The 115343-nt window shown below is 57.2% G+C and carries 103 protein-coding genes and 1 pseudogene (2 of these 104 cut by a window edge); 56 read left to right on the top strand and 48 right to left on the bottom strand.

Annotation, left to right across the window (positions count from 1 at the left end; translation table 11 throughout):
• The 3 genes from NHG65_RS12365 to NHG65_RS12355 all read left to right on the top strand — a co-directional run.
• Nucleotides 1-407: the 3' portion of an alpha/beta fold hydrolase gene (locus NHG65_RS12365; RefSeq protein WP_099061930.1), read on the top strand. It extends 601 nt beyond the left edge of the window; only the last 407 of its 1008 coding nucleotides appear in the window; the start codon falls outside the window, past its left edge; it ends in the stop codon at nucleotides 405-407.
• Nucleotides 408-436: 29 nt separating this feature from the next.
• Nucleotides 437-937, top strand: a complete 501-nt coding sequence (locus NHG65_RS12360) for a GNAT family N-acetyltransferase (protein WP_499183400.1) — start codon at nucleotides 437-439, stop codon at nucleotides 935-937.
• 142 nt (nucleotides 938-1079) lie between these two features.
• Nucleotides 1080-1439 (top strand): AprI/Inh family metalloprotease inhibitor, encoded by a 360-nt coding sequence (locus tag NHG65_RS12355; protein WP_099061928.1) that lies wholly within the window; start codon nucleotides 1080-1082, stop codon nucleotides 1437-1439.
• A gap of 39 nt (nucleotides 1440-1478) precedes the next feature.
• Here NHG65_RS12355 and NHG65_RS12350 read toward each other — a convergent pair whose 3' ends face one another.
• Both NHG65_RS12350 and NHG65_RS12345 read right to left on the bottom strand, forming a co-directional pair.
• A complete protein-coding gene (locus NHG65_RS12350) occupies nucleotides 1479-2000 on the bottom strand; it encodes a chromate transporter (RefSeq protein WP_099061927.1) in 522 nt (173 codons plus the stop codon).
• Complete coding sequence (locus NHG65_RS12345; RefSeq protein ID WP_085116687.1) at nucleotides 1997-2569, bottom strand: chromate transporter; 573 nt, start codon at nucleotides 2567-2569, stop codon at nucleotides 1997-1999. The genes NHG65_RS12350 and NHG65_RS12345 overlap by 4 nt, the downstream gene beginning before the upstream one ends.
• Nucleotides 2570-2668: 99 nt before the next feature.
• Here NHG65_RS12345 and NHG65_RS12340 point away from each other — a divergent pair, with 99 nt between their 5' ends.
• Nucleotides 2669-3589, top strand: a complete 921-nt coding sequence (locus NHG65_RS12340) for a LysR family transcriptional regulator (protein WP_219016121.1) — start codon at nucleotides 2669-2671, stop codon at nucleotides 3587-3589.
• Here the strand turns inward: NHG65_RS12340 and licT are convergent.
• The 3 genes from licT to NHG65_RS12325 are packed head-to-tail and all read right to left on the bottom strand — an operon-like array spanning nucleotide 3586 to nucleotide 7727.
• Nucleotides 3586-4425, bottom strand: coding sequence for a BglG family transcription antiterminator LicT (gene licT, locus NHG65_RS12335; protein ID WP_099062080.1), 840 nt, complete (start codon nucleotides 4423-4425; stop codon nucleotides 3586-3588). The genes NHG65_RS12340 and licT overlap by 4 nt on opposite strands.
• Before the next feature lie 27 nt (nucleotides 4426-4452).
• Entirely contained in the window at nucleotides 4453-5865 is a 1413-nt protein-coding gene (locus NHG65_RS12330; protein WP_499183399.1) for a glycoside hydrolase family 1 protein, read from the bottom strand.
• Nucleotides 5862-7727, bottom strand: a complete 1866-nt coding sequence (locus tag NHG65_RS12325; RefSeq protein WP_499183398.1) for a beta-glucoside-specific PTS transporter subunit IIABC — start codon at nucleotides 7725-7727, stop codon at nucleotides 5862-5864. Before NHG65_RS12325 ends, NHG65_RS12330 begins: the two co-directional genes overlap by 4 nt.
• A gap of 587 nt (nucleotides 7728-8314) precedes the next feature.
• On the opposite strand from NHG65_RS12325, the gene NHG65_RS12320 reads away from it, so the two are divergent.
• Nucleotides 8315-9484, top strand: coding sequence for a cupin domain-containing protein (locus NHG65_RS12320; protein WP_207976972.1), 1170 nt, complete (start codon nucleotides 8315-8317; stop codon nucleotides 9482-9484).
• 34 nt (nucleotides 9485-9518) lie between these two features.
• On the opposite strand, the gene NHG65_RS12315 is transcribed toward NHG65_RS12320, so the two are convergent.
• Genes NHG65_RS12315 through NHG65_RS12305 form a run of 3 tightly spaced genes read right to left on the bottom strand, consistent with a single transcriptional unit; the run spans nucleotide 9519 to nucleotide 13514 of the window.
• Nucleotides 9519-10823 carry a cytochrome c gene (locus NHG65_RS12315; RefSeq protein ID WP_207976974.1) on the bottom strand — a complete coding sequence of 435 codons (1305 nt, stop codon included), beginning with the start codon at nucleotides 10821-10823 and terminating at the stop codon, nucleotides 9519-9521.
• Between the two features lie 11 nt (nucleotides 10824-10834).
• The gene (locus NHG65_RS12310; protein ID WP_499183397.1) at nucleotides 10835-11293 is read right to left on the bottom strand and encodes a (2Fe-2S)-binding protein; all 459 of its coding nucleotides are present in this window, start codon (nucleotides 11291-11293) and stop codon (nucleotides 10835-10837) included.
• A 13-nt stretch (nucleotides 11294-11306) separates the two neighbouring features.
• The gene (locus NHG65_RS12305; RefSeq protein ID WP_207976976.1) at nucleotides 11307-13514 is read right to left on the bottom strand and encodes a xanthine dehydrogenase family protein molybdopterin-binding subunit; all 2208 of its coding nucleotides are present in this window, start codon (nucleotides 13512-13514) and stop codon (nucleotides 11307-11309) included.
• A 239-nt stretch (nucleotides 13515-13753) separates the two neighbouring features.
• Here NHG65_RS12305 and NHG65_RS12300 point away from each other — a divergent pair, with 239 nt between their 5' ends.
• Both NHG65_RS12300 and hpxO read left to right on the top strand, forming a co-directional pair.
• Entirely contained in the window at nucleotides 13754-14248 is a 495-nt protein-coding gene (locus NHG65_RS12300; protein ID WP_261254902.1) for a DUF1003 domain-containing protein, read from the top strand.
• Nucleotides 14249-14377: 129 nt separating this feature from the next.
• Nucleotides 14378-15535, top strand: a complete 1158-nt coding sequence (gene hpxO, locus NHG65_RS12295; RefSeq protein WP_219016114.1) for an FAD-dependent urate hydroxylase HpxO — start codon at nucleotides 14378-14380, stop codon at nucleotides 15533-15535.
• 34 nt (nucleotides 15536-15569) lie between these two features.
• Here the strand turns inward: hpxO and NHG65_RS12290 are convergent, their stop codons facing one another.
• From NHG65_RS12290 to NHG65_RS12280, 3 genes are all read right to left on the bottom strand, one after another.
• Complete coding sequence (locus tag NHG65_RS12290) at nucleotides 15570-17705, bottom strand: peptidase domain-containing ABC transporter (RefSeq protein WP_207977229.1); 2136 nt, start codon at nucleotides 17703-17705, stop codon at nucleotides 15570-15572.
• A 2-nt stretch (nucleotides 17706-17707) separates the two neighbouring features.
• Nucleotides 17708-18976: an HlyD family secretion protein gene (locus NHG65_RS12285; RefSeq protein ID WP_499183396.1), complete on the bottom strand. Its 1269-nt coding sequence runs from the start codon at nucleotides 18974-18976 to the stop codon at nucleotides 17708-17710.
• Between the two features lie 946 nt (nucleotides 18977-19922).
• Complete coding sequence (locus tag NHG65_RS12280; RefSeq protein WP_261417143.1) at nucleotides 19923-20669, bottom strand: sulfite exporter TauE/SafE family protein; 747 nt, start codon at nucleotides 20667-20669, stop codon at nucleotides 19923-19925.
• 112 nt (nucleotides 20670-20781) lie between these two features.
• Between NHG65_RS12280 and NHG65_RS12275 the strand changes: the two genes are divergently transcribed.
• Nucleotides 20782-21663 carry a LysR family transcriptional regulator gene (locus tag NHG65_RS12275; protein WP_499183395.1) on the top strand — a complete coding sequence of 294 codons (882 nt, stop codon included), beginning with the start codon at nucleotides 20782-20784 and terminating at the stop codon, nucleotides 21661-21663.
• Between the two features lie 22 nt (nucleotides 21664-21685).
• On the opposite strand, the gene NHG65_RS12270 is transcribed toward NHG65_RS12275, so the two are convergent.
• The 4 genes from NHG65_RS12270 to NHG65_RS12255 form a co-directional block, all read right to left on the bottom strand.
• Nucleotides 21686-25261, bottom strand: a complete 3576-nt coding sequence (locus NHG65_RS12270) for a molybdopterin cofactor-binding domain-containing protein (RefSeq protein ID WP_499183394.1) — start codon at nucleotides 25259-25261, stop codon at nucleotides 21686-21688.
• Nucleotides 25254-25796 (bottom strand): (2Fe-2S)-binding protein, encoded by a 543-nt coding sequence (locus NHG65_RS12265; protein ID WP_099061912.1) that lies wholly within the window; start codon nucleotides 25794-25796, stop codon nucleotides 25254-25256. Before NHG65_RS12265 ends, NHG65_RS12270 begins: the two co-directional genes overlap by 8 nt.
• An 85-nt stretch (nucleotides 25797-25881) precedes the next feature.
• The gene (locus tag NHG65_RS12260) at nucleotides 25882-26355 is read right to left on the bottom strand and encodes a MarR family winged helix-turn-helix transcriptional regulator (RefSeq protein WP_099061911.1); all 474 of its coding nucleotides are present in this window, start codon (nucleotides 26353-26355) and stop codon (nucleotides 25882-25884) included.
• 66 nt (nucleotides 26356-26421) lie between these two features.
• Nucleotides 26422-27480, bottom strand: a complete 1059-nt coding sequence (locus tag NHG65_RS12255) for a 2,5-dihydroxypyridine 5,6-dioxygenase (RefSeq protein WP_099061910.1) — start codon at nucleotides 27478-27480, stop codon at nucleotides 26422-26424.
• A 329-nt stretch (nucleotides 27481-27809) separates the two neighbouring features.
• On the opposite strand from NHG65_RS12255, the gene NHG65_RS12250 reads away from it, so the two are divergent.
• The 5 genes from NHG65_RS12250 to NHG65_RS12230 all read left to right on the top strand — a co-directional run bounded on the left by NHG65_RS12250 (nucleotide 27810) and on the right by NHG65_RS12230 (nucleotide 32619).
• Nucleotides 27810-28961 carry an FAD-dependent monooxygenase gene (locus tag NHG65_RS12250; protein WP_112347443.1) on the top strand — a complete coding sequence of 384 codons (1152 nt, stop codon included), beginning with the start codon at nucleotides 27810-27812 and terminating at the stop codon, nucleotides 28959-28961.
• Nucleotides 28958-29752: an alpha/beta fold hydrolase gene (locus tag NHG65_RS12245; RefSeq protein WP_129934742.1), complete on the top strand. Its 795-nt coding sequence runs from the start codon at nucleotides 28958-28960 to the stop codon at nucleotides 29750-29752. Before NHG65_RS12250 ends, NHG65_RS12245 begins: the two co-directional genes overlap by 4 nt.
• A gap of 16 nt (nucleotides 29753-29768) precedes the next feature.
• Complete coding sequence (locus NHG65_RS12240) at nucleotides 29769-30521, top strand: maleate cis-trans isomerase family protein (RefSeq protein WP_099061907.1); 753 nt, start codon at nucleotides 29769-29771, stop codon at nucleotides 30519-30521.
• 9 nt (nucleotides 30522-30530) lie between these two features.
• The gene (locus NHG65_RS12235) at nucleotides 30531-31166 is read left to right on the top strand and encodes an N-carbamoylsarcosine amidohydrolase (protein ID WP_112347446.1); all 636 of its coding nucleotides are present in this window, start codon (nucleotides 30531-30533) and stop codon (nucleotides 31164-31166) included.
• A 145-nt stretch (nucleotides 31167-31311) separates the two neighbouring features.
• Nucleotides 31312-32619, top strand: a complete 1308-nt coding sequence (locus NHG65_RS12230; protein WP_112347447.1) for an MFS transporter — start codon at nucleotides 31312-31314, stop codon at nucleotides 32617-32619.
• Between the two features lie 30 nt (nucleotides 32620-32649).
• Here NHG65_RS12230 and NHG65_RS12225 read toward each other — a convergent pair whose 3' ends face one another.
• Complete coding sequence (locus tag NHG65_RS12225; RefSeq protein WP_499183393.1) at nucleotides 32650-33813, bottom strand: serine hydrolase domain-containing protein; 1164 nt, start codon at nucleotides 33811-33813, stop codon at nucleotides 32650-32652.
• Between the two features lie 168 nt (nucleotides 33814-33981).
• Nucleotides 33982-36183 (bottom strand): peptidyl-dipeptidase Dcp, encoded by a 2202-nt coding sequence (gene dcp, locus NHG65_RS12220; protein WP_499183392.1) that lies wholly within the window; start codon nucleotides 36181-36183, stop codon nucleotides 33982-33984.
• Between the two features lie 380 nt (nucleotides 36184-36563).
• Here dcp and NHG65_RS12215 point away from each other — a divergent pair, with 380 nt between their 5' ends.
• From NHG65_RS12215 to NHG65_RS12205, 3 genes are read left to right on the top strand one after another with little or no spacing between them, the layout of a single operon-like run.
• Nucleotides 36564-37409: an alpha/beta fold hydrolase gene (locus tag NHG65_RS12215; RefSeq protein WP_499183391.1), complete on the top strand. Its 846-nt coding sequence runs from the start codon at nucleotides 36564-36566 to the stop codon at nucleotides 37407-37409.
• Between the two features lie 26 nt (nucleotides 37410-37435).
• Nucleotides 37436-38017: a VOC family protein gene (locus NHG65_RS12210; protein ID WP_499183390.1), complete on the top strand. Its 582-nt coding sequence runs from the start codon at nucleotides 37436-37438 to the stop codon at nucleotides 38015-38017.
• A complete protein-coding gene (locus tag NHG65_RS12205; RefSeq protein WP_499183389.1) occupies nucleotides 38014-39018 on the top strand; it encodes a fumarylacetoacetate hydrolase family protein in 1005 nt (334 codons plus the stop codon). Before NHG65_RS12210 ends, NHG65_RS12205 begins: the two co-directional genes overlap by 4 nt.
• A 15-nt stretch (nucleotides 39019-39033) precedes the next feature.
• Here the strand turns inward: NHG65_RS12205 and xdhC are convergent, their stop codons facing one another.
• From xdhC to guaD, 4 genes are read right to left on the bottom strand one after another with little or no spacing between them, the layout of a single operon-like run.
• Nucleotides 39034-39801, bottom strand: coding sequence for a xanthine dehydrogenase accessory protein XdhC (xdhC, locus tag NHG65_RS12200; RefSeq protein ID WP_499183388.1), 768 nt, complete (start codon nucleotides 39799-39801; stop codon nucleotides 39034-39036).
• The gene (xdhB, locus tag NHG65_RS12195) at nucleotides 39785-42187 is read right to left on the bottom strand and encodes a xanthine dehydrogenase molybdopterin binding subunit (protein WP_499183387.1); all 2403 of its coding nucleotides are present in this window, start codon (nucleotides 42185-42187) and stop codon (nucleotides 39785-39787) included. Before xdhB ends, xdhC begins: the two co-directional genes overlap by 17 nt.
• A complete protein-coding gene (xdhA, locus tag NHG65_RS12190) occupies nucleotides 42180-43610 on the bottom strand; it encodes a xanthine dehydrogenase small subunit (RefSeq protein WP_262260556.1) in 1431 nt (476 codons plus the stop codon). The genes xdhB and xdhA overlap by 8 nt, the downstream gene beginning before the upstream one ends.
• Nucleotides 43607-44938 carry a guanine deaminase gene (gene guaD, locus NHG65_RS12185; RefSeq protein ID WP_499183386.1) on the bottom strand — a complete coding sequence of 444 codons (1332 nt, stop codon included), beginning with the start codon at nucleotides 44936-44938 and terminating at the stop codon, nucleotides 43607-43609. Before guaD ends, xdhA begins: the two co-directional genes overlap by 4 nt.
• Between guaD and NHG65_RS12180 the strand changes: the two genes are divergently transcribed.
• Nucleotides 44931-45089 carry a hypothetical protein gene (locus NHG65_RS12180; protein WP_413476921.1) on the top strand — a complete coding sequence of 53 codons (159 nt, stop codon included), beginning with the start codon at nucleotides 44931-44933 and terminating at the stop codon, nucleotides 45087-45089. The two genes, guaD and NHG65_RS12180, sit on opposite strands and share 8 nt — an antisense overlap.
• A gap of 162 nt (nucleotides 45090-45251) precedes the next feature.
• Here the strand turns inward: NHG65_RS12180 and NHG65_RS12175 are convergent, their stop codons facing one another.
• Nucleotides 45252-46424, bottom strand: coding sequence for an ROK family transcriptional regulator (locus NHG65_RS12175; protein ID WP_112347454.1), 1173 nt, complete (start codon nucleotides 46422-46424; stop codon nucleotides 45252-45254).
• A gap of 100 nt (nucleotides 46425-46524) precedes the next feature.
• Here NHG65_RS12175 and NHG65_RS12170 point away from each other — a divergent pair, with 100 nt between their 5' ends.
• The 8 genes from NHG65_RS12170 (at nucleotide 46525) to ydfG (ending at nucleotide 54748) form a co-directional block, all read left to right on the top strand.
• The gene (locus tag NHG65_RS12170; RefSeq protein ID WP_499183385.1) at nucleotides 46525-47775 is read left to right on the top strand and encodes an extracellular solute-binding protein; all 1251 of its coding nucleotides are present in this window, start codon (nucleotides 46525-46527) and stop codon (nucleotides 47773-47775) included.
• Between the two features lie 9 nt (nucleotides 47776-47784).
• Nucleotides 47785-48693, top strand: a complete 909-nt coding sequence (locus tag NHG65_RS12165; RefSeq protein WP_099061893.1) for a carbohydrate ABC transporter permease — start codon at nucleotides 47785-47787, stop codon at nucleotides 48691-48693.
• Nucleotides 48683-49522 carry a carbohydrate ABC transporter permease gene (locus tag NHG65_RS12160; protein WP_085116666.1) on the top strand — a complete coding sequence of 280 codons (840 nt, stop codon included), beginning with the start codon at nucleotides 48683-48685 and terminating at the stop codon, nucleotides 49520-49522. Before NHG65_RS12165 ends, NHG65_RS12160 begins: the two co-directional genes overlap by 11 nt.
• 19 nt (nucleotides 49523-49541) lie before the next feature.
• The gene (locus NHG65_RS12155; RefSeq protein ID WP_499183384.1) at nucleotides 49542-50495 is read left to right on the top strand and encodes a carbohydrate kinase family protein; all 954 of its coding nucleotides are present in this window, start codon (nucleotides 49542-49544) and stop codon (nucleotides 50493-50495) included.
• The gene (locus NHG65_RS12150; RefSeq protein WP_499183383.1) at nucleotides 50495-51574 is read left to right on the top strand and encodes an ABC transporter ATP-binding protein; all 1080 of its coding nucleotides are present in this window, start codon (nucleotides 50495-50497) and stop codon (nucleotides 51572-51574) included. The genes NHG65_RS12155 and NHG65_RS12150 overlap by 1 nt, the downstream gene beginning before the upstream one ends.
• Before the next feature lie 177 nt (nucleotides 51575-51751).
• The gene (locus NHG65_RS12145) at nucleotides 51752-53194 is read left to right on the top strand and encodes an MFS transporter (RefSeq protein WP_112347460.1); all 1443 of its coding nucleotides are present in this window, start codon (nucleotides 51752-51754) and stop codon (nucleotides 53192-53194) included.
• A 97-nt stretch (nucleotides 53195-53291) separates the two neighbouring features.
• Nucleotides 53292-53813: a GNAT family N-acetyltransferase gene (locus NHG65_RS12140; RefSeq protein WP_207977021.1), complete on the top strand. Its 522-nt coding sequence runs from the start codon at nucleotides 53292-53294 to the stop codon at nucleotides 53811-53813.
• A gap of 185 nt (nucleotides 53814-53998) precedes the next feature.
• Complete coding sequence (gene ydfG / locus NHG65_RS12135) at nucleotides 53999-54748, top strand: bifunctional NADP-dependent 3-hydroxy acid dehydrogenase/3-hydroxypropionate dehydrogenase YdfG (protein ID WP_099061888.1); 750 nt, start codon at nucleotides 53999-54001, stop codon at nucleotides 54746-54748.
• Between the two features lie 35 nt (nucleotides 54749-54783).
• On the opposite strand, the gene NHG65_RS12130 is transcribed toward ydfG, so the two are convergent.
• Nucleotides 54784-55110 carry a YnfA family protein gene (locus NHG65_RS12130; protein WP_099061887.1) on the bottom strand — a complete coding sequence of 109 codons (327 nt, stop codon included), beginning with the start codon at nucleotides 55108-55110 and terminating at the stop codon, nucleotides 54784-54786.
• A gap of 148 nt (nucleotides 55111-55258) precedes the next feature.
• Here NHG65_RS12130 and NHG65_RS12125 point away from each other — a divergent pair, with 148 nt between their 5' ends.
• Both NHG65_RS12125 and NHG65_RS12120 read left to right on the top strand, forming a co-directional pair.
• Entirely contained in the window at nucleotides 55259-55627 is a 369-nt protein-coding gene (locus NHG65_RS12125; RefSeq protein WP_099061886.1) for a DUF1283 family protein, read from the top strand.
• An 89-nt stretch (nucleotides 55628-55716) separates the two neighbouring features.
• Nucleotides 55717-56016 carry a DUF1161 domain-containing protein gene (locus NHG65_RS12120; protein WP_112347462.1) on the top strand — a complete coding sequence of 100 codons (300 nt, stop codon included), beginning with the start codon at nucleotides 55717-55719 and terminating at the stop codon, nucleotides 56014-56016.
• Between the two features lie 36 nt (nucleotides 56017-56052).
• Here NHG65_RS12120 and NHG65_RS12115 read toward each other — a convergent pair whose 3' ends face one another.
• Complete coding sequence (locus NHG65_RS12115; protein WP_283603152.1) at nucleotides 56053-57540, bottom strand: MDR family MFS transporter; 1488 nt, start codon at nucleotides 57538-57540, stop codon at nucleotides 56053-56055.
• Nucleotides 57541-57815: 275 nt separating this feature from the next.
• Between NHG65_RS12115 and clcB the strand changes: the two genes are divergently transcribed.
• Nucleotides 57816-59096 carry a voltage-gated ClC-type chloride channel ClcB gene (gene clcB / locus NHG65_RS12110; protein ID WP_499183382.1) on the top strand — a complete coding sequence of 427 codons (1281 nt, stop codon included), beginning with the start codon at nucleotides 57816-57818 and terminating at the stop codon, nucleotides 59094-59096.
• On the opposite strand, the gene bioD is transcribed toward clcB, so the two are convergent.
• The 3 genes from bioD to NHG65_RS12095 all read right to left on the bottom strand — a co-directional run bounded on the left by bioD (nucleotide 59093) and on the right by NHG65_RS12095 (nucleotide 62183).
• Entirely contained in the window at nucleotides 59093-59764 is a 672-nt protein-coding gene (bioD, locus tag NHG65_RS12105) for a dethiobiotin synthase (RefSeq protein WP_099061882.1), read from the bottom strand. The two genes, clcB and bioD, sit on opposite strands and share 4 nt — an antisense overlap.
• A gap of 151 nt (nucleotides 59765-59915) precedes the next feature.
• Nucleotides 59916-61133 carry a sugar metabolism global transcriptional regulator Mlc gene (mlc, locus tag NHG65_RS12100; RefSeq protein WP_099061881.1) on the bottom strand — a complete coding sequence of 406 codons (1218 nt, stop codon included), beginning with the start codon at nucleotides 61131-61133 and terminating at the stop codon, nucleotides 59916-59918.
• Between the two features lie 159 nt (nucleotides 61134-61292).
• Nucleotides 61293-62183, bottom strand: coding sequence for a LysR family transcriptional regulator (locus tag NHG65_RS12095; RefSeq protein ID WP_499183381.1), 891 nt, complete (start codon nucleotides 62181-62183; stop codon nucleotides 61293-61295).
• Between the two features lie 149 nt (nucleotides 62184-62332).
• On the opposite strand from NHG65_RS12095, the gene NHG65_RS12090 reads away from it, so the two are divergent.
• Nucleotides 62333-63598, top strand: coding sequence for an MFS transporter (locus NHG65_RS12090; protein ID WP_219016097.1), 1266 nt, complete (start codon nucleotides 62333-62335; stop codon nucleotides 63596-63598).
• A 155-nt stretch (nucleotides 63599-63753) separates the two neighbouring features.
• Entirely contained in the window at nucleotides 63754-64692 is a 939-nt protein-coding gene (gene tus / locus NHG65_RS12085) for a DNA replication terminus site-binding protein (protein ID WP_099061878.1), read from the top strand.
• Here the strand turns inward: tus and NHG65_RS12080 are convergent.
• The 4 genes and pseudogenes from NHG65_RS12080 to NHG65_RS12065 form a co-directional block, all read right to left on the bottom strand.
• A pseudogene (locus NHG65_RS12080) lies at nucleotides 64682-64819 on the bottom strand (VOC family protein); the annotation flags it as partial. The gene tus and the pseudogene NHG65_RS12080 overlap by 11 nt on opposite strands.
• Nucleotides 64820-65509: a helix-turn-helix transcriptional regulator gene (locus NHG65_RS12075; protein WP_112347468.1), complete on the bottom strand. Its 690-nt coding sequence runs from the start codon at nucleotides 65507-65509 to the stop codon at nucleotides 64820-64822. It abuts the pseudogene before it with no gap.
• A gap of 59 nt (nucleotides 65510-65568) precedes the next feature.
• On the bottom strand, nucleotides 65569-66966 hold the full coding sequence (gene fumC / locus NHG65_RS12070) for a class II fumarate hydratase (RefSeq protein WP_207977028.1): 1398 nt from the start codon (nucleotides 66964-66966) through the stop codon (nucleotides 65569-65571).
• A 251-nt stretch (nucleotides 66967-67217) separates the two neighbouring features.
• On the bottom strand, nucleotides 67218-67556 hold the full coding sequence (locus tag NHG65_RS12065; RefSeq protein WP_099061876.1) for a hypothetical protein: 339 nt from the start codon (nucleotides 67554-67556) through the stop codon (nucleotides 67218-67220).
• Nucleotides 67557-68021: 465 nt separating this feature from the next.
• On the opposite strand from NHG65_RS12065, the gene manA reads away from it, so the two are divergent.
• Together manA and NHG65_RS12055 are read left to right on the top strand one after the other, a co-directional pair.
• Nucleotides 68022-69200, top strand: coding sequence for a mannose-6-phosphate isomerase (manA, locus tag NHG65_RS12060; protein ID WP_099062079.1), 1179 nt, complete (start codon nucleotides 68022-68024; stop codon nucleotides 69198-69200).
• Nucleotides 69201-69341: 141 nt separating this feature from the next.
• On the top strand, nucleotides 69342-70871 hold the full coding sequence (locus tag NHG65_RS12055) for a YdgA family protein (RefSeq protein WP_413476915.1): 1530 nt from the start codon (nucleotides 69342-69344) through the stop codon (nucleotides 70869-70871).
• A 45-nt stretch (nucleotides 70872-70916) separates the two neighbouring features.
• Here the strand turns inward: NHG65_RS12055 and NHG65_RS12050 are convergent, their stop codons facing one another.
• Nucleotides 70917-72074 carry a serine hydrolase domain-containing protein gene (locus tag NHG65_RS12050; RefSeq protein WP_499183380.1) on the bottom strand — a complete coding sequence of 386 codons (1158 nt, stop codon included), beginning with the start codon at nucleotides 72072-72074 and terminating at the stop codon, nucleotides 70917-70919.
• A 102-nt stretch (nucleotides 72075-72176) separates the two neighbouring features.
• Between NHG65_RS12050 and NHG65_RS12045 the strand changes: the two genes are divergently transcribed.
• Nucleotides 72177-73106 (top strand): LysR family transcriptional regulator, encoded by a 930-nt coding sequence (locus NHG65_RS12045; protein ID WP_499183379.1) that lies wholly within the window; start codon nucleotides 72177-72179, stop codon nucleotides 73104-73106.
• Nucleotides 73107-73115: 9 nt separating this feature from the next.
• On the opposite strand, the gene ampC is transcribed toward NHG65_RS12045, so the two are convergent.
• Nucleotides 73116-74252: a class C beta-lactamase gene (gene ampC, locus NHG65_RS12040; RefSeq protein WP_261426722.1), complete on the bottom strand. Its 1137-nt coding sequence runs from the start codon at nucleotides 74250-74252 to the stop codon at nucleotides 73116-73118.
• A 192-nt stretch (nucleotides 74253-74444) separates the two neighbouring features.
• On the opposite strand from ampC, the gene NHG65_RS12035 reads away from it, so the two are divergent.
• A complete protein-coding gene (locus NHG65_RS12035; RefSeq protein ID WP_261417109.1) occupies nucleotides 74445-75332 on the top strand; it encodes a LysR family transcriptional regulator in 888 nt (295 codons plus the stop codon).
• Nucleotides 75333-75340: 8 nt separating this feature from the next.
• On the opposite strand, the gene NHG65_RS12030 is transcribed toward NHG65_RS12035, so the two are convergent.
• Nucleotides 75341-76372, bottom strand: a complete 1032-nt coding sequence (locus NHG65_RS12030) for a Mal regulon transcriptional regulator MalI (RefSeq protein ID WP_499183378.1) — start codon at nucleotides 76370-76372, stop codon at nucleotides 75341-75343.
• Between the two features lie 225 nt (nucleotides 76373-76597).
• Between NHG65_RS12030 and malX the strand changes: the two genes are divergently transcribed.
• Together malX and NHG65_RS12020 are read left to right on the top strand one after the other, a co-directional pair.
• On the top strand, nucleotides 76598-78217 hold the full coding sequence (malX, locus tag NHG65_RS12025) for a maltose/glucose-specific PTS transporter subunit IIBC (RefSeq protein WP_085116642.1): 1620 nt from the start codon (nucleotides 76598-76600) through the stop codon (nucleotides 78215-78217).
• Complete coding sequence (locus NHG65_RS12020; RefSeq protein WP_413476910.1) at nucleotides 78210-79391, top strand: MalY/PatB family protein; 1182 nt, start codon at nucleotides 78210-78212, stop codon at nucleotides 79389-79391. Before malX ends, NHG65_RS12020 begins: the two co-directional genes overlap by 8 nt.
• A gap of 40 nt (nucleotides 79392-79431) precedes the next feature.
• On the opposite strand, the gene NHG65_RS12015 is transcribed toward NHG65_RS12020, so the two are convergent.
• The 6 genes from NHG65_RS12015 to NHG65_RS11990 all read right to left on the bottom strand — a co-directional run bounded on the left by NHG65_RS12015 (nucleotide 79432) and on the right by NHG65_RS11990 (nucleotide 84376).
• Nucleotides 79432-80184, bottom strand: a complete 753-nt coding sequence (locus tag NHG65_RS12015; RefSeq protein ID WP_207977044.1) for a FadR/GntR family transcriptional regulator — start codon at nucleotides 80182-80184, stop codon at nucleotides 79432-79434.
• A 257-nt stretch (nucleotides 80185-80441) separates the two neighbouring features.
• Entirely contained in the window at nucleotides 80442-81614 is a 1173-nt protein-coding gene (locus NHG65_RS12010) for a UxaA family hydrolase (protein ID WP_099061868.1), read from the bottom strand.
• 11 nt (nucleotides 81615-81625) lie between these two features.
• Nucleotides 81626-81967, bottom strand: coding sequence for a UxaA family hydrolase (locus NHG65_RS12005; protein WP_198404386.1), 342 nt, complete (start codon nucleotides 81965-81967; stop codon nucleotides 81626-81628).
• Between the two features lie 21 nt (nucleotides 81968-81988).
• Nucleotides 81989-82945, bottom strand: a complete 957-nt coding sequence (locus NHG65_RS12000) for a 2-keto-3-deoxygluconate permease (protein ID WP_499183377.1) — start codon at nucleotides 82943-82945, stop codon at nucleotides 81989-81991.
• A 460-nt stretch (nucleotides 82946-83405) separates the two neighbouring features.
• Complete coding sequence (locus NHG65_RS11995; RefSeq protein ID WP_499183376.1) at nucleotides 83406-83783, bottom strand: NUDIX hydrolase; 378 nt, start codon at nucleotides 83781-83783, stop codon at nucleotides 83406-83408.
• Nucleotides 83780-84376, bottom strand: coding sequence for an NUDIX domain-containing protein (locus NHG65_RS11990; RefSeq protein ID WP_219016080.1), 597 nt, complete (start codon nucleotides 84374-84376; stop codon nucleotides 83780-83782). The genes NHG65_RS11995 and NHG65_RS11990 overlap by 4 nt, the downstream gene beginning before the upstream one ends.
• A gap of 100 nt (nucleotides 84377-84476) precedes the next feature.
• Here NHG65_RS11990 and NHG65_RS11985 point away from each other — a divergent pair, with 100 nt between their 5' ends.
• From NHG65_RS11985 to add, 9 genes are all read left to right on the top strand, one after another.
• The gene (locus NHG65_RS11985; RefSeq protein ID WP_099061864.1) at nucleotides 84477-85232 is read left to right on the top strand and encodes a DeoR/GlpR family DNA-binding transcription regulator; all 756 of its coding nucleotides are present in this window, start codon (nucleotides 84477-84479) and stop codon (nucleotides 85230-85232) included.
• Nucleotides 85233-85617: 385 nt separating this feature from the next.
• Nucleotides 85618-86598 carry a 6-phosphofructokinase gene (locus NHG65_RS11980; RefSeq protein ID WP_099061863.1) on the top strand — a complete coding sequence of 327 codons (981 nt, stop codon included), beginning with the start codon at nucleotides 85618-85620 and terminating at the stop codon, nucleotides 86596-86598.
• Nucleotides 86599-86608: 10 nt separating this feature from the next.
• Nucleotides 86609-86923, top strand: a complete 315-nt coding sequence (locus NHG65_RS11975) for a PTS sugar transporter subunit IIB (RefSeq protein WP_085116639.1) — start codon at nucleotides 86609-86611, stop codon at nucleotides 86921-86923.
• Nucleotides 86916-88283 (top strand): PTS sugar transporter subunit IIC, encoded by a 1368-nt coding sequence (locus tag NHG65_RS11970; RefSeq protein WP_085116638.1) that lies wholly within the window; start codon nucleotides 86916-86918, stop codon nucleotides 88281-88283. The genes NHG65_RS11975 and NHG65_RS11970 overlap by 8 nt, the downstream gene beginning before the upstream one ends.
• A complete protein-coding gene (locus NHG65_RS11965) occupies nucleotides 88270-89112 on the top strand; it encodes a class II fructose-bisphosphate aldolase (protein ID WP_499183375.1) in 843 nt (280 codons plus the stop codon). The genes NHG65_RS11970 and NHG65_RS11965 overlap by 14 nt, the downstream gene beginning before the upstream one ends.
• A 74-nt stretch (nucleotides 89113-89186) precedes the next feature.
• Nucleotides 89187-89456 (top strand): hypothetical protein, encoded by a 270-nt coding sequence (locus NHG65_RS11960; RefSeq protein ID WP_219016078.1) that lies wholly within the window; start codon nucleotides 89187-89189, stop codon nucleotides 89454-89456.
• Nucleotides 89457-89465: 9 nt separating this feature from the next.
• On the top strand, nucleotides 89466-89903 hold the full coding sequence (locus NHG65_RS11955) for a PTS sugar transporter subunit IIA (RefSeq protein WP_099062076.1): 438 nt from the start codon (nucleotides 89466-89468) through the stop codon (nucleotides 89901-89903).
• Nucleotides 89900-90496, top strand: a complete 597-nt coding sequence (locus NHG65_RS11950; protein ID WP_499183374.1) for a P-loop nucleotide/nucleoside kinase family protein — start codon at nucleotides 89900-89902, stop codon at nucleotides 90494-90496. The genes NHG65_RS11955 and NHG65_RS11950 overlap by 4 nt, the downstream gene beginning before the upstream one ends.
• A gap of 188 nt (nucleotides 90497-90684) precedes the next feature.
• Nucleotides 90685-91683 carry an adenosine deaminase gene (add, locus tag NHG65_RS11945; RefSeq protein ID WP_499183373.1) on the top strand — a complete coding sequence of 333 codons (999 nt, stop codon included), beginning with the start codon at nucleotides 90685-90687 and terminating at the stop codon, nucleotides 91681-91683.
• Between the two features lie 247 nt (nucleotides 91684-91930).
• Here the strand turns inward: add and NHG65_RS11940 are convergent, their stop codons facing one another.
• From NHG65_RS11940 to NHG65_RS11915, 6 genes are all read right to left on the bottom strand, one after another.
• On the bottom strand, nucleotides 91931-92929 hold the full coding sequence (locus NHG65_RS11940; protein ID WP_499183372.1) for a bile acid:sodium symporter family protein: 999 nt from the start codon (nucleotides 92927-92929) through the stop codon (nucleotides 91931-91933).
• A gap of 65 nt (nucleotides 92930-92994) precedes the next feature.
• Nucleotides 92995-94035 (bottom strand): oxidoreductase, encoded by a 1041-nt coding sequence (locus NHG65_RS11935; protein ID WP_499183371.1) that lies wholly within the window; start codon nucleotides 94033-94035, stop codon nucleotides 92995-92997.
• Nucleotides 94036-94116: 81 nt separating this feature from the next.
• On the bottom strand, nucleotides 94117-95034 hold the full coding sequence (araC, locus tag NHG65_RS11930) for an arabinose operon transcriptional regulator AraC (RefSeq protein ID WP_112347484.1): 918 nt from the start codon (nucleotides 95032-95034) through the stop codon (nucleotides 94117-94119).
• A 102-nt stretch (nucleotides 95035-95136) separates the two neighbouring features.
• Entirely contained in the window at nucleotides 95137-96120 is a 984-nt protein-coding gene (araH, locus tag NHG65_RS11925) for an L-arabinose ABC transporter permease AraH (RefSeq protein ID WP_112347485.1), read from the bottom strand.
• A gap of 17 nt (nucleotides 96121-96137) precedes the next feature.
• Nucleotides 96138-97673 (bottom strand): L-arabinose ABC transporter ATP-binding protein AraG, encoded by a 1536-nt coding sequence (araG, locus tag NHG65_RS11920; protein ID WP_499183370.1) that lies wholly within the window; start codon nucleotides 97671-97673, stop codon nucleotides 96138-96140.
• A 60-nt stretch (nucleotides 97674-97733) separates the two neighbouring features.
• On the bottom strand, nucleotides 97734-98717 hold the full coding sequence (locus tag NHG65_RS11915) for an arabinose ABC transporter substrate-binding protein (RefSeq protein WP_085116628.1): 984 nt from the start codon (nucleotides 98715-98717) through the stop codon (nucleotides 97734-97736).
• Between the two features lie 361 nt (nucleotides 98718-99078).
• Between NHG65_RS11915 and NHG65_RS11910 the strand changes: the two genes are divergently transcribed.
• From NHG65_RS11910 to rsxC, 6 genes are all read left to right on the top strand, one after another.
• Nucleotides 99079-100752 (top strand): ribulokinase, encoded by a 1674-nt coding sequence (locus NHG65_RS11910; protein ID WP_499183369.1) that lies wholly within the window; start codon nucleotides 99079-99081, stop codon nucleotides 100750-100752.
• Nucleotides 100753-100917: 165 nt separating this feature from the next.
• Entirely contained in the window at nucleotides 100918-102423 is a 1506-nt protein-coding gene (gene araA, locus NHG65_RS11905; protein WP_099061853.1) for an L-arabinose isomerase, read from the top strand.
• Between the two features lie 159 nt (nucleotides 102424-102582).
• Complete coding sequence (locus tag NHG65_RS11900) at nucleotides 102583-103023, top strand: DUF2569 domain-containing protein (RefSeq protein ID WP_099061852.1); 441 nt, start codon at nucleotides 102583-102585, stop codon at nucleotides 103021-103023.
• A 271-nt stretch (nucleotides 103024-103294) separates the two neighbouring features.
• Nucleotides 103295-103876, top strand: a complete 582-nt coding sequence (rsxA, locus tag NHG65_RS11895) for an electron transport complex subunit RsxA (RefSeq protein WP_085116624.1) — start codon at nucleotides 103295-103297, stop codon at nucleotides 103874-103876.
• Nucleotides 103876-104448, top strand: a complete 573-nt coding sequence (gene rsxB / locus NHG65_RS11890) for an electron transport complex subunit RsxB (RefSeq protein ID WP_085116623.1) — start codon at nucleotides 103876-103878, stop codon at nucleotides 104446-104448. The genes rsxA and rsxB overlap by 1 nt, the downstream gene beginning before the upstream one ends.
• Nucleotides 104441-106669 carry an electron transport complex subunit RsxC gene (rsxC, locus tag NHG65_RS11885; RefSeq protein WP_499183368.1) on the top strand — a complete coding sequence of 743 codons (2229 nt, stop codon included), beginning with the start codon at nucleotides 104441-104443 and terminating at the stop codon, nucleotides 106667-106669. Before rsxB ends, rsxC begins: the two co-directional genes overlap by 8 nt.
• A 95-nt stretch (nucleotides 106670-106764) precedes the next feature.
• Here the strand turns inward: rsxC and NHG65_RS11880 are convergent, their stop codons facing one another.
• Nucleotides 106765-107658, bottom strand: coding sequence for a helix-turn-helix domain-containing protein (locus tag NHG65_RS11880; RefSeq protein ID WP_099061850.1), 894 nt, complete (start codon nucleotides 107656-107658; stop codon nucleotides 106765-106767).
• A gap of 379 nt (nucleotides 107659-108037) precedes the next feature.
• On the opposite strand from NHG65_RS11880, the gene rsxD reads away from it, so the two are divergent.
• The 5 genes from rsxD (at nucleotide 108038) to dtpA (ending at nucleotide 113223) form a co-directional block, all read left to right on the top strand.
• Nucleotides 108038-109123, top strand: coding sequence for an electron transport complex subunit RsxD (gene rsxD / locus NHG65_RS11875; RefSeq protein ID WP_099061849.1), 1086 nt, complete (start codon nucleotides 108038-108040; stop codon nucleotides 109121-109123).
• Between the two features lie 9 nt (nucleotides 109124-109132).
• Nucleotides 109133-109762 carry an electron transport complex subunit RsxG gene (rsxG, locus tag NHG65_RS11870; RefSeq protein ID WP_099061848.1) on the top strand — a complete coding sequence of 210 codons (630 nt, stop codon included), beginning with the start codon at nucleotides 109133-109135 and terminating at the stop codon, nucleotides 109760-109762.
• Nucleotides 109759-110457, top strand: coding sequence for an electron transport complex subunit E (locus NHG65_RS11865; RefSeq protein ID WP_099061847.1), 699 nt, complete (start codon nucleotides 109759-109761; stop codon nucleotides 110455-110457). The genes rsxG and NHG65_RS11865 overlap by 4 nt, the downstream gene beginning before the upstream one ends.
• A complete protein-coding gene (gene nth / locus NHG65_RS11860) occupies nucleotides 110457-111098 on the top strand; it encodes an endonuclease III (RefSeq protein ID WP_099061846.1) in 642 nt (213 codons plus the stop codon). Before NHG65_RS11865 ends, nth begins: the two co-directional genes overlap by 1 nt.
• Before the next feature lie 604 nt (nucleotides 111099-111702).
• Entirely contained in the window at nucleotides 111703-113223 is a 1521-nt protein-coding gene (gene dtpA / locus NHG65_RS11855) for a dipeptide/tripeptide permease DtpA (RefSeq protein WP_099061845.1), read from the top strand.
• Between the two features lie 81 nt (nucleotides 113224-113304).
• Here the strand turns inward: dtpA and NHG65_RS11850 are convergent, their stop codons facing one another.
• On the bottom strand, nucleotides 113305-115343 hold the 3' portion of the coding sequence (locus tag NHG65_RS11850) for a prolyl oligopeptidase family serine peptidase (protein ID WP_499183367.1). 52 nt of this gene lie beyond the right edge of the window; 2039 of the gene's 2091 nt are visible here — the last part of the coding sequence; its start codon lies beyond the right edge, outside the window — the gene reads right to left on this strand; its stop codon occupies nucleotides 113305-113307.

The raw sequence follows: 115343 nt of genomic DNA, 5'->3' as shown, positions 1-115343 counted from the left end.
GGCAATATGAGTTGAATACCTACTATGTCGGCCGCTGGAAACCAGAATATGACCGCTGGGTCGATATGCTGGCCGGGCTGAACAACGGGCCGGGGCATCGCCTGGTGGCCTGGAACTCGGCGCTGATTTACGACATGATTTTTACCCAGCCGGTGTACTACGAATTTAAGGATCTGCAAACACCGACCACGCTGATGATTGGCACCGCTGACACTACCGCCATCGGCAGCGACATCGCCCCGCCAGCGGTCAAGGCCAAACTGGGGCATTATAATCTGCTGGGTAAACAGGTGGCGAAATTGATCCCGCATGCCCGCCTGATCGAGTTCCCGGGGCTGGGCCATGCGCCACAGATGGAACAACCTGCGCAATTTAATCAGGCGCTGATCAAGGCATTGCAGCCATAACCCTCTCGATACAGGACAGGAAACCCTCCATGCTTGATATTAAAATTCGCCGCCTGCAAGCAGAAGACGCCGAGGATTTTCGGACTATCCGGCTTTCGGCTTTAAAAAAGTCCCCCGAGATGTTCGGCTCGCTTTATTCGGTTGAGGCTATGAGACCGCTACCGTTTTTTGCCGAAAGACTTGCCAACTGCGCCGTATTCGGTGCCTATTCAGACGGCAAGATCGTGGGGATTATGGTATTCAGGCAGGCCGAGGGGATTAAAGATGCCCATAAGGCTTCCCTGACCGGGGTATTTGTTGAACCCGAATTCAGAGGCCAGGGGATCGCCCATGCACTGCTAAAAGCGGTCATTGACTATGGTTCCAACCAGGTCGAGCAGATACTGCTGACGGTTGTAGCCGACAACGATACCGCAATCAGCCTCTACAAAAAATACGGTTTCGAGCCCTATGGCGTGGAACCTCGAGCTTTAAAAACCGAACAGGGTTATCTCGACGAAATGCTGATGGTGCTTATTTTTCGCCGGTAAACGAGCATTAAAACCCCTTGCCCTTTACTCACCCAGCACCAGGGATCGTGCTATGGTATTAGCGGATTTCAGTAAGGAGTGGCCGATGTCGAGATTTCTATGTTTACGCACACTACGGCGCGTTGCCCTGACAGGAGTTGTTATGAGCCTTATGTTAAGCAGCACCAGCTTTGCCAGTTCACTGCCCCTGCTGGCCCCCTCTGCACTGAAAGGGCACTGGCAGTTGAATGATGCGGAAAACAACGCCGCCACCTGTGACGTTGAATTAAGTGATGAACTGATCGAAGGTACCAACGCCTACCGTTTTACCGCCTCGACACAGTGTCTGCAGCCGCTGGCCCTGACAGAACTGCCGGTTGCCTGGCGCCCAACGCCGGACGGTATGACGTTAACCAACGCCGACGGCAGCATGGTCGCGTTCCTGGCGCTGACGGCCCCTAAGCACTATGAAGTGATGAACCATAACGGCAAGCCGCGCTTTACGCTGACACCACGCCAATAACCTGCTTTTCTGGCATGGCGGCAGCGTAAAAATCTGCCGTCACGCCACCAACAATCCCATTAACGCCCCGCCCGCCAGCACCCATAGCGGATGAATGCGCTTGCTCATGCTCACGAGCGTGGCCAGCAGAATAATCGCCGCCAGCGGCCAGCTTGGCGCGGAAGCCTCGGCAATCAGCACCCCACTCGCCGCCACCAAACCGACGGTAACCGGCACCAGACCGCTCTGCACTCTGCGCCGCCAGGGTTTGTCCTTGAAACGCCGCCATGCACCCATCACCAACAGGGTGACAATCGACGACGGGCCAAACTTGGCTACCGAAGAAACCAGCAGCCCGGCCCAGCCGGCCACGTGCCAGCCAATCAGCGGCACGATCATCATATTCGGCCCCGGTGCAGCCTGCGCCATGGCGAACAGCGCACTAAACTCCTGTGCGCTCATCCATTGGTGAACCTCCACCACCTGACGCTGCATTTCCGGCAGAATGGTCATGCCGCCACCGAACGCCAGCAACGACAGCTCCGTGAAGATCAGCGCCAGCGAGATCAAGATGCCCGTCATGAACGGCTCCTCCACCCCATCAGCAGAATGCTCAACGGTGCCAATACCAGCATGGTCGGTAATAACGGCAGACGCAGCCAGGCGATGGCGATCAGGCTGAGTGCGACAATCGCCAGTGCCAGCCATTTACCGCGCAGCGGTAACAGCATTTTTACCCCGGTGGACAACAGTAAACCTGCTGCCGCCGCGGCCAACCCGGCAAACACGTGCTGCACATGTGCATCGTTCTGGAAGCGGGCATAGACCATGCCCAGTCCCACCACAATCGCCGTCGGCGCACTGATCAGCCCCAACAGTGCACACAAGGCCCCCCGCAGACCGCGAAACTCCATGCCAACGGCTACAGAAAGGTTGATCACGTTGCCACCGGGCAAAAACTGACACAGCCCCAGCAGTTCGGTGAACTGTTCACCGCTCAGCCAGCGACGATCCTCCACCAGCATGTTGCGCGCCAGCGGCAGTACGCCGCCAAAGCCCATTAACCCAAGCATCAGAAAGCCCCAAAATAACTCGCCATTACCCGGCGGTGACGCAAGTTGGCTGTTTTTTACCGCATCAGATTCAGACATTGCCGCTTCCACATTGCTTATTATGATGGCTGGTATGATGCGCGTCGCCATGCCATGCTGTCTAATGCATTTCATAAGCAACAAGGATACCTTTAGGGTATGGCTATGATCGAACTTCGCCGCCTTCGGGCGTTCGTTACCGTGGTAGAAGAAGGCAATATTACCCGCGCCGCCGAACGTCTGTTTATTCAGCAGCCGCCGTTAACCCGCCTGTTGCAGGGGCTGGAAGATGAGCTGGGGGTAAAACTGTTGCAGCGCCTGCCGCGCGGCGTGCGCGTCACCGAAGCCGGCAATGTGCTGTTCAATGAAGCGCGTGCTCTGTTGGCACGTGCGGAACATCTGACCGAAGCGGTACACCGTGCCGCACGCGGCGAACAGGGGCATATTGCCATCGGCTTCACCAGCTCCGCCGCACTGCATCCGTTTGTACCAAACCTGCTGCGCCGCTACCGTGAGATCCTGCCGGGCATTACCACCCAGTTAGAAGAAGCCGGCAGCGGTGAGTTACTGGATGCACTGGTGGATGAAAGGCTCGACGTGGCCTTTGTGCGTTCACCGGTGGGCGGCATTCCCGGATTGACGATTGAACCGGTGCTGCGCGAACCGATGTTGGTCGCGCTTCCGGTGGGTCATCGGCTGGCGGTTAACGGCGAACAACCACTGCCGCTGACCGCGTTAACCCACGAAGCCTTTATTCTGTACCGTCGACCTGCGGGCCAGGGGTTATACGATGCCATTCTGGCCGCCTGTCACCGCGCCGGGTTCAGCCCCCGGGTGATCCAGGAAGCGCCGCGCCTGCCCGCCACCCTCAGCCTGGTGGGCGCCGGTTTGGGGCTGTCAATCGTGCCGGCCTCGATGCGGCGGCTGGGCGGTGACGGCATCGTCTATCGGGCGATTAGCGATCAGGCCCAGCTCAGTGCGCCGCTTTATCTGGCGCTGCGCAGCAACCGATCCTCGGCCATCATTAACCGCTTTTGCGATCTGGTGGCCGAAGCGGTCAGTGAGCAATCGCCCGGCTAATCCTGCTTGTCGGCGATGCGCGTCAGGTGGATCACCAGATACAGCAGCTCATCGTTCGACATTTCCATCTGCAACAGATTCTTCACGTAGTCGCGGATCAGCAGCGCACCGCGATAGGCATGCGGATATTCTTTGGTCACCTGGGCAAAGATAAAATCGTCTTTCGACGCCATCTGTTGCCCTTCAACCATGCGCTGAATAAAAAACTGCATGTGCACCAGAAAACGCGAGTAGTTAAGCGAGTCGGTATCGATATTGATGCGAAAATGGTATTTGATGATATTGAAAATGTCCTTCAACATCTTCACCGCCAGCAGCGTATGCTCCATGTTTTGCACATCGGTCTGACCATTAACCAGATGGAAAGCGATGTTGCCCGCCTCTTCTTCCGGCAGGCTAATGTTCAACCGCTGGTTGATGTGCGCCAGCGCCTGCGTCGCCACCGCGAACTCCTGCGGATAAAAACGCTTCACCTCAAACAACAGACGGTTCTGAATGGCAATGCCCTTGTGATAACGCTCAATGGCAAAGCTGATATGGTCCGCCAGCGTGAAGAAAATCTGCTCGTTAATCCGCCCATTGAGCTGCCGATTGGCCTCCGCGAGGATCATCTGCACGATCTCGATATGCTCTTCCGGCGTGGATTCTATCAGCCGCAGGTAATCACGGCCCTTTTGGCCGTTTTGCACCACATACACTTTCTCTATCGCGGCCGGGTCGAGAACGTCACCCACTTTGCTGTTAAAGCCAATACCCTTGCCCATAGCAATAACTTCATTGTTATCGTCGTCAGTCGATAGCACCAGGCTATTATTGAGTACCTTAATGACTTTCATCGTCGCGGCCATCACCCTTTATTTTTATTAGCGTTGCCGGCCATCGGAGGCAATCAGCCGTTGATACCAGTCAAAACTGCGCTTTTTGATCCGCCGCAGATCTTTCAGATCCTGCTCACCCCGGTTGACATAGATAAACCCGTAACGCTTGGCATAGCCCTGATGAGTGCTGACCACGTCTATCGCCGCCCAGGGGCAATAGCCAATCAGTTCTACCCCATCGTTGATCGCCAACTGCATCTGTTCGACGTGCTGTTTCATAAATTCAATGCGGTAATCATCGTTAATTGTACCATCGGCCTGTAACTCATCCGGGGCGCCGATGCCGTTTTCGGTAATTAATATCGGCAAGTGGTAGCGTTCAGCCGTTTTGCGCAGCGTTAGCCGTAATCCAACCGGGTCGATCACCCAACCGTAGCGGGTTTTGCCGACAAACGGGTTCTCCGCCGCACGGTACACGCCTGGCTCTCCCAGCATGATTTGCTGATCGCCGGCGCGTGCACTGATGTCCGAGGCGTCGCCGCGGCTGGCGGCAATAGTGGCTGTCGAATAGTAGTTTATTGCCACATAGTCCGGTTTGCCCTGCTGCAATAGCGCCGCATCGCCCGGTTCCGTCTGCGGTGCCAGTTCGCGATCCTGCAAATAACGCCATGCCAGTGGGTTATAGCGGCCATGCACCGCCACGTCGAGGAAGCTCCAGCAACGCAGCGTTTCCCAATTATGGGCGGCGATAGCATCCAGCGGGTGGCAGGTTTCCTGGTACATCGAGGTGGTGTTAATCGCCGGGCCAATTTTCCCGCCCGGGCAGCGTTGATGGCACAGCGCCATCACCCGCGCCTGGGCCACCAGCATATGGTGGCTTTGCTGATACAGCACCCGTTTGGACGGCAGTTCGCCGCTCTTTGGCGTACCAATGGCTCCCGGGTGCAGGATCATGGTGTTCTGCTCGTTGATGGTCAGCCAGTACTTCACCCGATCGCCAAAGGCGTCGAACAGCACCCCGGCATACTCGACAAAGGCGTCAATAGTGGCGCGATCAGACCAGCCGCCCTGCTGTTCAAGCACGTAAGGCAGATCGAAATGGTACAGCGTTACCACTGGCTCAATGCCATGGCCCAGCAGTTCATCAATCAACTGGCGGTAGAAATCCAGCCCGGCGGCATTCACCTCGCCGGTGCCACTGGGCAGCACCCGCGTCCAGGCAATCGAAAAACGGTAGGCCTTCAGCCCCAACTCCGCAAACAGCTTCACGTCCTCACGAAAACGGTGATAGTGATCGCTGGCAACCTTAAAATCCGCGGTTTCCTGCGGGTGATCGAGCATATCCACAATCGACGGGCTTTTGCCGTCCTCATCCCAGGCCCCCTCCACCTGATAGGCGGAGGTGGAAGCCCCCCACAGGAAATCTGCGGGGAAATCGTTCAGTCGTTGATAAATCATGCCTGCTCCGGCTGCGTATTATTGAGGCTGATGATCGGCTCACCGAAGCCCAGACTGCCCGGCTGACGGCAGCTCAACTGCGGGAAGGCTTCACTGTTGACCACCAGAACCGGCGTGGTGAGGTCGTAACCCAGCCCGGCGATTGCCGCCAGGTCAAAACGCACCAGTTCGTCACCCACCTTGACCCGGTCACCCACTTGCAGGTTGGAGCTAAAATGCTGCCCTGCCAGATTGACGGTATCGATGCCGATATGCACCAACAGTTCGACGCCGTTGTCACCCTTGATACCCACCGCATGCTTCGACGGCAGGAAGGTCACCACCTCACCGTTCAGTGGCGCACGCAGCAGCCCTTCCTGTGGCAGGATCGCCACGCCCTGGCCCAATAGCCCCTGGGAAAAGACATCGTCGTTAACCTGGTCCAGGGCCACCAGTTGACCGGACAGCGGACTGAAAATTTGCTGATCACCGTCGCTGACAGGATCCGTCACCGCCGTATCCTGCTCTTCGACCGGATCTTCAAAGCCCAGGATCCAGGTCAGCGCAAAAGTCACCACGATGGCGATGGCGCAGGTGACCAGCGCGTGGACGATATTCATCGGGTTTTCACCGATAAATGCCGGCAGCGCCGCCAACCCCGGAGAGACAAAGGCGTAGCGCACCAACCCGCTCAATCCGGCATAGATACCGGCACAGCCGCCACCGATCATCGCCGCAATCAGCGGTCTGCGCAGCTTGAGCGTCACGCCGTACAGCGAAGGCTCGGTAATACCCAACAGCGCGGTAAAACCGGCGGAGGATGCCAACTGGCGCAGATTTTTGTTTTTGGTACGGAAGGCCACACACAGGGTTGCGGCACCCTGCGCAATGTTGGAGGCCAACATGCCCGGTCCGTTAATCATTTCGAAACCGTTCTTGCTCAATTGACCGGTCGCAATCGGCGTCATTGCCCAGGCGGTGCCGGTGATCACCAGGAAGGGTTGTAACCCGCCCATCAGCATCGGGATCAGCCAACTGGCTTTGCCGTCGACAATAGTCGCACCGGCGGCAACCAGATCGTTAAGGAAAATACCGAAGGGGCCCACCACCACCAATGCCAGCGGCGCGGTAACCAACAGGATAATCATCGGCTTGGTGAAGAATTTGATCATCGTCGGCGAAATTTTCTCGGCAAAGCGCTCGATATAGGACATCAGCCAGACGGTGAAAATAATCGGTAGCACCGAACCGGCATAATCCGCCATTCGTACCGGGATACCAATGAAATCAATCGGCGTGCCAGCTGCCAGCATCTGCGCCAGATTGGGGTGCAACAACACCCCCGCAATGGTCATGGCCAGTATCGGATTACACTCGAACTTGATCGCCGCGCCGTACGCCAGCAGTACCGGCAGGAAAAAGAAGGCTGCGTCAGCAATGGTGTCCAGCAGATGATAGGTTGGGCTGGCGGCATCTATCGTCCCGGTCAGCTTGAGGATCGCCAGCAGCGCCTTAATCATCCCCGCGCCGGTGATCGCCGGGATCACCGGCGTGAAAGTGGTAGAAATCACACTGATAATCTGCGAAATCACCCCGCCGCGGGCCTGGGATTTCTTTTCGCTCTGCCGGTCGCTGAGATCGCCAATTTCTTTTTGCAGCGCGCGGAAGGTTTGCTGCACGTTGTTACCGACCACGATCTGGAACTGGCCGCCGCGCTCCACCACGCTGATCACCCCCGGCAAAGCCTCGATGGCTTTCGCCTCTACCTTGCTGTCATCATTAAACTCCATGCGCAAGCGAGTGGCGCAGTGCGTCAGCTTGCTGACGTTGGCCTTGCCCCCAACCCTTGCCAGTATTTCCAGGCCCAGCTGTTTGTAATCCATCGAATTTCCCCGGTAAAAAATGCAAAAAAAAGACCAAAATCAAAATGCACCTCATCGCATGGAGAGGTGCATTCCTATTTTGGTCTTGCCTGCCTGAGCAGTAACACGCCGTAATAAAAATGTCTGGCGATCGCTAAGATCGCGGCGAAAGTATCGCCATAATTGTGTTTTTTCAGCAAGGGTCTTCGTTAAGCTTTGTGAGTAGCATCACCTTTTCCCGAAAATGCACTGCAATGTTACCGACCTCGCCCCGCTTTGGCGCATCCGCGTTTAATTAACCGATTAAAATAGCACTGACCATAAAACAACTCCGCCAGTGAATTAATTTCGTTTATGCTTTATTTAATTAAAAACAGGATTTAATTGATACCGATGCATTATTATTTAAAAAGTAATTTAATAATCACAACCACACTCAATTAGTAACACAAACAAATACATTATTAACTGCGAAGGTAAATTTACCCACTATGATTTAACCGTCGCCGAACATTTCCACCTCGGCAATAGACACCTGCAAACAATAAAATAAACAGATAAATCCTGCTGTTGTTTCAGCAGGCACTCTATATTTTGGAGAAAGTTATATGATATCGCGTCGTGATATATTAAAAGCCTCCGCAGTGAGTGCGGCGGCAGCCAGCGTTATGGGGGGTATGATTAAGTCTGCCAGTGCCGACGATCACCGTAATATTGTTCCGCCCAGTTCTTTCCAACCCGCCGCCGATGCACAAGGCGTATATAAATATATCTTTTCTCACAGTAAAAAACGCAGCCTGCCCAACGGTTGGGCCAGAGAGGCCACCGTCGAACAATTCCCCATTTCCGAGGGCGTTGCCGGGGTAGATATGACGCTGGAACCGGGCGGTGTGCGTGAGTTGCACTGGCACGCCATTGCGGCTGAATGGGCGTTTATGCTGGAAGGCCATGCCCGCATCACCATCATTGACCCGGAAGGCAAGTGTGAAGTGGCGGACTTCGGCCCAGGCGACGTCTGGTACTTCCCCAAAGGTTACGGACACTCGATTCAGGCGCTGGCAGACGGCGCACATTTCATCCTGACTTTTGATAACGGCCACTTTTCCGAGTTCGGTACTTTCAGCATTACCGACTGGGTGGCACACATGCCCAAAGAGGTGTTGGAAAAAAGCGTCAATATGCCGGCAGCGGTGTTTTCCAAAGCCAAACAGGGTGAAGCCTATATTGTCGGCGGTGCCGTTCCACCGGCGCTTCCCCTGCCTAGCAACGACGGCGGCTTGAATAATGCCCCTCTGACTCACCGTTATGAATTAATGAAAAAGAAACCTTTTTTTGAAAATGATGCCGGCAGTGTGCACCTGGTTTCATCGAAGGAGTTTCCTATTTCCACCACCATCACCGGGATTATTGAAATCGTCAAGCCCGGTGCAATCCGAGAGCTGCACTGGCACCCCAACGCCAATGAATGGCAGTATTATATTTCCGGAAAAGGTCGCATGACGGTATTCAGTTCACACGGCCATGCACAGACCGAAGAATATGCACCGACCGATGTTGGCTATGTACCACAGGGGTTTGGTCATTACATTGAGAATATGGGTGATGAAGATCTGAAGGTATTGATCGTACTGGATAACGGTATTTACCAGGATATTTCGCTGTCGGACTGGCTGGCAAAAACCCCGGTCTATCTGTTGGCGGATAACTTCAATAACCAGATTGCCGACTGGCAGGATCGCCCCAAGGATAAACTGGTGATGTCTCGCCGCAGAAGTTGATGGGTATGGCGAGGGGTTTCCCCCTCGCCGATGATTACTGCTTACGCTGCTCCGCGACCTGTTTAGCGGTCACTTTGCCTTGTTTTTCACCAAACTGACCCACCACGTAGTTAGCCACCGCAGCCACTTCCTCATCCGAGTATTGAGCGCCAAAGTCCGGCATCAACTCGTGCTGCTCACCGATGCTGATACGCGTTCCTTTGAGGATCGCCTGCACCACGCTGCGCCCTTGTGGATCGTTAACGGCAGTGCTGCCGACCAGAGAGGCATACTTACTCTGGCGGCCGGTACCATTCCACTGATGACAACCGCTGCAATCGCCGGCAAACAGCCGACGCCCCAGCGAATCTTCCTGCCCACCCGGCAATATCGCACTGGAGGACGTTGCCCCTTTCGGCTGCAGATTCACCTCGCTGGCACTGTCGGTGGCGATCGGTTCGATATTACGCAGGTATTTCACCAACGCCTGGTTATCCTCCGGCGTCAGGTATTGCAGGCTGTTTTCCACCGCTTCTGCCATCGGCCCGGAAGCGCTGCTGCGCCCTGGCGCATGGCCGGTTGCCAGGTATTCTGACAGTTGCTGTTCGCTCCAGGCACCAATACCGGTCTGCTTGTCGGGGGTAATATTGGCGGCAAACCACCCCTGGATCACTTCACCGCTGAGGTTTTTGCTCTGATTGATGCCAAAGCCCAGATTACGCGGCGTGTGGCATTCGCTACAGTGCCCCAGGGCGGTCGCCAGGTAGGCTCCCCGGTTCCATTGCTCATCCTGATTGAGGTTCGGCTCGAAGCGTTTTTCATTGAAGAACGCCAAATTCCAGAACTTCATGCCCCAACGCTGGTTGAACGGGAACGACAGCCCGTTTTCCGGATTGGCCTGCTTTATCGGCGGCAGGCTGAACAGATAAGCCTTGATCGCCAGCACATCATCACGGCTCAGCGCGGTGTAGGAGGTATAAGGCATCGCCGGGTACAGATTGCCCTGTGGGCCGACGCCCTCACGCACCGCACGGACAAACTGATCGTCACTCCAGCCGCCGATGCCGGTTTCCGGATCCGCAGTAATGTTGGTGCCGTAAATGGTCCCGAACGGCAGTTTAAAGGCAAAACCACCGGCAAAAGGTTTCCCCCCCGGTGCGGTGTGGCAGGCCACACAGTCGGCGGCACGTGCCAGATACTCACCGCGCGCCAGTTTATCGCTAATGCCTGCCGGCGCACCGGCGATAGGCGCTGCAGGCTCCGGACCGACCGGGCGCAACAGGGTGTAGAGCGCGTAACCGCCCGCTATCACCACTACTGCGACAATCAGCCATAACAGCCATCTCAGGGCGTTGCTCATGAGTCTCTCCCTTAATCCAACGCCTTGGCGGCCTGGTGGATGGCGGCGCGAATGCGCACGTAAGTGGCGCAGCGGCAAACGTTGCCACTCATCGCCGCGTCAATATCTGCATCGCTCGGGTTCTTGCTCTGGGCCAGCAGTGCGCTGGCACTCATGATCTGGCCGGACTGGCAGTAGCCACATTGCACCACATCCAGATTGACCCAGGCCGCCTGCACCGCTTTGCCGGTCGGCGTTTCGCCGATCGCTTCAATGGTGGTGATTTTCTTGCCCTCGACGGCGGAGACCGGCGTCATGCAAGAACGCACCGGCACGCCGTCCAGATGGACGGTGCAAGCGCCACACATGGCGATGCCGCAGCCAAATTTGGTGCCGGTCAGCCCGGCTTCATCGCGCAGGAACCACAGCAGCGGCATATGAGGGTCGCCATCAAACGTCAGCGGTTGTTCATTTACGGTTAAAGTTATCATGCTGTTTTCCTTTTCAGACGCTGGCGTCACTGTTGGGACGGTGTAAAGGCAGGCTCAGTGAGCTGCGGGGGCGCCCGAGCAGCGCCAGAGCATTACCGACCGCCGGGGCGATGGTGGGCACACCCAGTTCACCCACGCCGGTCGGGGCTTCGCTTGAAGGCACGATAATCACCTCTATTTCCGGCATTTCGTCGATACGCAACGGACGGTAATTATTGAAGTTGGACTGCTCAACCACGCCGTCTTTTAACGTAATGTTGCCGTACAGTGCGATGCTCAGACCGTAGCCAATACCGCCCTCAATCTGCGCGCGGATCACATCCGGATTGACCGCCACGCCACAGTCCACGGCGCACCACACCTTGTGCACTCGCGGAATGCCCCCTTCGCCGATCGACACCTCGGCAATCTGCGCCACCCGGGTATTAAACGCCTTGGCGACGCCAACGCCGCGCGCGCGGCCATCCACCACCTTCGCACCCTGCCAGCTAGCGGCTTTCGCCACCGCCCGCAATACGCCGGCCTCACGCGGTGCATCCCCCATCAGCGCCAGCCGTCCCTCCACCGGATCCTGCCCGGTCTCCTGCAGCAGTTGATCGATAAAGCTTTCCACCGCGTGGCCGGTATGGGTACTGGCCACCGATCTCAGTGAGGTGGTAGGTACCTTGCCCGGCACGATATGGGCGTCACAAAGGAAGCTCTCAAAGGTATAAGGCACCTCGCTGGCACCTTCGATCATCATCTGATCGACGCCGTTTACCACCAGTGCCGTCATCGCACTATTGAGCGTCCAGGAGTGGCCGACGATAGTGTCACTCCAGCCCACCACCTTGCCGTCACGGATCGCCCCGCGCAGCCGATGCAGGATCATCGGGCGATACCAACCGTTGCGGATATCGTCCTCACGGGTCCATACCACCTTCACCCCGTGACCGGGGCCAATCGCCTTGGCTGCCCCCGCCATATCGGCAGCCAGATCCGGCCCCAACTGCGGGTTACCCAGATCGATGCGGCGACCAAAACTGCCGCCCGCCAGAATAGTTTCAATTTCTACCTTGTCCGGCGGCAATTTAAACAGATTGCACAGTTGTATTTGGTCGAGGGTTTGGATTTGGCAACCATAGCGCGCCTTGACGCTTTCGCCGTCCCAGAACAAATAGCCGTCCAGCGGCTCCATTGGTGCATGGGCGAGATAGGGAAAGGTGTATTCCGCTTCAATCACTTTGTCGGCTTTATCAAAAACCTGCTCCGGCTGGCCGTGGCTTTTGGCCACCGCACCGGGCTTTTGCGCCACCTGGCGAAACTCGGCGTAAATCTGCTCGGTATTGCGTCGTTCGGCCTGCGAGTCGTCCCACTCCACCTGCAGCTTTTCACGGCCCTGGATCGCCGCCCAGGTATTTTTGGCGTAGACCGCCACACCGGTGTCGGTCTGCTTCACCGCCACCACGCCCGGCACCGTCAGCGCATGGCTGGCGTCAAACGAGGCCACCTTGCCGCCAAACCGCGGCGGCTTTTTAATGGTCACGGTCAGCATGTCCGGCTCATGAATGTCCTGGGTAAATTGCGCCGAGCCGTTGGTCTTCGCCAGTGAATCCACCCGGTGCAAACCGCTGGCCTTGCCGATCAGGGTAAAATGGGAAGGATCTTTCAGGGTCAGCGTGGCGGGATCGGGCGGCGGCAACTGGGTGGCCAGCGCGGCAAACTCACCGAAGCCCGCTTCACGACCACTGGCAGCGTGGCGGATTTTCCCCGCCTGCACGGTGATTTCCTCTGCCGAGGTTTTCCAGCTTTGAGCGGCGGCCTGAACCAGCATTGCACGGGCCATCGCGCCCATGCGGCGCATTTGCTCATAGGCATTGGCCACCGAACTGGAGCCGCCGGTGCCCTGAAGACCGAATGACATATTTTTGTAGACGTTGCTATCGACCGGTGCGGCAACCACCCGCACCTGGGCCCAATCGGCGTCCAGCTCTTCGGCGACCAGCGTCGCCATGCCGGTATACACGCCCTGACCCACCTCGGTGTGTTTGCTGATAACGGTAACAATGCCGTCTTCGCCAATCTGCACAAAGGCATTGGCTTCAAAAGTGGTGTTTTCTGCTGCCGTGGCGGGGCTGGTTCGGGCCAGCGCACCGGTAGACGGCAGATAGGCGCCGATCACCAACGCGCCAGTGCCGACGATAAACCGCCGCCGGGTAAGCGGGACTTCGGGTAGTTTCATTGCTCATCGCTCCAAAATGCCGATCAACCTTGATCAATGCGGCGAAATCATTCTTTTTATGCGCGCCGTCTGCATGCACCAGCACGGCGAGCTAATAGTTAGCGTAGTCCATTAATTTGTCTGTTTAACATTTAGGCTGGGTTTTCTGTTGCGGATTTGTGCTGTGCACTGAGCGGGGATTTCTGCCCTCATGCTATAAATTAGGTATTTACTCATTAATCCTCACGAGCGTGAACACCATGTTGCAGACCAATAAAAAATTCCGTTTTTATCGCCCTCTGAAAAGTCTGACCCATACCTTTGGTGACCAATGGTTTGCATTGAAAGCGGAAGCCTTCGCCCGTTTTTTCGGTACACCGACGTTTTTGGTTGGCCAAACGGTGGTGGTGGCCGTCTGGATCTACCTCAATCTGGCGGGCTTCGCCAAGTTTGACCCCTATCCTTTTATTCTGTTGAACCTGGCATTCAGCTTACAGGCGGCCTATGCCGCCCCGCTGATCCTGCTGGCACAAACTCGGCAGGCCGAACGCGACCAGGCGCATGCGCTGACCGATGCTCAACACCGCGAGGATTTGGATGAGGCGATGGCGCAACGACAAACTCTTGCCGCGCAGCAATCTGAACAATTACTGGCGCTGTTGAAACAGAACACCGAGTTAACCACCCTGACCAAACAGATGGCCGAGCGCATTGAGAACCTGGCGATTCAGTTGGCAAACCGGGATCGCGCCTGAATTTGCCCCGCCACAGCCCATGGATTGCACCAAATTGCATCAGGCGACGGTCCGATGTCGCGCCAGCGCCTGATTTGCAGGCTGGTATGGAAATTGCTTCTCCCGATCATGGCTATGAAGGAGAAGAAGATGAAAGCAATCGTCATTGGCGGCGGCATCGGCGGTCTGTGTACCGCCATCGCATTGAAGCGTTGCGGTATCGACACCGAGGTTTTTGAAGCGGTAAAACAGATCAAACCGGTTGGAGCTGCGATTTCCATCTGGCCCAACGGTGTCAAATGTCTTAACTACCTGGGGATGAAGGACGCCCTGCGCGCACTGGGTGGCCCAATGCATTACATGGCTTATCAGGAATACCTGCACGGCCAGACCCTGACACGCTTTAGCCTGGATCCACTGATCGCCAGCGTCGGTGAACGCCCTTACCCGGTAGCCCGCGCCGAACTGCAGGCGATGTTGCTGGACACTTACGGCAGCGACCAGGTGCACTTCGGCAAACGCGTCAGCGGCATTGAAGAAACTCCGCAGGGTGTCACCGCCTGGTTTGAAGACGGCAGCCAGGCCAGCGGCGATTTTCTGATCGCCGCCGACGGCACCCATTCCGTCATTCGTCCTTATGTACTGGGCCACGGGGTGGATCGTCGCTACGCCGGTTACGTTAACTGGAACGGGCTGGTGACCATTGATGAATCCATCGCCCCGGCCGACCAGTGGACCACCTTTGTCGGTGAGGGGAAACGCGTGTCTTTGATGCCGGTTTCTGACAACCGCTTCTACTATTTTTTCGATGTGCCGCTGCCTACCGGATTACCGGAAGACCGCAGCACCGCACGTGCCGATTTGCAGCGTTACTTTGCCGGTTGGGCCGAGCCGGTACAGAAGCTGATTGCCGCACTCGATCCCGACACCATCAACCGCATTGAGATCCACGATATCGAACCCTTCGAACAACTGGTGCGTGGGCGCGTGGCCTTGCTGGGTGACGCCGGGCACAGCACCACACCGGATATCGGCCAGGGCGGCTGCGCGGCCATGGAGGACGCAGTGGTACTGGCGATTGCCTTGCAAACCAACTCGCTGGGCATTGAAGACGCGCTGCTGCGCTATCAGGAAAAACGCAGCTATCGGGTGAAGGATTTGGTACTGAAGGCGCGCAAGCGCTGCGACGTGACCCATGGCAAAGAGATGGAGATCACCCGTAGCTGGTATGAGGAGCTAAAAACCGAAACCGGCGAGCGTATTCTCTCCGGCATGAAAGAAACCATTATGGGCGGGCCGCTGGCCTGAGTCGCTTCCCCTCGCGACTCGATACGGGGCGACCTCAGGTTTTAAGACTACGTATGCGTCCCGCCGCCAGTTCGATCACCCGGTCCGCCGTGGCGATCGTTTCCGGCCGGTGGGCGATCAGTAGAATGGGCAGGCCAAGCTGACGCAAGGTCCGGCCGATCAGCATTTCATTATTGATGTCCAAATGACTGGTGGCTTCATCCAGGATCAGCAGTCGTGGCTGTTTGTACAATGCCCGCGCCAACAGCAAACGCTGTTTCTGTCCGGCGGACAGGGTGCCGCCCATTTCCCCGATTAACGTCTGATAGCCCATCGGCAACTTATCGATGTCCTGCTCCAGCTGCGCCAAACGGGCGCACTCGCTGAGCTTTTGCTTATCCACCCGCGAAGAGAAAAATGTCAGGTTATCCGCGATAGAGCCGCGAAACAGTTGATCCTCCTGCAACACCACGCCGATATGCTGACGAACCTGTGGATACTCCGCCTGCCGGTGCTCAATGCCCAGTGTACATATCACCCCGGCGGTCGGTGGATATAACCCCAGCACCAGCTTGGCCAGCGTGGTCTTGCCGCTGCCGGAGGCACCAACCAGCGCCACCACCTCGCCGGGCATAATCTGCAACGAGACTTGCGACAGGATCTCCCGCTCGGTGCCGGCATAGTTAAAACTGACCTGATCCAGACTCAACGCCGGCCGATCGCTCGGCCAGACGCAGGCGGCTGATGGCACACCCGCACCGCCCGCCGCCTGCGACGCCGCATCTTCACGCGTTGCCAGCACGATATCCGCCAACCTTTCGTTATAGACATCCAGCATTCGGTAAGCGACCAGCTTGTCGATCAACCCGTTGATGCTGGACGAGAAGCGGCCCTGAAAAGACATATAGGCCACCAGCATGCCCACCGAAAACTGACCGGCCAGTACCGCGCTGGCTCCCAGCCACAGCACCGCTGCCCCCACCACGCTGCCGATCACCGTCTGCATAATGCCGTAAACCATCATCAGTTTGCTTTCACGCAGCTGAGCATTGCGACGGGCGACGTTAAGGTTACGCCAGACCGATTCCCGCGGCGTCAGCGCTCCGTTGACCCGCAGGCTCAACACCCCGCGCAGGCTTTCCAGAAAGTGGCTGGATTCCTGGGTGCCGGCGACCCAGCTGTCTTCTGCCGCTTTACGCAGCGTACTGAACCAAAACAGCCGCAGCAGGCCATAAACCAGGGCGGCCACCAAGGCCACCAGGGTTAATTTGGCACTGTAGAAAAACATCATGGTGAGGGTACCCACCACCAGCAACACATCCAGAAAGGCTTCAAGCAACGTGGTGGTCAGGGTGTCCTGAATGGTGTCGACCGCATCGAATTTGGCGCTGATATCCCCCATGTTGCGCGCCTCAAACCAGCCAATCGGCAGCCGCAGCAAATGGTGAAACACGTTCGCCGTCCACTGCATGTTGAAATTGACCGCCATGGTGAGGGTCGCCCACTGGCGGGCCAGTTCCAGTAGCGTCTGGGTCGCGGCCATCAGCAACATGGCAATGACGATCAGCGTCAGCAGGCTGGCGTCCAGCGCCACCAAAACCTCATCAATCACCAGTTGGTTGATCAACGGGCCGATCAGCGCAAACACTTCGAGCGCCAGGGCAAAACAAAAGATCCTGCCCAGCGCGGCCTTCAGCCCCTGGGTTTTGCCAATCAGATCCATCAGGCGGATCTTTTTACGTTGGTCTTTGGCTGCAAACTGGTGAGTGGGCGTCAGCTCCATCGCGACGCCGGTAAAATGACGGTCCGCCTCCCGCAGGCTCATTTTTACCTGGCCGCGCGCCGGATCGTGCAGTTCCAGCGTTTGCCCCCGTACCCGCTTGAGCACCGTAAAGTGATTCATGTCCCAGTACAAAATGCAGGGCAGTGCCAACTGGTGCAATTCTTCAAGCTCCAACTGCACCGCGCGTCCGCTTAAGTGCAAGTGTTCGGCGCAGCTCATCAATTGCGAAAATGTCATACCAAGCTGCGAAACGTTAAATTGCGCGCGCAGCGTGGGCAGATCAACCCGATGCCCATGCCAACCGGCGATCATCGCCAGACAGGCCACGCCACACTCCGCCGATTCTGTCTGGCGGATCAACGGCAGGCGCTTGCGCCATCCCCAGTTAATCACTTCGGTAACGTCCATGTTCAGATCCTCCCTTGCAGGCTCCATAATGGCTCCAGCAGCCACTCGTACAGGCGACGACTGTCCAGTTCTACATCTGCGGAAACGGTCATGCCGACGCGCAAGGGCTCCTGCCGGCCATAAGCCGTAATGGTGGGTTTATCCAAGGCTACGATGACGCGGTAATGCCCTTCGTTTTCCTTCCACACCATCGGGTTTTGCAGCATTGCTTCGCTGGCGCTGAGGCTGGTGTCGGTAATCGCCTGGGTGGCACCATATTGCACGCCAAACTTTTCATAGGGGAATGAGGCAAAGCGCAGCCCCACCCGTTGTTGGGGTTTGATAAACCCGACCGCTTTACTCGGGGCAAAGAGTTCGACCTGCAATTGTGCATCGTCGGCAACCATCATCAGTAAGGGATCGCTTTGTTTTACCGTCTGCCCGGCCCGGGCCAACACCACGGCGATATGGCCATCCACCGGCGCAGTCAGCGTATGATCGCGCTGGCCACCCAGTTCGATTTGTTGCTGTTTAATGCCCAGCAACTGGCGTTCAAGTTCGGCGTCACGTGCCTGCTGCTGCTGTTCCAGGGTCCGCAGCTCTGACGCCGCCGCGGCCAGCTCGCGTTGTAGCCGTACCTGCGCCTGTCGCTGCAGCTCAACCTTTTCCTGCGCCTTCGCCAGCGCCATTTGCTGCTGCTGGAATTCAAGCTCTGAGACATAGCCTTTGGCGATCAGCTTGCGGTAACGCCCCATCAGCGACTGGGCCAGTTGCGCCTGCTGCTGAACCAGCACCATTGCCGCCTCTGTGCTGGCCAACTCCTGATTGAGCTGCGCGATGCGCTGGCGCACGCCGGTTTGTTGCAGGACACGGGTCGCCAGCTCTTGAGCACGCTGATGTTCCAGCATGCGATATTGGCGATTTAATGAATCAGAAACCGAGGCCAGAGTACCGATACCCTGCCCATTGAAATATTCGCCGCTGAGCCGATACAGCGCCTGCCCGGCCTTGACCGCCGCCCCCTCCGCTACCAGCCGTTCGGTGACCTGCCCGGCGCTGCGCGCCACCACCTTGATCAATCCGCTGGACGGCATCACCACCCCCTCCAGCCGCGCTTTGCGGGTATATTCACCCAGTATCAGAAATAGCATGATGGCTAGCACCAGCAGAATGCTGACCCAGGCATAGGCGGTTAAACTGAGGTTGGCGGGGATAATCACTTCACCCTCGGCCCTGGTGGCCTGAGCGGCAAAATAACCCTCGCGGTAAAGCTGGGGGGGACGTCCTGTCATTGGGGGTTACACCTTTATCGGCATTATAGGTCGATAATCAGCTTACTGACCGCGACGCTTCCATTTATGGACAAATCTTCGCGCCGAGATATATATTATTTTCATCAAGGTCATTGTCCCTAACAGCACAAAGAAATAAATCATCCACTTGGCAACCTCACAAGGGATATTGATCCTGAACAGACCGCTATACTGGCTAAGACCCACAATAAAAAACAAATTATGGGATAGCGTAACGCTAATAATGCTAATAATAAAAGCCGACCAAAACGTCTTCATAAAAGACACCACTTCAACATTAACATGCAACCATGCCAATATCTGGCATAGCCGCATTATACTAAGGTGATATACGTATTTATTACCAATTGCAGGTGCCGCCATTATAAGTACCAGAGTTGCTTCTTGACGCATTTTGCGAACCGTTCCCACTACCAAAACAAGAATTCAGCGCACCAATTGATGAAGTTACCGTAGTGCCAATAACAGCTCTAGTGCCTCGAGCAATGAGGCCTCCCACCACTCCTCCAAATACAGCAAAACCCAGTGCACGTGCGCACTCTGAGCTAATTATAGGGGTTGAAGCAACTGCTGGGTTGTAAGTCTGCCTCCCGTAGTTAGCGGATATCCCGCGGCCATAGTGATTTACTCTGGTCCGGGTATCGACGCTGCTTTCACCACCACCGCCAATCATCATAATTTCGGTTCTCGTTAACGCCTTCATAATACTCCCTTATTTGTTTATAATGTTCATATTTAAACTCTATCATAGATCCGCATACAGCAGACATAGATATAAACATGCGCCACCGCCATGTCAATATATAAAGCCATTTACGCCAATATAATCACCGCGACTAAAAACAATAAATTACACGAAGCAGTTAACTGCACCACCAATATATACTAGCAAGTCTCCAACTAAATTAAAACCATTTACTCGAAGTCAATTAACTCCCTGCCACAATATTTCAATCCCCAGAGCCAATAATCCGATAAAGAAACAGCGGCGAAATACTGCCGGGCGACAGTGTCTACGCAGCACGCCACCCAACCACATCCCCACCAGTGCAGGAACCAATGCCAATGAAGACGTGCCCAGCAACGCCCCCGGCAATGCATGCTGCCACGCCAGCCCGGCGGCGAGTGCCAATGTCGAAACGGTGAATGACAGTCCCAATGCCTGCACCAGATCGTCACGTGCCAATCCCAATGCATTTAAATAAGGTACTGCCGGGATCACAAATACCCCGGTAGCACCGGTAATCAACCCGGTCAGCACACCACACAGAGGCCCCAACCCGCGTTCAACCGCTGGTGATATTTGCCACTGAAAATGGCTAAAGCCCAACAGCGCGTAGACCACCAGACAGACTCCCAACGCCAGCGGTGCCAGCGGGTTATTACCAGCGGTCAGAGTGCCCGTGGTCAGCAATGTCCCCAATGCGACACAGGCCATCATTGGCCACAACCTGCGGCAAAGTGCGCGGACGTCCGGCCCGGTGAACAACTGCCAGAAATTAGTCACCAGCGACGGCACCAACAGCAGCGCCGCTGCCTGCCCCGGGGGCATCAGCAGGCTGAGCAACCCCATAGACACCGTCGGCAGCCCCAGTCCAATCACCCCTTTTACCGTGCCCGCCAGCATAAAGATGCCGAGCAAGGCTAAAATTTCGGGTAGCGTCAACGACATAGGTCTATCCTTCCATCATTATCCCTTAGTGGATGGATTGTCTGCAGCCCTTGCCTGCCGCACAATGCGGCAATCACTGAGCCAGCCTGTGGCAAACACGTAGGAGAAGCCGATGCATTTCGATTTTACCGACCTGCGGTTGTTTGTCGCCGTGGCGGAAGCCGGCAGCATCACCGCGGGGGCCGATCGCGCCTGCCTGTCGCTGGCATCAGCCAGTGCGCGCATTCGTGGGTTGGAGCAACAGGCCGGTGTTCAACTTTTGGCTCGGGGCGCACGGGGGGTACAAACTACCCTGGCCGGTGAACGCCTGCTGGGCCATGCCCGTCTGCTGTTACAGCAAAGTGAACTGCTACGGGGCGATATGGCCGAGTTTTCCCCGGGCAGCGCCTGTCATTTACGTATCCTCGCCAATACCGTCGCCGCCAGCACCTTTCTACCGGAGTTGCTGGCCGACTATCTGCTGCTTCACCCACAGACGGATATTGTGCTGGAAGAACTGCCCAGCACGGCAATCAGCCAGTCGATCCTCGATCAGACTGCGGATATCGGCATTGTCGCCAACCATGCCGACCTGCGCGGACTGGAAAGCTACCCGTTCCGCCAGGATCGCCTGGTGCTGGCGCTACCGGTCGATCACCCATTAGCTGACCGCGCCAGTGTCAGTTTTAGCGAAACGCTGGCCTATGACTTTATTGGCTTGAGTGACAACAGCGCACTGCAGCAACATTTGACACAACACGCCGTACGCAACGGTAGCCCGATGCGTTTACGCGCACGGGCAGGCAGCTTTGAAGTGGTGTGTCGGATGGTAACGCGCGGTGCCGGTATCGCCGTGGTACCGGAAGAGATCGCCCGGCAACGGCCGGGCATGCAAGTCAGGATTATCGCGCTGGACGATGCCTGGGCCACGCGACAGCTGTCTATCGTAGTGCGTCAGTTGGCCCAGTTATCGCTACCGGCACAGCGGCTCGTTGCTTTCCTGCAACCGCATTAGCAGCGCTTTCTAACCATAATAGTTAATGGCTACCCGGATTGGCACGCAGTCTGGCTACCTGCGCTTCGACCTCACGCCAGGCTGGCTTATCACCCGCATAACGCTGACGCAGGTAGTTCACCAGATCTGCCACCTGCCGATCGGTGAAACTGTCCTTAAAGCCCGGCATAAAGCCCAGATCGGCGGTGGCCGGTTTGGCAATGCCCTGCAGGATCACTTTGATCAGGTTATCCGGTCGCTCACTGAAAATATTGGTGTTATTGGCCAGGTCCGGGCTGACGCCAAACAGTTGCGGCCCACCGGCAGCGGCACTGTGACAGGCCTGACAGGCGCCCTGAAACAGCCGTTCACCGGCCTGTTGCCCCAGGGCGGGTTGCAGATTGGTGGCCAGCTTGACCTGCGGCTGCACGTTCAATGGAACCGGACTGCTCAAAGATATCAGGTAGTTGGCCATCGCCCGCACGTCAGATTCCGGCAAGGTAGCCAGTTCGCTGACCACCGGGCCCATTGGCCCGGTCGCGACGCCGTGCCCGGTAGAATGGCCGCTGCTCAGGTACTGGAACAGTTGCTCTTCGTTCCAGGGTTGGTCCGCCGTGGCCAGTTGGTTTAACGCCGGCGCCTCCCAGCCATCCACCATCGCCCCGGCCAGGAAGCTGGCGCCGCCCTTTTCCGCGCCCATCAGGTTGCGCGGCGAATGGCAAGCCGCACAGTGCCCCAAACCATTGACCAGATAAGCCCCCCGGTTCCACTGTGCCGTTTGCACAGGATCCGGCTGGAATTCGCCCTGGCGCAGAAACAGCGCATTCCAACCGGCCATCAGCGGGCGGACATTAAACGGAAAACGCATCTGATTAGCCGGATTACTCTGCGCCACCGCCGGCTGCGACATCATATAGGCATACAACGCCTGCATGTCGCCGTCGGTCATCTTGCTGAAGGACGTATAAGGAAATGCCGGGTACAGATTATGACCGTCACGGCTGATGCCCTGACGCATTGCCCGGTCAAAAGCGGTAAACGACCAGTTGCCGATACCGGTCTCCACATCCGGCGTGATATTGGTGCTGTACAGGGTGCCAAACGGCGTTGCCATCGCCAGCCCCCCGGCGTTGGTTGCCCCTTCCGAGGCGGTGTGGCACACCGCGCAATCCCCGACGGCGGCCAATTGACGACCCCGTTCCAGGGTGGCGGCCGACCAGGTACCCGCTCCCGCAGTGGCCACCGGGGCAATTTCGGCACGCCACGGCAGTGCCGTAGCCGCTACGCCCAACACCGCGCCAAAAATACCGGCCGCGCCGCCAAACCACCATTTACTGCGCCTGGGTTTGACCGCTGGCGCAGCTTCCTGCCGGACGCTATCCGGGCCGTTCAGGGCCTCGCGCAGCCGGTCGGAAGTGATCGGCAACTCGCGGAAACGAATGCCGGTGGCGTCAAACACCGCGTTGGCAATGGCCGCCGCGCTGGGTACCGATGCAGACTCCCCGGCCCCCAGCGGCGGATCGTAGGGCCGTGGCATCATCACCACGTCAACTTCCGGTACCTCAGGGAAAGTCAGGATCGGGTAAGCCCCCCATTCCTTGCTGGAAATGGTCGATTCTTCGAAGGTCACCCGCTCCTTCAACACCCGGCTGGTCGACTGGATCACGTTGCCGTGGATCTGGTGACGCACACCGTCCGGGTTGACCATCATGCCGGCATCGTGTCCGACCACAATACGCGTCACCGCCACTTCGCCGCTGGCCTTGTCGATCGCCACATCGGCGACCCAGGCCGCCCAGGCGGCACCAAAACCGGGGAATTTGCTGTGAATATAGCGCGCATAGGCAAAACCACGCCCGCGCAGCACCCCATCTTCCGCCGGGGTTTGCATCGGTTCGGTATGCGGCGTCCAGCCTGCACGTTCGGCGGTGCTGAGCATCAGTTCGGTAGCCCGCTGATCCTTGATATAACGTAGTCGGTATTCGAGCGGATCCACACCGGCCGCGGTGGCCAGCTCATCAATATAGGACTCGTGCGCGAAGGTATTCGGCAGTGCCGACACACCGCGCATCCAGGAGGCACGAACGATTGGCGCCATATCCTCAATGCTGACGCGCAGCTCCGGGTATTCGTAAGGCGGCACCGAGGTGCGATCCCCCATCTCATAGGCCACCGGCACCGGTTCAACCATCCCGGTCAGCAACAACGCCAGCGTGGGGGCGCCGTTGGACGGGTAATAGGTACGAAAATCATAGGCCACCGGATGACCGGCGGCGTCCAACCCACCATCCACTTCCATCAGTTGTGCGGTGCCCTTGGGTTCCCACAGGTGTTCCTGCTCGCGGGTTAACTGCACCCGCACCGGGCGGCCAACCGCACGCGACAGTAACGCCGCATCGGCACAGACATCATCGGCACAGTTGCGGCCATAGCAGCCCGCCGCCTCCATGCGGATAATTTCGATCTGTTCTTCCGGGTATTCCAGCAGCCAGGCGAGATCGGCACGCAGCAGATGCGGGTTCTGGCTGCCTGACCAAACCTGTAACTGCTGTGGCTGGTAGTCCGCCAGCGCACAAGACGGGCCGATCGAGGCGTGTAGTTGATACGGCCACAGGTAACTGCGGGTAAAGCGCCGATCGGCAGCAGCCAATGCCGCATCTACGTTGCCGGTGTCATGCACCACCCGTGTCGAATGCGGGTTATCACGCAGCGCCTGCGCCACGTCGGTCATCTGCGGCAGGTTCCGCCGCCAGTCCTTCCAGCTCACCTGCAGCGCCTGCGCCGCCTTGAACGCCTGTTCTTCGCGCTCGGCGACAATGCCGATAAAATCCCCGATCACCACCAGTTTGACGATGCCGGGAATATGGGCGATGGACTGCTCGTCCACCGCCAGCAGGCTGGTGCCGACAAACTCGCCGCTGTCATAACCGGCATACGGGGGCCGCACCACGCGGCCATGCAGCATGTTCGGCAACCGCATGTCGTGCACATAGGTAGATTCGCCGGTGGCCTTGGCCGGGATATCGACACGCGCGGTGCTGGTACCAACCAGGCGATATTCGGCCTGCGGCTTGAGCGGTGCATCGCCGGAGATCGACAGTTCAACATGCACACCGGTGACCAGTTCGCCGTAGCTCAGCGCTTGTCCCTGTGGGCTGACAATCCTGCCGTCATTCAACGTCAGTTGTTCAACCGTCACGCCAAAGTGCTGCGCGGCCTGATGCAGCAGCCAGCGCCGTGCCTCGGCCGCCGCGTTACGCAGCGGCACGGCAGAAATCTGTAGCGTGGCGCTGGCGATGGTCGCGCCCTGATTCGGCGTGCTCTCGGTATCACCCAACACCATGCGCACCTGCTCCATACGCAGGTAGAGTTCTTCGGCGACGATTTGCCCCAGCGCGGTGCGCACCCCGGTGCCAAGATCGACATGGCCGTTGAAGGCGTAGACCTCACCGCTGTCGCAAATGGCGATAAACAGCCCTGGCTCTTTGGGTTTCAGGCTCGGCGTCTGACCTTTCGGCACCAGACCCGGCGGCGGCTGGATCTGATCGATAATCAGCAACGTGCCATGACGCTGCAATAATTCGGCCTGGCTCGGTAATGAGGAATGGGTGTCAGTCATGGGGCGAGGTTTCCTCACTGCGGCAAAGAATGATGGCGCGCTGAACCGCACGCAGGATTTCGATATGGGTGCCGCAGCGGCACAGGTTGCCGGACAGCGCCTGGCGGATTTCGCGGTCGCTGGGCGACGGATTGCGATCCAACAGGGCTTTGGTGGTCATGATCATGCCATTCAGGCAGTAGCCGCACTGCGCGGCCTGTTCTTCTATAAAGGCCCGTTGCACCGGGTGCAGATGGTCACGATCGCCCAGCCCTTCCAGCGTGGTCACCGCACGGCCGGTCATACCCAGCGCCGGGATCACACAAGAGCGTGCGGCGATGCCGTCTACCAACACGGTGCAGGCCCCGCATTCACCGAGACCGCAGCCGTATTTCGGGCCGTTGAGCGCCAGATCGTTTCGCAGTACCAATAGCAGAGGGGTATCCGCCATGACTTGGATATGAATATTTTCGCCGTTGACTGACAGCATCAGCGGATGCTCCGTCAGTGTTTTTACCGCACCTTCCCTGGGCAATTGCACTTCAGCTATCGCCATTATCGCGTCTCCGCTCTGGTTGTTTTGTCGGCCGTGACCTCGCCACCGCCGCACTCACCAGACAACCGCAGTTGCGGGTGGCGAATCAGCCGGGCGGCTGGTCTTCCAGCATTTTATTGAGCAGGAACATCAGTGCTATACGTTCGGCCGGATTCAGCGTACCGAAAGTTAATTCTGTGATCGTCGCCGCGTGCGGCACTGTTTCAGCCAGCAGCGCGGCACCGGTATCGGTCAGCCCAACCACCACTTTGCGTCGGTCGATCGGATCCGGCATCACGGTGATCAGGTCACGCGCCTTGAGACGCTCGACAATACCGCGAATGGTGGCCTGATCGACCGCCGTCACCTGCACCAGCTCGGTCAACGAACTTGGGCCCATGTCGCGCACTGCGCACAGGGTAATAAACTGCACGGCGGTCAGTTGCGAATCGCCCACGTTTTGCTGGAAAATCGCCACGTGGCGCTGATAAACCTTACGCAGCAGGTGCCCGACTTGTTCAGTAAAGTGATAATTTTCGGTCTTGCCGTTATCTGCAGCCGGGTATTCGGGGGGCGTCATTGCGTTACTCTCACCATCTATGGAAACCACCGAGAATAGTACAAACCCCCGCGTTTAGCAGCAAGGTTAACCCTGGCTGACCCGCGACGCGGCCGGTGCCACCACTTCGCCATCGGCCACCACCGTGGTGCCGTCCAGGCTGATGTCGCAGTGGCGCAGCGCGATATCCATATGGCACGGCGTTTTGCGCGTGCCGCCGACTTCGGTATTCGGCCCGGTGGAGAACAGGAAATTGCCGTAGAAGGCGCGCGCATCCATACACATCCCGTCGTTTTTGTCGTGCAACCCCATCGCCGTCCACTGCGCACGCGGCTGCAAGCCCCAGCCGATATGCGAGATGCCGTACACTTCCGGATCGTTGAAATACTTCATGTATTCCCGCAGGTATTCCGCCTCGAAGCCGCCGTGAATGCGCGTCACAAAGCCTTTGTCGATCTCCAGCGTAATGCGTTCACGGGCATAACTTTTAAACGGCAGCAGGATATCGCCCACTTCCAGAACCAGCACCCCTTCAGCCTGTTCTTCATTCGGCCAGGTGAACAGGAAACCGCTCGGCCAGTGATCCCAGCGCCCCGGTTCGTCGGCGTAGCCGTATTCGGTCACCGTCGGATATTGCCCCAACGGCGCACAGAAATCGCTGCCGGCGGCAGACTTCACCTGCATCAGCTTTGCCTTCTCCAGCACCGCCGCCGCCGCCAACACTCGCGCTTTGTCCTCTGCATTAGGCAACATGCGTGCCAACACCTCCGGGGGTTCGACGGCCAGCAGAATGCGCGTGCCGGTTTTCAGGATCTGCTCCTGCTCCGGCGAGTGCAGCAGCATCATGGTGTCGACAATCAGATCGGCCGCCTCCAGTGCACGTTGTGCTGCGTGGTTACCGGTCAACGCCGTATCGCCACAGTAAGCCGTCATGTCATTGCCCATGGCGCGCGGATGGTTAAATGACGGCAGTTCGACCGCGTAAACCTTGGCGCCCAGACGCAGTGCCGCATCGGTGGCGGCGCGCACCGTACGCGCATCGGAATAGTGACTTTTCAGGATCGCCACGCTTTGCGAAGCATCAACCTTCGACAACGTAAGCACCTGCTCGAACAGTTGAACCAACTGACTATCATTGACCGCCATGTGTATCTCCTGTCTCGCTAAGGGTTGGCCGACACGCCTGGCGTCGGTGAGGTTATTTTGTACAAATTAAAGTGATCACACTCTTTTAATTATCTAAGCCGAAAATCGAACAGGAAGCAAGGCCGCGGAGCCACCCATAAGCAAATCCTATTTTAAGCCCTATCCATCCTGTGATTAACATGAGTTTAACAGCAATGGCCGGTTAATTAGCGTGAGCCAGATCTAAGTTAACACTTGTGCAACTTTGCGTTATTTAGCGTATACACTATAAATCAATCGTCCGGCATCATTGCGGATGACAGGTAAAAAACCAAACAGTCAGGGGAAAAATGATGAGCAAACAACAACGCATTGCCGTGGTCGGTGCCGGTCTGGGTGGCGCTGCCGCCGCCGGTCTGCTGCAGAAAGCGGGCTTTACCGTCGACCTGTACGAACAGAGCCCGGTGTTTTCACGCCTGGGGGCCGGTATCCATATGGGGCCGAACGTCCTGAAGATTTTCCGCCGTCTCGGCATCGAGCAGCCGCTGGAGCAAATGGCTTCACACCCGGATTTCTGGTTCAGCCGCGACGCCGAAAGCGGTGACTATCTGTCGCGCATTGAGCTGGGGGCCTTTGCCCGCAAAGAGTACGGTGCGGCTTACGTGACGGTGCACCGGGGCGATTTGCAGGCGTTGCAGATGGCCGCCCTGCAACCGGGCAGCGTGCATTTTGGCAAGTGCCTGAGCAAGATTGAGGAGCGTGACAACGAAGTGGTGCTGAACTTTGCCGATGGCACCCAGGCCCACGCCGATATCGTAATTGGCGCCGACGGCATCAACTCACGCATTCGCGAACACCTGCTGGGTGCAGAAGCGCCCACCTACAGCGGCTGGGTCGCCCACCGCGCGTTGATCCGCGGAGAAAAACTGGCCAAATACAACCTGAGTTTTGAAGACTGCGTGAAATGGTGGTCGGCAGATCGCCACCTGATGGTCTATTACACCACCCAAAAACGCGACGAGTACTATTACGTCAGCGGCGTGCCCCACCCGGCCTGGGATTTCCAGGGCAGCTTTATCGACAGCAGCCGCGAAGAAATGTACGAAACCTTTGCCGGCTATCACCCGATTGTGCAAGCGCTGATCGAATCCAGCGAACAGGTCACCAAATGGCCGCTGTTAAACCGTAAACCGCTGCCGTTATGGAGCGAAGGCCGCATGGTGTTGCTGGGCGACGCCTGCCACCCGATGAAACCGCACATGGCGCAAGGCGCGGCGATGGCGATCGAAGATGCCGCCATGCTGGCGCGCTGCCTGCAGGAGACCGGTTTGACCGACTACCGCACCGCTTTCCAACTGTATGAGGCCAACCGCAAAGAGCGCGCCTCCCGCGTCCAGGCGGTCTCCAATGCCAACACATTCCTGCGTACTCAGGAAGATCCGGCCTGGGTCTACGGCTATGACCTGTACGCACAGACGCTGAAGTCGGAGAACGCCGCATGAGCCATTTTCTGTATGGCGCCAACGTGCAGGCCAACGGCATCCGCCAGCACTACCTGCGCTACGGTGGCCAGGGGCCGGTACTGATCCTGATCCCCGGTATCACCAGCCCGGCGATCACCTGGGGCTTCGTTGCCGAACGCCTGGCCGAGCGCTACGACACCTATGTGCTGGACGTGCGCGGTCGCGGCCTGTCCGCCAGCGGGCCGGATCTGGCCTATGACGCCGAAACCTGCGCCGAGGACGTCAACGCCTTCGCCGCCGCATTAAAGCTGGAAAACTATGCCCTGCTCGGCCATTCGATGGGCGCGCGCTTTGCCCTGCGCGCCGCTGCGTTGCAACCGGCTGGCGTGCGCCGGTTGGTATTGGTCGATCCACCGGTTTCCGGCCCCGGCCGTCGTGAATATCCGGGTAAATGGCCCTGGTATGTAGATTCGATCCGCCAGTCGCTGCAGGGAATGGACGCCGAACAGATGCGCGCCTACTGCCCGAGCTGGAGTGAACAACAGCGCCAACTGCGGGCCGAATGGCTGCACACCTGCTACGAACCGGCGATCCAGCGCGCCTACGAAGATTTTCATCAGGTCGACAGTCATCGCGATTACCCCTCACTGAGCATGCCGACGCTGCTGATGATTGCAGGCCTTGGCGGTGTGATCCAACCGGAGGACGCAGCGGAGATCCGCCAGTTGCAGCCGGAAATCACCCTGGTGCAGGTTGAAAAAGCCGGCCATATGATCCCGTGGGACGACTTCGACGGTTTCTTCCACGCCCTGGGCGATTTTCTGGATTAATTAAGGAGCCTTTGTCATGAGTAAAAATTACCGTATCGGCCAGATCGTGCCCAGTTCCAACACCACGATGGAAACCGAGATCCCGGCGATGCTGACGGCACGCCAGTTGATCCGTCCGGAGCGCTTTACCTTTCACTCCAGCCGCATGCGCATGAAACACGTCAGCAAGGCGGAACTGGCAGCAATGGACGCCGAATCAGACCGCTGCGCACTGGAGCTGTCCGACGCCCAGGTTGATGTGCTGGGCTATGCCTGCCTGGTGGCGATCATGTCGATGGGTTTGGGCTATCACCGCGAGTCCCAGGCCCGCTTGGCGCAGGTTACCCAGGACAACAACGCCGCTGCCCCGGTGATCAGCAGCGCCGGTGCGTTGGTCAACGGCCTGAAGGTGCTGGGTGCCAAACGCATTGCGCTGGTTGCCCCCTACATGAAGCCACTGACCCAAATGGTGGTGGACTATATCGAGCACGAAGGCATTGAGGTCAAGGTGTGGCGCGCGCTGGAGATCGCCGACAATCTGGCGGTCGGCCGTCATGATCCGGCCAAACTGCCGGGCATAGTTGCCGAAATGGATCTGAGCGGTGTCGACGCCATCGTGCTGTCTGCCTGCGTGCAGATGCCGTCATTACCGGCGGTCGCTACCGTTGAGGCGCAAACCGGCAAGCCGGTGCTGACCGCCGCCATCGCCACCACCTACGCCATGCTGACGGCACTGGAACTGGAGCCGATCGTTCCCGGTGCCGGCGCCCTGCTGTCCGGTGCTTATTAAGGAGGCAAAATGGCAGCCGAGCACTCGCTTACCGATAACTACCACGGCGTCTGGGGTAACCGCATCGGCTTCGGTCTGCGCCCGGCCCTGTTGGTGGTCGACTTTATGCAGGGTTACACCACCGAAGGCGCGCCGTTGTTCGCTCCCGGCGTGGTCAGTGCGGTCGAAGAAAGCGTGGCGCTGCTGACAACCGCGCGCCAGGTGGGAATTCCGGTGATCCACACCAATATCCGCTATCATGCAGGGCATTTTGCCGATGGCGGCATCTGGGTGAAAAAAGCACCGGTTATGAAGGACATGGTGGAGGGGAATCCGCTGGCGGCGTTCTGTCCCCAGGTGGCCCCGCGAGCCACGGAAGTGGTGTTGACCAAGCAGTATGCCAGCGCCTTTTTCGGTACCTCGCTGGCCCCCATGCTGGTGGCGCTCGGCGTCGATACTTTGCTGCTGGTCGGCTGTTCCACCAGCGGGTGTATCCGCGCCAGCGCTGTGGATGCGGTACAGCACGGCTTTCGCACCATCGTGGTACGTGAATGCGTGGGCGATCGTCACCCTGGTCCGCATGAGGCCAACCTGTTCGACATTGACAGTAAATACGGCGACGTCGTGGCCAAACGGGAGGCAATTGATTATCTGAACCGGCTGTAATCCAGAGTTTCACCTGCACGGAGAGCTGAAAAATAAAGAAGGCGCGGCAAGCGCCTCAGGCGACCGCCCGATACAGGGCGGCTTCCAAGCAAACACACAACGCTCCTCCTCCGGAGGCCACCATGCACCACCTGGAGACATCATCATGGCCATTGTTGAAACCCCGTTAACCGGGAAAGCGGGCGCAGAATCGCTTCTGTACCGCAAAATCACCTGGAAGCTGATCCCATTCCTCTGTCTGTGCTATCTGGCCGCCTATCTCGACCGCATCAACGTCGGGCTGGCCAAGCTGCAGATGGCCGATCAACTGCAATTGAGCGAGGCGGCCTTCGGTCTGGGAGCCGGGCTGTTTTTTGTCGGCTATATCCTGTTTGAAGTACCGAGCAACCTGATCCTGCAACGGGTCGGTGCCAAGGTGTGGATTGCCCGCATCATGATCACCTGGGGCCTGCTTTCCGCCTGTACCATGTTCGTCACCACCCCTAACCAGTTTTACGTCATCCGATTTCTGCTCGGCGTGGCGGAGGCCGGTTTCCTGCCCGGCGTGCTGTATTACCTGACACTGTGGTTCCCAACCTACCGTCGCGGCCGCATTATTGCGCTGTTTATGATTGGCCTGCCGCTGTCGAGCGTGCTGGGTGGCCCGATTTCCGGCTGGATCATGGGGCATTTTGATATGCGCCACGGGCTGCACGGCTGGCAATGGTTGTTCCTGCTGGAGGGCATCCCCAGCGTGCTGCTGGGGGTACTGACTTTCTGGGTGTTGCCGAACAATTTCCGCCAGGCCAAATGGTTATCCGACGAAGAGAAACAGCGGATTGCCGAGGATCTGGCGCAAGACGACGCCGAGGCCGGTCACAGTAAACACAGCTTCCGCGACGGCTTCTTTAATCTCAAGGTCTGGATGCTGGGCGGCATTGACTTCTCGATCCTGCTTAGCGCCTATGCGATGGGGTTCTGGATGCCAACCTTTATCAAAACCGCCGGGGTGACCGACATTACCACTATAGGTATGCTGACCGCGCTGCCGAGCGTCGCCGCCCTGCTGGGGATGCTGTTGATCGGCACCAGTTCTGATCGTATGCGTGAGCGACGCTGGCATATCATAGTGCCGTTTATTGTCGGCGCGATGGCGATGGCTGGTAGTACCTTCTTCACCCATAACGTGATCGCCACGGTGCTGTTGTTCTCTGTCGCCCAGGCGGCGATCATCGGGGCGGTACCGGTGTTCTTCAGCCTGCCTGCCACCTTCCTGCGGGGGACGGCGGCGGCAACCGGCTTCGCACTGGCCTGCTCGTTGGCCAATATCGCCGGGTTGGTGAGTAACTCGCTGATGGGGCTGGCGCTGGATCTGACCGGTAAAAGCGGTGGCGCACTCTGGGCGTTCGCTGGTTGCCTGTTGATCAGTTCCCTGCTGGTGGTCGCGCTGCCGGCCAAGGTGGTTAACCGCTGAGGATGTTGGGCTCCGTTCGCGGGGCCCGACTTAGTGGCAGGTGAAATGCCCGTCCGCCGCCTCGCCCATGCGTTGCAGCAAACGATGACCAATATTATTGCTCCAGTTGAAGCTGTTTTGCAGCACCACCACCGCCGTTTTATGGCGCAGATCCAGGCCGATATAGCTGGAATAGCCGCCGATAAACCCCACCTGATAGGTAATTTGCTGCGAACCCACGTCGTCAACCACCCAGGCGATGGCCGCCGCCTCTTTACTGCGCGCAAAATGCACGGTCAGCGAGTCTTTCAGCGCCTGATCCAGTGCCGCCGAACCGGTAGGGACGAAATGTGCCTGCGCATAGCGCAGCAGATCGTCGGCGTCGGTATATAACCCGGCGGCGCCAATCATATAGGAAGAAAACTGCCAGTCGGGCACCGGCTGCCCGCGCCGAATAAACTTGGGCTGATCGCCGGCATGGCCAATGGCCCGTTGCGCATAACCCGGCAACTGCTGTGCATCGTAACTGGTGTGGGTCAGCCCCAACGGCTGGAGGATGTTTTCCGTGGTCAGACGATCGACGGTTTTACCGGTGCGCCGTTGCAGGATGTAATCCAGCAGCGCATAGCCCAAGTTGGAATAGCGCGGGGCTTCAACGGCCGGGGCCTCAAACTGCGCCAGGTCGTCGAGGACTTTTGGCGTATCCAGCGAGCCATAAAAATTATCGCCGGTAAACAGATAGCGGACAAAGGCCCCCAGCATCTCCGGCGTCATCATCTGACGCGGCAGGCCCGAGGTATGGGTCACCAACTGCAGCAGGGTAATGTTGGCCGCATCCTTGCTGAGCAAGGTGCCGGGCGGCAGTAAGGTTGCCAACGTATCGTCCCAATGCAGCACGCCCTTGTTGACCAACACCACCGTGACTTCGGCAATAAATCCCTTGCTGACCGACCCCACGGCAAACAGCGTGTTGCCGTTAACCGGATAGCGCTGCTGCGCATCGGTCACGCCGTAACCATAGGTGCGCGCCTGCCCGTCTGCCGTCAATACGCCCACCACCAATCCCGGCGTCTGCCCGCTGTCGACTATCGGCCGTGCCAGGCTATCGACCTCGGCCTGCAGGTCAGCACTGCACGCCAAACGCCGGCTTTCCAACGGTGATGTGTCGGTCGGCATGCGCGACAGCGTGCCACAGGCTGAAAGCAGCAATGGCATAATCAAAGCAAAACAGCGCGTTAGGAGGATTCTTATCTTCATTGCTCACGGGCCAAAAAATAATCGGCGCATGATAAACCATCACACCGCCCATGTCCCCGTTGAATGAAAAAAGGACGCAAGCAAGCTTGCGTCCTTAGTGGCCATTTTGGTTAACGTCGTGGCGTATTACTGGTCTTTCAAGCCCCGGTTAATCAGCATAGGTTCAATGCTTGGCGCTTTGCCGCGCCAGTCGATATACAGTTTTTCCAGGTCCTGACTGTTGCCGCGCGACAGGATCATATTGCGGAAACGCTGGCCGTTCTCTGCGGTCAGGCCGCCATGTTCGCTGAACCACTGGAAGGCATCATCCGCCAGCATTTCGGTCCACAGATAGGCGTAGTAACCGGCCGCATAGCCGTTACCCCAGATATGCTTAAAGTAGCTGGAACGGTAGCGCGGTGGCACATAGCTGAGATCGATTTTGTCTTTCATCAGCGATTCAGCCTCGAACTTGTCCACGTCCTGCTGCGGTTGGTCGGCACTCAACATATGCCAGTGCATGTCCAGCAGTGCCGCAGACAGCAGCTCGGTCATGTCATAGCCTTTGTTGAACTTGTCGGCCTTTTTGATTTTGTCGACCAGTTCCTGCGGCATGGCTTCACCGGTTTTGTAATGCTTGGCGTAGTGCGCAAAGACCTTGGGATCGCTGGCCCAGTGTTCGTTGAACTGTGATGGGAACTCAACAAAGTCACGCGCGGTGTTGGTGCCGGACAGGCTCGGATATTCCTGATCGGCGAACATGCCGTGCAGCGCATGACCAAACTCGTGGAACATGGTGATCACGTCATCGTAGGACAACAGTGCAGGCTGGCCCGGTGCCGGTTTGGTAAAGTTGGCGACGTTGTAAATCACCGGCTTGGTGCCTTTCAGCTTCGACTGCTCGACAAAGTTGCTCATCCAGGCGCCACCGCCCTTGTTGTCGCGCTTAAAGAAGTCGGTATAGAACAGCGCCAGCGATTTGCCGTCTTTATCGAACACCTCATAAACCCGTACGTCCGGCTGATAAACCGGGATGTCCTTGCGCTCTTTGAAACTGATACCGTACAGCAGGTTGGCGGCATAGAACACGCCGTTGTTCAGCACGTTATCCAGCTCAAAGTAAGGTTTGATCTGTGACTCATCCAGGTCGTATTTGGCTTTGCGTACCTGTTCGGCGTAGAACTGCCAGTCCCAGGCTTCAACCTTGAAATTGCCTTTCTGCTGGTCAATCACCGCCTGAATGTCTTTGGCCTCACGTTCGGCACGCGCGGTAGCCGCCGGGACGATATCGCGCATAAAGCTCAGCGCGGCATCCGGGGTTTTGGCCATCTGGTTTTGCAACTTCCAGGCCGCGTAATTTGGGAAGCCCAGCAGTTTGGCCTGCTCGGCACGCACTTTAGCCAAACGAGCAATAGTCTGGCGAGTATCGTTAGCGTCGCCCTTTTCTGCGCGGTTCCACGAGGCATCAAACAGGGCTTTACGCGTCTCGCGGTTTTTCAGGCTCTGCAATTCCGGTTGCTGGGTGGTGTTTTGCAACACCAGCAACCACTGTTTATCCAGCTTGCGTTCACCGGCCGCCTGGGCTGCCGCCGCCAGTTCACCTTCCGACAGGCCGTCCAGCTTCCCTTGTTCGGTGATCACCAGCGCGCCCTCTTTGGTCGCCGCCAGCAATTTGTTGGAGAACTGGGTGCTCAGCGTTGCCGCTTCCTGGTTGAGCGCCTTCAGCTTGGTTTTATCGGCGTCGGACAGATTGGCCCCCGCCAGTTCGAAGTTCTTATAGGTCACTTCAACCAATCGACGGGATTCCGCATCCAGCTTCAGCGTGTCGAGCTGCTGATGAACGGCCTTGATACGGGTAAACAGCTTGCTGTTGAGCATGATGGCATCATCCAACGCCGCCAGCTTCGGTGAGCTTTGCTCGTCCAACTTTTGCAACGCGTCGCTGGTGTTGGCCGAGGTCATGGCGCCAAACACATTCATCACCCGCGACAGCATCGCGCCGCTTTGTTCCAGCGCCACGAAGGTATTTTTAAAATCAGGCTTGGCCGGGTTGTTGGCGATCTTCTCCACTTCTTCCAGCTTCTGCTTGATACCGGCGTCGATCGCCGGGGCATAATCACTTTCTTTGATCAGATTGAACGGCGGTGCCTGGAATGGCAGACGACTTTGATAGAAGAACGGGTTTTCATTCTTTTTATTGTTGTGTTGGTTGGCTTCACCGGTCACGTTAGCCTCCTTTGCCTGGCCACTTGGCAACGCGCTATGATCCGCGTGCGGTTGGGTTTCTTCTGCCTGTGCCTGCGAGCCCAGCGCCATGCCGATCGCCAACACCAATGTCGATAAACGCATCAAATCGAAACTCCTCCATGTTCACAGAATAAGGTCGCGGAGAGCTCATCTCCCCCTTGAGTCACATCCTAGCTTAGGCGCAGTTGGCAGATTGAGCAAAAACAAGTGATTAGAAGCTAACCGGCCTCGACAACAGGCCGTTGATTGTCCGGTTTTATATAACGGTTCATCCCAAACTCGCCTATAGACGCTTTATTAGCGGCGCATTAGCCTTATTCAACCGACTAATCATTCATCGAAATAACCCGACTTAACCGCATACCAATATCAAATCCACAGGTAGCGTCACCCTCAAATAATTCTGAAAACGCGTCATGCACATGACCAAATTCGCACCAGCTTAAAACGTGCGGCTATTTAAATCAGGAGATGGATATTTCATGGCTACAACACCTCAACCTAATGAACAGATTTTGGGGGGACATTCGCATCGTCAGGAAAACAGGACCACGAATGAAAGCCCCCTACTTAGCGCCAGGATAATCGGTCAGGGCACCCGATGCGTGGTGATGCTGCCGGGTTGGTTTGGTGACCATAACGTCTATCAGCCGATGTTCCCCTATCTGGACACCGAGGCCTTCACTTATGTGTTTGTGGATTTTCGTGGCTACGGCCAGTCACGCGACATAGCCGGCAGCTACACCACTAATGAAATGGTCGCTGACGTGGTCAACCTGATGGATAGCCTGGGTTGGCATCGCTTCGACGTCATCGGACATTCCATGGGGGGGAAAATTGCGCAGATCATTGCGGCCAGACACTCTGAGCGAGTACGCAGTGCGGTGGGCCTGACACCCGTTCCGGCCAGCGGGCTGGACGTAGAACAGCAGGTTTGGCGCATCTTCGAGCAGGCGGTCGAGGATGATACCTGCCGCCATTCTCTGATTGATTTTTCCACTCATCACCGGCTGCCTCGCCGCTGGGTCAGCGATACCGTTCAACAGTCGCGCGCGGCCTGTGCCCCAGCGGTATTCGAAGCCTACCTCCGTAGCTGGGCGCTGGAAGATTGTTCCATCGAAACTTACGGCTGCACGGTTCCCTTGCTGTTACTGATCGGCCAGCACGATCCGGCACAGACACTGCCGATGATGGATAACACCTGTCTGAAGTGGTTCGTCAATGTGGAGACGGAACTGCTCGAAGGCTGTGGACACTACCCAATGCAGGAAATCCCGCTTTATCTGGCGGGTGCCATCGAGCGTTTCTTGCGCAAACAAACTAAGTAGCAGCGACTCTGCTGGAGGTTTACATCATGCACACTGATTTTCCATCGTCCAAAAAACCGGCGGTTAAAACCGACGCCCCTGCCAGGCCGATCCGTCGGCTGCACCATTTTGCCTGGCGCTGCCGGGACGCAGAGGAAACCCGACATTTCTATGAAGATATTCTCGGCTTGCCGCTGGTCCATGTTATTAAAAACGATCATGTCCCCAGCACCGGTGAATACTGTCCGTATGTGCATATCTTTTTCCGCATGAAAGATGATTCGCATATCGCCTTCTTCGATCTGGGTGACGGGATAGCGGCACAACCCAGCCCAAATACCCCCGAGTGGGTTAACCATATTGCCTTGAAAGTGGATAACCGCGCCGATCTGGACTGCATGCATCAACGGCTACTCGCACAGGGGATTGCGGTGATTGGGGTTACCGATCACGACGGTTATCTTGAATCCATTTACTTCTTCGATCCGAACGGGTTTCGTCTGGAATTGACCACCGAAGTGGCAGCGGCCGAAACAGTGAAAAGCTTTGCCCGCACGGCGCATCAGGAGTTGGCGATTTGGACCCGAGAACAATCACGACGCCAGGCCCTGGCTGAGGGGAAATCATGAGCGCCACTCTGGCTGCGCAATTACGTTTGGCCACACGAGAAAACGGCCGTCGGGACGGTGAATTGGTGCTGGTCTCTCCCGATCTTTCGCATTGCATTGCCGTGCCCGCTATTGCCCGCACCCTGCAGGAAGCGTTAGATAACTGGTCGGCTATCGCACCACAGCTGATGCAGGTGGCTGCAAGCGGCTGGGACACTGGCGACCTCTTCAATGCCTCAAGCTGCCTGGCACCGCTGCCCCGAGCCTATCAGTGGGTCGATGGGTCCGTTTATCGCCACCACGCCAAACTGATGTATCAATGGCGAAATGAACCTATCCCTCCGCAATATGAAGAGAAGCCGCTGGTTTATCAGGGCGGTTCGGACGTGATGTTAAAGGCAACCGCGCCGATCGAAGCCACTGATGATGAGCTGGATATTGATTTTGAAGCAGAGATCGCCGTGATAACCACTGACGTCCCTCTCGGGGTGACGCCCGAGCAGGCGCTGGAGTGTATCGCGCTAGTGGTGTTGCTCAATGACGTCTCTCTCCGCGGTCTGATCCCCGACGAACTGGCCCGGGGTTTCGGTTTCTACCAGAGCAAGCCCGCAACCAGTTTTGCCCCGGTAGCCGTGACGCCCGCGACGCTCGGCGCGAACTGGCGGGACGCCATGTTGCATTTGCCGGTGCACGTCAGTCTGAATGGAAAATGGTTTGGCGCTCCGGACGCCGGTGATGATACGGCGTTTAATTTCGGGCAGCTTATTGCACACCTTGCCTGCACCCGCGCTTTGGCGGCCGGCAGCATCGTGGGGGCAGGCACCATCAGCAATGCCGATCCGGCATCCGGAAGCGCCTGCATTACCGAAGCCCGGGTGCGTCAGGCGCTGAGGGGTGTAGATGAAAGCCAGCGGCAGCCCTATCTGGTACAGGGTGACCAGGTGCGGATTGAGGTGTTCGATGCCGACGGACATTCCGTGTTTGGTGCCATCGACCAAAAAGTGGTGATCCTTCAACAATAAATCGCGGTGACCTGGCTAGCGCGGGCCGTAGCAGGCAATGATCTCCCCGGCGACGGCTACCGCGATCTCGGCCGGCAGTTTGCCTTTAACGTCCGGTAACCCCAGCGGGCAGCGCATGCCGGCAATCGCCGCTTCGCCGATGCCGCGCTGGCCGAGCTTATAGTCGAAGCGTTTACGCTTGGTCAGCGAGCCGATCAGACCAAAATAGCCGGCATCGCCACGGCGTAGAATACGCTCCGCCAGCGCCAGATCCAGCGCGTGGTCGTGGGTCATGACGATGAAATAGCTGCCAGGCGGCATGGCGTCGACGATCTCCAGCGGTTCTTCGCAGACGTCTTGTTGCACCCCGGCCGGGATAACCGCCGGGAACTCCGCCGCGCGGCCATCAACCCAGCGTATCCGGCATGGCAACGTGGCGAGGATATGCACCAGCGCCCGCCCCACATGCCCGGCGCCAAACAGGGCGATTTGCGGGCGCGGCGGGATCAAGGGTTCGAACAACACGCTGGTGGTACCGCCACAGCACTGCCCCAGCCGTGCCGCCAACGGGAAACGTTCCAGCCGCAGCGTGACCGCCTGTTGTTCCAGCATCTCACGGGCAATCGCCAGCGCCTGAAACTCCAGATGCCCACCGCCAATGGTATTCACCGCCCGTTCGGCGGTCACCAGCATTTTGGTGCCACGATTGCGCGGCGTGGAACCCAGCTCATCGACCAGCGTCACCAGTACGCAGGGCTCTCCGCGCCGTCGCAAGTCGGCCAGAACCTCAATCCACTCGTCCATCGCCGTTCTCCCCAGTCAATTCAGTGACAATGTCACTGGCTAACATCTGCTGCACGCCCCACAGCACCCGTTCCGGTGTCGCCGGGGCATCAATATTGGGCTGCAGACGGTAGTTTGCCAGGCTGGCAACCGCATCCTTGATCGCACACCAGACCGAGATGCCCAACATAAACGGTGGCTCACCCACCGCTTTGGAATGAAATACCGTGTCCTCGGGGTTTTTGCGGTTCTCCAGCAGCGTGACGCGCAGATCCGCCGGGACGTCGCCAATCGCCGGAATTTTGTAGCTGGCCGGGCCATGAGTCAGCAACTTGCCCTGTTGATCCCACACCAGCTCTTCGCTGGTCAGCCAGCCCATACCCTGCACAAAACCACCCTCCACCTGACCGATGTCGATGGCCGGGTTCAGCGAGTCGCCCACGTCATGCAGAATGTCGGCGCGTAGCAGTTTGTATTCGCCGGTCAGGGTGTCGATCAACACCTCGGCACAGGCCGCGCCGTAAGCGAAGTAATAGAACGGGTGGCCGCTGGCCTTGTCGCGATCATAAAAGATCTTCGGCGTGCGGTAGTAACCGGTGCTGGCGAGGGAAATTTGATTGAAATAGGCCTGCTCAACCACCTGTTCAAAGCTGAAGTAACGCTCACCGACCCTGACCTGCCCATTACTGAAAACGATCTGCCCGGCGCTCACCTGATGCTGCTTAACCAGCATGTCGATCAGCCGTTGCTTAATGATCAGCGCGGCATTTTCCGCCGCCTTGCCGTTCAGGTCGGTGCCGGACGACGCCGCCGTCGGCGAGGTGTTCGGTACCTTGCCGGTATCGGTGGCGGTGATCTGGATGCGCTCGATTTCCACCTGGAACACTTCGGCGACAATCTGCGCTACCTTGGTGTTCAACCCCTGGCCCATCTCGGTGCCGCCGTGGTTGAGCTGAATACTGCCGTCGGTGTAAATAAGTACCAGCGCTCCCGCCTGGTTGAGGAAACCGGCGGTAAAGGAAATGCCGAACTTGACCGGCGTCAGCGCCAGCCCTTTCTTCAGGATCGGGTTTTGCGCATTGAACTGCCGGATAGCCTGACGCCGCGCCTGATAATCCGCACTGTGCTCCAGTTCGGCGGTGATTTCCTGCAGCAGGTTCTGTTCCACCGGCTGATGGTAATGGGTGACGTTACGCTGATCTTTACCGTAATAATTGGTTTTGCGCACCGCCAGCGGATCGAGCGCCAGATAGCGCGCGATATGGTCCATGATCTGCTCAATCGCCATCATGCCCTGCGGTCCGCCAAAGCCACGATACGCGGTGTTAGAGGCAATATGGGTTTTACAGCGGTGGCCGGTTATCAAGACATCTTGCAGGAAATAGGCATTATCGGCGTGGAACATGGCGCGATCAACAATCGAACCTGAAAGGTCGAGCGAGTAACCGCAGTTACCGGCCAGGCTGATTTTGACCCCGTTCAGCAGCCCGTCGTCGTCAAAGCCGATATCGTACTGAATATAAAACGGGTGGCGCTTACCGGTAATCAGCATGTCGTCACGGCGGTTAAGGCGCATTTTGACCGGGCGTCCGGTGAGATGTGCCACCACGGCACACAGGCACGCCGGGCCGGCAGCCTGAGTTTCTTTGCCGCCAAAGCCTCCGCCCATGCGCCGCGTGTCGATGGTGACCTTGTGCATCGGCAGATTGAGCACCGAGGCCACCAGCTTCTGAATTTCAGTGGGGTTTTGGGTCGATGAGTACACCAGCATGCCGCCGTCTTCGGCCGGCATTACCGAGGCAATCTGGGTTTCCAGATAAAAATGCTCCTGGCCACCGACGTGCAGCTCCCCCTGAATGCGATGCAAAGCCCGCGCCAGCGCCCCCTCGGCGTCACCACGCTGATGATGATGCGCTTCCTGCACCACGAAACCTTCCCGCAACGATTGAGTGACGTCCAACTGTGCCGGCAGATCCTGATAACTCACTTTAATGGCCTGCGCGGCACGCCAGGCGATTTCCGGATCCTCCGCCGCCACCACCGCAATCACCTGCCCGGCGTATTCCACCTCATCCTTCGCCAGTAGCGGATCGCCATGAGTTAACGGGGCAATATCCAGCTCGCCCGGGACGTCCTGCCAGGTGATCACTCGCACCACGCCGGGAAAATCGTAACAGGCCGACAGATCCAGCTTTTCGATGCGCGCATGCGCCCGATCGCTCAGCCTGGCCGCCAGATGCAACTGATTGGGAAACTCCAGCCGGTCGTCAATGTATTGCGCTTCACCGCTGACGTGCTTGTCGGCGCTTTCGTGTTTACGGCTACGGCCAACACCGCTGGTTAGCGCTTGTCGGAAACGTTCGGCCAACTGCTGCTGGGTATATTCGGTGCGTTTGCTATTACTCATGAGCCGTCACCTCGATCGCCAGTTGCGGTGCGGTCAGCGCAATGAAATAGCGGCGCAGCAGGTTTTGCGCCACCAGCAGACGATAAGCGCTACTGGCACGAAAATCGCTCAGCGGCGTAAAGTCTTGCGCCAGCGCCTGAACCGCAAGTTCAACCGTCGCCCGCCGCCACGGCTGCCCCACCAATTGCTGTTCGCACAGCCTGGCGCGTTTCGGCGTCGCGGCCATGCCACCAAACGCCAGCCGGGCATCACGAATAATCCCCTGTTCAAGGGTCAGGTTAAAGGCCCCGCATACTGCAGAAATATCATCCTCCAGCCGCTTGGACACTTTCCAGGCGCGGAAATCTGCAGGCGCGGTGGCCGGCAGCACGATGCTTTCAATAAACTCCCCCGGCTGCAACGCGGTCTGCCGATAGTCGATGAAAAAGTCATTCAGCGGCAGCTCACGCTGCGTAGCGCCACGGCGCAAGATCAGCCGTGCATCCAACGCCAGCAGCAGCGGCGCACCGTCACCAATCGGTGAGGCGTTGGCGATATTACCCCCCAGCGTGCCCTGATTGCGGATTTGCTGCGAAGCAAAACGCGCCAGCAGTTCACCAAAGGCCGGGTGGTAATCGGCCAATAGCGGGTAAAGGTCGCTCAACGCGGCACCGGCACCCAGGATCAGACGGTCGTCCTGTCGACTCACCTGCTTTAACGCCGCTATCTGGCCAATGGCGATCATCAAGGATAAATCCTGATGACGCTGGGTGACTTCCAGCGCCAGATCGGTGCCACCGGCCAACAGCTTGGCCTGCGGATGCTGTTGATACAGCGTCGCCAGCTCCTCCAGGGTTTGCGGCTGCAAACAGCGCTTACCTGCCGCCGCTAACGGCGTGGCCGCGGGGATAGCCTGTAGGCGTTGCAGCGTTTGCTGTTGGTGGTGATCGAAGCTGTCTGGCGTTTTGTTATCGCACGCCTGCTGCGCCGCCGCCAAAATAGGTCGGTAGCCCGTACAGCGGCACAGATTACCGGCCAGTGCTTGCTGCGCCTGTTCACGCTGATAGGCCGCGCCGTTCTTTTGCAGGCAGAACATCGACATCACGAATCCCGGAGTGCAAAAACCGCACTGTGAGCCGTGGCAGTCGACCATCGCCTGCTGCACGCTGTGCAATTCCCCCTGCTGCTTCAGGTCCTCTACGGTGATCAACTGCTTGCCATGCAGCGCGCTGACAAACGTCAGGCAGGCGTTAACGCTGCGGTAGCGCAATTGTTCACCGTCCGGCTCCGCCAGCACCACGGTGCAGGCACCACAGTCACCGGAAGCGCAGCCTTCTTTGGTGCCGCAGCGGCCGAGATCGCGGCGCAGGTAGTTCAGCACCGTGGTATTAGGGTCGATCGCGCGCTCATTTTTCAGCGTTTGATTAAGCAGAAACTGGATCATGCGGCCTCCTGCTGGGTAGCCGGTCGATACACCACTTTGCCGTCGACGTAGGTTCGGTAAACGTTGCGGTCGTCGCCCAGCGTCATCAATACAAACAGCTGTTCTGTCAGTGCATGGCTGTTTTCATGGCGCAGCTTTTGCAACGGCGACACCGCCGGATCCAGCACCACGAAGTCCGCCTCTTTGCCGACCTCAAAGTTGCCGATTTTGTCATCCAGCGACAGCGCACGTGCCCCACCCAGCGTCGCGTGGTAGAAGGCCTCACAGGCCGAGAGCTGGTAGCGTTGCAACTGACCGACCTTGTAAGCCTCACCCAGCGTTTGCAGCATATTGAAGGTGGTACCGGCGCCCACGTCGGTACCGATGCCCAGTTTGACCTGCTTCTGCCAGGCTTTTTGCAGGTTGAACAACCCGCTGCCGAGGAACAGGTTGGAAGTCGGGCAAAAAGCGATCGCCGAGCGGGTCTGGCACAGGCAGTCCCACTCTTGCTCTTCCAGATGCAGGCAGTGAGCGAACACGCTTCTCTCACCGGTCAGCCCATACTGATGATAAACATCCAGGTAGCTGCTACTGTCCGGGAACAGTTCCTTCACCCAGGCGATTTCTTCCTGGTTTTCGCTCAGGTGGGTGTGCAAATAGGCATCCGGAAACTCTTCACGCAGCCGCTGTACCTGAGCCAACAACGCCGGGGTGCTGGTCGGCGCAAAACGCGGCGTAATGGCATAGCTCAGCCGTTGCTTTCCGTGCCAGCGTTCGATCAGTTCGCGTGTCTGGCGGTAGCTCTGCTCCGGGGTTTCCAGCAGTTCGTCCGGCGCATGGCGATCCATCATCACCTTACCGGCGATCAGGCGCATATTCAGCGCCGCGGCCTGGCTGAACAGCGCTTCAACCGACTGCGGGTGTACGGTGCCAAACACCAGCGCCGTAGTGGTGCCGTTGCTTAACAGCTGTTGCAGAAAGAAAGCCGACATCTTGTCGGAGTGCTGCTCGCAGCAGAACTGGCTTTCCGTCGGAAAGGTGTAATGCTTCAGCCACGCCAGCAGCCGATCGCCATAGGCGCCGATCATTTCGGTTTGCGGATAATGAATATGGCTGTCGATAAAGCCCGGCACGATCAGTTTGTCCTGATAATGAGTGACCTCAAACCCCGGCGGTAACAACGCCTCACCCTGCTGCCAGGGGCCAAACCAGACAATGCGGCCTTCATTGAGCAGCAGTAATCCGTCCGGAATATGTCGCAGATGTTGCTCTAACTGCTGCGGCTGATCCACGCAGGCAGCAATATCAAAAAAATTGCCACGGACCGCCGTGGTGAATGACATGCTCATTTTACTTTCCTTCTCTACCGACCAGCGCACAGCACCCGGCGGAGTGAATTCAGCCGGCGGAACTATGGCGGTCTTTTTATCGATCGCAGGTGTTGATTTAAGGATAGCAAGCGGCGTGCCAGTTGGTTTTTTAATGCTTGTTTTCGTTTAAAAACAACCAGATAAAAATCATTCGCACAATAATCTGAATCAATAAAAATAAGCGGAAAATAAGCAAACGGTTGCCTTTAAATAGCAACCGTTTGCTTGTGTTGGGCTAATTATGAGCCTGCACCAATAACGGGCAACAATAGAAATCGGGGGATGAAAGTTATTACTTCAATAACACTTCATAACGCGGGTTGAACTCATCAAACAGTGGTAACGCTGCCGCACCTAATGCGGCGGTATCCGCACCGGTGGTGCCCAGTCGCACCCGCAGGCCATCGAGGTATTTGCTGCGCACCGAGCGGTGCAACGGCGCTAATCGTTTGATCAGCTGCTCTACCAGGCTTTCTGGCATCAAGCCGCCAATAATCACCGCTTCAGCGTCAAACATGCATTCGATAATGTTGATGGCCTGGCGTAACGCCGGTACCGCCGAATCCAGCCAGGCGTCAATCTTCGGCTGCGGTAACGCCAGCAAGTCCTGCGGCATGGCGCGCATCGGATCCAGCCCGCAGCTTTCGTAGGCCGCCTGCAGTGAGACATAACGTTCCAGGCAGCCCTGATTGCCGCAGTAGCAGGCCCGCCCACCCGGTTGCACAATCATGTGGCCGACTTCACCAGCATTGTGCGCATGGCCGGTATAAATTCGGCCGTCGGTGAAAATCCCCGCCCCCAGACCGGTGCCAAGGTACAAATAAATAAATGAATTAAGCTGCCTGGCGACACCGTGCAGACGTTCGCCGATAGCCGCGACGGTGGCATCGTTCTCCAGCGTCACCGGCAGGCCGCTCTGCGCGTTAAGTTCGGCTACTACATCGATATTTTCCCAGCCGTTGAGGGTGGTCGGCCCCACGGAGGAAATCCCCTCCACGCCGAACGGCCCCGGCATCACCACGCCAATGCCCAGCATTTTTCTCCAGCTCAGATCCGGCTGCTGGCGCATTTCTTGCAGTACATCACAAATCAGTTTCAAGGTGGCAGCAGGTTGCGGCTTTTGCACCATAATCAGCCGGTGGAAACGAACGCTGCCTGACAAATCAACCACGATAAGCAGTAGTGACTGATGATCCAGATGGATGCCGATGGAATACGCACTGTCAGGATTCAGGGTCAACGGCGTGGCCGGTTGACCTCGCCCGCCGGCACGACGCGGCAGGTGCGAGGAGAGAATGCCGGCCTGTTCCAGTTCTGTTGCGATGTTTGAAACGGTTTGCGGCGTCAGTGAGGTCAGCCGGGCAATTTCGGCACGGGTCAGTTCACCGTGCAGACGGATAGCCTCTATCACTACGCGCCGGTTGTGTGCACGAGCATGTTCAAGGTTAGTGCCGGAAGTCGTCATAACTGCCTATGCAGAAAGGGAAATCGTCTTTGCAGTATGGTGCCCTCCAATAAAGCAATCAAATTGATTTAAGAATCTTTTTAACACCGGAGAACGCACAATGAAAAGCCATACCCTCGCCGCTACGGCAGCCTGTACCCTGTCTGCCCTGGCGTTCGGCCTGTCATCCGCCTATGCCGCCCCAACGCAAATCAACGCGTTGTTTATGACCCAGGCGGCCTACAGCGAAAACGATATCCGTGCCATGACCGCGGATTTTAGCAAACAGCACCCGGATATCACCGTTAACCTTGAGTTTGTCCCTTACGAAGCGCTGCACGATAAAATCGTCGCGGCGCGCGGCGCTGGCAGCAACGGCTACGATGTGGTGCTGTTCGACGCCATCTGGCCAGCGGAATTCACCAAGTTCGGCCTGCTGCAAGATGTCACCTCGCGCATCAGCGCCGACGACAGCGCTAAAATCTTTGCCGGTGCCATGACCACCGTCACCTACAAGGACAAGCGCTGGGGCATGCCGTGGATCCTCGACACCAAATACCTGTATTACAACAAAGCCATGCTGGCCAAGGCCGGGATAACCGCCCCGCCGCAAACCTGGCAGGAACTGGCGCAGCAGGCTGAAATTCTCAAGCAGAAAAACGTGGTCAAGTATCCGCTGGTGTGGAGTTGGTCACAGGCCGAGGCGTTGGTTTGCGACTACACCACGCTGGTATCCGCCTATAAGGGCCAGTTCGTCCAACAGGGTAAAATTACCTTCTCCAGCCCGGGTTCTCTGCAGGCCGTCGACTATATGAAAGCCTCGCTGGATAAGGGGCTGACCAACCCGAACTCCCGCGAGTATTTGGAAGAGGACGTGCGTAAGGCATTCTCCAACGGCGATGCGGCCTTCGCGCTCAACTGGACCTACATGTACAACATGGCCAACGATCCGAAGCAGAGTAAAGTGGCCGGTGACGTCGGTATCGTCCCGGCTCCGGGATCGGTAGCGGGCCAGGTCTCTGCGGTGAACGGCTCCATGGGGCTAGGTATCGCCAAGGCCAGCGCCCACCCCGATCAGGCCTGGCAGTACATCAGCTACATGACCTCGCAGCCGGTGCAGGACAAATACGCCAAGCTGAGCCTGCCGATCTGGAAGTCGTCCTACGACGACCCGGCGGTGCAGAAAGGTCAGGAACCGCTGATCGCCGCCGCCAAGCAGTCGCTGAACGTGATGCTGTCGCGCCCTGAAACCGCCGATTACTCCCGGTTGTCCAACGGTTTGCAGCAGGACTTGCAGCAGATCCTGCAGGGCAAGGTCACGCCACAGGCCGGGCTGGATGCCGCGACCCAAAGCGCTGCACGGTTGCGTTAAGCGATGAGCATGCTCACTTTACCTCAACGTGAGCGGCGTCAGGCATGGGTGCTGCTGGCACCCATGCTGCTGATGATGCTGCTGTTAACCGCCTGGCCGCTGGGCCGAACCCTGTGGCTGAGTTTTACCGACGCAGCACTGGTGGGTAACGACATAACGCCGGCCTGGGTTGGCGCGGATAACTTTATCTATGCCCTGACCGACCCGGATTTTCAGGCCGCGCTGTGGCGTACGCTGTATTTCACCCTGGTTTCGGTGGCGTTCGAAGGGGTGATCGGCGTACTGGTGGCGCTGCTGCTTAACCAGAAATTCCACGGCCGTAATGTGCTGCGGGTGCTGGTGATTTTGCCCTGGGCGCTCCCCACCATCGTCAACGCCACGATGTGGCGGCTGAACTTCAACCCGGATTACGGCAGCATCAACGCGCTGTTGACCCAGCTCGGGGTGATTGACCACTACCGCAGTTGGCTGGGTGACCCGGCCTCGGCACTTAACGCAGTCATGCTGGCGGACATCTGGAAGAACTACCCGCTGATCACCCTGCTGACGCTGGCGGCGTTGCAATCGATCCCGGACGACCTGTATGAAGCCGCCCGACTGGACGGTGCTTCCGCCTGGCGGCGTTTCCGTGCCATCACCCTGCCCGCCATTCTGGCTCCGCTGGCGGTGGCGTTGGTGCTGCGCACCATTGACGCCTTCAAGGTGTTCGACATCATTTACGTCATGACACGCGGCGGGCCGATGGACAGCACCAAGACCCTCAGCTTCTTCGTTTATCAGGAGTCGTTCAGCTATTTGCGGGCCGGCAGCGGCGCGGCCTATGCGGTGTTGATGACCCTGCTGTGCGGCCTGTTGATCGCACTGTACATGCTGATGCTGTTCCGCCAGCGCAGAAGGAGCCTCGCCAATGAAGCGTAAAATCCGCCTGATATTGCGCTACGGTGCTGCGCTGCTGCTGGCCGTGTCGATCCTCGCGCCGATGTTGTGGTTGTTTCTGATGAGCGTCAGTTCCTCGGCCGATCTCACCCGGGTACCGCTGGAATGGTTGCCGCGCCACTGGGACTTTTCGCGCTACGGCAGCCTGCTGTCTTTGCAGCCCGGCCAGCCGGGTGCCTTGTTCCTGCACGCGCTGTTCAACAGCCTGCTGGTGGCCTGCGGCGCTACGCTGATTTCGTTGTTGCTGGCGATCCCGGCGGCGTTCAGCTTCTCGCGCTATCCCGGCCGCGACGGTTGGCTGTTTGCCAGCCTGGCGATTTACATGGTGCCACCGGTGGCCTTCGTGCTGCCGCTGTACTTTATCCTGCAGCAGTTGGCGTTGCTGAACACCCATATCGGCCTGGTGCTGGTCTACTGCTCGCTGATCCTGCCGTTCCTCACCTGGATGCTGAAAAACCAGTTCGACGCCCTGCCGATCGATATTGAACAGGCGGCCCGGCTGGATGGGTTACGTCAGTGGCAGGTGCTGTTACGTATTACGCTGCCGTTGGCCAAGCCGGCGCTGGGGGCCTCGGCGCTGTTTGGCTGGCTGCTGGCCTGGGACGAATTTTTCTACGCGCTGCTGTTCACCAGCAATATTCAGGCGCAGACGCTGCCGGTGACCATCGCCGGTTTCACCGCCGGGCGCGCCACCGATGACGGGCTGATCGCCGCCGTCGGCATTCTGGCTGCCATTCCGCCGCTTTTCATTGCCATCTGGCTGCAAAAAACGCTGGTTAGCGGTTTAACCAGCGGCGGCAGCAAGGGCTAATTTATTCAGGGAAATTAACATGATGAGTACCAACACCCGGCCCACGCTGTACGTGGTGGGCAATATCAACGTCGACGTGATCATGAGCACCCTGCAACAGTGGCCGCAAAAAGGCACTGAGGCGATGCTGGATCACAGCGAACTGCGCCCCGGCGGCTCGGCCGGCAACTGCGCGCTGGCGCTGGCGGCGCTGGAAACCCCCTATCGGCTGGTGGCCAATCAGGGCAATGACTACTTCAGCCCCTGGCTGGCGCAGCTGTTCCCGGAAAGCTCGCTGTACTGGCCGACCTACAGTTGCGAAACCTCGCTGACCTTCGGCGTGACCCATCCCGATAACGAACGCACCTTTTTCAGCAACCAGGGCCATATTACCCGCCTGAGCCAGGACGACGTGCTGCATCAGATCCCACTGTTCGCCGGTAATGGCGACACTATTTTGCTGTGCGGCACCTTCCTGTGCACCGCCTTGTTGGCAGAATATCCGGCGTTGCTGCAAACCCTCCGTCAGCGCGGCTATCGCATTGCGGTTGATACCGGCTGGCCGCCACAGGGCTGGAGCGATGCGCTGCGCGGGCAGATCGCCGACTGGCTACCGTTCTGCGATATCCTGCTGCTGAATGAAGTGGAAACCTGCGGCATGGCAGGTCATGAGGATCTGTATACCGCCGCTCGCACCCTGAACCGGCAACAGCCGGCCGACGCGGCCTGTGTGGTGAAATGCGGCCCGGACGGCGCTCGTATGTGGTGTGGCGAACGGCAGTTGCAGGCAGCGGCACATCCGATCAAGGTGGTGGATACCATAGGTGCCGGCGACAGTTTTAACGCCGGTTTTCTGACGGCCTGCCTGCACGGCCATTCGGCCGCAGTGGCGCTACGCTGGGGCATTCGTGCCGCCAGTCACGCCATCAGCAGTTCGCCACGCCAGTATCTGGACTGGAATACCCTGAAAACCTGCGCCGGAGAAATGGTCTGATGGCTAGTGTCGAACTGGTAAAAGTGGCCAAGTACTACGGCAAACAGCGGGTGCTGAACCCGTTGGATTTGACCATCTCCGACGGCAGTTTTACCGTGCTGGTCGGCCCGTCCGGCTGCGGCAAGTCTACGCTGCTGCGGCTGCTGGCCGGGCTGGATACGCTGACCGAAGGGGCGATCCTGCTGGATAAGCAAAAGATTAACGATCTGGATCCGGCCGATCGCGATATTGCCATGGTGTTCCAGAGCTACGCGCTCTACCCGCACCTGACGGTGGCGGAAAACATGGCGTTTCATATGCAGGTGATGAAGGTCGCCAAAAGCGAGCAGCAAAGCAAGGTACAGCAGGCCGCGCGTATTCTGGCGATCGACCATCTTTTACAACGCTATCCGAAAGAGCTGTCCGGCGGCCAGCGCCAGCGGGTGGCGATGGGCCGTGCCATGGTGCGCAACCCGAAAGTCTTTTTATTCGATGAGCCGCTGTCCAACCTCGATGCCCAATTGCGGATGGAGCTGCGCGCCGAGATCAAATCGCTGCATCAGCAGTTCAAGACCACCACGGTGTACGTCACCCACGACCAGATTGAAGCGATGACGCTGGCCGACCAAATCGTGGTGATGAAAGACGGCAATATCGTGCAGCAGGGCAAGCCGCTGGAGATCTACGATGCGCCCGCCAACACCTTTGTGGCGCGTTTTATCGGTTCACCGCCAATGAATCTGTTGGAGGGTATCGTCACGCCGCGCGACGATCGGCCCGGCGTGACCTGCGGTGAACTGTGGTTGCCGCTGCCCGCCAAATGGCGATTGGCGACGCCCGGCAGCCCGGTGATCCTCGGGCTACGGCCGCACGATTTCCATTTGGTCGACGTCAGTGAACAACCGGCCGCCACTTTGCGCCTGATGGAGATCACCGGCGATGTCAGCCTGCTGCACCTGACCTGGGGCGGTTACCCCCTGCATGTGCAACTCAGCGGACGGGTTAATGCCGAGAGCGGTCAGCCGCTGTGGTTGGCGCCCAACACGGAGGCCATCCACCTGTTCGATGCCGCAACGGGGCAACGACTGAGTGAGAATTGAAGCTGGTAAACACCCCAGCGGGCGCCATCAGTGCGCCCGCTAATAATCACTCCCTTAACCTCTTTTTAACCTCTGTGTGATGCGCTATGCTCCAAAACTCTGCCAGCGTTAACATTTTTGAAACGGGGTTTCTGTCATGCCTGCATTCTGTTTGTGCTCCGCCCGGTGCGCTCTGTCATGAGCTTGCTTTCACGCGCCAGCGCGCTACCGCTGCTGGTGGCGGGCGCCTTCTTTATGGAAAACCTCGACGGTACGGTGATTGTTACCGCCATGCCGCAGATGGCGGCGGCCTTCGGCGTGCGGCCGGTGGACATGAACATTGGTATCTCGGCCTACATTCTGACGCTGACGGTGTTTATTCCCGCCAGCGGCTGGATTGCCAACCGCTTCGGCGCCCGCAATATTTTTGCCGCCGCGGTACTGATTTTTACCCTGGCATCGGTGCTCTGCGCCGCCAGCGTTAATCTGCCCACCTTCACCGCCGCCCGTATTTTGCAAGGCTTCGGTGGCGCACTGATGGTGCCGGTCGGCCGCCTGGTGGTGCTGCGCAACACCGCCAAGCCGGATCTGATCAAAGCCATCGCCACCATTACCTGGCCGGGGCTGGTGGCACCGATCCTCGGCCCGCCGGTCGGCGGTTTTATTACTACCTATGCCTCGTGGCACTGGATTTTTATTCTCAATGTGCCTTTGGGTATCGCCGCACTGTGGCTGGCCTGGCGGCTGATCCCACAGGAAGCACCGCAGAAAGGCGTGCCCTTTGACGCCCTCGGCTTCGTGCTGACCGGCATCGCCTGCTTCGGTCTGATGTTCGGCCTGGACTTGATCAATCATCCGCAGCTGTCCTGGCTGGTGCCGGCGCTGTGCATTGCCGGCAGCCTGGCGTTAGGCACGCTGGCGGTTCGGCATGCCAAACGTACCGCCCACCCACTGATCAACCTGTGGGCGATGCGGATAAAAAGTTACGCCGTCACTATTTGGGGTGGCACGCTGTTTCGTATCGCCATTGGTGCCGTGCCCTTCCTGCTGCCACTGCTGTTTCAGATTGGGTTTGGTCTGAACGCTTTCGACGCCGGGCTGCTGGTGCTGGCGGTATTCGCCGGGAATCTGGTGATGAAGCCGTTTACCTCGGCGGTGCTTTACCGTTTTCGCTTTCGAACCACGCTGGTAGTGAACGGCTTGTTGAACGCCATTACCATTTTCGCCTGTGCGCTGTTGACGCCACAGACCCCGATCTGGCTGATTCTGGCGCTGCTGTTCGTCAGCGGGCTGACGCGCTCCATGCAGTTTACCGCGCTCAATACGCTGGCCTTTTCCGAGGTGCCGCAGCCGCAGATGAACGGTGCCAATACCCTGTTCAATGTGTCGCAGCAAATGGGCAGCGGGCTGGGGATCGCCATTGGTGCGCTGGCGCTGCGGTTGGCGGAGATGCTGATGCCGCAATCGGGCGAACGCATCCCCTTGGTCGATTTCCAGTGGGCGTTTGTGGTCATCGGCGTGATTGCCCTGCTGGCGGTGATCGACTGCTTTACCCTGGACGCCAACGCCGGCAGCGAGGTACGCCAAAGGAAACCCGCCACCGTCCCGGCAGCGCACTCACCTCAACGATTGCAGAAATAAGTCGCATCTGCCGCCAATCAACGTAATATCGATGATCCGCCCCGTTTCACCGGTGCGGATTTTTTGCCGTTTTGGCCTGAAAAGCGAGGTAATAATAATGATTCACAGTGACCTTTCTCAGTGCCGCGTTAACACCGACCGGTTGTTGATTGCCCCATTTACCGCAGCAGACGCCGACGATGTCTACCAGGCGATCACCCCTACCTTGACGCGCTATATGAACTTTGAGCCCGAGGAGTCGCCGGAGGCATTTGCTAACGTTTGGCAAACCTGGCTGCCGCTGATCCGCGAAGGCGAGGAAATGATTTACATCGCCCGGCTGCGCGATACCAAACAGTTTGTCGGCATGGGTGGCGTGCACGATTTGTATAACACCACGCCAGAACTGGGCATCTGGGTGAAAGAAAACCTGCACGGCAAAGGCTATGGCCGTGAAATTGTTCACGCCATGGCGGTGTGGGCCAGTGAACGCTACCATCCGCGGCACTTTATCTACCCGGTAGCCGAACAGAACACCCCAAGCCGACATATCGCCGAATCTCTGGGCGGCAAAGTAGCCGGCCGCCGCGAAAACACCAAATACGACTGTGTGGTGTATCACATCCCTCCGCAGCTATAAACATTCCCGCGGGCCTGCCTGTCTGGCCCGCCTTGGCTTTCCCCCTAAATAATTGACCGAAAACCGCCCGTCTGGCAGCAGCGATGGCGGTTTTTCAACGTGGATGCCGATAACCACTGCCACTTGAAGTAGGTTTATGCTAATGCTAATAGCATCCAGGTTAAAAACAGTTGAGGAACAGCAACATGATCATTTTTGTTACGGGCGCCACATCCGGTTTTGGTGAGGCCATTACACGACGCTTTATCCGCGAAGGTCATCAGGTGATTGCCTCCGGCCGTCGTATGGAACGCCTGGAAGAATTGAAAGACGAATTGGGCGAGGCACTGCATATTGTCCGTCTCGACGTGCGTAATCGCGCGGCCATTCAACAGGTGATTGATGAACTGCCGACGGCACTGCGCCACATTGACGTACTGGTGAACAACGCCGGGCTGGCACTGGGCATGGAACCCGCCCACAAAGCCAACGCCGAAGACTGGGAAACCATGATCGACACCAACGCCAAAGGCCTGGTGAACATGACTCGCGCCCTGCTGCCGGACATGGTCGAACGCAACATTGGCCATGTGATCAACATCGGTTCGGTCGCGGCCAACTGGCCGTATGCTGGCGGCAACGTCTATGGTGCGACCAAGGCCTTCGTCAAGCAGTTCAGCCTGGGCCTGCGTGCCGATCTGCACGGCACTCGCATCCGGGTTACCGACATTGAGCCGGGTCTGGTGGGCGGTACTGAATTTTCTAACGTGCGCTTCAAGGGCGACGACGGCAAGGTGGATAAGGTCTACGACGGCGCTAACGCACTGACGCCAGAAGATATCGCCGAATCGGTGTTCTGGGTCGCGACCCTACCAGGCCACGTCAACATTAACTCGCTGGAAATCATGCCGGTCAGCCAGTCCTTTGCCGGACTGAACATCCACCGCGAGTCTTGATCCTGTGCGGCAGGGGTTGCCCCTGCCGTCGTTTTTCAGGCCGCGCGCCAGCCGGAAACGATAATCAGCATGCCGGTTAACGCCACACCCGCCCCCAGCCAGTCCAGTGCCGATAACTTAACCCCGTCCACGACTCGCAGCCACAATAACGCCGTCGCCACATAGACCCCGCCATAGGCCGCATAAACTCGCCCGCTGGCTGCCGGATGCAGTGTTAACAGCCAGACAAACAGCATCAGGCTGAACGCCGCAGGCAGTAATAGCCAGGCGCTGGCACTTTTCTTCAGCCACAGGTAGGGTAAGAAACAGCCGATGATTTCGGCCAGTGCGGTGGCGAAAAATAGCAAAGTGGTCTTTAACATGGGGGAAACTTTCTCTCTGTAAACTAAACGAGGCAGTGCTTGACTGGTGCAGTCCAAGGCCGTGATGGTATATTTATCAACACGCCTGCGGGCAAGTCAAAGCCAGTGTTGCCGTTATCAGGCAACACTAACTCATAAGGATGAAACGATGAAAACACTTTCGACTCAACGACTGCTGCGCGGGATGCTGCCGGTCGCCATGCTGATGCTGATGGGTGCCTGGCAGGCTCCGGCACTGGCCGCCAGCTGCACACAGGGCAGCACCTGCGTGACCGTCGATGGCAGCAACAGCGGCGCCATGAGTACCGAAGCGGCCCGCCAGAGCAAACAGCAGTTCAACGATACCAAATCCCTGCGCAATAAGGTTAATACCCGCGTAGAGAAAGAGTTCGACAAGGTAGACAAGGCGATTGACAGCGAAGATCGTTGCGACGACAGCCTGAACGTTAACGCTTACTGGGAGCCAAACACCCGCAAATGTCTGGATCGCCAGACCGGTCGTCAGATTAATCCTTAATCTTGTCGCAGCCCGCGGTGGCCGTTACCCTGCGCCGCCGTTGCTGCTATCCTGAAAAAGGATGCTCATTTTCAAATAAGGACGAATTGATGAAAAAAGCGCTTATCTTGGGTGCACTGCTGATGGCCGCTGCGCCGCTGGCCGCCCTGGCCTCGTGCGAAAGCGTGCAGGCAGACATTTCGCAGAAAATTGTCAAAAACGGCGTGCCGGAATCTGGCTTCAAGCTGGATATCGTGCCTAACGATCAGGCCCAACAGGCCGGTGGGCTGGTGGTTGGCCACTGCGAAAACGACACGCAGAAGATTGTTTATACTCGCCTTGCCAACGGCGATGACAACGGTGACGCGGCTCAGACCGGCACCAGCCAGGATACGAAAACCTCGCAATAATTGTTGTTCAGGGCGCTCTGTGCGCCCTTTCCTTTTTTACGCCTGCTCCGCCTCTTCACCCTCACCCTGTGGCCGATGCCGCGCGGGGATCAGCATCGCTGCCGCCAACGCCAGCAATGACAACAGTGCAGAAACCAAAAATACCCAATGCAAAGAAGCGGCAACCTGCTGCGTCATCTCGGTCAGGATTTCTGGTGCCATTGCGCTACGCGCTGCCGGTTCCATCAGTTGCTGTACCGGATCGGCCGTTTGCGGCAAGCGAATTTGCAGATTGATGTTCAATGTCGCGCCCAAAATGGCGGTACCGATGGCCGAACCCATCATGCGGGTAAATACCGTACAGGCGGTGGCAATGCCGCGGATGCTGTGGTGAGCGGCATTCTGCACCGAAACCAGAAACGTGGTGTTGCACAGCCCCATGCCCGCACCGACCATAAAGGCGGCTACCCGCCCCCACAATAAACCGCCGGTCGGCTGCAGCAGTAACAGAATCAGGCCACCGGCCAACAGTAGCAATGCCCCCAGCAGCGCCGTGGTGCGGTAAGAGGTCATCAGCATCAACCGACCGCTGAAGGTGCTGGCCAACGGCCAACCAATCGACATCAGCGCCAGTGTGGTACCGGCCTCCAGCGGCGTTCCGCCCATCACGCCCTGAATAAAGGTCGGCAGGAAGGCACTGATGCCCATCATCGCCGCACCAATCACCAGCCCACCAATATTACCGGCCACAATCACCCGACTTTGCCACAGCGCCAGCGGGAACAGCGGCTCCGGTGCACGCCGTTCCTGGCGGACCAGCAACATCAGCGAGACGGCCGCCAACGCCAATAGCGGCACTACCCACCAACCGAGATTTTCTGCCTGCAACAGCGACAATAGCAGCGCGGTAACAAACAGCGTCAGCCAGGCGGTACCCGCCAGATCCAGCGCGTGTTTACGCACCTGTCGGCTGGAGGGAAGATAACGCGCGAGGAAAAACATCGCCAGCAGCCCGATCGGCAAATTGACCCAGAACACCAGTGCCCAGGGCAAATGCTGGACGATAAACGCCCCCAGCAATGGCCCGATAATCGCCGACACGCCCCAGACGCTGGAAATATAGCCCATTACCTTTGGGCGCTCGGTGGGGCTATAGATGTCACCAATAATGGTGGTGGCTGTCGGCATAATCGCCCCGGCACCCAGCCCCTGCAGCAGCCGAAAACCAATCAGCCAGTACATATTGGGGGAGAAACCGCACAGTATCGAACCCAGCAAAAACAGCGACGCGCCAAAGAAAAATACCCGTTTGCGGCCCAGCAGATCCGCCAACCGGCCATAGATTGGAATGGTGATGGCCTGCGCCAACAGATAAACCGCGAACACCCAACCGAGCAGGGAAAAGCCGCCGAGATCGCCAATGATGGTTGGCATCGCCGTGGCGACAATGGTCGCCTCGATGGCGGACATAAACATCGCCAGCATGCAGGCAATCAGGATTAAGGGACGATGGGCGATCAGAGCAGGTGTGTCGTTATTTGTCATTGCGTTATTACAAACCATGGATTCTTATTTGCTTTAAATTATACCAGCCGAATTGAAGGTTGCCGTTACCGGTGTCTGGTTCCCTGTTTTGACTGGCGATAAACGCACCATTTGAACAGAAGGTGACAGCGTAACTATTAGGCCACCCAATGGTTCGACAGAACAAACAAACCACGGGCCGGTCGGCGAATCTGGAAAGATTCTCTGGCCTTCGGTTGGGGTGACAAGCACAATGTTCAGCGACCCTTTCATTTTTCTCAAGATTTTACTGACGCATGAAACGATTGGTCCACCTGCACCATTATCGCGCCCTGCTGCGCCGCCTGTTTATCGCCATCTTTCTTGGTATTGCCGCTGCGTTGGTGGTTTGGCTGTTTCATCGTGCGATGCTCGGGCTGGAATGGTTACTGCTCGCCCACGAAGATGGCAGCCTGGTGGCTGCAGCCGCGGCAATGCCGGGCTGGCGCAGAGCGTTAACCCCGGCATTGGGCGGATTGGCGGCGGGTTTGCTGCTGTGGGTTTATCAGCGTTATCAGCACCAGCGGCAGGTTGCCCCAACCGACTACATGGAAGCGATAGAAACCGGTGATGGGCGACTGGACGTCAGCGCCAGCCTGGTGAAATGTCTGGCCTCGCTGCTGGTGGTCTCCAGCGGCAGCGCTATCGGACGCGAAGGGGCGATGATCCTGCTGGCAGCCTTAGTGGGGTCAGTCTTTGCCCAGCGCTTCACCCATGAGAAAGAGTGGAAGCTGTGGGTGGCCTGCGGTGCCGCTGCCGGTATGGCCAGCGCCTACCATGCACCGCTGGCGGGTAGCCTGTTTATCGCTGAAATTCTGTTTGGCACCCTGATGCTGGCCTCACTCGGCCCAGTGGTGATTGCTGCCGTCAGCGCCCTGCTGGTGACCAATTTACTTAACGGTGGTCAGGCGCCGCTGTATCTGGTGGAACCCCTGCCCGCGCCCTGGCCGGTGCAATATCTGCTGATGGCGCTACTCGGCGTTTTAGCCGGCGTCTGTGGGCCGTTGTTCCTGTGGGCCATGTCCTCTTCCGGTCGCGCATTCCGCTCGCTACGGCTAAAACCGCCGCTGCAATTGGCGTTGGGTGGGCTGATTGTCGGGCTGCTTTCGCTGCTGTTTCCTGAGGTGTGGGGCAATGGCTACAGCGTGGTGCAGTCGCTGCTCAGTGCGCCCCCCGGCGTATTGCTGGTTGGCGCGATTCTGATCTGCAAGTTGCTGGCAGTACTCGCCAGTAGCGGTTCCGGGGCGCCCGGCGGTGTGTTCACGCCAACGCTGTTTGTCGGGGCGGCACTGGGTTCGGTGGTTGGGCAACTCTGTGCCATCTGGCCGGAGCTGGGCAGTGCGGTACCGATTCTGATGGCGTTAACCGGCATGGCTACGCTGTTGGCGGCCACCACCCACGCGCCCATTATGGCTGCGCTGATGGTGTTCGAAATGACCGGTGAATATACCCTGCTGCCAGGCATTCTGCTGGCCTGTGTGATCGCCACCACCGTATCGCGCGGCTTGCGCTCGGTGTCGGTCTATCACAATGCCTAACGGTTTAGCAGCGGAGAAATATCCAGATAACGCGCCAGTTCACGCTGTTCGGCGCGTGGCAAATAAGGGATTTCACCCAGCAGTGGCGCGGGAATACGCTGCTGCAACGCATCGATAGTTTCAGCGTAGTGCGCCAGCCCCGGATTGATGCGGTTAGCGACCCAGCCTAGCAAAGGTAAGCCATCATTAATGATCGCCTGCGCAGTTAACAGGGCGTGGCTGACACAACCCAGTTTGATCCCCACCACCAAAACCACCGGCAGTTGCTCCTGAATCACCCATTCGGCGTAAGGCCGCATATCGTTCATCAGCACGCGCCAGCCGCCGCTGCCCTCAACCACCACGGTATCGACCTTGGCGGACAAATGCTGCAACCCACTGCTCATCACACCGTAGTCGATATCGTCGGTGGGTTGCGCGTGAAACACTTCTTCCAGACAGGTGATGGGATTAATTTCCTGATACGACAGCGGCAGGGTTGAGGATGCCTGTAAAACCAAAGCGTCTTTATTGCGAAGGCCTTCGCTGGTTTCCTGACAGCGTGCTGCAACAGGCTTGTAGCCGGCCACAGAACGGCCCTGCGCGGCCAGCGCCTGTAATAAAGCGCGGGAAACCACGGTTTTACCGACATCGGTATCCGTACCTGTAACAAATAAACGCGATAACATGAATGAATTGCCCCGAGATGCACCGTTAACCAAAATATCGCCGAAAATACGGCGAAAGAGACGAACGGGAAAAGTCTAGAGGATGCAAGGAGGACGGGGCTTGAGGTAGCTCAACCTTTTGTCGTTAAACGATAAGAATTGCTGATTGGTGCTAGCCCTGCAGCAACTGCACCAGCAGAGAGCCGTTGTATAACGCTTCTTTCACCAGTGCCGCGCCGGGCATGGTGCCTTTATTGAAGAACTGCGTGGACTCCACCTGGACCTTCTCGCTGTAGGCCGGTAGTGACTGCTGGCTAATACAGGAGGCAATGGCCGGATGCAGAATTTCTGCCGCCCGGTTCAGCGGGGAACCCACCAGGATTTTTTCCGGATTGAACAGATTGACCATTATCGCCAGGATACGGCCTACGCTGTGGCCCACTCCCAGAATAATGTCTTTAGCCAGTTGGTCGCCCGCCAGCGCCGCATCACACAGTGACTCAACCGTCAGTGGCGCACCGTGCAGACTGGAACTCATTGAGGTGCCGAGACGTTGCTGGGCGATTTCCAGAATATTTTCGATACTGGCGACGGTTTCCAGACAGCCGTGATTGCCGCAGTAACAGCGTTTACCGTAAGGATCGACCTGCGTATGACCAATCTCAACCACGCTGTGGCTACCGGCGTGCAACACCCTGCCACCGGTGATCACCCCGGCGCCGACGTTGTGGTCGATCACCACCTGGATCACGTTCTGGCTGCCGCGTGAAGCACCGTATAACGCTTCGGCCATGGTCCAGGCGCTGATGTCGTGCTGCAAATAAACCGGCAGCCCGGTGCGCGTTTCCAGCGCAGGTCCTAATGGCATGTCTTCTACATCGTAAAACGGCATGCGGTGTACTACGCCGGAAATTGCGTCGACCATGCCCGGCAGCGTAATGGCGATCGCCGTTAACCGTTCCAGCTTGCTTTGATGACGGATAAAGAACTGGTCGACTTCAGCGAGAATGCGTTTTAACAGCGGGTCGGGATGTTCGGCGGCCAGTGGCAACAACTCTTCTACCACCAGTTTGCTGCTGATATCGCGCAGCGCCAGCGTAATGGTGCCCCGGCTGATGCGAGCGGAAAGGTAGTGCCAGGCTTCGGTGTCCAGTACCAGCCCAACCGCTGGACGACCGCGACTGCCGACTTCCTGAAATTCGGTTTCTTTAACCAGATGGGCTTCCAGCAGTTCGCGTACGATTTTGGTGATACTGGCGGGGGCGAGCTGAGCGCGTTTTGACAGTTCGATGCGCGAAATTGGGCCCAGTTGATCGATTAACCGATAAACTGCCCCTGCATTTGTTTGCTTGATTTGATCGATATGCCCAGGCTGCCCAACAGCAATCACAAACCTGCTCCTACTATTTTTCGCGCTTCTAAATAAAGACTATCGGCTATGGTGGGGCTTTTGTAATACAGCGTCAACTATTTGATTCGTTATGTGATTTGCTGCACAAATTCACCCCACTTTCACTGCGGATTGTGTTTTATTTACCCAGTTCAGCATTCAGGGCAACAGTAATGCCATCAAGGATTTGGCCGCGGCGGTCAGGGGCCGTTGACGATGATGTACCAGCCAAACTTCAGTCATCGCCTCTGGTTCCGCCAGCGGTAAATATTGCACACCGTCGATTTTAACCCGGGCAAAAGACGCCGGCAGAATCGAGATACCCAGCCCGGAAGACACCAGGCCAATGATGGTCATCGCCTCGCCCACCTCCTGGGTGATATAGGGAGTGATCCCTGCTTTGGCCAGCAGCGACAAGATCTCGTCATGCAGCGCGGTGCCCACCTCGCGTGAGAAAAACACAAAGGGTTCTTCCGCCAGATGTTGGAAACGCAGCGTGCCCGGCGCCACATGGGTTAGCAGGTGTCCTTCCGGTACCACCGCCACCAACGGCTCGCACAGTAACAGTTGATGCTTTAAGGCGTCCGGCAAGCGGGTATTACGCATCACCCCCAGATCCAGACTGCCATTGAGTAAGGGTTCGATCTGCTGCTTGGTGTTCACTTCGCGCATTTTGATATGCACCTGTGGGTGCTGTTGGCGAAAAGCACGCAAACTGCGCGATACCACGCTGATAAAGGGAGCCGAAGAGGTGAAGCCTATGGTCAACTCACCCACCTCACCCCGTTCCAGCCGCGCCGCTTTCTCCGCCGCGCGGCCGACCTGATCGAGCACCTGATAGGCCTCTTTCAGGAACATTTCCCCCGCCTGTGTCAGGCTGACATTGCGGTTGTTACGCGCCAGCAGGCGTGCGCCGACCATTTCCTCCAGCGCCTGGATCTGCTGACTGAGCGGCGGCTGGGAGATCCGCAGGCGTTCCGCGGCGCGGCCAAAATGCAGCTCTTCTGCCACGGCAATGAAATAACGCAGATGCCTCAATTCGATATTCATACTTTAAACGTCTTAATTTTAATTATTAATATATTAGACAAAAAACTGCCCTCTCCCTATGATTTTGTTAACCAAAGATGTGCTTGTTTAAATCACGCCAAGTTCGGTAAGGAAAAACTGTGACAACCCCTGTGCGTTCTGCGGCCAATATGCCGTCGACGCTGGCCGCCAATGACGATGCGGCTGCTGCGCCAAAAACTCAACGTTCCACCCTGAATAAACTTCCCTACATCGAACGCGGAACGCCGCAGTTTATGCGCGTCACCCTGGCGTTGTTCTCTGCCGGGTTGGCCACTTTCGCCTTGTTGTATTGCGTGCAGCCGATCCTGCCGGTTTTGTCACAGGACTTCGGCATCTCTCCGGCGGAAAGTAGCCTGTCGCTGTCGGTGTCCACCGGGCTATTGGCGATTGGCCTGATGTTTACCGGCCCGCTGTCCGACGCCATCGGCCGCAAATCGGTGATGGTGGTAGCGCTACTGCTGGCGGCAATCTGCACCCTGATTTGCGCCTTTATGACCAGTTGGCAAGGTATTCTGCTGATGCGCGCGCTGATAGGGCTCTCGCTGAGCGGCGTCGCCGCCGTCGGCATGACTTACCTGAGCGAAGAGATCCATCCCAGCTTTGTCGCCTTTTCGATGGGGCTGTATATCAGCGGTAATTCCATCGGCGGCATGAGCGGTCGTCTGGTGACTGGGGTACTGACCGACTTCTTCTCCTGGCGGGTTTCGCTGGCGGTGATCGGCCTGTTCGCGTTGGCCGCGGCCTGCATGTTTTGGCGCATCTTGCCCGAATCAAAGCATTTTCGCGCCAGTTCGTTGCGCCCGCGTACCCTGCTGATTAACTTCCGGCTGCATTGGCACGACAAAGGCTTACCGCTGCTGTTTGCCGAAGGTTTTCTGCTGATGGGCAGTTTTGTCACTATGTTCAACTATATTGGCTACCGCCTGCTGGCAGATCCTTATCACCTCAGCCAGGCGATAGTTGGCCTGCTGTCGGTGGTGTATCTGACCGGTTCTTACAGCTCACCGAAAGCCGGTGCCATGACCTCCCGTTTTGGCCGCGGGCCGGTGCTGTTGGCGTCAACCCTGATTATGCTGATCGGGATCCTGATTACCGCACTGGCACCGGTAGCGGTTATTTTCATCGGTATGATGCTGTTTACCGCCGGTTTCTTTGCCGCCCATTCGGTTGCCAGCAGTTGGATTGGTCGGCGTGCGCGCCGGGCCAAGGGTCAGGCATCTTCGCTTTATCTGTTCTGCTACTACGTGGGCTCCAGTGTCGCCGGTACCCTCGGCGGCGTGTTCTGGCACAGTTTTGGCTGGAATGGCGTGGTGGCCTTTATCAGCGTGATGTTGTTGCTGGCCCTGTTGGTGGTGCATTACCTGAAGAAACTGCCGGAAGCGGCACGCGTTTAATCTCTGGCCCACCGCCGCCCCAATGGGTGCCTGCGGTGGCCTTAATCCCTCTGTCAGGCCTGGACCACTCGGTATCCCCACCCACACCGTTGCTAATGTTGCCCTTTCGTTTGTGGGTCTCTTATTGTATGTTGTAACTAAAATAGGAGCGAGTGATGGATAAATACGGTTTAATCAGCAGGATGAATGCTTGCTTTAGCGAGCTTGAACAGGCGCTGGCAAGCCTGCATCAGCAGATCCTGCCGCTGCGCTTGCTGGCTGGGCGGGTATTCAGCCTGCCCGAAATCGAGAAAGGTAAAGAGCACGATGCCGTAGCGCAGATTGCCGTCGAGCAACATCTGGGCCTGGCCGCGCGCGATCTGGCGTTGGAGCACTATCAGCGGCTGTTTATCCATCACAACAAGCACAACATTAGCAGTAAGGCGGCGGTACGCCTGCCCGGTGTGATTTGCCTGGCGGTGGAAGCAACGGAATACTCTGAGTTGCAGCAGCAAATTGCCCTGATTAACCGGCTGAAGGCCGAGCTGGAGCAGATTATCACCGTCGACTCTGGCCTGGCACCGGAGCAGCGTTTTGACTTCGTCCACACCCACCTGCATGGCCTGATCACCCTCAGCGCCTATCGTACCCTCACCGTTCTGACCAATCCGGATTCGGTGCGCTTCGGCTGGGCCAATAAGCACATCATCAAGAACGTGAAACGCGACGATATTCTGGCGCAATTGGAAAAGAGCCTGAAGGCCGGACGCGCGGTACCGCCCCATAATCGCGAACAATGGGCCGAACTGGTCAGCCGTGAGATCGACGACGTCAGCCGTCTGCCCCAGCAGGCGGTGCTAAAAATCAAACGACCGGTAAAAGTGCAACCCATCGCCCGGGTTTGGTATCAACCGCAGCAAAAGCAGGTGCAACACCCCTGCCCGCTGCCGCTGATTGCCCTGTGTCAGGTGGAAAACGGTGCCCTGGTGCCGAAGATTGGCGAATTGCTCAATTACGACGCCTCGGCGGTGAAACATAAATACAAACCGGACGCCAGGCCGCTGCGGCTGCTGGTCAAGCGGTTGCATCTGTATACCGACGTTCCTACTCGCTGAGGCAGTACACCCGCAGACGATGACCATCCGGATCGCAGGCGACGAAGCTATAGCCGAAGTCCAGCGTCACTGGCGGCTGAATCATCTCCAGCCCCTGTTCGCGCCACTGCTGATAGAGCGCGTCTACCTACTGCGGCGGAATGCCCTGAGTCTCGTGCCACTCTTTCATCAGCGAACGGCGCCCACGCGGATAACGCTGCGCCAACGGCGTCGCCAGACGAATACGGTCGAGACGGAAATGGCGAAATGACTGGCGCAGTTCACACCAGGCAACCAGCATCCGCGCCTGTTCAAAATAGCCCAGAGCAAAGGGCCAGAGAATACGTTCGCTGGGGTTACCGTCACGATCGCAATAATCCACCGCCAGTTTGCGTTCCTGGCGGATCACCTCGCGGATCAGCACCAGAGTCTCGTCCGCCACCTTCACCAGATCCACCGGGCCAATCAGCAGCGTGCTGGCCTCCAATTCATCGCGCAGCGCCGCAGGCAGAACGTCGGCGATTTTCGCCAGCGCATTATTGGCCGCACCGGCCAATTGACTGTCGCCCCGACGGCCCACCCAGCGCATCCCCAGTACCAGCGCTTCTATTTCCTGCTGCGAGAACATCAGGGGCGGCAGCATAAAGCCAGGCCGCAGCACATAGCCCACCCCGGCCTCGCCGACAATCTCGGCGCCCTGCTGTTGCAGCGTGGCGATATCCCGGTACAGCGTGCGCATGCTGATATTCATTTCCTGCGCCAATGCATGGCCGGCAACCGGGTAGCGATGCCGCCGCAGGATCTGCATTAAATCGAGTAAACGCTCGGTACGTGACATTGAATTTTTTCCACAAAAAAGGCTTACCTCAGTAAGCCTTATGCTTCTGACTCAATCAATTACTTCTTCATGCTGCCGACCATGTCTTCCGGGCGCACCCACAGATCGAACTCCTCTTCGGTCAGGTAGCCCAACTTCAGCGCAGAGCCTTTCAGCGTCAGCCCTTCCTTGTGCGCTTTCTTGGCGATTTCTGCCGCTTTGTCATAACCGATGTGGGTATTCAGCGCGGTAACCAGCATCAAGGATTCATTCAGCAACTGGCTGATGCGGTCCCGATTAGGTTCGATACCCACCGCACAGTGCTCATTAAAGCCCTGCATGCCGTCGGCCAGCAGGCGGATAGATTGCAAATAGTTGTGGATCACCATCGGGCGGAATACGTTCAACTCAAAGTTGCCGGAAGCCCCGCCGATATTCACCGCCACGTCATTGCCCAGCACCTGCGCGCACAGCATGGTCATCGCTTCGCACTGGGTTGGGTTGACCTTGCCCGGCATGATCGAGCTGCCCGGTTCGTTTTCCGGGATCGAGATTTCACCGATGCCGCAACGCGGGCCGGAGGACAACCAGCGCACGTCGTTGGCAATTTTCATCAACGACGCCGCCAGCCCTTTCAGCGCGCCGTGGCCATGCACCAGCGCATCACAGGTCGCCAGCGCTTCAAATTTGTTGGGGGCGGTGACGAACGGCTGTTTCGTCAGGTCAGCCAGCGCCCTGGCAACGCGAACCGCGTATTCCGGATGAGTATTCAGCCCGGTGCCCACGGCAGTCCCGCCCAAGGCCAGTTCACAAATGTGCGGGATACTGGCCTCAATGTGCTGCAGGTTATGCGCCAGCATCGCCGCCCAGCCGGAAATCTCCTGGCCGAGGGTCAGCGGCGTTGCATCCTGCAAATGGGTGCGGCCAATTTTGACGATATCGCGGTAGGCTTCTGCTTTGTCGCTCAGGGTTTTATGCAGCACTTTCAGTTCGGGGATCAAATGCTCACGCACTGCAATTACCGCGGCTACGTGCATCGCGGTCGGGAACACATCGTTGGAGCTTTGGCTCTTGTTGACGTCGTCGTTCGGGTGCACCCGTCGCTCTTCCCCCCGCACGCCACCCAACAGCTCACTGGCGCGGTTGGCCAGCACTTCATTCATGTTCATGTTGGTCTGGGTGCCGGAGCCGGTTTGCCAAATCGACAACGGGAATTCATTGGTATGTTGATCCGCCAGCACTTCATCGGCAGCGCTGATGATGGCGTTGGCACGTTCGGCGGGCAGCAGGCCCAGATCCATATTCACGCTGGCCGCAGCGCGTTTGGTCAACGCCAGCGCATGGATCAGGGCGGTCGGCATCTTTTCGGAAGAGATGCGGAAGTGCTCCAGTGAACGCTGAGTTTGCGCCCCCCATAGCCGATCGGCCGGCACTTCAATCGGTCCCATAGAGTCTTTTTCAATACGAACGGCTGCCATCACGATCTCCTTAGTACAATTCCTAAAAATGTACGATTACGCCAACGCGCTCAAGCCCGCCGGCACACCCAACCAGTATAGTGACATAATAACTATTCGCATTAAGAGAGTTACTTCACAGCATTTTTTCAACATTGTCTGGATTATTGTACGGATATTGTTTTGGGGTCGGTTCTCTCAGCCCGGCAGGTAAATATCAGCAATAAAAAAGCGCCGACTGGCGCTCCGATTATTTATTCTTAATCCACAGATTAAGGGTGGTGTTGATTATAAGCGTTAATTCTTTGGTCCTGCAGGTGATTGATTTCATCGTAGGCGTCCTGACGCTCGTTGTGGCGATACACCCCCGCACCGACGGCACCAGCAACGGCGGCAACAGGATGAGCTACCGGGGCGGCGGTAACCACCACCGGTGCCGGTGTAACCACCACGGGCTGAGCCACCACCACGACCGGGCGTGGCGCGACGATCACCGGTCTTGGAGCGACCACCACCGGCCGGGCAACGCCATAACCATAAGCATGGGTGACCACGACGGCCGAATGGGCTGCGGAAGTGCACAGCATCAGAACCAGTAGCAGTTTTTTCATCAGCGCCTCTAATTTAGCAAAATTTAATCAGTGAGTTTATTTGCCTGCACTGTATAGCGACGCTGCCCATTAAATTTAGCTAGTTGTGTGATTGCCAATACAAACCCAATAATTATGATGAGAGATATATTCTGCCGGTAATAATTCACTTCAAAAAACACAGTTTGAAATAGAAATTGAGGAAGCAGACTAAAATGCCAACGTCTGCATTTACGGCGAAAAATATATTTGCCCGCAAAAAGGAACGGTGTTTTTTTATCCAACCCCACCGCTTTGCCAACCGACGTCCGAATTGTGACCGGGGTGGCTATCACGCTATACTTTGCCGGCCTTGCGGAACGCTACTTGTTTGATCGCGCCCCGTTTTTACGCCAAGGTTCGCGTGTAGGATAAGCCGCACAAGGTTTTACTCACTGTCAGATACTGACCGTCGCCTCGACGGGAATGCAAAGGATGTTTATCAAGATGCAAAAAATGACCAACGCAGTGCAAAACTATGCATGGGGCAGTCACGACGCGTTAACCCAGCTGTATGGCATTGCTAACCCGCAAGGGCAGCCGATGGCCGAACTGTGGATGGGCGCTCATCCGAAAAGCAGCTCCCGCGTGGCCGGTGCCGACGGCACTTTGCGCTCGTTGCGCGATGTCATTGATGAAGATCAGCCTAAACAATTGGGTGCCGAAGTTGCCAGTCGCTTTGGTGAGTTGCCGTTCCTGTTCAAAGTGCTGTGTGCCGACCAGCCGCTGTCCATTCAGGTGCATCCAAGTAAATCCGCAGCCGAAACAGGCTTCGCCAAAGAAAATGCCGCCGGTATTCCGCTGGACGCCGCCGAGCGCAATTATAAAGATCCGAATCACAAACCGGAGCTGGTGTTCGCCCTGACGCCTTTCCTGGCGATGAACGGCTTCCGCGAACTGTCCGACATTGTTTCCCTGCTGCAGCCGATTGCCGGTGCCCATCATGATATCGCCGCATTCCTGCAACAGCCGGATATCAGCCACCTGTCGTCCCTGTTTGCCAGCCTGCTGGCGATGAGCGGTGAACAGAAATCGCTGGCGCTTGGGGTATTGAAAGCCGCGCTGAATAATCAACAGGGCGAAACCTGGGACACTATCCGCTTTATCGCCGGTTTCTACCCGGAAGACAGCGGCCTGTTCTCACCGCTGCTGCTGAACGTGGTACAGCTCAAGCCGGGCGAAGCGATGTTCCTGTATGCCGAAACCCCACATGCCTACCTGAAAGGCGTGGCGCTGGAAGTGATGGCCAACTCGGACAACGTGCTGCGCGCCGGCCTGACGCCAAAATTCATCGATATTCCAGAATTGCTGGCCAATCTGCAGTTCCGCCCGCAACCGGCATCCGGCCTGCTGACCCAGCCGCAAAAACGCGGTGACGAGCTGTTCTTCCCAATCCCGGTCGAAGATTTCGCCTTCTCACTGCATGACCTTTCCGCTGCTCCCCAGGCGCTGGCGCAAAACAGCGCGGCCATCGTGTTCTGCGTTGACGGTGAAGCGGTGCTAACCAAACAGGATCAGCAACTGGTGCTCAAGCCGGGTGAATCCTGCTTTATCGGCGCGTTCGAATCGCCGGTTAACGTCAGTGGCAGCGGTCGAATCGCTCGTGTTTATAACCTGTTGTCGTAAACACTCGGTAAATTTCCGCAAATTGGTTGCTGAAAGAGTGGCTTACCTTCACAATTAAACGCCTACGGGCGTTTTTTTATTGGCCCAAATTTGCCCATCCATCTGTTCGAGACAGATGGCTTAATAAGGATGAACAGAACTATGAAAAAATCGTTAGTCGCTGTTAGCGTCATTGTGGTTCTAGGCGCAGCATGGACCGGGGCTTCCTGGTACACCGGCAAACTGATCGAACAACGGATGGGTGAAGTGGTTGATAACGCCAACAGCCAGCTGAAAGTCTATCTGCCAAAAGCCGGGGTTAAGCTGGGTTATGAAAATTACCAGCGCGGTATTTTCAGCAGTAAAATTCGCTATGTGCTGCGCGCAGACGGCAGCGTCACCACCGACGAGGCTCCGCTGAAAGCCGGTGATGAAGTGGCGTTTATGGAAACCATCGACCACGGTCCCTTCCCGTTTGCCCAACTGAAAAAATTCAACCTGCTGCCAAGCATGGCGTCGGTGCATACCGAACTGGAAAACACCCCGGCGACCAAAGGCCTGTTTGATATCACCAAGGGCAAGTCGCTGTTCACCGCCGAGTCTCGTATTTCCTACAGTGGTGATACCTCATCTGCCATTGACGTGATCCCGCTGGAATACCAGAAGGACAAGTCAGCGCTGAAATTCAGCGGTGCGACCATCAATGCCGATGTCTCACGCGATATGAAAGCCATCACCCTGGACGCCAGCAGCGACAGCGCAGTGATCAGCGGCCCGAACCAGTTTGGTCAGACCGAGCAGGTTCAGTTGCTGGGCGCTACGCTGAAGAGCCAGACCCACGCCGGTCAGTTCGATCTCAGCCTGGGCAACCAGAATATGGAACTGAAGCAGGTCAAGGTTGCCGTTGACGGTAAAGATACCCTGACGCTGGACGGCTTTAAGCTGGCAAGCCAATTCGGTGAGAAAGACGCTAACCTGAACGGCCAGATCGATTACACCATGGACGCGCTGAAGATCCAGAACAGCGACTTCGGTTCCGGCAAGCTGTCGCTGAAAATCGACAAACTGGACGCCAAATCGCTGAAAGAGTTTGCTGACCGCTATAACCAGCAGGCAATGCAAATGCTGCAACAGGCGCAAACTATGGATCCTGTGGCCTACCAGCAACAAACCACCGATATCCTGCTGCAGAACCTGCCGCTGCTGTTGAAGGGCAACCCTAGCATCAGCGTTGCACCGCTGAGCTGGAAAAACAGCAAGGGTGAAAGTACCTTTACCCTGAATCTGGATCTGACCGATCCTGCGCAGGCCGGTTCCCCTGCCGAATCACCGGATCAGCTGATTGCCCGTTCAGTGAAAAAACTGGACGCCAATCTGAGCATTCCAGTGGCGATGGCGACCGAAACCACCTCGCAAACAGCTTTACTGCAGGGTTACAGCGCGGAAGAAGCACAGAAACTGGCCCAGCAGCAGGTGCAGGGTCTGGCCGCCATGGGGCAGATGTTCAAACTGACCACCTTGAAAGACGGAGTGATCGGCAGCAGCTTCCATTACGCTGACAATCAGGTTGATCTGAACGGCAACAAGATGTCGCTGCAAGAGTTCATCGGTACCTTTGGCCTGCTGGGTGCACCAGCAGCAGAAGGCGCACCGGCACAGGACGCCGTTCCTGCACCGGTACCAGCCCAGTAATTCTCAGCATCACAGCCTTGGGGCCCGCTTGATCGGGCCCCTGTTTTATTCCTGGTTCCCGTACACCGCATCGCGGATCTGCTGCGGATACAGCCCGCTCATACCTTCAAACGCCGTATTGGTCAGCGCCACCACGCTTAATGCCGCCTGCGGATCGTAAAACCAACTGTGTCCATACACACCCCCCCACTGCAGGGTGCCATTATGCTGTGGCGTCATCGCCAGTTGTGCATCCACCAGCACCGCGCCGCCAAAACCAAAGCCCCAGCCCGGCCCCTGGGTTTCAGCTTCAGCACCGACATGCGGCTGACGCATCAGCGCCACGCTGGCCGGTTGTAAAATCCCCTCTCCACCACCGCGCAAAGTCTCGACCAGATGCAGCACGTCATCAGCATCGCCGACCATGCTGGCTCCGCCAGAAGCATAAGCCAGCGGATCAAGCGCACGTGATGGCGACAATTCAATGTCAAAACCAAAACCTTCCGGCAGCGTCAGATGCATGCCGTCGTGGATCGGCTCCGGCCGGGCGGCGCTGTCGTGATAAGCCGTCGCCAGGTTGTCGGCATCCGCGGTGTAAAACCCGGTATTACTCAGCCCCAAGGGTTGCGCGACCCAGTGTTCGAACAACAGTGGCAACGGCTCGCCAGCCACCTGCTCCAGTACCGCCCCCAATACGTCGATCGCCAGCGAATAATTGAATTCGCTGCCGGGTGCCACCAACAGATCAGCCTGAGCCAACAGTCGCAAATTTTGCTCCAGCGTCAGTGGCGACAACGTCATACCGTCTTGAATGCCCAACTGCTGATATGGCCCGTCCGCCGGTTGATTAAAACGATAATCCAGCCCGGCGGTGTGGCTGAGCAAATGACGGATTTTAATCTCTGGCTGGCGGCCATCGGCCAGCGCAGGCGTGAACCAGGGCAGCCAACGGCTGACGGCATCATCCAGCCCCAGCTTTTGTTGTTCGACCATGCGCATCGCCGCCAGCGTGATGTAGGGCTTGGACACCGAAGACAGCCGGAACTGGGTTTCACGTCGCATCGGCCGCTGTAGTTCTCGGTCGGCGTAGCCGCTGGCTTCGGCGTAAATCACCTTACCCTGCCGCGCCACCAGCACCACGCTGCCGACGATGCGTTGTTCGGCAATCGCCTGACGGCTGGCCGCCTGTACTCGTTCTGCTAATGACTGATTCGGTATCGACATGATTTGATGCTCTCTGAGGGGGTATAAAATCAGTCTAAAGCGATTATTATAAAATTAAATACCCGGTTACTTAACAAATCATTAAGCAGGGGTTACTGATAGATGAGTTCACTATTGCAATTACTGCCGTTTTTCGAAGCCGTCGCCCGCTTGGGCAGCTTTACCCAGGCAGCTAATCAGTTGGGTGTTACCCCTCCGGCGGTGTCGCAAAACATTCAGGCGTTGGAAACCCGGCTTGGGGTACGGCTGTTCAACCGTACCAGCCGGTCGGTGCGGCTAAGCGATGAGGGGCGTCTTTTTTACCAACGGGTGGCGCCCGCCATGGGACAGATCGAGGTGGCCGCAGACGATGTACGCACCCTGCACGGTCGCCCTTCCGGCCTGCTGCGCATTACCCTGCCGCAGTTGGCCGCCTCACTGCTGGTGATGCCCTATCTGGCGGAGTTTCAGGCGCTCTACCCCGAGGTACAGCTTGAGCTGTTTACCGACGACCACTTTTCCGATCTGGTGTTGGACAGTTTCGATGCCGGTATTCGCATGCGAGCCATGCTACAGAAAGACATGATTGCGGTGCCGATCGACCGCGACCAGCGGCGGGTGATTATCGCCACTCCCGGCTATTTGGCGCAGCACGGCACGCCACTGACGCCGCAGGCGCTGAGCGACCACAACTGCCTGCGTTACCGTTTCCCCGGCAGCGGCAAGTTTGAGCCCTGGTATTTCAGGCAGGATGGCGGGCAGCTCACGCTGGAGGTGAGCGGCAGCCTGATATTTAACGAAGACCGGCTGATTAAAGACGCCGCTTTGATGGGATTGGGCATGACCCAACGTTTTGCCAACACGGTGCAACGTGAGCTAAGCAGCGGGCAACTGGTGGAAGTACTGGCGGAGTACAGCGGCGATTCCCCCGGTTTTTTCATCTACTTTCCGGCCAGTCGGCATATGCCGCTCAAACTGCGGGTTTTCATTGATTTTATGCGGGAAAAACGGTCGCAACAGCGCCGCACTCAGGACGCCAGTATGGCGCCCTGAGCTTCAGCGTTAAGGCTTATCCAACGCCTGCACGATCCGGTAACTGGCCGCGACCCGGTCGTCATTCGGGAACCACTTATTGGCCAGCATCACCACGGCAATTTTTTGCGACGGAATAAATACCGCGTAGGTGGAGAACCCGCCGGTTGAGCCGGTTTTATTGAACCAGGCGGCCGTCTGCTGCTGTAGCGGCGGCGTGATGGCGGTGGCCGGCGTGCCGTTCATGATCATTCCGGCGTTGTTGCCTTCCGTCAGCTTGGCCAATGCCACCGGATAAGCATAGCTTTCCCACATCAGATCCTGAGTAAAGACCCCCGCCTGGAAATAACCGGTATGGGTCGCGGCCAGTGCCTTGCGCCACTTATCCCCCACCTTGGCCACCTGCATGTTGGCTTCCAGGTAACGGATCAGATCCTGGGCATTGGACTTAATACCGTAGGCTTCTGCGTCCAGCGGGCCCGGAGTCACTCGCACCGGCTGGTCTTGCTTGTTGTAACCCTGGGCGTAATTTTCCATCTGCCCGGTCGGAACATTCACGTAGCTATGGTTCATGCCCAACCCTGGCAGCAACTGTGTTTCCATCGCCTGAGCAAAGGGTTGGTTCAGGCTTTTGGCGGTGATCATCCCCAGCATGCCAACCCCCAGGTTGGAGTAAACCCGGTAGCTGCCTACCGCATGCGTCGGCTGCCACTGCCGGTAATAGGCCATCAGTTGCGCGTCGTTGGTCACCTGGTCCGGAACAAACAACGGCAGACCAGAGGTATGCGTGGCCAGGTTCAGCAGGCTGACGTGGTCAAAGGCGCTGCCGCGCAGTTCCGGCAGGTAATGGCTGGCCGGCTCGGCAAAGGACAATTTGCCCTCATTCTGTGCATAGGCAGCCAATGTGGCAGTGAAGGTTTTGCTCAATGAACCAATTTCAAACAAGGTCTGGTTGGTGATCGGCTTGCCGGTCTGTTTGGACGCCACGCCATAGTGATAAAACTGCTGCTTGCCGTCCACCGACACGGCGATGGCCATGCCCGGTACGCCATATTTCTGCATCAGGGGTTGAATAATGGCGTCGATGTCGGCCTTATCGGCGGCATGGCCAGCCGGCAGGATCATTGCGGCCAGCAACGCGGCCGCCAAGCGATTTATTTTGGTCATGTGAAAGCTCTTGGGTTGCAGGGTATCGGCCGATGGTAAAAGATTTTATTGCCATTCGACACGAAGATATCCTTGGGTAACGGTGTTATTCCTTTTCTGACTGCGTTAATTCCGCAACAGCTGGGCTAAATATCGGGGTTTCGCCTGAGGTTGACAAGCGATAAGAATTTCAGCCAGCATAAAGAAAAACTTATGGCTAACTCTATGCGCAACCGACTGCCGCTTAATGCCCTGCGGGCGTTTGAATCCTCCGCTCGTCACCTGAACTTTACCCGCGCCGGACTGGAACTGAGCGTCACCCAGGCCGCGGTCAGCCAGCAGGTGCGCACACTCGAACAACAGTTGGGTATTCAGCTGTTCCGTCGCCTGCCGCGCGGGCTGGATCTGACCGAGGAAGGACAGGCGCTGCTGCCGATATTGACCGACGCTTTCGACCGCATTGAGTCGGTACTGCAACAGTTCGAAGGCGGGCATTTCCATGAGGTGTTGACGGTGGCGGTGGTCGGCACCTTTGCCGTCGGCTGGCTGATGCCCCGGCTGGCGGCGTTCAGAGAGTCACATCCGTTTATCGATCTGCGGGTGTTAACCAATAATAACCTGGTTAACCTGTCGGCCGACGGAATGGACTTCGCTATCCGCTTCGGTGAAGGCCGGTGGCCCGCGACCCACAACCTCAAACTGTTTGACGCCCCGCTGACGGTGCTGTGCCCACCGCAAGTGGCAGAGCAACTTCACACGCCACAGGATCTGCAACACCAACTGCTGATGCGCAGCTACCGCAAGGACGAGTGGGAACGCTGGTTTGCCGCAGCGCAGGTGACGCCGTGGCGGATTAACGGCCCGGTGTTCGACTCTTCCCGGCTGATGGTAGAAGGGGCGATCCACAGCGGTGGTGTGGCGCTGGCTCCGGCACGTATGTTTGCCCGCGAGCTGCGGGTAGGCCTGTTACAGCGCCCCTTCAGCACCGAAGCCGACCTTGGCGGCTACTGGCTGACCCACCTGAAATCACGCGATATGACGCCGGCGATGAAAGTGTTTGTCAGCTGGATCCAGCAACAGGTCGAGGATGAACAACAATGAGATTGAGATCAGGCCGAGCCACGTTTGATTAACAATGGCGGCAGAATCACGTTTTGCGGTGGTAACTCAGCGTCGGCGATCCGCTGTAGCAAGCGTGAGGCGGCGCTGCGCCCCACTTCTCGCGCCGAGCTGGAAACCAGCGTCAGCGGCGGTTCGGTCAGTTCGGCCTCAGGCACATCGCCAAAACCAATCAGCGCCACCTGCTGACCGTAGTAGGTGTCGACGCCTTCTGAACCGATACTGCGCCCGCTGCGCACGATGCCAAAGTAGGCGCCCAACGCCACCGACGCCTTATGGCAGACCAGTGCGCTGATGTTCGGGTGTAGGCGCAACAGGTTTTCCGCTGCTTCTGCCGCCGCCCGCTGATGACAGTCACACTCGACAATCCAGTCGGAGCGGAAAGGCAGGCCATACTGCACCAGCGTGGCACAAAAGCCTCCCAGCCGTTCGGCTCGGGTTAAAGAACTGCTTTGCCCGCCCAGATAGGCGATTTGGCTGTGGCCGCGCTTGATCAGGAATTCGGTGGCCATCTTGGCGGCCTGCATATTGTCCGGCCGCACCACATCGACCCCTTCCAGGCCATTCGAGCGTGCAGCGCACACCAGTGGCACACCCTGCTCTGCGGCCTTCTCCTTCAGGCCCTCGGCCGAGCGTATGCCACCCGCCAGCACCATGCCGTCAACCCCATGCTCCAGCAGCGTATCAAAACAGCGCATCAGCCCCTTGCCGTCGCGACCGCTTTGGGTCAGGAACAACACTTTGCCGTGCGCCTCCAATACCTCGCTCAGCCCGGCGGTCATTTCCGCATAAAACGGCTCGCAGATATCACGCAGGATCAGGCCAATCACGCCCGACGCCCCACCGCGCAGCGTCGCCGCCTGACGGTTGCGTACGTAGCCCAGGCGTTCAATGGCGTGGTTCACCCGCGCCACGGTGGTGGGTGAAATACGCCCTTTGCCGCTCAGCACCAGCGAAACGGTGGTGACCGAAACACCGGCCTGCTGCGCGACATCGGTAATGGTGATCTTTTTGATGGTCATGACCTCTGCGAGCCCGATCCTGGGCATTCTGCATCTTGCAGCAAATGGTATACCGAATCTGTTTGGTCAGTAAAACGTTTTACTGGTCTCGTCATTGTCACCGCAAAGTGCGCGTCGGAATTGTGATTAGTGGCGCATTTTTAGTAGGTAAAACGTTTTATCTTATTTTTACCTAACAGGGGTACACACCACTTTCGCATGTTTTTCCGCCAGGAGCCGCCGGTTATGCCAGCACCTAAAAAACAAAAAATCACGCTCTGGGAGTTTTTCCAGAGCCTGGGCAAAACATTTATGCTGCCCGTCGCCTTGCTGTCGTTCTGCGGCATCATGCTGGGTATCGGCAGTTCACTGAGCAGCCGGGATGTCATCACCCTGCTGCCGTTTATCGGCCACCCTGCCTTCCAGTTGCTGTTCACCTGGATGAGCAAGATCGGCTCCTTTGCCTTTAGCTTCCTGCCGGTGATGTTCGCCATTGCCATTCCGCTGGGTATGGCGCGTGAAAACAAGGGCGTCGCCGCGTTCTCCGGCTTTGTCGGCTTTGCGGTACTGAACCTGGCCACCAACTTCTACCTGACCACCACCGGCATTTTACCCACCACCGATCCGCTGGTGCTGAAAGCCAACAACATCCAAAATATCCTCGGTATTCAATCGATTGATACCGGTATTCTGGGTGCGGTGATCGTCGGTATCATCGTTTATAAATTGCACGAGCGTTTCCACACCATCCGTCTGCCGGATGCGCTGGCGTTCTTCGGCGGCACCCGCTTTGTACCGATCGTCACCACCGTGATACTGGGTTTGTGTGGCCTGGTGATCCCATTGATTTGGCCCTGGTTTGCCGCCGGTATTACCGGGCTGGGCTGGGTGATCAACAGCGCTGGTGCCTTTGGGCCGATGCTGTTCGGTACTGGCGAACGCCTGCTGTTACCCTTCGGCTTGCAGCATATTCTGGTGGCGCTGATCCGCTTTACCGAGGCGGGCGGCACGCTGGACGTCTGCGGCCATACCGTGAGCGGTGCGTTGACCATCTTCCAGGCGCAGCTTTCCTGCCCAACCACCACCGGCTTTGCCGAAAGCGCCACCCGCTTCCTGTCACAGGGCAAGATGCCGGCCTTCCTGGGTGGTCTGCCGGGCGCGGCGTTAGCCATGTATCACTGTGCCAAGCCGGAAAACCGCCACAAGATTAAAGGCCTGCTGATCTCCGGTGTAGTGGCCTGCGTGGTCGGCGGCACCACCGAACCGATCGAGTTCCTGTTCCTGTTTGTCGCACCGTTCCTGTATCTCATTCACGCGGTCCTCACCGGGTTGGGCTTCACCGTGATGGCGCTGCTGGGCGTGACTATCGGCAACACCGACGGCAATATCATCGACTTCGTGGTATTCGGTATTCTGCACGGTACCGCCACCAAGTGGTATCTGGTACCGATCGTCGCCGGCATCTGGTTCGCCGCCTACTACGCCATTTTCCGCTTCTCCATTCAGCGCTTTAATATCAAAACGCCGGGCCGCGAAAGCGAAACCACCGCCAGCCAGAGCGCACCCGTTGGCCCGGTCGGCAAATCCGGCTATAACGTTCCGGCCATTCTGGCGGCGCTGGGCGGCAGTGAGAATATTGTTTCGTTGGATAACTGCATCACCCGTCTGCGCCTGTCGGTCGACGACATGAGCAAGGTGGATGACGCGGCGCTGAAGGCAAATCGCGCCATTGGCGTGGTACACCTCAATGAGCACAATCTGCAGGTGGTGATCGGCCCGCAGGTGCAATCGGTGAAAGATGAATTAGACTCACTGATAGCGGCAGCGCTTCCTGCTGCGGCCCTGCAGGGAGCGTCAAATGTTTGATTTTTCCACCCCGGTCGATCGGCACGGTACCTGGTGCACGCAATGGGATTACATCGCTGACCGTTTTGGTCACGATGACCTGCTGCCGTTCACCATTTCCGATATGGATTTCGCCACCGCACCCTGCATTCTCGAGGCGCTGCAACAGCGCCTGCAGCATGGTGTGCTGGGCTACAGCCGCTGGCAGCACGAGGACTTTCTCGGCGCGGTGCGCCACTGGTATCAGCAGCGTTTCAATACCCCCATCGACACCCATATGGCGGTCTATGGCCCGTCGGTGATTTACATGGTGGCGCAATTGATTCGCCTGTGGTCGGCACCGGGTGAATACGTCGTGACCCACACCCCGGCCTATGACGCTTTTTATAAGGTGATCCTCGGTAATCAACGCCAACTGCTGGCCTGTCCACTGCACAAGGACGGCAACGACTGGCAGTGCGATATGGCCCACCTGGAGGCGTTACTGGCGCGGCCGCAAACCAAAATTCTGCTGCTGTGCAGCCCGCACAACCCGACCGGCAAGGTATGGCGTGCGGAAGAATTGCAGCAAATGGCCGAGCTGTGCGAACGCCACGACGTGCGGGTGATCAGCGATGAGATCCATATGGATATGGTCTGGGGTGAACAACGTCATACGCCCTGGAGCCAGGTTGCCACCACGCCCTGGGCACTGCTGACCTCAGGTTCCAAAACCTTCAATATCCCGGCGTTGACCGGGGCCTACGGGTTTATCAGCGATGATGCCGCGCGTGAGGCCTACACTCAGCAACTTAAGGCCCGCGACGGGTTGTCTTCTCCGGCAGTACTGGCGGTTGTCGCGCATATTGCCGCTTATCGCCACGGCGAGCCCTGGCTGGACGCACTGCGCGACTACCTGCAGGACAACCTGACCTACGTTGCCGAGCGGTTGAATCAGGCGTTCCCGATACTGAATTGGCAACCGCCGCAGGCCACTTACCTGGCCTGGATCGATCTGCGCCCGCTGGGCATTGACGACCGTCAGTTACAACAGGTGCTGATCGAGCGGGAGAAGGTTGCCATCATGCCGGGCTTCACCTACGGCGAAGAAGGCCGTGGCTTCCTGCGGCTGAACGTCGGCTGCCCGCGCAGCAAGGTTGAGGCCGGTATGGACAAGTTGATTAACGGACTGAAAGCCGTCTCAGAGGAAAGATAAGATCGTGGCTCCTCGCTGACAGATGGAGGAGCCGGTATTATTAAGGGATTGCCGGTTGTGAAGCGGACAGCGTCGAATACAGGAAGGTCAGGTGTTCACAGGCCAGTGCCTGAGCCCGTTCCGCATCACCGTCGATGATCGCCTGCAGAAGCTGTTGGTGATGTCGATCGGTCTCATCCCAGTTCTGCTTATCGCGGCGGATCGTATCGGCCGCATCCAGCACCGAATCCTGCAACACCGAGTAAAAACCACTCATCACGCTCAACATCGCCTGGTTATGGGCTGCCTCAATAATGCCCAGATGGAATTTTGCATCCGCCCTCGCGGCCTCCTGCAGCGTTCCTTGCGTATAAGCCCAGGCCAGTTCCTGATAAAGCTGGCGCAAATGTTGATGCTCCTGTGGCGTACTGCGCTTGGCGGCATAGAACGCGGCGGCCCCCTCCAGCAAACGACGAAACTCCAGGATATCCAGCCGTACCTGAGGATTGGAAATCAGCAGGTTGCTCAGGGGGGAAGCGAAGGCATCTTCAAACATGTCGGCCACCTGCAGACCATTGCCCTGCCCGCCGGTCAACAACCCTTCGGCCTGCAGCTTGGTCAGCGCTTCACGGATAGGTGGACGGGAAACCCCCAGTTGATCTTCCAGCTCGCGCTGAACCGGCAGCCATTCACCCGGCTTGATCCGGCCGCTGACGATAGCCTCCTTGAGCGCTTCATAAACCAGCATGGCTAACGTGGCGCCTCGTTGCCGGTCGCTACGTTGGATCGGGGTAAATAACTGTGCTGACATCATGTCGCTCCTGTTTTATCTATTTAATTATCATACATCACGGCAGGAGCCACAAGCACGGGGCCATTAAGCGGAAGGTGGGGTTAACGACTGGCAACCAGAATAAAATAATAATTGATTAACAGTAATGTAAAAATTGGCGTCATATACAAATGTAATTTTAACATGAGCCATCCAGCGTCAAAGTTTGGGCCTGATGATTAAAAAACCCCCACGCCGAACGGATATAGCGTGGGGAGAACCTGAATGGCAGGCAGGGATTAAATTTTAGGCCCGTAAGTATGTATATCCATGGTGCGGTTGTAGTTGATGGCTTCCGATTTGGTTAGCTCACCAGACAATACCCGCATGAATGCCGTCAGGGTTTCTTCTGTCACCTGCTCAATCGACTTGTTGCCCAGAATGATCTGCCCGGCGTCAATATCCATATCGTGAGAAAGCTGCTGATAAGTGCGCGGGTTGCCGCAAATTTTCAGCACCGGGACAATTGGGAAGCCCTGTGGCGCACCGCGGCCAGTAGAAAACACGATGCCCTGCGCACCGCCGGCAGCAATACCGGTCAGGATTTCCGGCTCAAACCCCGGTGAGTCTTTAATCCACAGCCCCTTGCCCGGGACCACATCGGCGTAATCCAACACCCCTTCAATAGTGCGCGAGCCCGACTTATTGATCGCACCCAAGGATTTTTCCTCAATGGTGGATAACCCCCCGGCAATGTTGCCCGGCGTCGGCTGACCGTTACGCATGTCTACCCCAACCGCCATCGCCCTTTTCTCCATGGCATCAACGATTTTATAGATGCGTTGCCCCACTTCTGGCGTACGGCCACGGCGGGCAAGAATATGCTCGGCTCCCATAAATTCGGTCGTTTCACCAAACAACACCGTGCCGCAGGCATCCACGATGCTGTCTGACATCTGGCCGATGACCATGTTGGACGACAGTCCGGAGGTGGTGTCTGAGGAACCGCATTTGATGCCCATCACCAAATCTTCCAGGCCAGCCTCACTACGCTGCTGGGCCGAAATGGCAATCGCCATCTTCTGCACCAGATCAATACCCTGCTGGATGGCGCGACTGGTGCCCCCCAATTCCTGCATCACGATTTTTTCTACCGGGCGACCGGTAGAGGCTATCTGCGCCACGATCTCATCGGCGTTAGAGCCTTCACAACCGAGGCTGATCACCAGTGCTGCACCGACGTTGGGATGGGAGCCCAGACGGCCCAGAGTTTCGGTCACCAGGCTCAGATCGGGCATCAATTGACAGCAGCCGCAGTGGTGCAACAAGGCTTTCGACATCTGGGTGTTATACACAATGGCTTGAGCAATTTCGGTGACGCAGACGGTCGCAGGAATAATTGCTACGATATTACGTGAACCTACCTGGCCATTTTCCCGGCGATAACCAAACCATTTAAATGAATTATTCATTATAATATCTCCTAATAACGGGAAGCGCGGGTGTGAATAACCTGACCGCCATGATTAATATCACCACGACCGTACTGGCTTTCCAGATTATGGGTGTGCACATAGTCACCGATAACTATGCCTTTAGTGGCTATCCCCAGGCTTTCCCCGTATTTCAGCACTTCATCACCCACACTTAATTTCGCAACGGCGATCTTGTGACCGAAAGGAATGTCCGCACCCGCGGTGATCTGCTGAGTATTCCCTGACTTGTCTTTTACTGTAATAACATCGCCGTTATGTACATCTTCCAATACGGTGGCAACGCTATCGCAAGGCATAATTTTTAATGCCAAAACCTTTGACTGTGACATTTTCAACCTCGTTTGAAGTAATTACTGATATTGTTTGGCCGTCTGGCGAACCGAGCGTTTAGCCAGCAGCGAGACCACCAAAGGACATAAAATGGCGGTCACTATCACCGCAGATGAAATTTGGGCCGCCGCTACCGCCGCCAAATGCGTAAACCCGGGGGCCACCTGAGCTACTACGGCGGGAAAGGCGACCGACAACCCCGCAGTAGTCCCAATGGCAGCGCCAATGGCCGGCTTGGTGTCGCGAAAGAACAAGCGATAGCCGAGGAACCCCAACCCGCCGGTGACTACCAGAGTAACCAGCCCCAAAACGATGCCTTGCACGCCCGCCGCCACCAACTGGTGAAAGTTAAGATTCATCCCCAGCGACCAGGCGAAGAACGGCACCAGGAAGTTCTGCCCTTTGGTCAGCATCTCCTTCCAGTCGTCATCCAGGTTGCCGAGAACGAAACCGACAATCATCGGGAAGATCACGGCAAACAATGCGCTATAGGGCACGCTGATCAAGCCGGAAGCCCCCAGCGCAATCAGCGTAAAGAATGGGCTGCAGCCGAGCAGCACCGGCGCCAATGCGCCCACATCAGTGTTATCGCCGAATTCGCCGGCCAGGCCGCCGAACAGCCCACCGTTGATCGCCGTCATGGCGGGAATTAACGCCAACGGTGAAATACCCAACAGGCCTTTTACGCCGTAGAAGTGCGCCACAATTAGCCCAATGACGATGCCGGACACCACTTTAGCCACAAAAAGCACCGCCCCTTTCTCCAGCGGACGCCCTACTTTGCGTACGTTGATGCCGGCGGCGGCGCACAGCAAATACAGAGCAATCAGCGGTGAGGAACCAAACACGAACAGCTGTTCGGTGAATCCGCCAATGCGTAATGCATGTGGGTAAAAGGTGTTCAGCAGCGCCGCCAGCAATAATGGGATCACCATCATGCCACCGGGGAAACGCTGCATGGTTTTCATAATCTTCATTGGAACCTCATAGTGTCAGCCTGCTTATTCAGGAGTAATAGAGGCTGGCGATGCGGCGTGGTGCGTTGTGCTTGCCTCATGGAATTCCATGGTATACCAAGTTATACCAACAACTTTGATCTGCATCATGGTTGCAGTGCGAAAGAGGTAAACAGGATGGCTTCAAGTGGGTGGAGAGGAGAGCGGAACGCAGAAACGCAGAAACGCAGAAACGCAGAAACGCAGAAAATTAAGTCAAAAAAAGCCGCCAACCACCGCGACAATGAAAAAGGTACCGATGGTTAAAAAATCTTCCGGTGATTGCATCATTTTGGTGATACACCTTGAACGAACCCCACCTCGCTGAACTGAGCACATTGATCAATTAATTCCGCTGCGGTTTTCCCGGTCTAAAACGCACTGCGTGAACACAAGTCAACTTTCAGGGACTTCAGTTGCACGGCTTCACGCAGTGCTCCCGTTAACGAGCGGTTAGCGTGACCTGCGGGATCTCCTCCAGGTGGTGATACACCTGCAGCCCCCACTCCCTTGCCAGCAACAGATCCTTATCCGCACCGGCGGAAGCCCCCTCAATGCGATACACCGCCTGACACTGGGCAATCAGCCGATGGGCCACCGGATAGAGGTATTCCTCGCTAATGGCATCGCCATGGCGGGTTGAGCCTGCCGCCGCCGCCAGCGGTAACGCCAGCCATTCGCCAATCACCGGTACATGCCCCCGTTGGTACACCTCAAGCGCGGCCTGTTCCAGGCGTTGCAGGTTATCGGCAATACGCTGTGCATTGCCATCGGTACCGCTGCGGTAAGGGCCGGCAATTAATATCAGTTGAGCTTTCATAGCGCATTCTCCAGGGTGTGATTCAGGGCGACAAACTGCAACAGCATGATGGTTTTGGCATCGACAATACTCCCCTGAGCAATGGCGCTCAGCGCCTCCGCCAGCGGCAGTTCAATCACCTCGAGATCTTCGCCCTCCGCTTCCACCCCACCGCCGTCGCTGACCCGCCCGGCGGCATGATACTCGCCGACAAAAAAATGCAGCTTCTCGGTAACGGAACCGGGGCTCATATAAGCTTCAAATACCTTTTGCACGTTTTGCACCCTATAGCCGGTTTCTTCCTCCGCTTCCGCACGGATACGCTCTTCCGGCGAAGCGTTGTCCAACAGACCGGCGGCGGCCTCGATCAGCATGCCGTCGTGACCGTTGACGAACACCGGGAAGCGAAACTGGCGCGTCAGCACCACCGTTTGCGCCTGGCGGTTAAACAGCAAAATGGTAGCACCGTCGCCGCGATCATAGGTTTCACGGCTTTGCCGCTGCCAGACGCCATCGCGACGTAAAAAATCAAAGGTGGTTTTTTTCAGCAGATACCAGTCATCGGACAGCACCCGGGTTTCGATAATACGAACCCGATCTTTAGTGGCGATCATGTTGGTCAACTCCACAACCAGGAAAGGAAAGCGATACTATCGTGCAATTTCGTGTATGATCAAGATATTTCGTGCAGAGTAAATTTAACGGGGGAACGTCATGCTCACCAGCCAACGTAAAAAAATCATTCTGGAAAAACTGGCCCAGGACGGACAGGTGCTGGCCAAACAGCTCAGCGAGATGTTCGGGTTGTCCGAGGATACCCTGCGGCGTGACTTGCGCGAGCTGGACAGTGAAGGCCTATTGCAACGGGTGCACGGTGGCGCGCTGCCGGTCTCTCCAGCGATTGCCACCTTCGCCGAAAGAAACGGGCAGGAATCTGCCGCCAAGCGCGCCATTGCCAAAGCCGCAGCGGCAATGATCGCACCCGGCCAGGTGGTGATCATCGACGGCGGTACCACTTCCGCCGAATTGGTGAAACAGCTTCCCGCCACGCTGGAGGCCACTATCGTCACCCACAGCCCCAGCGTGGCGGTTGGCCTGGTGGAGCACCCCAAAGTGGAAGTCATTCTGATCGGTGGGCGGCTGTACAAACACTCGATCGTCAGCGTGGGCGCGGCAGCGGTGGAAGCCATGTCGCACATCCGCGCCGACCTCTACTTTATGGGCGTAACCGGTGTGCACCCGACCGCCGGCCTGAGCACCGGCGATCTGGAAGAGGCCTACATCAAACGCGCTCTGGCGGCGCGGGCAGCCGAAACCGTGGTGTTGGCCTCTGCCGCCAAGTTGAATGCCGCCTCGCAGTATGCGATTGGCGATATCACACTGGCGCAGAGTATTATTGTCGAGCGTTCGACCGACGCCGCGCTAACGGCCCCACTGGAACAGGCCGGGTTGACCGTTATCAAAGCCTGAGTGGTATCCTGAATTAAATAACGTAATAAATACGCGGTTATTAATCTTCTCCGCGTATTTATTACGATTAATCTCCGCGAATCGGATAAAAATGCGAGAGAAATCACACTTCGTTAAACTTATTTCCTCCCAGCCAATCATTTTTCCCCTTACTAATAATCCCACGGCAATATAGATGTAACATGATGATTATTAATAAATAGTCGTTTTAACGCTGCTGAGGTGCTTAAATTAAAATGAGATCTACTTCTCAAAAACATTACCTATCGCCAGTCTGTCAAGGTCAATCACGGAAATGTTTGTGAGTGTTTTGTGATGTCGCCTGCAAATTTTAGCGATGCCAAAAATGACAATGAGCTCCACGGAATAGATTGGAGGCCAGTATATGAAAATCGGTGTGGTAATAAGCGGCGGCGACGTCACCGGCATCAATAACTTTATTTTCCAGGTCGCCAGACTGGCGCAGGCCGATATCGTTCTGTTTAACGGCGGAATACCCGGATTATTGGCTAATCAACATCAATCTGTCAGTCAGCGCGACCTGGTTGATTACTCTATTTCATCGATGCCGATAATGTCTTCCGGCCGCACGGCCAAGAAATTGGTGTCCGGTGAATATGAAACCATCAGCAAGCAGCTTAAAACCTTACACATTGAAGTGCTTATTATGGCCGGTGGCGACGGTTCGCTGCAGTTTTTAAATACCCTCAGCGAATTTGGCGTTAACTGTTTTGGCGTGGGCATGACCATCGACAATGATGTGTTTGGCAGCCATTACAGCATTGGCTTTTCCACCGCCTGCGAGCAGGTGATCAAAGAGGTCTCCAAGCTGCGCAACACCGGACGCGCCCTGCCCGGACGCGTGTTTATGATTGAGCTGTTGGGCGGCTACTGCGGGGAGCTGACGCTGCAGGCGGCGATCAAATCCAATGCCGACTTTGCCCTGATCCCGGAATGCCAACATGCCTTAAGCCAGTTGGCAGAGAAAATATCCCAGCGGCTGGAACAACAAAATAGCGTCATTATTTTATGTTCCGAGGGATATACCAAAGAATATTCGCCCGGCTTTCAGGGGGCCATTGACACCATGATTAAACAGCTTGAACCAAAAATTGGTGTACGCATCCGTAAAACCATTATGGGTTATGGTTTGCGCAATGGCGATCCTACCTGTGAAGAGATTTATCAGGGAACCATTATGGCCAGCGAAGTGGTTCGTTGTATTCATTCCGGCATGAAAAACAAAGCCATTATTATTAATGCCAGCAACCAACCCATTCCGATTGATTTAATCAGCATGCAAAAACGATTGATTGATACCGAAGGACACCATTACAAACTCGCCAGGCAACTAAATATAATCTGAGGAGATACCCATGCTTAAAATACTGTGCGTATGTGGCTGTGGCCTCGGCTCCAGCTTTGCCATCGAAATGAGCGCAAGAGCGGTGCTGAAAAAATTAGAGATTGAGGCAGACATTGATCACACCACTATCTCTGAGGCCAGCGCCTTTAAATCAGATATTATTCTCACCCAAAAAACCTTCGCCGATATTTTAAATGCCGATGCCAGCGAAGAGGAAAAGAAACGGGTAATTATTCTCCACCGGCTCACCGATAAAGTGGAAATTGAGCAAAAGATTGTGGCCTTTTTAAAAGAGCGCGACATGAAGGAAAACCACCATGAATAGCCTGATTGACTTTATTGTCAAAGACCTGCTCGGTCAGGCTTCGATCCTGATCGCCTTTATCGCCATGCTGGGGCTAATACTGCAGAAAAAATCCACCGGGAAAGTGGCCGAGGGCACCTTTAAAACCCTGTTGGGCTTTCTGATCATGATGGCAGGCATCAACATTATTGTCGGTGCCCTGACCTACCTGAACAGCATTTTCACTCACGGCTTCGGCATGACCGGCTACATCACCGACGTCGCCGCCATTGCCGGCCTGGCCAACCGTGAGCTGGGCTCGGAAGTGGCGATGACCCTGATGGTGATTTTCGCGGTGAATATCATCATTGCCCGTATCACCCCGTTCAAGTACATCTTCCTGACCGGCCAGGCGTTGCTGTGGATGGCCACCATCGGGGCGGTGATCGGCTACAAGGCTGGCCTAACCGGCCTGCCACTGATCCTGACCGGCGGCATCTTTGGCGGCGTAATGGCAGTGTTAATGCCGGCATTGGCCCAACCGGTGGTGCGCAAAATCACCGGGTCGGATGAGGTGGCGCTGGGGCACTTTTGCACCATTGGCTATCTGGTTCAGGCGGCAGTCGCCAAGGTGGTTGGTAAAGGTTCCCGCTCAACCGAAGATCTGGAGCTGCCCGACAACTTCAAGTTCCTGCAGGATACCTACCTGTCGATGGCGGTGGTGATGATCCCGATGTATCTGATCCCCGCGCTGGCGGCCGGTCCGCAATATATTGCCCAATATGCCGGCGGTATGAACTACCTGATGTACTCCTTTATGCAGGCCATTCAGTTTGTCGCCGGAGTCTTTATTCTCTACAGCGGCGTGCGCCTGCTGCTTAACGAACTGGTCCCCGCCTTTCGCGGTATCGCCATGCGCATCGTGCCGGACGCCAAACCGGCGCTGGACTGCCCGGTGCTGTTCCCGTACGCCCCTAACGCAGTGATCGTCGGTTTCCTGGCCACCACCCTCGGCTCCATCATCGGCATGATCGTTTTCCCTATGTTCGGTCTGGCGATGATCCTGCCCGGTCTGTTGACCAACTTCTTCGCCGGCGGTACCGCAGGCATCTTCGGCAATGCGCTTGGTGGCCGCCGCGGCGCCATGATCGGCGGCGTGGTCCACGGTCTGTTTATCACCTTCCTGCCGGCCATTCTGGTGCCGATGCTGGAGAGCTACGGCTTTGTCGGCGTGACCTTCAGCGACTCCGACGTCATCAGTAGCGGTCTGGTGATGGGCCATGCCTTCCAGGGCAACTGGCTGTTCATCGCCCTGTTCATCGTCTTCGTCACGCTGATTGCGTGGTTTGTTAACGGTAAATCAACCAAACACCATGAGGAAAAAGTCCATGAAACTCTATAATTTCAACGAGCTGTTGTCCGTGGCCAAAGCGCGTGACTTCAAGGCCATAGGATCATTCAATCTCCACTGCCTGGAAATGCTGCCGGCCTTCTTCAAAGCGGCCAAGGACACCCACAGCCCGCTGATGATCCAGATTTCGACCGGCACCGCCGAGTATCTGGGCTACAAGCTGCTGGTTGATTCGGTGCGCTCACTGGCAGAAAGCGAACAGGTGCCAACCTGCCTGCACCTGGATCACTGTGCAGACATCGCCTCTATCGTTACCGCGATCGACGCCGGTTTCAGTTCGGTGATGTATGACGGTTCACACCTGGAAATGGACGAGAACATCGCCAATACCCGCAAGGTGATCGACATTGCACGCCAGCGCAATGTGTCGGTTGAGGCCGAATTGGGCGCCATCGGTGGCTCGGAAGACGGCAAGGCCGTGGCGGAAGAAGACATCACCTTTACCACGGTGGAAGACGCCAAACGCTTTGTCGATGAAACCGGAGTCGACATGCTGGCCGTTTCGGTCGGTACCGTTCATGGCATGTACACCGGCAAGGCACATATTCAGCACCAGCGCCTGGCGGAAATCACCGAAGCCACTCAAACCCCGCTAGTGCTGCACGGCGGTACCGGGGTCAGCGATGAGGATATGCGACGCGCGGTGGCCGGCGGCATTGAGAAGGTCAACGTCGGTACCGAGATGAACGTGCAATGGGTCGGTCGTTGCATGCAGACATTTGAAAAGGGCAAGGTGAATAACAGCGTGCGCAAATTCCTGATCCCCGCCAATAATGCCGTCACCCAGGTATTAACGGAAAAGATCGGCCTGTTTAAATAATTACTGCCCCGTTTTCTTTTTAATATAACCCTACAACCCTGGTGCCCCGGCGCCCGTCGGGGCTGGAGAATACTATGCTTGATTTTATGAAATTGAAGCGAAATAAAAAGGCCGCTCCCGATGTGCAAAATGATGCTGAAGCCAATGATATATCAGCCGAAATAAGCGTATTGGAGCAGCAGTTGGCGGCCACGCCGACCAATAGCGAAATACATAAAACCTTAATGCTGACCTATAATCGGGCATTAAAGATTTATGCCAAAAATAAAAACCATCGCCAACATATCGATACGGTTTTTATCAAGATTGACGAGCTGCGCAATATTATCAGGAAGTCTCTTTGAGGGAACATGATGACCATTAAACAACTGTTGATCGAGGCCGGCGCAATACAGGTCGGCGTGCAGGAAACGGACTGGAAAAAAGTGATTGAGCTGGCGGCGCAGCCTTTGGTCGAGAACGGCTATATTCACCCCTCCTATTATCAGGCGGTGATCAGCAATACGCTGGCCCATGGTGCTTATTATGTGTTTGACGAGGGTATTGCCATCCCCCATGCGCGGCCTGAGTGTGGCGTGATCAAAAATTGCTTCAGTATGGTATTGCTGGAGCAGCCGATTACCTTTCAGGACAGTGAAAAGGCTGACATCGTCATCCTGTTCGGCGCGACGGACAGCAACCGACATATTGAAGAAGGTATCCGGGCGATTGTCGAGTTGCTCGATAATAAACAACGGCTCGATAAGCTGCGCGCCGCCAAACTGTGGCAAGAGGTGGTAGAAATTCTATGACTGTGCTCACTGACAACGATGGTAAAACCGTTATTTTGGTTAATGGCATTCCGGCTTCTGGCAAGAGCACCCTCGCCCGTGCGCTGGCGCAGCACTTTGGTTTGCCTTATCTGAGCCTCGACGGCATCAAAGAGCCTTTTATGGCCCGATTGGACAACGTGGATCGTGAGCTTAACCGTCGGCTTGGCTGCGCCGCCTATCAGGCAGTCTGGTCGACGGTGGCGCAGGCTCCGTCGCGCTGTATCTACGTTATCGATGCCTGGTTCGGCTTTCAGCCCAGAGAACTGTTGCGTCAATATCTGCGCGAAGCGGGCGTGGTCCAGGTTTTGGAGGTGTGGAACCAGATCTCCGCTGAACTGGCGACCGATCGCTATGCTGCCCGCATTGGCCAGCGCTCTGCTGGCCATCCCGGCGCAGAGTATTTGCCTGAGCTGCGGGCGCTGGCCGAACGCGCCATGCCGATGGCCATTGGTCCGGTGATCCGCGTTGATCAAGCACTGCCGCTGGAGATCGGCAAGATTGCAGATTGGCTGGCACTGCACGGCGTAGCCGATAACGGCGATGAAAATATCACTAAACTGAGGGTGGGTTGATGAGGTTTGGCCGCCGTTTGCATGCCAGGTCGCGGGGGTATTTCTCTCCCGCACTCGCCTGAAAATGCGGCACCACCCGCAATTAATGTGATTTTCATCACTTTTTTATGCAACGAAATGGCAATTTTCATCATTTTGTTTTTATACTGATCTGCACTTTACCTACAACAAACTAACGAGTGCACATCATGATTGACTCCCGCCTACCGCTGACCGACATCCACCGTCACCTCGACGGCAACATCCGTGCGCAAACCATTCTCGATCTGGGCCGTCAGTTTAACCTTGCCCTGCCTGCCGACGAACTGGAAGCGCTGCGTCCACACGTGCAAATTACCCATGCCGAACCGGATCTGGTCAGCTTTTTACAAAAGCTGGACTGGGGCGTCGCCGTGCTGGGCGACCTGGAAGCCTGCCGCCGCGTAGCCTACGAAAACGTCGAGGATGCGGCCAACGCCGGTCTGCACTATGCCGAACTGCGTTTCTCGCCGTATTACATGGCGATGAAGCACCAGTTGCCGGTGGCTGGAGTGGTGGAAGCGGTGATTGATGGCATTCGTTCCGGCTCCCGTGATTTTGGCATTGATGTGCGCCTAATCGGCATCATGAGCCGCACCTTCGGCGAAGCGGCCTGTTTGCAAGAGCTGGAAGGCCTGCTGGCGCACCGCGATGGCATCACCGCGCTGGATCTGGCCGGTGACGAACTGGGCTTCCCAGGTGGCCTGTTCCTCAACCACTTCAACCGCGCCCGCGACGCCGGGTTACGCATCACCGTACACGCAGGCGAAGCGGCCGGTCCGGAAAGCATCTGGCAGGCAATCCGCGAACTGGGCGCCGAGCGTATCGGCCATGGGGTGAAAGCGATTGAAGATCCGGCATTGATGGACTTCCTGGCGGAGCACGGCATTGGCATCGAGTCCTGCCTGACGTCCAACATTCAGACCAGCACCGTACCTTCTCTGGCACAGCATCCGCTGGCGAAGTTCCTGCGCCACGGCGTCATGGCGTCGATCAACACCGACGATCCGGCGGTTCAGGGTATCGAAATTGAACACGAATACCGGGTGGCTGCACCACAGGCCGGGCTGACACCGGCGGAGATCCGCACCGCTCAGGAAAACGGCCTGAAAATGGCGTTCCTCAGCGAGCAGGAAAAACAGGCTCTGCGCGATAAAGTTCACGGCTGATTGCATTGAATAATGGGCGCGATTTAGCGCCCATTAACGTTGTCTTGAAGGCCGAGATACCCGGGCCTAGCGCACCGAGGGGCTATTATGGGACACATCCGTGTGTCCCACCCTCCGGGCCGACTGAAAGTCGTTCCAATTTGCTCCCGGCAAATTGGTCGGCAGCTAAAGCTACGACCCCTTCGGCACGCTCTCCCTAATAACGAGTTACTCAGTTCACTGGAAACAATAATACCGCGCCCATTTTTTACTTTGCCGTCAGCACTTCTGCGCGCTGTTTGGCGGTTTTGCGCGCATAGCGCTGGGCCAGCACGGCGCACACCATCAATTGCACCTGATGGAAAATCATCAGCGGCAACACCATTGCACCCACCGCCGCCGCCGGGAACAGCACGTTAGCCATCGGGATACCGTTCGCCAGGCTCTTTTTCGAACCGCAGAACACAATGGTGATCTCGTCCGCAGTATTGAATCCCAGCCAACGTGCAGCATAGGTATTGATAATCAGCACCACCGTCAGCAACACCAGGGACATCACCAGAATGGTCAGCAGCGACCAACCGTCAATCTTGTGCCAAATGCCTTCAACCACCGCGGCGCTAAAGGCGGTATACACCACCAGCAGAATCGATGACCGGTCAGTGAGATTAATCAGCTTGCGGTGGCGATCGACCCATTTACCGATCAACGGCCGTGCCAGATGCCCCACCACAAACGGCACCATCAGTTTCAAAATGATCGAACCGATGGCGTGCAACACGTCAGTATCACCGCCCTGGGTATGCATCAGTGCACCCACCAGCAATGGCGAGAGGAAAACGCCGAGGATGCTGGATGCCGAAGCGCTGCAGACCGCCGCAGCCACGTTACCGCCCGCCGCCGAAGTGAAGGCAATGGCCGACTGCACCGTCGCCGGCAGCGCACACAGGTAAAGGAAGCCCATATACACCGTCGGGGTCATCAGCCCCGGCACCATCAAATTCATCGCCAGCCCCAGCAGCGGGAACAAGGCAAAGGTGCTGAGAAACACCACCAGATGCAGCTTCCAGTGGCCCATCCCGGCGATAATCGCCTCACGCGACAACTTGGCGCCATGCATAAAGAACAACAGTGCGATGGCGGCAGTGGTCAGGCGATCAAAGAAGGTTTTCCATCCCCCTTCACAGGGGAAAACCGAGGCGACGATCACCACCAGAATCAAGACCAGCAAAAATTTATCAATGCGCAGACGTTGTAACCAGGACATGGAACCGGATCCTTCGAGGAGTATGGCGGGTTCGGTCAGCCGAACCCGGATAAGCAGCCTGGCGGTCAGGCTACCGGCAGCGCCTTTTGCTGTTTGGCAGACTCAATGCCCAGCTCGATCAGTTCCATCACCTGGATAGCATCGGCGGCCGGCACCGGGTTTTCACCCTCACCGTTAATCGCATCGCGGATTGCCGCGTAATAAGCGGGATAATTGCCCGGAATACTCAGCAGCGGTTTTTCCGCCAGCACGCCATCACGTGACAACGTCACCACAGCGTCGCGCATGTCGTAACCCCAGTCAGCCTGCGGCAGGCGCTCACCTGCCTTCAGCCGGTCTTCCTGCGGATCCAGACCAAACTTGATAAAGCTGCCCTGGGTGCCATGCACGATATAACGCGCGGTTTCCGCCGCCGCCAGCACCGTGCCATGCAGCACCACCCGGCGCTTGCCGTAGTTAAGCACCGCGTGGAAATAGTCAACCGACTGCGCGCCCGGACGCAGTTCGCCCAGATCGACAAACAGCGTTTCCGGCTTGCCGAACAGTTGCAGCGCCTGGTCGATCAGGTGCGGTCCCAAATCGTACCAAATGCCGCTGCCTGCGCCGCCCAGCTCACGCCAGCGCTGACGCACTTCTGGCCGGAAGCGATCGAAATGAGATTCGAAATAAACCACCTCGCCGAGCGCCCCTTCTTTCAGCAGCGTCTTAAGCGTCAGAAAATCACTGTCCCAGCGACGGTTGTGGAATACCGACAACAGCTTGCCGCTCTGCTCCGACTGTTGTTTTAACTCCTGAGCCTGTGACAACGTCACGGTAAACGGTTTATCCACCACCACGTGCTTACCGGCGGCCATTGCCTGTTGTGCCAGCGGGAAGTGGGTATCGTTAGGGGTAGGAATGACGATCAGATCGATAGAGGGGTCGTTAAACAGCGCCTGCGGATCGCTGACCACCGTCATCGACGGCCAGTCGGCGTGCACTTTACCGGCATCACTGCTGGAAACGGCAGCCAGCTCTACGCCTGGGGTGCCGACAATCAGCGGCGCATGAAAGGTTTTGCTGGCATAGCCGTAACCGACCAGCCCAACCCGAATTTTTTCTGCCATGGTGTTTCCTCTTACTGGCTCGCAATAGACCCATCAGATTTGACACCATGACGCAGGCAGGAACAAGAAGTAAATTTAATGTTAATTGGTGACCGCCATATAAGGCTGATCGCGCTGATTTCTGGCGGGATAATTTATCTCCAGGCTGCGGCGCCGGAAATCACTCGGGCTGACGCCCACCCGCTTGCGGAACACCCGGGAAAAGTAGAGCTGATCGTCATAACCCACCACCCGGCCGATAGTGGCGATCGACTCCTGCGTGGTCTGTAACAGCAGCTTAGCGCGGATCACCCGCTGATCTTCTCGCCAGCGCAAAATATTGATGCCCACCTGCTCACGGAACAGATGCGCCAACCGCGATGGCGACAGGCAGACATGGCGTGCCACCTCGTCAATTCGCAACTCGCCGGCCAGATTGCCGGTAATGAACTGGCAGGCTTCGATCACCCGCGGATCCATGATTTTCTGCGGGCTGAGCGGATCTTCTTCCATCGCGCGCAGCAGCAGTCGTTCCAGCAGGTTCATCCCCAACTCTTCGGCAAAGCGGCGGCCGGAACGCTGGGTCTGTTCGATATTGGCAAACAGCCGGTCAAACTCCAGCAGCAGGTTATTGTTTGGCAGAGTCAGCCGCCCCACCTCATGGGTTTTGCTGTGCCATTCCAGCCAGTCGGCCCAGTAGGCGCGCGGACGGAAATACACCCAACGGTGATACCAACAGTCGCTGTCCGGTGAACGGCCATAGTAATGCGCCGCCTTGGGCGGAAACAGCAGCAGATCGCCCGGATTGCAGTAAAGGGTATCTTCACCGTCAAACACCTTGCCCTGGCCCTTGATGGTCAGGTTGAGAATATAGCCCTTCATGCCGCCGGGGCGATCGATAAAGAAATCCAGCGGGCCATCCGCCATGATCGGCGTCAGCCCCGCCACCAGATAAGCGTTAAAGGTGTAACCCGGCAACAGCGGGTTCGGTTGCGGTTCCTGTGCCATGCGATGATACATCGGTCCTCCCGGCAATCTTATAGCTTGGATATCAATCCTAGCTTAGCGGCCCGGCGGATTACTGCCCGGGCCGATAACAGAACTGTGAGCAGGGCTGGCAATTTAAACGCTGCGTTTAGCCTGCTGTTTGTAACGGTCGAAAATCACCGCAGCCAGCAGGATCACACCGCGCACCACATACTGTGAGAACGGCGAGATATTCAGCAGGTTCATGGCGTTTTCCACCGTGCCGAGGATCAGGATACCGGCGATCACGTAGGAGATTTTGCCGATGCCGCCCTTCAATGACACCCCACCCAGCACGCAGGCGGAGATCACGATCAGCTCATAGCCGATTGAGGTCATCGGCTGGCCGCTGGTCATGCGCGAAGCCAGAATGATGCCGGCGGCAGCGGAAACCAGCCCGGACAGCATAAAGATCACGATTTTGGTACGCACTACCGGCACCCCGGCCAGCCGCGAAGCCTCCTCGTTACCCCCAATCGCCAGCGTATTGCGGCCAAAGGTGGTTTTATTGAGCAGGAAACCGAACAGGATCAGACAGGCGACGGTGATCCAGATCGGTGCCGGCAGCCCCAGCCAGTTGGCGTAACCCAGTGCGAAGAAGCGTTCGTCCTCAATCCCCACCGCTTTACCGTCGGAGATAATGTAGGCCAGCCCGCGGAAAATCTGCATGGTGGCCAGGGTGGTGATCAGCGCGTTGATTTTCAGCCGGGCGATAACAAAGCCGTTAATCAGTCCGGAAACCATGCCCAGTAACAGACCGGCCGCCACGCCGATCCACAGGCTTTCGGTCATGTTGATCACTACCGCCGTCGTCACCCCGGCGCAGGCAATCACCGAGGCGACCGACAGATCAAAGTCCCCGGAGGCCAGGCAAAACAGCATGCCGCAGGCCACCATGCCGGACATGGAGATCGCCAGCCCCAGCCCTTTCATATTGATAAAAGAACCAAAGTTGGGCACAAACAGCACGCAGGCGATAAACAGCACCGCGAACACCACCAGCATGCCGTAGCTGTCCCAAATTCGCGCCAGCCCCAGGCCGCTGCGTTTTTTCACAGAATGGGTCGTTATGGTCGACATCTCTTTCTCCTTCACCATCAGGCCACCGCCGCAGCGGCATCAGGGGCTATATCAGGGGTGCGCAGCATCGCCAGGCTGAGGGCTTTTTCCTCACTGGCCTCGTCATGATGTAATTCGCCGGACAGTGCGCCTTCACGCATCACCAGGATGCGGTCCGCCAATCCCAGCACTTCGGGCAAGTCACTGGAGGCAAACAGCACGGCAATGCCCCGCTGCGCCAGTTGGTAAATCACGTGGTAGATTTCATGCTTGGCACCGACGTCAATGCCGCGTGTCGGTTCATCCAACAGGATCACTTTCATCTCTTCCGACAGCCAGCGACCCAGAATGGCCTTCTGCTGGTTGCCGCCGGACAAATTCATAATTAACTGCTCAGCACTCGGCGTTTTGATATTCAATGCACGGATATGATGCTCGGCATTGCTGGCCTCCCAACCGTTGTTGATCAGGCAACCGGCACGAATGCTGTTACGCCGTGCGCTGATGTTGATGTTGTCGCGTACCGAATGCACCGGGATGATGCCGTCCGCCTTGCGATCCTCCGGGCATAGCATGATACCGGCGCGGATAGCGTCAATCGGTGAACGAATGGCAATGGCTTGTCCATCCAGCACCAGTTGACCGGCACTGATTCGGGTGGCACCAAAGATGCCCTTCATCAGCTCACTGCGCCCGGCACCGACCAGGCCGAACAGTCCGACGATTTCGCCGGCCCGCACGCTCAGGTCGATCGCCGTTTTGACCCCCGGCGCCTTCAGCCCTTCCAGCGCCAGACGTACCGGCCCCAGCTCACGCGGTTGATAGCCATACACGTCCCCCAGGTCACGCCCGACCATCGCCTGCACCAACTGCGCGTTATCCACCTGTTGCATATCGTCAAAGGTGCGCACGTAGCGACCATCTTTAAACACGGTGATGGCGTCGCTGAGGGCAAAGATTTCCTCCATACGGTGCGAGACATACAGGATCACCCGCCCTTCGGCGCGCAATTCACGGATCACCCGGAACAATTGCTCAATCTCTCTGGCAGACAGCGAACTGGTCGGTTCGTCAAAGGCGATCACCTTGGCGTTACGCGCCAGCGCCTTGGCGATTTCCACCATTTGCCACTGACCGATCGACAGGTATTTCAGCGGCGTATCCGGATCAATATCCAGCCCAAGATGTTCCAACTGTAATCGGGATTCGTAGCGCAGCAGTTTGCGATCCACCAGCCCATGTTTGATCGGCAGTTGGCCAAGATAAATGTTCTCCGCCACCGTCATTTCCGGCACCAGATGCAGTTCCTGATAGATAATCGCCACCCCGGCATTCAACGCATCGGTGGTGTTGGCGAACTGCACCGATCGCCCCTGTAACTGAATTTCCCCCTGGGTCGGCGCGTAGTTACCGCTGAGAATTTTCAGCAGCGTGGATTTCCCGGCACCGTTTTCCCCCATCAGGGCGTGGATCTGCCCGGCCTGACAGCTAAAGCTGATGTCATCCAGCGCCTTCACGCCCGGGAAGGTTTTACCGATGCCTTTAAACGCCAAATACGGCAGTGCGGCGGTCATAGTGCACTCCTCCAGCAGTTAAAAATGCCGCCCGACAACCTGCTGTGGGCGGCTCGCTAATTACATCAGGCCTTTTTTCTGCAGTTCGGTCTTAAAGTTGTCGCGGGTGATCAGCACCACGTCGGTCACTTCGGTAAATTTCTGCGGTTCTACGCCCTTTTCGACCCAGTCATGCAGCATCTGGATGCTCTTGTAACCATGGATATCCGGGCTTGGCAGCAGCGACCCGTAGAAACCGGTGGCCTGCGCTTTGGAAAGCTCGCTGACGGCATCCACCCCGTTGATACCGATGCCGATCACGTTCGGTGCCTTGAAGCCCTGGCCTTCGGTAGCGCGTACGCCACCCAGTACGGTGTTGTCGTTCATGCCGACAATCAGCCAGTTTTTCACTTCAGGATGCTGCACCAGCATCGAGTTGGCAGCGTCAAACGCCCCAGGGATATCGTTAGACTTGGTCGGTACCCGATAAATCTGCTTTTCCGGGAAGCCGGCCGCTTTCAGCGCGGCAATCGAGCCACCGGTGCGGCGACGGGCGGTGTCCAGTTCATCGGCGGTAATCGCCATCACCGCGGTTTCCGGTAATTTCCAGCCACGCTTGTTCTGTTCTTTCCACAGCTCCTGGCCCTGACGTTCACCGATTTTGGTGGCGGCCATCATCACTAACGGCACGCTGTCCATAGGCTTGCCCTTGGCAGTGACAAACTGATCATCCACGGCGATCACTTTCAGGTTGTAACTGCGCGCCTTGGCGACAATCGCCGAGCCGAGTTTCGGATCCGGCGTGCAGATAACAAAACCCTTGGCCCCGCTGGCTGCCAGGCTGTCGATGGCATTAAGGGTTTTCTCCCCGTCCGGCACGGCGATTTTAATCACTTCAAAACCGAGATCCTTACCGGCCTTGTCGGCAAACTTCCATTCGGTCTGAAACCAGGGTTCCTCCGGTTGCTTGACCAAAAAACCCAGCTTCATGGTCTCGGCGATAGCTGAATGTGACATAACGGCCGCCAGTCCCAGTGTCGCCAGCGTCTTAGTGAATTTATGCATGATGCTCTCCGCTATTTTGTTCTCTGTGGCGACGAAACCCGCTCGCGGTGAAAACGTTATCATTAGGGTATCCGTTGTCGGTGTGGCGCTTATCTCGCGGCATTCATCCACAACGGGGGTAAGACGGCATAAGTTTTAGCGGGTATTTGTTACTGAAATGTAGAGCGCTATCACATCCGTGGAATACAGCTGATATGTGCATATATTTAGCGAATTCCGCCAAGCGATAACTTATGACAGCCGTCACAAAACCACTGCGGGAAGCAGAAAAGTGCATACTTCCAGCTAACGGCTCCTCACCTGCACCGCGCTTCGGCTCCTATGGTTGTCACAGCGTATTAACACATCAGGAGTCAACATCATGACGGCAGGTGCTATTGCCCTGGGACTGGACTTCGGTAGCGACTCGGTGCGGGTATTGGCGGTCGATTGCCATAAGGGTACTGAGCTGGATACCGAAGTGGTCTATTACCCCCGCTGGCAACGCGGCGAATTCTGCAATGCGGCGGAGAACCGTTTCCGCCACCATCCGCTCGACTATATTGAAGCCATGGAACAGGCGATCGTCAGTCTGGTACAACGCATGTCACCGCAGCAGCGGCTACAGGTGATTGGCATCGGCGTTGACTCCACCGGCTCCACGCCGGCGCCGATCGACGAGCAAGGCCAGGTGCTGGCACTGCGCCCGGAGTTTGCCGACAACCCGAATGCCATGTTTGTGCTGTGGAAGGATCACACCGCCATTGAAGAGGCAGACGCCATCAACCGGTTGTGCCGCAGCGGCGAATTCCCCGACTATTCCCGCTATATCGGCGGCGTTTACTCCTCTGAGTGGTTCTGGGCCAAGATCCTGCACGTCACGCGCCAGGACGCCGAAGTCCGTCAGGCCGCCACCTCCTGGGTTGAACTCTGCGATTGGGTACCGGCGCTGCTGTCCGGTACCTGCGCGCCGCATCAGTTAAAACGCGGGCGCTGTAGCGTCGGCCACAAAACCCTGTGGCACCCGGACTGGGGTGGCCTGCCGCCGAAGGCGTTTTTTGCCGCACTCGATCCGCTCTTGGTTGAACATCTGCCCTGGCCGCTGTTTGAGGACTGCCACACCGCCGACCTGCCGGTAGGCACCCTGAGCGCCGAATGGGCGACACGACTCGGGCTCCCCGCCACGGTGGTGCTGTCCGGCGGCGCTTTCGACTGCCATATGGGTGCCGTCGGTGCCGGTGCCCAGCCTTACACTCTGGTGAAGGTGATTGGTACCTCCACCTGCGACATTCTGATCGCCGATCGTCAGCGGGTGGACGGACGCGCCATCGAGGGGATCTGCGGCCAGGTCGATGGCAGCGTGGTGCCAGGAATGATCGGTATGGAAGCAGGCCAGTCGGCCTTTGGCGATATGTACGCCTGGTTCAGCCGCCTGCTGAGCTGGCCACTGCGCGAAGCCGCGAAAAATCAGCCTGAACTGCAAGCCCAGCTACAACAGATTGAAGCCGGCCTGCTGGCGGCGCTAACCGCATCCTGGGCTGAAAACCCGTCACTGGATCATCTGCCGGTGGTGCTGGACTGGTTTAACGGCCGCCGCACCCCCTACGCCAACCAGCGGCTGAAAGGCGTGATCGCCGATCTGAATCTCGGTACCGATGCGCCGACGCTGTTCGGCGGATTTATCGCCGCCACCGCCTTTGGTGCCCGCGCGATTATGGAATGCTTTGAACAGCAGGATATTCCTGTCGATAACGTGCTGACGCTGGGCGGCATTGCGCGTAAATCACCGGCGATCATGCAGGTCTGCGCCGACGTCATGAACCGGCCGCTGCAAATCGTTGCTTCCGATCAGTGCTGCGCGCTGGGTGCAGCGATCTTCGCCGCCGTGGCCGCCGGTCAATTTGGCAGCGTGCCCGAAGCCCAGCGCCAGATGGCCTGCGGTATCGAACGCACCCTGCAACCGAGCCCGCAACACGTCGCTCGCTACCAACAGCTTTACCAACGCTATCAACAGTGGTGCCAGGCCGCCGAGCCACGCTATACCCTGCATACTTGAAGCTGCATCTTTGTTGGCTTCCGGCGCTGCCCCCGGTTACGTACTACTTGTACGCTCCCGGGGATGCGCTTGGTTGCCGCCGCGATGCAACTCCAATTATTTGGGTATCGATCCTAATCAGCGGTTCAGCAAGTCAAGTCCCAATACACAATTCAGGAGTTTTTAATGGACGCATTCAAGCAGCGCGAAGTCTGGTTCGCCATCGGCAGCCAGCACCTGTACGGCCCGCAAACCCTGCAGCAGGTCAAGGCGCACGCCGAACAGGTGGTGGAAAGCCTCAACCGCGAAGCCGGGTTACCGGTAAAACTGGTGCTGAAACCGCTGGTCACCACGCCGGATGAAATCACCGCCCTGTGCCGTGACGCCAACTATCAGCCACAGTGCGTAGGCATTCTGGCCTGGCTGCACACCTTCTCACCGGCCAAAATGTGGATCGCCGGGCTCTCCGTGCTCCACAAGCCGCTGCTGCAGTTCCATACCCAGTTCAACGCCCAGGTGCCATGGGACAGCATGGATATGGACTTTATGAACCTCAACCAGACCGCCCACGGCGGCCGTGAGTTCGGCTTTATCGGTGCCCGTATGCGTCAGCAGCACAGCGTGATTGCCGGCCACTGGCAGGATCCCGAGGCACACCGACGCATTGCCCAATGGATGCGAGTCGCCACCGCCAAGCAGGCCAGTCAGCAACTGAAAGTGGCACGTTTTGGCGACAACATGCGTGAGGTTGCGGTGACCGATGGCGATAAGGTTGGCGCACAGATCCAGTTCGGCTACTCGGTCAATGCCTATGGCATCGGCGACCTGGTCAGCGTGATCAATGAAGTTAGCCGTGGCGATGTGGATACGCTGATTGAAGAGTATGAAGCCAGCTATGTGCTGAGCGACGCGGCGAAAATCAACGGCGCAAAACGTGAAAACCTGATTGACGCGGCGCGCATCGAACTGGGGATGAAACGTTTCCTCGAACAGGGTCACTTCCAGGCCTTCACCACCAACTTTGAAGACTTGCACGGCATGAAGCAATTGCCGGGGCTGGCAGTGCAACGCCTGATGCAGCAAGGCTACGGCTTTGGCGGCGAAGGCGACTGGAAAACCGCAGCGTTACTGCGCATCCTGAAAGTGATGGCCGGTGGGTTGCACGGCGGGACCTCGTTTATGGAGGATTACACCTATCATTTCCAGCCGGGTAACGATCTGGTGGTCGGCTCGCACATGCTGGAGGTCTGCCCGTCGATCGCCAAAGAATCCAGGCCGCTGCTGGATATTCAACCGCTCGGTATTGGTGGCAAGGCCGACCCGGCGCGACTGATTTTCTCGACACCTGCCGGTCCGGCCGTCAATGCCAGCCTGATCGACATGGGGGATCGCTTCCGCCTGCTGGTCAATCAGGTGGATACCGTGGAACAGCCGCATCCGCTGCCCAAATTGCCGGTGGCCCGTGCCATCTGGCGGGCCCAACCCACCCTGGCGACTGCGGCCGAAGCCTGGATCCTGGCAGGCGGCGCGCACCATACGGTGTTCTCGCAGGCGCTGGATGCCGATATGCTGCGGCTGTATGCCGAAATGCATAACATCGAGTTCTTGTTAATCGATCAGGATACCACCCTGCCGTCGTTCAAAAACGAGCTGCGCTGGAACGAAGCCTACTATCAACTTAACCGCCGTTAATCGGCCGGCTACCGGCAGCACATTGGGCTGTCGGTAGCCAAACGTGCTGCAACCCCCGCCTGAGTCCGACCATCCGTTTGATATTGATGACGAAGCCCGCATTACCCGCTAAGCTATGCGGCTGTCACATTGGATCATGTCTTACCCAGGAAGCCGTTTATGTCTCAAGCTGAATACACCCGTATTGGCGGTTGGTTGCTGGCCCCGATGGCCTATCTGATTGTCACCCTGCTTAGCGCCAGTCTGATGCTGCTCCTGTATGGCATGGCGATTTTCGTACCGGAATCGCGCGAATATCTGCTCACCAACGCCCAGGCGTTTAGCATGCAGTGGTATTTCTCGGTGCTGACCACCCTGGCGATGTGGTGCTTTACCCTGTGGCTGCTGTGGTTGTTCTGCCACCGCGCACAGCGGTTCCCCAAATTGTTCCTGCTGTGGCTGTTGATTACCGTGCTGCTGGCGGTGAAAGCCTTTGCCTTTGCGCCGGTGCCGGATGAATTGGCGGTACGCAGTCTCGGCTGGCCACTGTTGATGGCGGCATTATTGGTGCCCTATATGAAGCGTTCCAAGCGAGTCAAAGGCACCTTCACCGAGAACTAAACCACGTTGTACATAAATATGGCCCGTCGCCTTTCAAACCGCAGCGTTGTTACCTGCACTCGCTCACCCCAGTTACTTACTTAAGTAAGCGCCTGGGGATGAGCGAGCTGGGCGCCTAGCTGCGATTTGAAATTCATAGGGCCTGGTTGTGTAAATATTCAACAAAAATGGGCAAAAAGTGGCAAAAAGGGCAATAACCCTGCTTTCCCTATGTTGTGATCAGGCCGCCAATTCCCGATAATAGGCGGCTTTTATTTTTTTAGGCATCGCAATGACCGAATACCTGCTCCTGTTTGTCGGCACCGTACTGGTGAATAACTTCGTCCTGGTGAAGTTCCTTGGCCTGTGCCCGTTCCTCGGCGTTTCCAAGAAGCTGGAAAGTGCCATTGGTATGGGAATGGCCACCACTTTCGTGATGACGATGGCCTCCGTCAGCGCCTGGGTGATCAATACCTTTATTCTGGTTCCGTTGGATCTGGTGTATCTGCGCACGCTGTCATTTATTCTGGTGATCGCCGTGGTGGTGCAATTCACCGAGATGGTGGTCCGCAAAACCAGCCCGGCGCTGTATCGCCTGCTGGGCATTTTCCTGCCGCTGATCACCACCAACTGTGCGGTGCTCGGCGTTGCGTTGCTTAACGTCAACCTGGGCTACAATTTCCTGCAGTCTGCGGTATATGGCTTCAGCGCCGCCGCGGGCTTCTCGCTGGTGATGGTGCTGTTCGCCGCGATCCGTGAACGTCTGGCGGTTGCCGACGTGCCTGCACCCTTCCGCGGTTCTTCCATCGCCCTGATCACCGCCGGGCTGATGTCGCTGGCCTTTATGGGCTTTACCGGGCTGGTGAAATTCTAATGACCGCGTTATGGATTGCGATTGCTGCGTTAAGTGCCCTTGGCCTGCTGTTCGGGCTGGTGCTGGGCTTTGCCGCACGCCGCTTTGAAGTAGAAGAAGATCCGGTGGCCGAGCAGATCGACGAGATCCTGCCGCAAAGCCAGTGTGGCCAGTGCGGCTATCCCGGCTGTCGTCCTTATGCCGAAGCGGTCGCCAACGGTGAGATGATCAACAAATGCGCGCCGGGTGGCGAGCAGGTGATGCTGAAGCTGGCCGAATTGCTCAACGTCGAGCCGCAACCCCTGGGCAGCGAAGCCGTCGTCGAACCGGTGCGCCAGGTGGCCTACATTGACGAAGCCAACTGCATTGGCTGCACCAAGTGCATTCAGGCCTGCCCGGTGGACGCCATCGTCGGGGCTACCCGTGCCATGCACACCGTCATTACCGATCTTTGTACCGGCTGCGACCTGTGCGTTGCGCCGTGCCCTACCGACTGTATTGAAATGAGACCGGTCGCCACCACTACCGCCAACTGGAAGTGGGACATGAAGACGATCCCGGTGCAAGTGATCCACGTGGAGCAACATGCTTAATCTGTTCGCCGCCTTCAAAAAAGACCGGATTTGGGATTTCGACGGCGGGATCCATCCGCCGGAAATGAAAGCCCTGTCCAGCGGCGTGCCGTTGCGTACCGCCCCACTGCCCGATATTTTTGTGATCCCACTGCAACAGCATTTGGGCCCGGAAGGCGAACTGTGCGTCAAGGTCGGCGACCCGGTGCTGAAAGGCCAGCCGCTGACCGTCGGTCGGGGGCGTACCGTACCGGTGCACGCACCGACTTCAGGAACTGTCAGCGCCATCACACCGCATATCACCGCTCACCCTTCCGGGTTGGCGGAACTGTGCGTAATCATTCAGCCAGACGGCGAAGACCGCTGGTGCGAGCGTGCGCCGGTGGCAGACTACCGTCAACTGGCCACCAGCGAGTTGATCCAACGTATTCATCAGGCCGGCATCGCTGGACTGGGCGGTGCCGGTTTCCCGACCGCCAGCAAGCTGCAGGGCGGCATGAACGGGGTGGAAACCCTGATCCTCAACGCCGCAGAATGCGAGCCATATATCACTGCCGATGACCGTTTGATGCAGGAACATGCCGATCAAGTCATTGAAGGTACGCAGATCCTGCGCCACCTGCTGCAACCCAAGGTCACGCTGATTGGCATCGAGGACAATAAACCCGAAGCGATCGCCGCCTTGAAACTGGCACTGCGCGACCAGCCCGGCATCGCTCTGCGGGTGGTTCCGACCAAATACCCTTCTGGCGGCGCCAAGCAGCTCACCAAAATCCTGACTGGTAAAGAAGTCCCGCACGGCAAGCACTCCTCCGCTATCGGTGTGCTGATGCAGAACGTCGGCACCGCCTTTGCCATTAAACGCGCGATTGTCGACGGCGAACCCTTGATCGAGCGAGTGGTGACCCTGACCGGTGAGGCCCTCAGCCAACCGGGCAACCTGTGGGCACGCATCGGCACGCCGGTACAGCACCTGTTGAAATTTGCCGGTTTCCAGCCGCAGGCTCAGCAAATGGTGGTGATGGGTGGCCCGCTGATGGGCTTTACCCTGCCTGCACTCAACGTACCCATCGTCAAGATCAGCAACTGTATTCTGGCACCATCGGTCAGCGAAATGGCACCGCAGGAGCCGGAGCAGTCCTGTATTCGCTGTGGTTTGTGCGTTGACGCCTGCCCGGCAGGCCTGTTACCGCAACAACTTTACTGGTTCAGCCGCGGCGAAGAGCACGAGAAAGCCCGCAATCACAATCTGTTTGACTGCATTGAATGTGGTGCCTGTGCCTTTGTCTGCCCGAGCAATATCCCGCTGGTGCAGTACTACCGCCAGGAAAAGGCCGAGATCAAAGCCATCGATCAGGAAGCCGCTCGCACCGCCGAAGCCAAGGCACGTTACGAAGCCAAACTGGCGCGCCTGGAACGTGAAAAACTGGCGCGTGAAGAGCGTCATAAGAAAGCGGCGGTCAAGCTGACCGATGGCGATCAGGATGCCGTTCAGGCCGCCCTGGCTCGGGTTCGTAGTAAAAACGCGGCACCGGCGACCGGCACCATCAGCGGCGCTGCACCGGATAACAGCGAGATGATCGCTGCCCGCGAGGCCCGTAAGGCACAGGCGCGTGAACGACGTGCACAGCAGGAAACTGCTGTAGCACCGGTAACGGCATCGGCTAGCGAAGATGAAGATCCACGCAAGGCGGCGGTGGCCGCTGCACTGGCACGCGTCAAAGCCAAGAAAGCCGCACAACAAACGACTACGAATGATACTCCGGCCGAGCCATCGGTGGCGGTAACGGAAGAAGACCCGCGCAAAGCGGCAGTGGCCGCTGCACTGGCGCGAGTCAAAGCCAAGAAAGCCGCGCAACAGGCGACTACGGTGGAAACTCCGGCCGAGTCACCAGCGGCGGTAACGGAAGAAGATCCGCGCAAGGCCGCAGTGGCAGCAGCCATTGCCCGCGCTAAAGCCAAGAAAGCCGCACAGCAGACGGCGACGGCGGACACTCCGGCCGAGTCACCAGCGGCGGTAACGGAAGAAGATCCGCGCAAGGCGGCAGTGGCAGCAGCCATTGCCCGCGCCAAAGCCAAGAAAGCCGCGCAACAGGCGGCGACGGTGGAAACCCCGGCCGAGCCGCCAGCGGCGGTAACGGAAGAAGATCCGCGCAAGGCGGCAGTGGCGGCAGCCATCGCCCGCGTCAAAGCCAAAAAAGCGGCACAAAGCCTGACCACGGCGGATACGGATAAAGAGTAATTAACGCAGAAGCCTTGCAGGAAGCAAGGCGGCACAGGTTGTGTCCCTCAATGATAGGTCAGCACCGCTGGAGGTCATTTGAGGGACGCAACCTACTAATCGATAGAAATCAGGTAGGTGTAATCAACGTCAATCTGGCGCATCTTCGAGTCCTGATTCCATTCCTTGGTTTGAATAATTTCCATCTCCACGCTCCCCTGTACTTCATGACGCAACCCCGGCATCACATGAGTACTCAGATAGGCAAAGAACTGCGAGCATTCTTTGGCAGTCCCCAAATGATTGATAGAGATATATTCACGCCCGGCAATGGGAATATCGTCGATCTGGTAGCCCGACAGAATATCCTTTTTGTTCTCAGGATCCACCGCCATGATATGAGTCGCCGAACATTCGTTACCTCCCCGATTACGGACAGAATGGATGCTGTACACCCGGCGGCAATCCACATTCAACCCACGGAAAAAATCGGTAAAGATCTCGTCCTTCATCGCCATGCAGGACGAATGTTCAATCTCCGTCTCTCCGGCAAAATCCAACTGCCGCGAGTAACCCACAAGCTGCATATCGGGCAGCGTCAGGCGTTTGATCTCTGGGTAGTAATCGGCCGCAAAATTGGCATCAAAACTGAAACGCGGCATCAAATTCTTCACGTCCCACCTTTCCATCGAACGGTAACGGTTAGGCGTGGTGTCGAAACGCTGTTTGAACATGCGAGTGAAGGTTTGTTGGGAATCGAAGCCCAGTTCGTCTGAAATATCGATGATGGAACGGTGGGTAATACGCAACGCCACTGCGGCACGCGTCAGGATACGTGAGCGAATATAGGTGGCGAGCTGAATACCGGTGATACGTTTGAACTTGCGTTGCAGGTGCCATTTGGAGTAGCCGGAAATGCGCGCGACTTCATCCAGGTTTGGCCGTGTTTCCAGATGTATCTCAACCCATTCAATCAATTCTTCAATAAAAAAGACATCTTCATTTGTCATTATTTACATTCACTAACTCAATAATACTCGGGATAATAACCCACATAGATTATGTAAAAGTTGTTATTTTGTGCGAAAAAACGAACCAAAAATACCATGTTAATCCAGCGGTTATCGTTATGCGCCGGGAGTTAATGCCGACAGTTTACAGCTGCATCACCAAACTAACCCGATTTTATCAGCAAAAAAAATCCGATCGCGCCATATGACGCTCAAACCACAGCGTACACCCCGTGCTATAAGGCTAATAACCCTACCATTAAGACGTATTACCCTTGCGGTGATTCAGGTAGAATGCAGCGCTATAATTTTTCCTGCGTCTCCGCTGAGAGGCGCGTTGAACCTGCCGATGTCCGGCAAAGATAGGTACAGTTATTCTATGAAGTTCAGGCCGGTACAACCCACAGCCGCCAAAGGCTTGCACATCGCCAGCTCCCCCTTCACCCATAACCAGCAAAGCACCAGCCGTATCATGCTGTGGGTGATGTTGGCCTGCATTCCCGGTATCGCTGCGCAGGTATGGTTTTTTGGCTATGGCACGCTGGTTCAGACCGCGCTGGCAATGATCGTCGCCCTGCTGGCAGAAGGCACTATCCTTGCGCTACGCAAGCTGCCGGTACGCACCCGACTGGCGGATAACTCCGCCCTGCTGACCGCCCTGCTGCTGGGGATCAGCCTGCCGCCGCTGGCCCCCTGGTGGATGATTGTCATCGGCACCTTCTTTGCCATCGTCATCGCCAAACAGCTGTACGGTGGCCTCGGGCAAAACCCATTCAACCCGGCGATGGTCGGTTACGTGGTGTTGCTGATCGCCTTCCCGGTGCAGATGACCAGTTGGTTGCCGCCGGATGAGCTGCGCGCCACCGCGCTGTCGTTCCAGGATACCCTGCTGGCCATTTTCAGCGGTCATACCGGTCAGGGTGCCACCATCCATGAACTGCAAATGGGCATCGACGGCATCAGCCAGGCCACCCCGCTGGACGGCTTCAAGACCGGCCTGCGCAGCGGCCATAGCGTTGAGCAGGTACTGCAACAACCGCTGTTCGGTGGTGCATTGGCCGGTATCGGCTGGCAATGGGTTAACCTGGGCTTCCTGGCCGGTGGCCTGTTTATGCTGGGCCGTCGCCTGATCCACTGGCAGATCCCGTTCAGTATGCTGGCGGCCATCGCCCTGTGCTCAGGTTTGGCCTGGTGGCTTGATCCGGCGCAGCAGGCCTCGCCGCTGATCCACCTGTTCTCCGGCGCCAGCATGCTGGGTGCTTTCTTTATCGCCACCGACCCGGTCAGTGCCTCCACCACGCCGAAAGGTCGCCTGATTTACGGCGCATTGGTGGGCGTGCTGGTGTGGCTGATTCGCGTTTACGGCGGTTATCCGGATGGCGTGGCCTTCGCGGTATTGCTGGCCAACATTACCGTTCCGCTCATCGACCACTACACGCAGCCCCGCGTGTACGGCCATCGCTAAGGAGCCATGATGCTAAATTCAATGAGAAAGCATGGCACTACGCTGGCGGTATTTGCCGCCGTGACCACCGGCCTGACTGCGGTAGTCCATAGCCTGACGCAGAACACCATCGCCCATCAGGCGGCGTTACAACAAAAAACGCTGCTTGATCAGGTGGTGCCACCGGAACACTACGACAACAACATGCAGACCGAGTGTTTCCTGGTCAGCGATCCGGCATTGGGCAATGGCTCGCCGCATCGTCTGTATCTGGCGCGCAAAAACGGTCAACCCACCGCAGCCGCGCTGGAAACTACCGCACCGGACGGTTACTCCGGCGCCATTCAGCTGCTGGTCGGTGCCGATTTCAACGGTAACGTGCTGGGTACCCGGGTCGTCTCACATCACGAAACCCCGGGGCTGGGCGATAAAATTGAACTGCGTATCTCGAACTGGATCTCGTTCTTCAGTGGCAAAAAGATCGACGGCCCGGACGATAAACGTTGGGCGGTGAAGAAAGACGGCGGTATGTTCGACCAATTCACCGGTGCGACCATCACACCGCGCGCCGTGGTCAACGCCGTTCGGCGTACGGCATTGTATATGGAAACGCTGCCGCCTAAACTTGATAGCTTACCTGCCTGTGGAGCCAGCGAATGAGTGAAGCCAAAGATCTGATTGTCCAGGGGCTGTGGAAGAACAACTCCGCGCTGGTGCAACTGCTGGGGATGTGTCCGCTGCTGGCCGTCACCTCCACCGTCACTAACGCCCTCGGTCTGGGGCTGGCGACCACGCTGGTCTTGATACTGACCAATACCTCGATATCTGCGGTGCGCCGCTGGGTGCCGAATGAAGTGCGCATCCCGATATACGTGATGATCATCGCGGCTGCGGTGAGTATCGTGCAAATGTTAATCAATGCCTATGCCTTCGGCCTTTACCAGTCGTTGGGGATCTTTATCCCGCTGATCGTCACCAACTGCATTGTGGTCGGTCGCGCCGAAGCGGTAGCCTCTAAAAAACCGGTCGGCCTGTCCGCTCTGGATGGCCTGGCTATTGGTCTGGGCGCCACCGGCGTGATGGTGACGCTGGGTGCAATGCGCGAATTGCTGGGCAACGGCACCCTGTTCGACGGGGCCGACATGCTGCTGGGCAGTTGGGCCAAGGTACTGCGTATTGAGGTGGTTCACTTCGACAGCCCGTTCCTGCTGGCAATGCTGCCACCGGGGGCCTTTATTGGCCTGGGTCTGCTGTTGGCGGTAAAATACCTGATTGATGAAAGGATGAAAGCGCGCACGGCCAGGGCGTTACGGGCTGAACCGGCGCAGGGACAAGGACAGGCAGAGAAAGCGTAATGAACAAGCAAAAACGGTTGGAAATTCTTACCCGCCTGCGTGATAACGATCCGCACCCGACCACCGAGCTGGTGTACACCACGCCGTTTGAGCTGCTGATCTCCGTGCTGCTTTCTGCACAGGCGACCGATGTCAGCGTCAACAAGGCTACCGCCAAGCTTTATCCGGTGGCCAATACGCCGGCCGCCATGCTGGCACTGGGCGTCGACGGCGTTAAAGGCTACATCAAGACCATCGGCCTGTTTAACAGCAAGGCCGAGAACGTGATCAAAACCTGCCGTATGCTGTTGGAACTGCACGACGGCGAGGTGCCGGAAGACCGCGCTGCGCTGGAGGCCCTGCCCGGCGTTGGCCGCAAAACCGCCAATGTGGTGCTCAATACCGCTTTCGGCTGGCCAACCATTGCCGTCGATACCCATATCTTCCGCGTCTGTAACCGCACGAATTTCGCACCGGGCAAGAACGTCGATCTGGTGGAGGAGAAACTGCTGAAGGTGGTGCCGGCCGAATTCAAGGTCGACTGCCACCACTGGTTGATCTTGCACGGCCGCTATACCTGCATCGCGCGTAAACCCCGCTGCGGTTCCTGCATGATTGAAGACCTCTGCGAGTTTAAAGAGAAAGTTTATCCCGACGCCTGAACCCGATGGGTGCAACGCAGCACCCCGTTTCGGGTCCCCACCGCACTGACCTATTTTTTATCGGAAATGTGATATCAAGCAGCAGTAACCTTGGTGTTTCCACGGGTTTCAGTGAAAAACTCACTTCTCGCTTATTTTCAAGCGAAAAATTAGTCAAAAATTGCGGTAAACCTCACGTTTTGACGATCACATTGTCGTCACAACCGCCAGGGTCGTTTTCTCAAATTTCTATAATTTTACAAAAGTCGCCATATGCACAACAATCCAATGGATTATTCACCACACCTATTGATATGAACCATCAAAAGTCATTACAGCAGAATATCTCACTGTTTAAATTCTGTATCCCTTTTAATCAAAACAAAAACTCGGCAAAGTAAACAAAGTCGAAAGTTAATGCTGCATAACATTTGTAACATGGTCGTTTCACTTCACGAGCGTTATATGTAACAGAATATGACAAACGTCTTGCCTCGTTGACAAAGATAGTGAACATTAACCGCCGTCATCCCATCCTATAACAACGCAGAAGGATGCAGTCCTGCATCACCTTTTGCAATTTCCCGTCTTTCTGAGTCGGGGCAGTGAAAAATCAGAGGTACCAGTGTCAACTGCAAACAACAACAGCGAACATCCTGAAAGCGTCAGTCTCAACGCCTTCAAACAGCCTAAGGCGTTTTACCTGATCTTCTCCATCGAGCTCTGGGAACGTTTTGGTTATTACGGCCTGCAAGGCATCATGGCGGTTTATCTGGTCAAGATGCTTGGCCTGAGCGAAGCCGACTCCATTACCCTGTTCTCCTCCTTCAGTGCGCTGGTGTATGGCTTCGTTGCCATCGGCGGCTGGCTCGGCGATAAAGTGCTGGGCTCCAAGCGCGTGATCGTGCTGGGGGCGCTGGTGCTGGCCGTCGGTTATGCCATGGTGGCCTACTCCGGCCATGAAATTTTCTGGGTGTATCTGGGGATGGCGACCATCGCCGTGGGTAGTGGTCTGTTCAAAGCCAACCCGTCCTCCCTGCTGTCAACCTGCTACGAGAAAGACGATCCGCGTTTGGACGGTGCATTCACCATGTACTATATGTCCGTCAATATCGGGTCTTTCCTGTCGATGTTGGCCACGCCTTGGCTGGCAGTGAAATATGGCTGGAGCGTCGCGTTCTCACTGAGCGTGGTGGGCATGCTGATCACCCTGGTCAACTTTATGGTTTGCCACAAGTGGGTGAAGAATCACGGTTCCAAGCCTGACTTTAAACCGCTGCAAGTGCAGAAACTGCTGATGGTGCTGGTTGGCGTGGTTGCGCTGGTCGCCCTTTCAAGCTGGTTGTTGCACAACCAGGTGGTAGCTCGCTGGGCGCTGGCGCTTATTTCCATCGGTATCGTGATCGTGTTCGCCAAGGAAGCCTTTGCTCTGCACGGTGCGGCACGCCGCAAGATGATCGTTGCTTTCCTGCTGATGCTGGAAGCAGTGGTGTTCTTCGTGCTGTACGCCCAGATGCCAACCTCACTGAACTTCTTCGCTATCCATAACGTTGAGCACAACATCCTGGGCCTGGCATTCGAACCTGAGCAGTATCAGGCGTTGAACCCGTTCTGGATCATGCTGGCCAGCCCGATTCTGGCAGCACTGTATAACAAGATGGGTGACCGTCTGCCGATGCCACACAAGTTCGCTTTCGGTATGATCCTGTGCTCCGGCGCTTTCCTGGTATTGCCATGGGGTGCCAGCTTCGCCAATGAACAGGGCATCGTTTCGGTTAACTGGCTGATCCTGAGTTATGCACTGCAGAGTATCGGCGAACTGATGATCTCCGGTCTGGGTCTGGCAATGGTCGCGCAACTGGTGCCACAACGCCTGATGGGCTTTATCATGGGGTCCTGGTTCCTGACCACGGCTGCTGCTGCGCTGATTGCCGGTAAGGTCGCGGGGCTGACTGCCGTGCCTGCCAACATCAACGATGCGCACGCTTCACTGGCTATCTATAGCCACGTGTTTATGCAGATCGGTATCGCCACCGCCGTGATCGCCATCCTGATGATGCTGACCGCACCGAAGCTGTATCGCATGACGCTGGACACCGCAGAAGATACCGAGAAGAAAGCTCAGGCGGCCGCTATCGCCAACTGATCGCTGACAAAGGTTTCAGACAGGTAAAAGAAAGCCGGGGCATTAATGTGCCCCGGCTTTTTTACGTCATACTCACGTGGCTCAGGCGGTGGATTTAGCGCTCAGATTGACCCACATAAACTCACTGACCAGTGCACCGTGGAACGCGGCCTGTTTCTTGTCCGCTGCGGCGCTGTGTCCGCCCTCGGTATTCTCATAGAAGTAGGCCTGCGGATAGCCCATCTGCTGCATGCGTGCCGCCATTTTACGGGCGTGCGACGGATTGACCCGATCGTCACTGGTGGCGGTGTAAAACAGCACCGGCGGGTAGGACACGCCCGCTTTGATGTTGTGATACGGCGAGAAGGTTTTGATGTACGCCCACTCTTCCGCTTTGCCTGGGTCGCCGTATTCGGCAATCCAGGAAGCACCGGCAGAAAGCTGGGTATAACGCTGCATGTCCAGCAATGGCACTTCACAAACGATGCAACCGAAAAGCTGCGGGTACAGCGTCAGCATATTGCCCACCAGCAAGCCGCCGTTGCTGCCACCCCGCGCCCCCAGATGTTGTGACGATGTCACTTTACGGGTGATCAGATCCTGCGCCACGGCAGCAAAGTCTTCATAGGCACGATGACGGTTTTGCTTAAGCGCCGCCTGGTGCCAGGCCGGGCCATACTCGCCACCGCCGCGGATGTTCGCCACCACATACACCCCGCCGCGCTCCAGCCAGGCCGGTGCCTTGGCTCCCATATACCCCGGTAACAACGACACCTCGAATCCGCCATAGCCGTACAGCAGCGTGGGGTTACTGCCGTCCAGCTTAATGCCCTTGGCCGAGATCTGGAAATACGGCACGCGTGTCCCGTCTTTAGACTCCGTAAAGTGCTGACTGACCTGATAGCCGCTGGCGTCAAAGTCCTGCGGCCCCTGCTTGAGCAATTCCGCCTCACCGCCGTCGAGATTACCCAGGTACAGCGAGGTCGGTTGCAGGAACCCACTGAGCGTCAGGAAATAATCGTTGGTTTCGTCATCAACGCCACCGGCAGAAATAGTGCTGATCGCCCCCGGTTTGCCCAACGGCTTGCGCTGCCAGCTTTTGCCCTGCGGCGTCAGCACTTCCAGCCGGTTAACCACGTTGTCCATGATGCTGAGGATCAGATGGTCACGCGTACCGCTGTAACCACTCAGGGCCGCCTGGGCCGTCGGAGTAAATAACACCGTCAGCTCACGCTTACCCGCCAGGTAATCGTCGAAATGGGCGGCCAGCAGTGAGCCTGAAGGATAACGAGTTCCCCCCACCTCCCAGTCGCTGCTCGGTTTAATCAATATCCACTCCCGGTGCGTGCTGAACTCGGCATCGGCGGGAATGTCGATTTTGACTTGTTGATCTTGCTCATTCAGCAGATAGGTTTCACGACGGTAAAAATCCAGACTGCGTCCCACGTAGTTGCGTTCAAAGCCCGGCGTCTGGTCATGATAAGCAAACACCGTCATATCCTGCGGTTGCGCCTCATACAGCGTCTGAGCGGCACTCAGCGGTGTACCACGCCGCCAGCGTTTGGCTATGCGCGCATAGCCGGACTGAGTCATCGAACCTGCGCCGAAATCAGTCGCGATAAACAGCGTGTCCTTATCGATCCACGAAGCCTGGTTTTTCGCTACCGGCAGCACAAAGCCATCTTTGACGAACTGCTTGCTGACCAGATCAAACTCGCGGATCTCCGTCGCGTCACCGCCATCCGGCGACAACTCCAGCAGACAATAGCGGTATTCCGGTGCCAGTGACTGCGAACCATGGAACACCCAGTCTTTGCCCTCGGCCTTACCCAACGCGTCTATATCCAGCACGGTTTCCCAGGCTGGTTTGGCTTTGCGGTACTCCTGCAGCGTGGTGCGTCGCCATAAGCCACGAGGGTTGGTTTGATCCTGCCAGAAGTTATAATAGTAATCGCCGCGCTTGGCGACCCACGGGATTTGGCTCTCTTTATTCAGAATATCCAGCACCTGCTTTTCCACCTGCCGGAAGCCTTCACCCTGAGCAAAACGCGCGGTGGTCCGCTGATTTTCCTGCTTGATCCACGCCTGTGCGGCCTTGCCCTGCAGCTCCTCCAGCCATAAAAATTCATCGGTGGCGCTGG

The organism is Serratia myotis, from assembly GCF_027474885.1.
Lineage (GTDB): Bacteria > Pseudomonadota > Gammaproteobacteria > Enterobacterales > Enterobacteriaceae > Serratia > Serratia proteamaculans.
Note: the sequence above shows the minus strand (reverse complement) of the source record. Positions and strands in the feature narration are given on the sequence as shown.

Coding starts and splice junctions, on each gene's coding strand:
- NHG65_RS12360 (WP_499183400.1), top strand. CDS start 437: ATGCTTGATATTAAAATTCGCCGCCTGCAAGCAGAAGACGCCGAGGAT.
- NHG65_RS12355 (WP_099061928.1), top strand. CDS start 1,080: ATGAGCCTTATGTTAAGCAGCACCAGCTTTGCCAGTTCACTGCCCCTG.
- NHG65_RS12350 (WP_099061927.1), bottom strand. CDS start 2,000: ATGACGGGCATCTTGATCTCGCTGGCGCTGATCTTCACGGAGCTGTCG.
- NHG65_RS12345 (WP_085116687.1), bottom strand. CDS start 2,569: ATGTCTGAATCTGATGCGGTAAAAAACAGCCAACTTGCGTCACCGCCG.
- NHG65_RS12340 (WP_219016121.1), top strand. CDS start 2,669: ATGGCTATGATCGAACTTCGCCGCCTTCGGGCGTTCGTTACCGTGGTA.
- licT (WP_099062080.1), bottom strand. CDS start 4,425: ATGAAAGTCATTAAGGTACTCAATAATAGCCTGGTGCTATCGACTGAC.
- NHG65_RS12330 (WP_499183399.1), bottom strand. CDS start 5,865: ATGATTTATCAACGACTGAACGATTTCCCCGCAGATTTCCTGTGGGGG.
- NHG65_RS12325 (WP_499183398.1), bottom strand. CDS start 7,727: ATGGATTACAAACAGCTGGGCCTGGAAATACTGGCAAGGGTTGGGGGC.
- NHG65_RS12320 (WP_207976972.1), top strand. CDS start 8,315: ATGATATCGCGTCGTGATATATTAAAAGCCTCCGCAGTGAGTGCGGCG.
- NHG65_RS12315 (WP_207976974.1), bottom strand. CDS start 10,823: ATGAGCAACGCCCTGAGATGGCTGTTATGGCTGATTGTCGCAGTAGTG.
- NHG65_RS12310 (WP_499183397.1), bottom strand. CDS start 11,293: ATGATAACTTTAACCGTAAATGAACAACCGCTGACGTTTGATGGCGAC.
- NHG65_RS12305 (WP_207976976.1), bottom strand. CDS start 13,514: ATGAAACTACCCGAAGTCCCGCTTACCCGGCGGCGGTTTATCGTCGGC.
- NHG65_RS12300 (WP_261254902.1), top strand. CDS start 13,754: ATGTTGCAGACCAATAAAAAATTCCGTTTTTATCGCCCTCTGAAAAGT.
- hpxO (WP_219016114.1), top strand. CDS start 14,378: ATGAAAGCAATCGTCATTGGCGGCGGCATCGGCGGTCTGTGTACCGCC.
- NHG65_RS12290 (WP_207977229.1), bottom strand. CDS start 17,705: ATGGACGTTACCGAAGTGATTAACTGGGGATGGCGCAAGCGCCTGCCG.
- NHG65_RS12285 (WP_499183396.1), bottom strand. CDS start 18,976: ATGACAGGACGTCCCCCCCAGCTTTACCGCGAGGGTTATTTTGCCGCT.
- NHG65_RS12280 (WP_261417143.1), bottom strand. CDS start 20,669: ATGTCGTTGACGCTACCCGAAATTTTAGCCTTGCTCGGCATCTTTATG.
- NHG65_RS12275 (WP_499183395.1), top strand. CDS start 20,782: ATGCATTTCGATTTTACCGACCTGCGGTTGTTTGTCGCCGTGGCGGAA.
- NHG65_RS12270 (WP_499183394.1), bottom strand. CDS start 25,261: ATGACTGACACCCATTCCTCATTACCGAGCCAGGCCGAATTATTGCAG.
- NHG65_RS12265 (WP_099061912.1), bottom strand. CDS start 25,796: ATGGCGATAGCTGAAGTGCAATTGCCCAGGGAAGGTGCGGTAAAAACA.
- NHG65_RS12260 (WP_099061911.1), bottom strand. CDS start 26,355: ATGACGCCCCCCGAATACCCGGCTGCAGATAACGGCAAGACCGAAAAT.
- NHG65_RS12255 (WP_099061910.1), bottom strand. CDS start 27,480: ATGGCGGTCAATGATAGTCAGTTGGTTCAACTGTTCGAGCAGGTGCTT.
- NHG65_RS12250 (WP_112347443.1), top strand. CDS start 27,810: ATGATGAGCAAACAACAACGCATTGCCGTGGTCGGTGCCGGTCTGGGT.
- NHG65_RS12245 (WP_129934742.1), top strand. CDS start 28,958: ATGAGCCATTTTCTGTATGGCGCCAACGTGCAGGCCAACGGCATCCGC.
- NHG65_RS12240 (WP_099061907.1), top strand. CDS start 29,769: ATGAGTAAAAATTACCGTATCGGCCAGATCGTGCCCAGTTCCAACACC.
- NHG65_RS12235 (WP_112347446.1), top strand. CDS start 30,531: ATGGCAGCCGAGCACTCGCTTACCGATAACTACCACGGCGTCTGGGGT.
- NHG65_RS12230 (WP_112347447.1), top strand. CDS start 31,312: ATGGCCATTGTTGAAACCCCGTTAACCGGGAAAGCGGGCGCAGAATCG.
- NHG65_RS12225 (WP_499183393.1), bottom strand. CDS start 33,813: ATGCCATTGCTGCTTTCAGCCTGTGGCACGCTGTCGCGCATGCCGACC.
- dcp (WP_499183392.1), bottom strand. CDS start 36,183: ATGCGTTTATCGACATTGGTGTTGGCGATCGGCATGGCGCTGGGCTCG.
- NHG65_RS12215 (WP_499183391.1), top strand. CDS start 36,564: ATGGCTACAACACCTCAACCTAATGAACAGATTTTGGGGGGACATTCG.
- NHG65_RS12210 (WP_499183390.1), top strand. CDS start 37,436: ATGCACACTGATTTTCCATCGTCCAAAAAACCGGCGGTTAAAACCGAC.
- NHG65_RS12205 (WP_499183389.1), top strand. CDS start 38,014: ATGAGCGCCACTCTGGCTGCGCAATTACGTTTGGCCACACGAGAAAAC.
- xdhC (WP_499183388.1), bottom strand. CDS start 39,801: ATGGACGAGTGGATTGAGGTTCTGGCCGACTTGCGACGGCGCGGAGAG.
- xdhB (WP_499183387.1), bottom strand. CDS start 42,187: ATGAGTAATAGCAAACGCACCGAATATACCCAGCAGCAGTTGGCCGAA.
- xdhA (WP_262260556.1), bottom strand. CDS start 43,610: ATGATCCAGTTTCTGCTTAATCAAACGCTGAAAAATGAGCGCGCGATC.
- NHG65_RS12180 (WP_413476921.1), top strand. CDS start 44,931: ATGCTCATTTTACTTTCCTTCTCTACCGACCAGCGCACAGCACCCGGC.
- guaD (WP_499183386.1), bottom strand. CDS start 44,938: ATGAGCATGTCATTCACCACGGCGGTCCGTGGCAATTTTTTTGATATT.
- NHG65_RS12175 (WP_112347454.1), bottom strand. CDS start 46,424: ATGACGACTTCCGGCACTAACCTTGAACATGCTCGTGCACACAACCGG.
- NHG65_RS12170 (WP_499183385.1), top strand. CDS start 46,525: ATGAAAAGCCATACCCTCGCCGCTACGGCAGCCTGTACCCTGTCTGCC.
- NHG65_RS12165 (WP_099061893.1), top strand. CDS start 47,785: ATGCTCACTTTACCTCAACGTGAGCGGCGTCAGGCATGGGTGCTGCTG.
- NHG65_RS12160 (WP_085116666.1), top strand. CDS start 48,683: ATGAAGCGTAAAATCCGCCTGATATTGCGCTACGGTGCTGCGCTGCTG.
- NHG65_RS12155 (WP_499183384.1), top strand. CDS start 49,542: ATGATGAGTACCAACACCCGGCCCACGCTGTACGTGGTGGGCAATATC.
- NHG65_RS12150 (WP_499183383.1), top strand. CDS start 50,495: ATGGCTAGTGTCGAACTGGTAAAAGTGGCCAAGTACTACGGCAAACAG.
- NHG65_RS12145 (WP_112347460.1), top strand. CDS start 51,752: ATGAGCTTGCTTTCACGCGCCAGCGCGCTACCGCTGCTGGTGGCGGGC.
- NHG65_RS12140 (WP_207977021.1), top strand. CDS start 53,292: ATGATTCACAGTGACCTTTCTCAGTGCCGCGTTAACACCGACCGGTTG.
- ydfG (WP_099061888.1), top strand. CDS start 53,999: ATGATCATTTTTGTTACGGGCGCCACATCCGGTTTTGGTGAGGCCATT.
- NHG65_RS12130 (WP_099061887.1), bottom strand. CDS start 55,110: ATGTTAAAGACCACTTTGCTATTTTTCGCCACCGCACTGGCCGAAATC.
- NHG65_RS12125 (WP_099061886.1), top strand. CDS start 55,259: ATGAAAACACTTTCGACTCAACGACTGCTGCGCGGGATGCTGCCGGTC.
- NHG65_RS12120 (WP_112347462.1), top strand. CDS start 55,717: ATGAAAAAAGCGCTTATCTTGGGTGCACTGCTGATGGCCGCTGCGCCG.
- NHG65_RS12115 (WP_283603152.1), bottom strand. CDS start 57,540: ATGACAAATAACGACACACCTGCTCTGATCGCCCATCGTCCCTTAATC.
- clcB (WP_499183382.1), top strand. CDS start 57,816: ATGAAACGATTGGTCCACCTGCACCATTATCGCGCCCTGCTGCGCCGC.
- bioD (WP_099061882.1), bottom strand. CDS start 59,764: ATGTTATCGCGTTTATTTGTTACAGGTACGGATACCGATGTCGGTAAA.
- NHG65_RS12095 (WP_499183381.1), bottom strand. CDS start 62,183: ATGAATATCGAATTGAGGCATCTGCGTTATTTCATTGCCGTGGCAGAA.
- NHG65_RS12090 (WP_219016097.1), top strand. CDS start 62,333: ATGCCGTCGACGCTGGCCGCCAATGACGATGCGGCTGCTGCGCCAAAA.
- tus (WP_099061878.1), top strand. CDS start 63,754: ATGGATAAATACGGTTTAATCAGCAGGATGAATGCTTGCTTTAGCGAG.
- NHG65_RS12075 (WP_112347468.1), bottom strand. CDS start 65,509: ATGTCACGTACCGAGCGTTTACTCGATTTAATGCAGATCCTGCGGCGG.
- fumC (WP_207977028.1), bottom strand. CDS start 66,966: ATGGCAGCCGTTCGTATTGAAAAAGACTCTATGGGACCGATTGAAGTG.
- NHG65_RS12065 (WP_099061876.1), bottom strand. CDS start 67,556: ATGAAAAAACTGCTACTGGTTCTGATGCTGTGCACTTCCGCAGCCCAT.
- manA (WP_099062079.1), top strand. CDS start 68,022: ATGCAAAAAATGACCAACGCAGTGCAAAACTATGCATGGGGCAGTCAC.
- NHG65_RS12055 (WP_413476915.1), top strand. CDS start 69,342: ATGAAAAAATCGTTAGTCGCTGTTAGCGTCATTGTGGTTCTAGGCGCA.
- NHG65_RS12050 (WP_499183380.1), bottom strand. CDS start 72,074: ATGTCGATACCGAATCAGTCATTAGCAGAACGAGTACAGGCGGCCAGC.
- NHG65_RS12045 (WP_499183379.1), top strand. CDS start 72,177: ATGAGTTCACTATTGCAATTACTGCCGTTTTTCGAAGCCGTCGCCCGC.
- ampC (WP_261426722.1), bottom strand. CDS start 74,252: ATGACCAAAATAAATCGCTTGGCGGCCGCGTTGCTGGCCGCAATGATC.
- NHG65_RS12035 (WP_261417109.1), top strand. CDS start 74,445: ATGGCTAACTCTATGCGCAACCGACTGCCGCTTAATGCCCTGCGGGCG.
- NHG65_RS12030 (WP_499183378.1), bottom strand. CDS start 76,372: ATGACCATCAAAAAGATCACCATTACCGATGTCGCGCAGCAGGCCGGT.
- malX (WP_085116642.1), top strand. CDS start 76,598: ATGCCAGCACCTAAAAAACAAAAAATCACGCTCTGGGAGTTTTTCCAG.
- NHG65_RS12020 (WP_413476910.1), top strand. CDS start 78,210: ATGTTTGATTTTTCCACCCCGGTCGATCGGCACGGTACCTGGTGCACG.
- NHG65_RS12015 (WP_207977044.1), bottom strand. CDS start 80,184: ATGATGTCAGCACAGTTATTTACCCCGATCCAACGTAGCGACCGGCAA.
- NHG65_RS12010 (WP_099061868.1), bottom strand. CDS start 81,614: ATGAATAATTCATTTAAATGGTTTGGTTATCGCCGGGAAAATGGCCAG.
- NHG65_RS12005 (WP_198404386.1), bottom strand. CDS start 81,967: ATGTCACAGTCAAAGGTTTTGGCATTAAAAATTATGCCTTGCGATAGC.
- NHG65_RS12000 (WP_499183377.1), bottom strand. CDS start 82,945: ATGAAGATTATGAAAACCATGCAGCGTTTCCCCGGTGGCATGATGGTG.
- NHG65_RS11995 (WP_499183376.1), bottom strand. CDS start 83,783: ATGAAAGCTCAACTGATATTAATTGCCGGCCCTTACCGCAGCGGTACC.
- NHG65_RS11990 (WP_219016080.1), bottom strand. CDS start 84,376: ATGATCGCCACTAAAGATCGGGTTCGTATTATCGAAACCCGGGTGCTG.
- NHG65_RS11985 (WP_099061864.1), top strand. CDS start 84,477: ATGCTCACCAGCCAACGTAAAAAAATCATTCTGGAAAAACTGGCCCAG.
- NHG65_RS11980 (WP_099061863.1), top strand. CDS start 85,618: ATGAAAATCGGTGTGGTAATAAGCGGCGGCGACGTCACCGGCATCAAT.
- NHG65_RS11975 (WP_085116639.1), top strand. CDS start 86,609: ATGCTTAAAATACTGTGCGTATGTGGCTGTGGCCTCGGCTCCAGCTTT.
- NHG65_RS11970 (WP_085116638.1), top strand. CDS start 86,916: ATGAATAGCCTGATTGACTTTATTGTCAAAGACCTGCTCGGTCAGGCT.
- NHG65_RS11965 (WP_499183375.1), top strand. CDS start 88,270: ATGAAACTCTATAATTTCAACGAGCTGTTGTCCGTGGCCAAAGCGCGT.
- NHG65_RS11960 (WP_219016078.1), top strand. CDS start 89,187: ATGCTTGATTTTATGAAATTGAAGCGAAATAAAAAGGCCGCTCCCGAT.
- NHG65_RS11955 (WP_099062076.1), top strand. CDS start 89,466: ATGACCATTAAACAACTGTTGATCGAGGCCGGCGCAATACAGGTCGGC.
- NHG65_RS11950 (WP_499183374.1), top strand. CDS start 89,900: ATGACTGTGCTCACTGACAACGATGGTAAAACCGTTATTTTGGTTAAT.
- add (WP_499183373.1), top strand. CDS start 90,685: ATGATTGACTCCCGCCTACCGCTGACCGACATCCACCGTCACCTCGAC.
- NHG65_RS11940 (WP_499183372.1), bottom strand. CDS start 92,929: ATGTCCTGGTTACAACGTCTGCGCATTGATAAATTTTTGCTGGTCTTG.
- NHG65_RS11935 (WP_499183371.1), bottom strand. CDS start 94,035: ATGGCAGAAAAAATTCGGGTTGGGCTGGTCGGTTACGGCTATGCCAGC.
- araC (WP_112347484.1), bottom strand. CDS start 95,034: ATGTATCATCGCATGGCACAGGAACCGCAACCGAACCCGCTGTTGCCG.
- araH (WP_112347485.1), bottom strand. CDS start 96,120: ATGTCGACCATAACGACCCATTCTGTGAAAAAACGCAGCGGCCTGGGG.
- araG (WP_499183370.1), bottom strand. CDS start 97,673: ATGACCGCCGCACTGCCGTATTTGGCGTTTAAAGGCATCGGTAAAACC.
- NHG65_RS11915 (WP_085116628.1), bottom strand. CDS start 98,717: ATGCATAAATTCACTAAGACGCTGGCGACACTGGGACTGGCGGCCGTT.
- NHG65_RS11910 (WP_499183369.1), top strand. CDS start 99,079: ATGACGGCAGGTGCTATTGCCCTGGGACTGGACTTCGGTAGCGACTCG.
- araA (WP_099061853.1), top strand. CDS start 100,918: ATGGACGCATTCAAGCAGCGCGAAGTCTGGTTCGCCATCGGCAGCCAG.
- NHG65_RS11900 (WP_099061852.1), top strand. CDS start 102,583: ATGTCTCAAGCTGAATACACCCGTATTGGCGGTTGGTTGCTGGCCCCG.
- rsxA (WP_085116624.1), top strand. CDS start 103,295: ATGACCGAATACCTGCTCCTGTTTGTCGGCACCGTACTGGTGAATAAC.
- rsxB (WP_085116623.1), top strand. CDS start 103,876: ATGACCGCGTTATGGATTGCGATTGCTGCGTTAAGTGCCCTTGGCCTG.
- rsxC (WP_499183368.1), top strand. CDS start 104,441: ATGCTTAATCTGTTCGCCGCCTTCAAAAAAGACCGGATTTGGGATTTC.
- NHG65_RS11880 (WP_099061850.1), bottom strand. CDS start 107,658: ATGACAAATGAAGATGTCTTTTTTATTGAAGAATTGATTGAATGGGTT.
- rsxD (WP_099061849.1), top strand. CDS start 108,038: ATGAAGTTCAGGCCGGTACAACCCACAGCCGCCAAAGGCTTGCACATC.
- rsxG (WP_099061848.1), top strand. CDS start 109,133: ATGCTAAATTCAATGAGAAAGCATGGCACTACGCTGGCGGTATTTGCC.
- NHG65_RS11865 (WP_099061847.1), top strand. CDS start 109,759: ATGAGTGAAGCCAAAGATCTGATTGTCCAGGGGCTGTGGAAGAACAAC.
- nth (WP_099061846.1), top strand. CDS start 110,457: ATGAACAAGCAAAAACGGTTGGAAATTCTTACCCGCCTGCGTGATAAC.